The sequence below is a fragment of the Bosea beijingensis genome (assembly GCF_030758975.1).
GTDB lineage: Bacteria > Pseudomonadota > Alphaproteobacteria > Rhizobiales > Beijerinckiaceae > Allobosea > Allobosea beijingensis.
In genome coordinates this window covers 2,636,155-2,746,942 of sequence record NZ_CP132359.1, presented here as the reverse complement: position 1 = coordinate 2,746,942, position 110,788 = coordinate 2,636,155, and the positions used below count along the sequence as shown (strand labels likewise).

Here is a 110,788-nt window from a genome sequence, read left to right as displayed (position 1 = left end):
ACCAGCATATCAATGCCGGCACCGCGATCGCGGCGTTGCGGGCCGCCGGCTACGGCGCCCTGCCGACGCAAGCCTTCGAGGACGGCCTGCGCAATGCCGACTGGCCGGCGCGCTTGCAGCGCCTGTCGCGCGGCGCGCTGGCCGAGATCGTGCCTGATCGCGCCGAGCTCTGGCTCGACGGCGGCCACAACCCCGATGGCGGGCGCGTGCTCGCCCAGGCCATGGCCGATCTCGATGATCGCAACCCGGCGCCGCTGGTGATGATCGCAGGCCTGCTCTCGACCAAGGACGCAGCCGCGACGCTGCGCCATTTCAAGGGGCTGGCGCAGGGGCTCTATGCCGTGCCGATCCATAATTCGCTGGCCGCGCGCCCGGCCGAGGAGGTCGCCGAAGCCGCCCGCAGCGCCGGTCTTGTCGCCGAGGTCTCCAGTTCGGTCGAGCAGGCTCTGCGAACGATCGCGGCACGCGACTGGCCCGTGCCGCCGCGCATCCTGATCTGCGGCTCGCTCTATCTCGCGGGCGAAGTGCTCTCGGATAACGGCACGCCGCCGACATAGAGCATCGGGAGAAAGCCATGCCCGTTCCCGGATTGATCGTCGTCGGCGCCACCCTGCTCTGCGGCATGCTCGGTGGCTGCGTCACGACCGAGGGAACCGCGCCCGGGCAAGTCGAAGGCACGGAGCGGGTCGCATCCGGCAAGCGCACCTTCCTGCAGAAGACCTTCATGACCATGGACGAGCGCTGCCGGCCGGTTCCGCGCCCGAGCGGCGTGCTGACCGAACCGCCCCGGCACGGCAAGGTCCGGCTGGCGACCCGTAAGGCCGAGGCCGAATACGGGCCGGGGCCCTTCCGGCATTGCAACGGCAAGGTCGGGCCATCGCTCGCCTTCGAATACACCTCGAAACGCGGCTATCGCGGGGCCGACAGTTTCCTCGTGCGCATCCGCTACGACAACGGCGAAATCCGCTACGAGCGCTTCGAGATCACAGTCGATTAGCTGGAGGAAGCTTCATGCAGCGCCGCTTCGGGGCCTCGGGCCCGCTCGTCCCGTCGATCGGCCAGGGGAGCTGGTATAGCGAGCAGGGCGACCGGCGCGAGGCGATCGCCGCCTTCCGTCGCGGGCTCGACCTCGGACTGAACCATATCGACACCGCCGAGATGTATGGCGACGGCCGCTCGGAAGCCCTGATCGGCGAGGCCATCGCAGGCCGGCGCCACGAGGTCTTCCTGGTCTCGAAGGTGCTGCCGCATAACGCCTCGCGGCGCGGCGTGCAGGCCGCTTGCGAGCGCTCGCTGAAGCATCTCAGGACAGACCGGCTCGATTGCTACCTGCTGCATTGGCGCGGTCCGCACCCCCTTGAAGAAACCTTCGCCGCCTTCGAGACGCTGAAGCAGGAGGGCAAGATCCTCTCCTGGGGCGTCAGCAATTTCGACGAGGACGATCTCGACGAGGCGCTCGCCGCCGCCGGCAAGGGCAGAATCGCCTGCAACCAGGTACTCTACCATCTGCGCGAGCGCGCGATCGAGCATGCGGTGATCCCGTGGTGCGAGCAGAACGGCGTCGCCGTTACCGCCTACAGCCCCTTCGGCCATGACGATTTTCCGGCTGCCGACAGCGCGCCGGGCAAGGCTCTGGCCGAGATCGCGGCAAGCCATGGCGCAACGCCCCGGCAAGTCGCGCTCGCCTTCCTGACGCGGCGCGACAGCGTCTTCGCGATCCCGAAGGCCGGCCGGGTCGCCCATGTCGAGGATAATGCCGGCGCGCTGGGCCTGACGCTCTCCGCAGCCGAAATCGCCCGGATCGACGCGGCTTTTCCGCGCGGTCGCAAGCCGGCCTCGCTGCCGATGATCTGAGCCACCGGAAACCACGTTCCGCCTTCCGGCTTTACAAGCCGGGGCCGTCGGCGCTTTCCTAGAGTCAAGGGCGGCGGCCACCAGAGCTCGACAACGCCTCATTCAGCAGTAGCGTCTTTCGGAGTGAGTGTGATGCGTGGCGTTCTCGGCATCCTGGCCGTTCTTTTCCTGTCGGCCTTCGCCGGCGCCGCCCATGCCGGCGTCGATGTCAGGGTCGATATCCCCGCCCAGCGCATGACCGTGACCACCACCGACGGCGAGGTCTACGACTGGAAGATCTCGTCCGGCCGCAAGGGCTTCCGCTCGCCCAACGGCGTCTACCGGCCGACCCGGCTCGAGAAGAACTGGTATTCGCGCAAATACGGCGGTGCGATGCCCCATTCCGTGTTCTTCCGCGGCGGCTACGCGATCCATGGCACGACGGCCGTCGGCGCGCTCGGCCGCCCCGCTTCGCATGGCTGCATCCGCCTGCACCCGGCCAATGCTGCCAAGCTCTTCGCACTGGTGAAGAAGCATGGCTCCAGCCAGACCCGGATCGCGCTCAACGGCGCGGCGCCCGACAATCTCTCGCGCTTCGCCAAGGCCTCATCGCCGTCGAAGGCGAAGATCGCGAAGGCGGGCCCGTCCAAGCAGAAGATCGCGAAAGCCGCGCCGTCCAAGCATAAGATCGCCAAGGCAAAGCAGCACAGCCAGGCGACGAGCGTCGCCCAGCGCCGCGGCGGCGATTGGGAAGCAGCGCGCGGCCAGATCCTGCTGCGCCCTGCCTTGCCGGCCGGCGCCTATGGCTACCAGCCCTATTACCCGAGCGGCTACGGCTGGCGCTGAGCGCTAGAGCGCCTCGGGCGCGATCCTCAGCCAGCCTTCCAGCGTCTCGCGCGGCGCCAGGCGCTTGAGCGGCGCTGCGGCGCGCGCCGGCGGCTCGCTCGGTGCGCCGATCGCATGGCTCTGCGGCTCGACGCAGAGGAAATCCGCGCCCGCCGGTGCCCAGACGACCGGGCAGTCGAGATTGTCGCTAGCAGTCAGCGTGATGGCGAGGCTGGTCGAGGGCGTCTCGATCCGGGCCGTGCCGTCCCAGCCGAGGAAGCTCCAGGCGGTCACGGTCTCCGCCCGGAAGGGATGGGCCTCGGCATAGGGGCCGCCATCGGCGAAGGCCTGCTGGCCGGTCGCGCGGAAGGCTTCGCCGAAGATGAGCGCGCCCGTGCTGCGCATGACAAGGCGCGTATCGGCGGCGCAGGGAAACCAGGGATGGTGGCCGATGCCGAACGGTAGTGCCGTCTGCGCCTCGTTGGTGATCGCCATCCGGATGGTCATACCGGCATCGTCGAGGATGACGTCCTGCCGCGCCCGGTAGCGGTAGGGGTCAGAGCCCTCGGTACGACGGTGTTCGAGGACGGTATGACCACGGTCATACTCCAGCACATCCCAGGCCGCCTGCCAGCCGAAGCCGTGGATCGCCCCGCCCGGATCGTTCTGCGGGACGAGGAAGCGTTGCTCGCCATCGTCGACGACGCAGCCGAAGGCGCGGTTGGCGAAGGGCAGCAGTGCCCAGGTCCCGAAGAAGTTCGGCGAGGCCGTGCCCGGCTGCCGCCCGGCGGGCGGATAGAGCAGGTCATGGCGGCGCCCATCCGGCCCGCGCCAGCTCAGCGACGAGACGATGCCGCCCTTGTCGGGATGGATGACGGCGTCGAGGCCGCCCGCTTGCAGTTCGAGCATCCGGCTGGTCCGATTCGTCCGCGTGATCGCGATCCGCAGGGTTGCCGGGAAGTCATACCTTGCACAAGGCTTCTCAGGCCCGGCTCTTGACCGGACCGGACATGGCAGAGACAGTCGCGCGCCTGGATCGCCGCTTGTCCGGTCGGATACGCAGCAGTCCATCCATGTGTTGCCGCCTCGGATTCTGCCATGCCCAAACCTCTGATCGCGCTCGACTGGGGAACGACCCGCGCGCGCGCCTTCCTGATCTCGGAGACGGGTGAGGTGCTGGAGCGGCGCATCGCCGATCGCGGCATCCAGTCGGTTCCGGCGGGCGGCTATCCTGAAGCCTTCGCCGAGCTCGCCGGCGATTTCCGCGAGGCGGCGCCCGATGCCGCAATCGTGCTCGCCGGCATGGTCGGCAGCCGCAACGGCTGGATCGAGGCGCGCTATGTCCCTTGCCCGGCTTCGCCGGCCGAGATCGCAGGCGCTGCGATCAGGGCCGAGCTCGATGCCGCGACGTCGGCGACCATCCTGCCCGGCCTGAGCTGCGACGACGGCGCCTTCGACGTGATGCGCGGCGAGGAGACCCTGATCGTCGGGCTCGGCCTCGACGACGGCATCGCCTGCCTGCCCGGTACGCACTCGAAATGGGCCGAGATCAGGCAGGGCCGCATCACCCGCTTCGCCAGCTTCATGACCGGCGAGATCTACGGGCTGCTGCGCAATGATTCGATCCTCGCCCGGCTGGCCGAAGCGCCTTCGGAAGCGGATGCGGCGGACGGTGCCGCGCGTGGCCGTGCCGCCGCAGGCAGGGCGGGTGGACTGCTCAATACTGCCTTCGCCGCCCGGACCGAGGTTCTCGCCGGCCGGATGGCGGGCGGCGCGGTCGGGCCCTATCTCTCGGCGCTGCTGGTCGGGCAGGAGATCGCCGGAGCAGAGGCCCTGTTCGGCAAGGGCCAGACGGTCCATCTCGTCGCGGACGGCCCGTTGGCCGAGAGCTATGGCGCCGGCCTGCGGGCACGGGGACACAGCATCCAGCTCGTCTCGCCCGAGGCGGCGTTCGTTGCCGGCATCCGGCGGCTCGCGGCCGATCTTCCGGCATGATCGTCGTCTTCGGCTCGATCAATATCGACCTCGTGACGCCGGTCGAGCGCCTGCCGGGACCGGGCGAGACCGTGCTCGGGCCGGGCTATGCCCTGCATCCCGGAGGCAAGGGTGCGAACCAGGCGCTCGCGGCCCGCCGTGCCGGCGCGGATGTCGTGCTCGTCGGCGCGACCGGGCGGGACAGGTTCAGCGATACCGCGCTGGCCCTGCTCGCCACTGAGGGCGTCGATCTCGATCATGTCGCACATGTCGACGAGCCGACCGGCGCCGCCTTCATCGCGACGGATCGCGAGGGCGCCAACCAGATCATCGTCGCAGCCGGTGCCAATGCCGCGGTGCGGCCGGATGCCTTGCGGCAGCTCGTGCTCGCGGCGGAGGATATCCTGCTTCTGCAACGCGAGGTTCCCGAGGAAGCCTGCCTGCAGGCCGCCCGCGCGATGAAGCGGGCCGGCGGACGCGTGATCCTCAACCTCGCTCCCGCCGAGGCGCCCTCGGCCGCGCTGCTCGCCGAGCTCGACATGCTGATCGTCAACGAGCACGAGGCGACGGTGCTCGCACAGGCACTCGGCTGGCCGGATCGCGATCCGGATGCGATCGCGCGCCGGCTCGACGGCGAGCGGCGCATTGCCACGATCGCGACGCTGGGAGCAGCCGGTGTCGTCGCCTGGATCGACGGCACCCGTCATCGGCTCGAAGCCCCGCAGGTCGCCGTCGTCGATACAGTCGCGGCGGGAGACAGCTTCACCGGCGCCTTCGCGGCCGCGCTTGCGGCCGGCAAGACCATGCCAGCGGCCCTGCGCGACGGTCTCGCCGCCGGTTCGCTCGCCTGCACGCGGCGCGGAGCTCAGCCGAGCATTCCCCGCGCCGCCGAGATCGCGGCGCTGGCCGCCACGCTTGCCGGCGCGCCCGGCCGGTAAGCCCGGATTAAGCCTGTCGGCAGCCCTCCGGCTCTCACATTCCGGTTGCACGCAAATGCGTGCGACCTGTTCACGCTTCGTCAGGGCTCTCTTCCGCATCCTGCAAACACCGGCAGGACCGGAGGGGGCCGTGACGACATCACCATTGGCCTGGGCGTTGAGCGTGGCTGGTGCCGCGACCATCGGGGCATTGTCCTACACGCACTGGCTCGCTCCGCGCCTGGTGGACGAAGCGCCTGCCGTCGCGGTCGCCGCAAGCCCGCAAAAGGCGCCCGGATCGCGCGTGCCCACGACGCTCGCCGTCGCGGCCGATTATCGCGGGCACTATATCGTGCATCCCTCGGTCGACAATTACCGCATCAAGATGATGGTCGATACCGGCGCCAGCATCGTCGCGCTGACCGCCGCCGACGCGCGCGCGCTCGGGATCACCGACGACCTCTCGACGCGCAACAGGGTCAGGCTCAGCACTGCCAACGGCACCGTCACCGGCTTCCGTGCGATGCTGCGGGAGATCCGGCTGGGCGATATCGTGGTGCGCAATGTCGATGCCGTCGTGCTGCCGCCCGGCGCGCTCTCGATGAGCCTGCTGGGCAACTCCTTCCTCAGCAAGCTTCTGGGCTACGAGGTCCAGACCGGGCGGATGGTGCTGCGCGGCTGAGAGCCGGCCTCGATCCGCGGCATAGCTTCTGCGGGAAGCGAACATGGACGAGGCGAAGCCCGACGCCCGGAGGCGTTCCGGGCGGCTGCGACAAACAAACCCGGCCGCGCAGCTCAGAAGGTCGGGCAGGCGTTGGCGTCGGTTCGCTTCACCTGCTCGATGTTCAAGGTGCCGGCAGGCAGCCCGTTGCGCGGCCGCGTGTAGATCGGGCTGTTGCCGAGCGTGTACGTCCCCGTCAGGACATAGCCGATGGTCGGCGTGTGCTTGTAGCTCGCACTTGCCATGATGACCGACGTGGTCGGCGTCCGATAGATTGCAGGAATAACCTGCGTGGTCCCCCGCGCCAGCGGCGCGCCGTTGTCCGAGCTGCTGCTCCAGCAGACCCGGGCGACACCCGCCGCATCAACGACGAGGCTGGTGATGACCATCACGGGCTTGCCGTCCTGATACGGCATCATGACCGTCTCGGCGGCGCTGAAGATGTTCTTGATGTCGGTCGGCGAAACAGATTGGGTCCGCGACGTGAGATCGCTGAGAGCCGAGGTCAACTGGGTGACCTTGCGGTTGATCATCACAAGCGTCACCACCTCCGTCATCCCCACATAGGCGATGAGCATCACTGGCAGGAGCATGGCGAACTCGACCAGCGCCACGCCCTTCCGGTCGCTGCCGAAGCGACGCCAGGCGCGCAGGTTCCCATTTTTCCGCATGCGCGTCATTCCCATCAAGACCCTGCCGCCGGTGCCGCGCCCGAAGTGACGAAAGGTTCGGCCCGGAAAGCCATGCTGACGACGATGCCGCGACGGCCTTCGCCGAGATTGGCCAGCGCGACGGAAGCCCAGCTCGTCAGGAAAAGCCTGTAGTCGAGCACGGCTCGCACGACGACGATGTCGTTGCCCTGCGGCTGGACATAGGTGAAGCCGGTGGTGTTCAGATTGCCGCCCGCAATCGGGTTGCTGCTGGACGATCCGGAGCTCGCGGCGGAGAAGCTGTTATAGATCCTGACATCGACGTAGAGCTTCGAGCAGTCGATCAGCTTCATCGGCGCGACGGCACAGATGTTGTCCCGGAATTTCTTCGCGTTCACCGCGCCGGTGGCTCCGGTATAGAGGGTCCTCGACTGCCCCGTGACCAGCGAACGGGAGACCTGCGACAGCGATTCCTCCAGGACCTGGTTGGTCCAGAACATCAAGGCCGTCTCGATGATCGCGAAGATGAGGGCGAAGAACGGCGCGGCGACGAAGGCGAACTCCACCGCGGCGACGCCATCCTGGGAACGGCGGAAGCGCCGGAGCAGCAGGCAGCGAAGGCGTCGGCGTTGCGACCCGCCAGTCGGCAGAGGCATGTTTTTCGTGCGCTCGAACATCCATTTGCCTCGTCGAGTTTCGGCCCAGGCCAGAAATCCCTACGGCAAAAGAATTTCAGATCGGTTAGGGCAGCCGCCGGCCAGCCGAAATCGACGTTAAGCTTTCGCTCATCATGAACGCCACGCGGATGCGGCCTCGCGCGCGTACCTGATACGGGGCTTCGGCGGCAGAGGCCGTCCTAGTTCCGTCCACTGCCCGTCGCGAGCGCATTGCGCGCTGCGGCCTGCCCGGCGGCACCCGTGAAATGGTCCGGTGTATCGCCCAACTGGACCGAGGGCTGGCAATCCGGGTTGCAGGCATAGCTTTCGCGATTCATGCCCCGCTGGACCGTCAGGACCGCGTCGGAGTCCGCACTGACCCGCACCATCGATTCCGCCAGGAGCGTTCCGCTGGCATCCAGCGCGATCAGATTGGTCACGCCGAAACTCTTTCCGGTGACGATCATCACGCCGTTACGCTGCACGGCCACGTCGGCGATGGCCGGATTGCCGACGATGACCGTCTGAGCCTTCTCGGGCAGGCGAACCACCTTGGCGTGGTCGACGAGGACGATCACGCTTTCGGATTTCGCACGTGGCGACGCGGCGATGGCAGTGCCGCCCACGGTGATCGCGAGAGCTGTCGCGGCCACCCAGTGGGTCAGCCGACGGCGCCCTTCAGGAGCACGAATGATCAACATGGCGGCGCCTCAAGCTTTGCGACCCCTTCAATGAAGCCCAAAATGATGAATCAAATCCTAAGCTCGCGGCGAACAGCGATCTCATGCAGCCGAACACACTATGCCGCAGCGGAATAACGACGCGACCAAGCGATTACCGTCACGCCTCGAGAAACTAAATCGCCCTTACAGGATCGACTAAACCCCTTGTTAACTGAGAAAAACTCGCGTCAGCGGCGCTATTTGCAAGATCATCGATAATTTGCGCCTGTTAAATCGAGCGTTAACCACAGAAAAAACACGGCAAGAAACAGCCCAATTCTTCGACCGGTTTAACCGATCAGCAAGATGGGCGGGCTAATTTCGTTCCTGTCGCTGACCGAAGCCACCTGAGAGCACAGGCAGCCGTCAAACCGTGGTGTAAAGGAGTTTCAGCATGACCAATCTTTTCGCTCGCTTCGTCAAGGACGAGTCCGGCGCCACCGCCATCGAGTACGGCCTGATCGCCGCCCTGATCGCGGTTGGCATCATCGCCGCCGCCAGCATGCTCGGCGGCAACCTCAGCACGCTGTTCACGAACATCGGCACCCGCCTCGGCACCGAAGCCGCCAAGGCTCTGTGATCGCCGCAAGCGAGATCGGCTGAACGACAAACGCCCCGGTCAATCCGGGGCGTTTTGCTTTTCATGCCGAGTTTGATGCGATCACCGTAAGGGTTTGGTGAGGCGTTTGCGGCACTGTCCCGTCTGTAGCGGAGTAACTCTCATGACCCTGCCCCAGATCGTCATGCTCGGCGTGTTTCCTTTCGCCATGGCCTATGCCGCGGCCAGCGATCTGCTCTCGATGACGATCTCGAACCGGCTCTGCCTGTTCCTCGTCGGCAGTCTCGCGGTCTGCGCCGTCCTGCTCGGCCTGAGCCCGGCAGCGATCGGCTGGCATCTGGCTGCCGGGGCCCTGGTCCTGGTCGTCTCCTTCGGCCTTTTCGCAGCCGGGTGGATCGGCGGGGGCGATGCCAAGCTCGCGGCCGCAACGGCACTCTGGTTCGGCTTCGACCAGTTGATGCCCTATCTGCTCATCGCGGCCTTCTTCGGCGGCCTCCTGACCATCATCATCCTGCGGCTGCGCTCGCGCCCGCTGCCGGCCTTCGCCGAGAACTGGGGCTGGGCCAGTCGCCTGCATGCCGCCAATGAGGGCGTACCCTACGGCATCGCACTGGCCTTCGCCGCGCTGCTGGTCCTGCCGGATACCACGATCTGGCATGCTGCGATCGGCGTCTGAAGGGCGCCGGGGACGTAACGGCAGCGGTCTTCAAAAAATATACGTCCAGTTAACCATAAGTTGACGTTTCAGAACGACGATCCGGAACGAGAGCCAATCACACTTGGCTGAGGGTCGTTCGTTCATGAGTCCCGCACGCATCATCATACTCGTGGTCGCACTGGCGGCCGGCCTGGGCGCAGCGCTGCTCGTCCAGAGCCCCAAAGCGCCGGCCCCCGTCGCGAAGGTCGAACAGGCGCCGACCGTTCCGGTCCTGGTCGCGGCGACCGACATCCCCGTCGGCAACACGGTGACGGCGAACGACCTGCGCTGGCTCGACTGGCCGCTGGCCAGCGTGCCGGCCGGGATCATCCGCAAGGACGAAACGCCCGAGGCCGAAAAAGAGATCATCGGGCAGGTGGCACGCTACGCCACCCTCGGCGCCGAGCCGATCCGCCGCGAGAAGCTGATCAAGACCGACGGAACCGGCTTCCTCTCTGCCGTCCTGCCCTCGGGCAGGCGAGCCGTCGCGATCTCGACCGACAGCCGCGGCGCCAACACCGCCGGCGGCTTCATCCTGCCGAACGACCGCGTCGACGTGGTCTCCACCACGCGCGGCGAATCGGGCGGTGGCCAGGAGGGCTATGCCAGCGAGGTCATCCTGCGCAACATCCGCGTCCTGGCCATCGGTCAGAACGTACAGGAGCGCAACGGCGAGAAGGTCGTGGTCGGCGAGACGGCGACCCTCGAAATCGAACCGGGAGAGGTCGAGAAACTCGTCCAGGCACAGAAGACCGGCACGCTCTCCCTGGCCCTGCGCAGCCTCAAGGATGCCGGCGAAACGACGCCGCCCGCCCAAGCCGACAACTCCCTGACGCTCGTGCGCTACGGTGTCACCTCGAAGAGCGTGAAGCCATGATCAGATCTTCCCTCCGCCTCGCAACGGCCCTCGCGCTCGCCCTGGCTGCCGGCAACGCCAGCGCCCAGACCACGGGCAGCGGCCCCGCCCCCGTCCTGAATGTCGGCTCGAGCGAGAACGCGATCTCCCGCAAGCTGGACCTCTCGATCGGCCGTTCGCTGATCGTCGAGCTGCCGCGCGATGCCAAGGAGGTCTTCGTCGCCAATCCGAAGGTCGCCAATGCGGTGGTCCGGACAGCGCGCAAGCTCTTCGTGATCGGCATCGCCGACGGCAATACCTCGATGTTCGTCATGGATGGTGACGGCCAGCAGATCACCGCGCTCGACATCAATGTCGGGCGCGATCTCAACGTGCTCAGGCAGACGCTGCGCACGGCGCTGCCAAACTCGCTGATCGAGATCAAGCCGGCGGGCGATTCGATCCTGCTGGTCGGCACGGTGCCGAACGCGTCCGAAGCGACCCAGGCCGTCGACATCGCCAAGGCCTTCGTCGGCGGCGCCTCCTCCTGGCGAACCGGATCGGTGATCAACTCGCTGACCATTCGCGACCGCGACCAGGTGATGGTGAAGGTCACGGTCTCCGAAGTCTCGCGCAAGGCGATCAAGCAGCTCGGCATCAATTCCAGCGGCGAGTGGAAGCTCGGGAAGTTCTCGGTCACGCCTACGATCGACAACCCGTTCTCGCTCTCGCCGCAGGCCCTGTCAGCCTCCGCGATCGGAGCGGGCATCGGCAACTCCCAGAACTTCACGCTGCGGGCGCTGGAACGGGCCGGCATGGCACGCGTCCTGGCCGAGCCGACGGTGACCGCAATCTCGGGCGAGAGCGCGAAATTCACCGCCGGCGGCGAAGTCCCGGTTCCCACCGGCTATACCTGCGATCCGACCAAGGCCGTCTGCTCGCTCGGCGTCAGCTACAAGCCGATCGGCGTCGCGCTGAACTTCACGCCGATCGTGCTCTCGGCCAACAAGATCAGCATGCGTATCGCGACCGAGGTGACCGAACTCGATTTCGAGAACCAGATCGTGCTCCAGGGCGACCGGAACCAGCCTACCGTCACGGTCCCGGCCTTCCGCGTGCGCAAATCCGACACGACGGTGGAGCTGCCCTCCGGCGGCACGCTGGCCACAGCCGGCCTGATCCAGCGCGTCTCCAAGACCTCGATCAACGGCCTGCCCGGGCTGATGAACCTGCCGATCATCGGCGTGCTGTTCCGGTCGCGCGACTACCAGCGCGAGGAGACCGAGCTGATGATCACGGCGACGCCCTATATCGTCAAGCCGATGCAGCCGAACGAGGTACAGCGGCCCGATGACGGCTTCGTCGAAACCCACGACTCCCAGGCGATCCTGCTCGGCCGCCTGAACAAGATCTACGGCAGCGGCGGCGGCCCGGTTCCCCAGGCCTACAAGGGTCGCGTCGGCTTCATCGCCGACTGAGCGCCCGGCGACAACGATGATGGATGACCCGACCATGACGGTTTCCTCCCGGATCGACTCAACAGGACCGCGCCTGATCGCCGCCGTGCTGGCGCTCGGCGCCCTGCTCGGCGGCTGCGCCAACCGCACGGCCGGTGGCGACACGCTCGCCTACGGGGCAGACGACGTGCGTGAACGCCACCCGATCGTGCTGCGCGATGCGCCGCGCTCGCTCGATGTCTTCGTCGGGCGCAGCGGCGGCGGGCTCGACGCAAGGCAGGCCGAGGACGTCGCGAGCTTCGCCCGCGAGTTCCGCCTCTCCGGCAAGGGCGGCCTGGTGGCTGAGGTTCCGACGGGTGATCGCCGCGATCGCGCCGCCTACGACACGCTCAGCGGCATCCGGACGGCATTGTCGCGCGGCGGCGTCTCGCCGGCCGTGCTCAGCGTCCGCAGCTACCCTGTCCAGGACCCCGGCCTGGCCTCGCCGATCCGCCTGACCTTCGCCTCCCTCCAGGCGAGCGTGGCGCATCAGTGCGGGCAATGGCCGTCCGACATCGGCGCCTCCGACTTCAAGTTCTCCTCCTCGAATGCGCCCTACTGGAATCTCGGCTGCTCGTCGCAGGCGACGCTCGCCGCGCAGGTTGCCGACCCGATCGACCTCGTCCGGGCGCGCGACGAAGGCCGCCCCGACATCGTCAAGCGCATGGGTGCCATCACCAAGATCCGCGAAGGCCGGGACCCATCGACCCAGTACCGGCAGCAGACCCCGCAGATCAACTCGGCGGTCGGAGGCGGGAACTGATGCAGGCCGATACCAACGACATCCCTGCGATCGACCTGCCGAGCGACGAGGTCATCGCGCCGCTGCCGCGCATCACGCTGCAGGCCTTCTGCGAAACGCCGGCCGTCGCCGCGACCATGCAGGCCGCGACCGCCGACCGGCGCATGGACAAAGCCCATGCCCGCGTCCAGATGGGCGGCCCCGCGGCAGCCGTCGAGACCTTCCGCACGGCACCGACGCCAAACATCATCGTGCTCGAAGCCGTTGCCGACGCGGCGACGCTGGTCTCGCATCTCGAAGCCCTGTCCGAAAGCTGCGATCCCGGCACCAAGGTCGTCGTGATCGGCCATGTCAACGACGTCCAGCTCTATCGCGACCTGATCCGCCGCGGCGTCAGCGAATATCTGATCGCGCCGCTGGAACCGCTCGACGTCCTGCGCACGCTGTCGGAGCTCTACATCGCCCCGGAAGCCCGCAACCTCGGCCGCGTCATCGCGGTGATGGGCGCCAAGGGCGGCGTCGGCGCCTCGACCGTCGCCCATAACATCTCCTGGGCGATCGCTCGCAACCTCGACGCCTCGACGGTGGTGGTCGACCTCGACATCGCCTTCGGCACGGCCGGGCTCAACTTCAACCAGGACCCGCCGCAAGGCATCGCGGAAGCGGTGTTCGCACCCGAACGCCTCGATTCCAACCTGCTCGACCGGCTGCTGTCGCGCTGCAGCGACAATCTCGCCCTGCTCGCCGCCCCGGCCATCCTGGACCGGACGGTCGACCTCGACGAGGACGCGCTCGAACAGCTTCTCGAATTGCTGCGCGCCAGCGTGCCCTGCATCATCCTCGACGTGCCGCACCAGTGGAACGCCTGGGTGAAGCGAACGGTGCTCGGCGCCGACGAGATCGTCATCGTCGCCGAACCCGAACTCGCCTCCCTGCGCAACGCCAAGAACCTGGTCGACCTCTCGCGCGCGTCGCGGCCCAACGATGCCGTCGCGCGGCTCGTCCTCAACCGCGTGGGCGTCCCCAAACGGCCGGAGATCAACGCCGGGGAGTTTTCCAAGGCGCTCGGCATCGACGTGCTCAGCACGATCCCGTTCGACGCCCAGTTGTTCGGCACGGCCGCCAATAACGGCCAGATGATCTCCGAGGTGCAGGCCGGCAGCAAGGCGACCGAAGCCTTCACCCAGATCGCCAGCGCGCTGACCGGGCGCGGCGAAGCGAAGCGGAGCCGGCGCAGCCTGCTCGAACCGTTCGTCGCGAAGCTGAAGCGCCGCAAGGCCTCGTGAGGAACAGGACCTGACGATGACGGGGAGACGCCCGCACGCCAGACAAGAGACCGGCCCGGACCGGGCGGGAGAGTGACGAGATGTTCGGCAAGCGATCCGCAGGCGCAGGTCACGCGCCCAACCTGAACGCGAGAGCGCCCGCGGCGGTGCAGGCTGCGCCGCGCAAGCCCGAACTCGCTCCCGCGGTCACGGAGGAGCGCAGGGTCGCGCCGGTGGTCGAGACGACGCCGCGCTCCGAAGACTACTACCAGATGAAGAGCATGATCTTCGGGGCGCTGATCGAGGCCATCGATCTGTCGCAGCTCGCGAAGCTCGATGCCGAATCGGCGCGCGAGGAAATCCGCGACATCATCAACGAGATCATCTCGCTGAAGAACGTCGTGCTCTCGATCGCCGAGCAGGAAGAACTGCTCGACGACATCTGCAACGACGTGCTCGGCTACGGGCCGCTGGAGCCGCTGCTGGCCCGCGACGATATCGCCGACATCATGGTCAACGGCGCCGGCCGGACCTTCATCGAAACCGCCGGCAAGATCCAGCTCACCAATATCCGCTTCCGCGACAACGCGCAGTTGATGAACATCTGCCAGCGCATCGTCAGCCAGGTCGGCCGGCGCGTCGACGAAAGCTCGCCGATCTGCGACGCACGCCTCGCCGACGGCTCGCGCGTCAACGTCATCGCACCGCCGCTGGCCATCGACGGCCCGGCGCTGACCATCCGCAAATTCAAGAAGGACAAGCTGACGCTCGACCAGCTCGTCAAGTTCGGCGCGATCTCGCCGCCGGGTGCCGAGATCCTCAAGATCATCGGCCGTGTCCGCTGCAACATCGTCATCTCCGGCGGCACGGGCTCGGGCAAGACGACGCTGCTGAACTGCCTGACGAACTTCATCGACCATGACGAGCGGGTCATCACCTGCGAGGACGCAGCCGAGCTCCAGCTCCAGCAGCCGCATGTGGTGCGTCTCGAAACCCGCCCGCCCAACCTGGAAGGCACGGGCGCGGTGACGATGCGCGATCTCGTCAAGAACTGCCTCCGCATGCGCCCCGAGCGCATCATCGTCGGCGAGGTGCGCGGACCCGAGGCCTTCGACCTGCTCCAGGCGATGAACACCGGCCATGACGGCTCGATGGGCACGCTCCACGCCAACTCGCCGCGCGAGTGCCTGAGCCGTATCGAATCGATGATCACCATGGGTGGCTTCTCGCTGCCCTCGAAGACGCTGCGCGAGATGATCTGCTCGTCGATCGACATCATCATCCAGGCCCAGCGCCTGCGCGACGGATCGCGCCGCATCACCCACATCACGGAGGTGATGGGCATGGAAGGCGAGGTGATCACGACGCAGGACCTGATGCTCTACGACATCGTCGGCGAGGACGCCGCCGGCAAGCTCGTCGGCCGGCACCGCGCCACCGGCGTCGGGCGGCCGCGCTTCTGGGAGCGCGCGCGCTATTTCAACGAGGACCAGCGCCTCGCCGCCGCCCTCGACCAGCTCGAAGAAGCGGGCGTCAGCAATGCGGTCTGACCGGACGCTCTTGCAGGGAGACCGGGCATGAACACGAGCATGCTCGCCGTCGCCCTGCTGGCCATGCTCGCCGTCGGCGGCGTGGTCTACGCGCTGCTCTATCCGACGCTGAGCGGTGAAAAGCGCGCAGAGAAGCGGCGCAAGGAGTTTGCCGGCCCGAGCACCGCTCGCGGCATCGACCGGGAGGCGCAGGCGCGCAACAAGCGCGGCCAGATCGCGCAGAGTCTGAAGGAGATCGAGAACCGCGAGAATGCGCGCAACAAGGTCTCTCTCGAGACGCGCATCGCCCAGGCGGGCCTGAGCTGGACGCCCAAGAAATACTACGCGATCAGCGCAGGCGCCGCGGTTGCGCTCGGGCTCGTGCTGTGGATCGCAAGCGGGAACTGGATTCTCGGCCTGGCCGGCCTCTTCATCGGCGGCTTCGGCCTGCCAGCCTGGTTCCTGAAGCGCTGCAAGGCCAAGCGCCTGAAGAAATTTGGAGTGGAGTTCCCGAACGCGCTCGACGTGATCGTGCGCGGCATCAAGGCCGGCCTGCCCGTGAACGACTGCCTGCGCATCATCGCCAGCGAAGCCGTGGAGCCGGTGAAGACGGAATTCCGGATGATCATCGAGGCTCAGGCTCTAGGCCTGCCGCTGTCGGAAGCCACCGTCAAGCTATTCGAGCGCATGCCCTGCGCCGAGGCCAATTTCTTCGGGATCGTCATCGCCATCCAGCAGAAAACCGGCGGCAACCTCTCCGAGACACTCGGGAATTTGTCGCGCGTGCTGCGCGAACGGCGCAAGATGCGCGACAAGATCGCGGCCGTGTCGATGGAGGCCAAGGCCTCTGCGGCGATCATCGGCTCGCTGCCGCCGGTGGTGGCGGTCCTCGTCTGGCTCACGACCCCGAAATACATCGAGGTTCTCTGGCTCAGCCAGGCCGGCAAGGTCGCGCTGGTCGCGAGCGGCCTGTGGATGCTGATCGGCGTCCTGGTCATGAAAAAGATGATCAATTTCGACATCTGAGGCGAACGATGATCTCTCAAATCGCCAACAGCGTCACCAATCCGCAGTTCATGCTGGCCCTGCTCGCCGCGATCGCGGCGGCGGCGACCGTGCTGACGATCGCGATCCCGCTGACCGAGGGCAACAATCTCCAGAAGCGCATGAAGAACGTCGCGACGGAGCGCGAGAAAATCCGCGCCCGCGAACGCGAGCGGCTCAACCGGCAGAACGAGAAGGTCTCGCTGCGCCAGGAGCCGAAAGCCTACATGCGGCGCATCGTGGACCGGTTCAAGCTCGGCGACTGGCTCGGCACGGAGAACGCCAAGAGGCAGCTCGCCATGGCGGGCTATCGCGGCCCGCAGGCCGAGGTCGGCTTCCTGTTCTTCCGCCTCGCGGCGCCGGTCGGACTGTTCCTGTTCACGCTGTTCTACGTCTTCGCCGTCAATGGTTTCGGCCAGAGCTTCGTGGTCAAGGTCGGCATGGCCATCGGCGGCGCCTATCTCGGCATCAAGGCTCCGGAGATATTCCTGTCGAACCAGGCCAGCAAGCGACAGGTTTCGATGCGCCAGGCCTTTCCGGACGCGCTCGACCTGCTGCTGATCTGCGTGGAATCCGGCATGTCGATCGAGCATGCCTTCCGGAAGGTCGCAGGCGAGGTCGGCAACCAGTCGGTTCCGCTGGCGGAGGAGTTCGCCCTGTGCACCGCCGAGCTTTCCTACCTGACCGACCGGCGCATCGCCTACGAGAACCTCGCGCTGCGCACGGGCCTCGAAAGCGTGAAATCGGTCTCGACGGCGCTGATCCAGGCCGAGCGCTACGGCACGCCGCTCGGCACGGCCCTGCGCGTGCTGGCCCAGGAAAGCCGCGATCAGCGCATGTCGGCGGCCGAGAAGAAGGCGGCAGCGCTGCCGCCGAAGCTCACGGTACCGATGATCCTGTTCTTCCTGCCGGTGCTGTTCGTCATCATCATGACGCCCGCCCTGGTGCAGGTCTTCAAGTGGAAGTGAAAGCGGCGCGATCGCCGGGGCCGAACCCGTCATAGAGGCTGCGGCACAGCTAGATCATTGTTTTAGCATCGGCTTTTCCGAAAGCCGCCTTCCACCTTTCGGGCCGATGCTTGAGTTCGAGAGCAGCGGCTTCCCTCGAAAGCAGCGCTCAACCCTCGGGCCAATGCCGCTGCTCCGCAGACGAAGAAGGCCGGAGCCCGAGGCTCCGGCCTTCTTCGGTTCAGTGCGCTCTGCCGCGATCCGCTTCGTCGAAATGCCGTCTCAGCCGGGCGGGGTGGCAGCGGCCTCCGTGGCCGTTCCCTGCGCGCCCTGGACCGCCGGCTGCCTCGCCGGCGCCTGGGCCCGGCCCTTGCCGCCCTTGAGAAGCTCCCAGCTATTCTGCTGGCTGACGCTGCGCTTGAGATAGGCGATCGTGGCAGCAGCCTCGGCCGGGCTCTGGTCGCGGCGGGCCAGGCTTTCGGCCTCGCCGAAGCGCCCCTGCAGGCCGAGGACCAGCACGAGATTCTGGCGCACGCGGGCATCGGCCCGGTCGGATGCCGCAGCCTCCGACAGAATGCGCTCGGCCTCCGGCAGCTTGCGCGACAGGGCGAGCGAGAGACCGTAATTCGACATGATCGTCGGTTCGTTCGGGGCAAGCTTCAGAGCCGACTGGTAGATCTGCTGGGCGCGGTCGTGGTCGCCGAGCTGGTCGGCGACCGTGCCTTGCGCCGACAGGATGCGCCAATCCGGACGCTCGGGCGAATGCGCCCGCGACAGCACGTCGTCCGCCTCCTGGAAACGGCCGTTATCGGCAAGCGCGCGGCCATAGGCGCCGAGCAGCTCGCGATCATCCTGATGGACGAGGACGGCGCTCTGGAGCACGGCGAGAGCCTGTGCGTTCTGATCGAGGCTGCGCAGTGCCCGTGCGTAATAGAAGGCGGCATCGCGATCCTTGGGGTTGGCGTCGTAGCGCTTGGCCCAGGCTTCGCGGTCGGCCTGCCAGTCCGACGCCGTGCGTGGCGCGCTCGCCTGGCTGCGGCCGATCGAGCCGGTGACGTCGCCGAGGCCGCCGCGGCCCTGGCAGCCGGCCAGGGCGAGCGCCGCAAGGCAGACGGCGATGCCGAGACCGAGGCGGGGAGCCCGCACGGGCTCGCGGGCTGAAGAATGGGGCCGGGCTGAAGACATGGGCCGGATCGCCTCCCGAAAACGGGTCGTCTGGATGGGTTCGTCTGGTCGATCCGGTGATAAAGCGTTAACCCTAATGCATTCTTAATCACCTCCCCGACGCCCCTGCCCGAAACCGAAACAGCGCTCCGTGCATAGTCTTCTGATCTCCGCCCCCGCCGCTGCCATTCCCGTCCATGTCGTCTCGGCCGCCACCTGGCCCGCGCTTCAGGACCAGCTCTCCCCGGCCAACCGGAGCTTCGCCCTGACGCAGGGCTTTGCGGCTCGCGCCGGACAGCATTGCCTGCTGCCGGATGCGCAGGGAGCGCTGGTGGCGGTGCTGCTCGGCATCGACGCCAGCGGGCGCCGGCCCGATCCCTTCGCGGCCGGGCGCCTCGCCGCGCTGCTGCCGGCCGGAGACTATGCGCTGTCGGGCGAGATCGGCGACCCGGCGCTGGCCGCGCTGAGCTGGCTGCTGCAAGGCTATCGCTTCGATCGCTATCGCAAGCCGAACCCGGCGCGCGCCCGACTGGTGCTGCCCGAAAGCGTCGACGGCGAAGAGATCAGCCAGATCGCCGAATCCGCCATGCTGGCGCGCGACCTCGTGAACACGCCCGCCAACGAGCTCGGGCCGGGCGAAATCGAGGCGGCCATCCGCGGGCTCGCCACCGAATGCGGCGCGACCGTCACCAGCATCGTCGGCGACGACCTGATCGCCCGCAATTTCCCGATGATCCATGCGGTCGGCCGCGCCTCGACGCGGGCGCCGCGGCTCGTCGACCTCGTCTGGGGCGACCCGGCCCATCCGAAGGTGACGCTGGTCGGCAAGGGCGTCGCCTTCGATACAGGCGGTCTCAATCTCAAGCCCGACGCCTCGATGCTCCTGATGAAGAAGGACATGGGCGGCGCGGCTGCCGCGATCGCGGCAGCGCGGATGATCATGCTGGCGAAGCTGCCCGTCAGACTGCGCCTGCTGGTGCCCGCAGTCGAGAATTCGGTCTCCGGAAACGCATTCCGGCCCGGCGACGTGCTGGCGAGCCGCAAGGGTCTTTCGGTCGAGATCGGCAATACCGACGCCGAGGGCCGGCTCATCCTCGGCGATGCGCTGGCGCTGGCCGACGAGGAGGCGCCGGAGTTGCTGGTCGATTTCGCGACGCTGACCGGGGCGGCCCGCACCGCGCTCGGGCCGGAGCTGCCGCCCTTCTATACGCATGACGAGAACCTCGCCGGCGAGATCGCCAGGCTCGGCATGGCCGTGAACGACCCGGTCTGGCGGCTGCCGCTCTGGCCGCCCTATGACGGCCTGCTCGAGTCCAAGATCGCCGACGTCAACCATGTCTCCAGCGGCGGCATGGCAGGTTCCGTCACGGCGGCGCTGTTCCTGAACCGCTTCGTCGAGAAGACGAAGTCCTACGCGCATTTCGACATCTATGCCTGGAACCCCTCGGCCAAGCCGGGACGGCCGGAGGGCGGAGAGTGTCAGGCTGCGCGATTGATCCACGCGCTGGTGAAGCAGCGCTTCTGATCCCGCATCGGCTCGCCCGAAAACCGGCCGCCACTTTTCGGGCCGATGCTTTACCCTCGCGGTTAAGCCTGTTCCGCAAAGGCGATTGCGCACAACCGCCGCCGCGATAATGATACGGGTCCGTAACGATCTGGACCCGTTCATGCCCCTGGAGATCAGGCCTTCGCAAGCGCTCAAGCTGTGGCGACAGGTGCATCTCGATCTGGTGCGGGACCATGACGCCGATCTCTCGGCGCGCCAGACCGCGATCCTGCTGACGGTCTATCTCGAATTGCCGCCGCATACCGTGCGCGGGCTCGCCAAGCAGCTCGGCGTGACCAAGCCGGTGATCACGCGGGCGCTCGACACGCTCGGCAAGCTCGGCCTGCTGACGCGCAAGCGCGACGAGGCGGACCGCCGCAATGTCGTGATCCAGCGCACCGTCGCAGGGGCGCTCGCCGTCGAGCGGCTGGCGGACCTCGTGACCGAGCATGCCAAGGAGATCGGCGGAAGCTGACGCCCCTCCCGGATCGCCTCCCGCCACGCTAGATTGCCGCCATGACCGCGATTCTCGACCGCCGCATCCATGCCTTCCGCCCCGACCTCGCCGCACGCGCGCTGACGGGACAGGTCGAGGCCGCCCGCTTCGCCGATCCGCAGCCGATGCGCGTCTGCGCAGCCTCCGCCCCGGTTCGGCGCGAACCGCGCCCGGATGCCGCGCTCGACACCGAAGCGCTCGCCGGCGAACTGGTCGAGGTCTACGAGCGCGAGGAAGGCTGGGCCTGGGCGCAGCTCGCAGGCGACGGCTATGTCGGCTACATCCCCGACGATGCCTTGCGCCCGGACCAGCCGGCGCCGACGCATCGCGTCGCTGGCTTGCGAACCTTCGTCTACCCAGGCCCTTCGATCAAACTGCCGCCGCTCATCGCTTTGTCGCTCGGCGCCTGCGTCGCGGTGGTCGAGAGCAAAGGCGATTTCGCTGTTCTGAGCGATGGCGGCCATGTCTTCGCTGCCCATCTCACGCCGATCGACCGGCTTGAGCCGGATTTCGTCGCCGTGGCCGAGCGCTTCGTCGGCGTACCCTATCTCTGGGGCGGCAAGACCAGCCTCGGACTCGACTGCTCCGGGCTGACGCAGCTGAGCCTTGCGACCGCCGGAATCACCGCGCCACGCGATTCCGACATGATGGAGGCAACGCTCGGCGGGGCACTCGAACTCCGCGAGGACCTGTCAGGGCTCCAGCGTGGCGATCTCGTCTTCTGGAAGGGGCATGTCGGCATCCTGACCGACGCTCACACGCTCCTCCATGCCAGCGGGCATGTGATGAGCGTCTATCGCGAGCCTCTGCGCGAGGCGCGTGACCGCATCCGTGCCAAGAGCTTCGGCGAGATCACCAGCATCAAGCGGCTGGGGTAGGGCCTCGATCTACAAAACGCGATGTCATCCCGGGGGGAGCGCAGCGCAGACCCGGGATGACAGGCGTCATTTGTAGGGCCTGAAATTCAGGCGATTCCCTTCAGGCGATAAAGCGCTTCCAGCGCCTCGCGCGGGGTCATCTCGTCCGGGTCGATCCCGGCAAGCGCTTCGCGCAAGCCGTCCGGCTCGCCCTCGGGAACGACCGGCGCGGGCCTGCGCTGCGGCACGGCAAAGAGCGGGAGATCGTCGACCAGCGAGGCCACCGGCTTCTCGCGCTCGGTCTTCTCGAGTTCGCCGAGGATGGCGCGCGCCCGCTCGACTACGGCCGGCGGCAGGCCGGCGAGCTTGGCGACCTGGATGCCGTAGGAACGATCGGCCGCGCCCGGCACGACCTCGTGCAGGAAGACGACCTCGCCCTTCCATTCTGTGACGCGCACCGTCGCGTTGGCGACGCGGTCGAGCCGGTCTCCGAGCGCGGTCAGCTCATGATAATGGGTCGCGAACAGGCTGCGGCAGCGGTTGATCTCGTGCAGGTTCTCGATCGCGGCCCAGGCGATCGAGAGGCCGTCGAAGGTCGCGGTGCCGCGCCCGATCTCGTCGAGGATGACGAGCGCGCGCGGGCCGGCCTGGTTCAGGATCGCGGCCGTCTCGACCATCTCGACCATGAAGGTCGAACGGCCGCGCGCGAGATCGTCGGCCGCGCCGACACGCGAGAACAGCCGGTCGACGATGCCGATATGCGCGGATGTCGCCGGCACGAATGAGCCCATCTGGGCGAGCACCGCGATCAAGGCGTTCTGGCGCAGGAAGGTCGATTTACCGGCCATGTTCGGGCCGGTGATCAGGCAGATGCGTCGGCCCTTGGCCTCCGTGCCGGGCGGCGACAACTCGGTGTCGTTGGCGACGAAGGGTTTTCCGTCGCGCTTCAGCGCGGCCTCGACCACGGGATGGCGGCCGCGCTCGATGGTGAAGGCGACGCCGTCATCGACCTGCGGACGGCTCCAGCCCTCGTGGGTCGCGAGATCGGCCAGAGCGGCGGCAACGTCGAGCTCGGCCAGCGCCAGCGCAGCGGCCTTGATCGGCTCGGCCTGCGCCAGCACGGCCTCGCTGAGCGCGGCGAAGATCGCGAGTTCGAGCTTCAGCGCCCGATCGGCGGCGGAAGCGATCTTGGCTTCGAGTTCGCCGAGCTCGACCGAGGAGAAGCGCATCGCGTCCGACATCGTCTGGCGATGCACGAAGGTCGCGCGCCAGGGATCGCGCAGGAATTCCTCGCCCATCGCCTGCGGCACCTCGACGAAATAGCCGAGCATGGCGTTGTGCTTGATGCGCAAGGTCCGGCAGTTTGTCTCGGCCGCGTAGCGCGCCTGCAACTGGGCGATGACCTTGCGCGAGTCGATCTGGAGCAGGCGCAATTCGTCGAGCGCCGGATCGAACTCCTCGCGGACGAATCGTCCATCGCGACGGTTGAGCGGCAGTTCGTCGGCGAGTGTCGCATTGAGGCGCACCGGCAGGTCGGGATCGCTTTCGCCGAGAGCCCGCATGGCGCGGGAAAGCTCGGCAGGGAGTTCGCCGCGCCGCACCAGCAGGGCAGCGATCGCGCGGGCCGCATCGAGCCCGGCCCCGAGCGCCGCGAGATCGCGCGGACCGCCGCGGTCGAGCGACAGGCGCGCCAGCGCGCGGGCGACGTCCGGCACCTTCTCAAGGGCCGAGCGCAGATCTTCGCGCAGCCCGCCATCCGCGACGAGCAATTCGACCGCGTCATGGCGCGCGGCGATGGCGGCGGGATCGGTCAGCGGGCCGGCAAGGCGCTCGGCGAGGAGGCGCGCGCCGCCCGACGTCACCGTGCGGTCGATCGTGGCGAGCAGGCTGCCCTGGCGCTCGCCGCCGAGCGTGCGCGTCAGTTCGAGATTGGCGCGGGTTGCGGCGTCGATCAGCATCGTCGCCGAGCCGGCATCGCGCACCGGGGCCGAGAGCGGCGGGCGGGCGCCGAGCTGGGTGCGCTCGACATAGGCCAGCGCCGCGCCGGCCGCCGCGATCTCGGCGCGGGTGAAGGCGCCGAAGGCGTCGAGCGTCGCGACGCCGAAGAATTCCTTCAGGCGCCGCTCGGCCGACGCGGCGTCGAGCCCGTCGCGCGCCAGCGGCGTCACTGGGATCGTGATCTCGCGCCAGAATTCCTTGAGCTCGGGATCGTCATGGATCGCATCGGGGCAGACGATCTCGCGCGGCTCCAGCCGCGAGAACTCGATGCCGAGCCGCTCCTGCGGCGTCTCCATCACGGTGAAACGCCCGGTCGAGATATCGATCGCGGCGAGCCCGTAAAGCGAGGCCGCCTCGCCGGTCTTGCGGCGCGCGACCGCGACGAGGAGGCTGGCACGGCCCGGTTCGAGCAGACGCTCCTCGGTGATGGTGCCGGGCGTGACGAGGCGCACGACATCGCGCTTCACCACCGACTTGTTGCCGCGCTTCTTGGCCTCGGCCGGGTCCTCGGTCTGCTCGCAGACGGCGACGCGATGGCCGGCGGCGATCAGGCGCTGGAGATAATCGTCGGCGCGCTCGACCGGCACGCCGCACATCGGGATGTCGTCGCCCTGATGCTTGCCGCGCTTGGTCAGAACGATGCCGAGCGTGCGCGAGGCGATCTCGGCATCCCTGAAGAAGAGTTCGTAGAAATCGCCCATCCGGTAGAAGAGCAGGCAGTCCGGATTGGCGGCTTTGATCTCGACATACTGCGCCATCATCGGCGTGACGCGGTCGGCGGCGGCGGCCGGCACGGCGATGGGGGCGGCTTCGGTGGGGGAGCTGTGGCGCATCGGCCGGCACGCTAGCAAAAAGCAGCGCCAAGGCCATCCGTTAGGACGGCTTTCAACAATTGAAAGCAAGGTCGGGAAGCCGATTCGGCCTAAGGTTCCGACATTGTTGATCATCAGTCTCGTCCAGAGCTTGTTCTTCCTGCTGTTCGCGGGGTTGCTGCTGACGGTGATCGCCCCGTGGCTGGCCGGGCGCGACTGGTTGCGCCCCTGCGCCGTCGGCCTCCTGTTCGCGGCTGGCGCGCTCGTGAGCATGGCGAATCCGGTCGAGCTCCAGCCCGGGCTCGTCGTCGATTCGCGCAATACCTTCGTCATCCTGGCGGGGCCGATCGGCGGCCCCGTGGCGGCACTCATCACCGCCGTGCCCTTGCTCGTGACGCGCGTGATGATGGGCGGCGTCGGCATGGTGACCGGCGTCAGCGGCATCGCGATCCGCATGGTGATCGGCATCGGCTTCTCGATCTGGCTGGCACGGCGCCGGCGCCCGCTGATGGCGCGCGACATGCTGCTGCTGGCCTCGCTCGATGCCGCCTGTCTGTTGGCTTCGACGCCTTTCATACCCGGCGAGGCCGGCGAGCGCTTCCTGCGCGAGGCCGTCCCGGCCATGATCGTGGTCAGCACGATCGGCATCATCCTCACCGGCATCGTCGTGATCCACGACAATGACCGCCGCGAGATCGCCTATCGCCTGCGCACGCTGATCGACCGTGCGCCCGGCACGCTCTACCAGCGGATCGTGCGGCCGGACGGCAAGCTGACCTATCAGTTCGCCTCCTTCGCCATCGACAAGCTTCTCGGCATCACCAAGGAAGAGGTCGAGCGCGACCCCGAGACCTGGCTTGGCAAGCTCGTGCCCGAGGACCGGGCCCGCTTCGAGCAGCAGCGGCGCGAGCAGCAGGACAGCGAGACGCTTTGGCGTTTCGAGGGCCGCTATCACGCGCCCGATGGCGAGACCGTCTGGCTGCGCAGCGAATCGACCAAGCGGCGCCTGCGCGACGGAACGCTGGTTTGGGACGGAATCTTGCTCGACATCACCGCCGAAAAGACGCTGGAGACCCGCCGCAGCGAGATTGAGACGCTACGCAAGACGACTTTGGATGCCCTCGCGAGCGATCTGGAGCGGACCGTCGGAAAGGCGCTCGGCGATGTCGGCGCTTCACTGCACGGCATGCGCGACGCCGCGAGCCAGATGGTCGAGAATGCCAACAAGACGACGCTGCGCGCCGAAAGCGCGACGCAGGAGGCCGACAGCGCCTCGCGCCGCATCGGCAGCGTCGCGGTCGCGGCCGAGGAGATCGAAGCCTCGATCCGCGAGCTCACCCGACAGACCAGCCATGCCGACGACACGGTGCGCGCGGCGGCATCCTACGTCCGCAGCACGCGCAGCGACGTCGCCGGACTGACCGAAGCGGCCGACAAGGTCCGTGCCGTGCTCGACTTCATCGAGGAGATCGCGGCCCGTACCAACCTGCTCGCTCTCAACGCGACGATCGAAGCCGCGCGCGCCGGCGTGGCCGGCCGCGGCTTCGCCGTGGTGGCGGGCGAGGTCAAGACGCTGGCCGAGCAGACCCAGAAGGCGACCCGCGACATCGCCGAGACCCTCGCCGATATCCGCGGCGCCGCCGCGACCGCCTTCGAGGCCGTCGCCCATATCGAGGGCACGATGACGACGATCGAGAAGACCTCGGGCGCGATCGCCGATGTCGTCAGCCGCCAGGCCGGCATCGCCTCGACCATCGCCGCCGATGCGCAGGCCGTCGCGCTCAGTGCCGATGCCGTCACCAACAATGTCGGCGCCGTCGGCGTCGAGGCGCGCGTCACCGGCGATGCCGCGATCCATGTCGCCGACGCCGCCCGCAAGGTCGACGAGCAGGCCGAGGCGCTCGACCGCTACGTCGCCGATTTCGTGCGCAGCGTGCGCTCTGCGTCGCGGGCCTGACCGCCCGCGAGACCTCTCCTCATCGACAAGAGTTCTGTGAAGCACTCGCCGCTTGTGATCTCGGGCGCCGCCGACTTATGTTCGGTTCCCCTCGAGGAAACGCACAAGAAAAGACGCTTCGATGAACGACCGTCCAACGACCAAGCGCGCCCGCCCGACCTTCACCGACCAGGAGGCCCTGCTGTTCCATTCGCAGGGACGGCCCGGCAAGCTGGAGGTGGTGCCGACCAAGCCGATGGCGACGCAGCGCGATCTCTCGCTCGCCTACTCGCCGGGCGTCGCCGTGCCCGTGCTGGCGATCGCGGAGGACCCGTCGCGCGCCTATGACTACACGACGCGCTCGAACCTCGTCGCCGTGATCACCAACGGCACCGCGATCCTCGGCCTCGGCAATCTCGGCGCGCTCGCCTCGAAGCCGGTGATGGAGGGCAAGTCGGTCCTGTTCAAGCGCTTCGCCGATGTCGACTCGATCGACCTCGAGGTCGACACCGAGGACCCGGACAAGTTCATCGAGGCCGTGCGCTATCTCGGCCCGTCCTTCGGCGGCATCAATCTCGAGGACATCAAGGCGCCGGAATGCTTCATCATCGAGCAGCGCCTGCGCGAATTGATGGACATCCCGGTCTTCCATGACGACCAGCACGGCACCGCGATCATCGCCGCCGCCGGCCTGATCAACGCGCTCGATATCACCGAGCGCGACATCAAGACGACCAAGCTCGTCATCAACGGCGCCGGTGCTGCCGCCATCGCCTGCATCGAATTGCTCAAGGCGATGGGCTTCAAGCCCGACAACGTCATCCTCTGCGACACCAAGGGCGTGATCTACCAGGGCCGCACCGAGGGCATGAACCAGTGGAAATCGGCCCATGCCGCGGTCACCGACAGGCGCACGCTGGCCCAGGCGCTGGACGGGGCCGACGCCTTCTTCGGCCTGTCGCAAAAGGGCGCGGTGACGCCGGAGATGGTCGCCTCGATGGCACCGAACCCGATTATCTTCGCCATGGCCAATCCCGATCCGGAGATCACGCCGGAGGAGGTCCATGCCATCCGCGACGACGCAATCATGGCGACCGGCCGCTCGGACTATCCGAACCAGGTCAACAACGTGCTGGGCTTCCCCTTCATCTTCCGTGGCGCGCTCGACGTGCGCGCCACCACGATCAACATGGAGATGAAGATCGCGGCGGCCGAGTCGCTGGCGATGCTGGCGCGCGAGGACGTGCCGGACGAGGTCGCGGCCGCCTATCAGGGCTCGCGGCCGCGTTACGGCAAGGACTACATCATTCCGGTGCCGTTCGACCCGCGCCTGATCCATGTCGTGCCGATGGCCGTCGCGAAGGCCGCGATGGATTCAGGCGTCGCCGGCAAGCCGATCGTCGACACCGCCGCCTACAAGGCGCAGCTCTCGGCGCGACGCGATCCGATCGCCGGTACGCTGAACCGCATCTTCGAGCGCGTCCGGCGCTATCCGAAGCGCGTCGTCTTCGCCGAGGGCGAGGAGGAGCAGGTCATCCGCGCCGCCGCCTCCTTCGTGGCGCAGGGGCTCGGCCAGGCCATTCTGGTCGGCCGCGAGGATCGCATCTCGGAGGCCGCGACCTTCCTCGGCGTCGATCTCGAGGCCAAGGGCATCTCGATCCAGAACGCCCGGCTCTCCCACCGCAACAGCGTCTATGCGCAATATCTTTACGAGCGGCTGCAGCGGCAGGGCTACCTGTTCCGCGACTGCCAGCGCCTGATCAACCAGGACCGCAACCATTTCGCCGCGGCGATGGTGGCGCTGGGCGATGCCGATGCGATGGTGACCGGCGTCACCCGCAACTACTCGATCGCGCTGGAGGAGGTCCGCCGCGTCATCGACGAGAAGCCGGGGCACCGCGTGATCGGCGTCTCGGTCGTGATCTCGCGCGACCGCACCGTGCTGGTGGCGGATACCGCGATCACCGAGATGCCGACCGCACGGCAGCTCTCGGAGATCGCGATCGAGGCGGCCGGTGTCGGCCGCCGGCTCGGCTACGAGCCGCGCGTCGCGATGCTCGCCTTTTCCAGCTTCGGCCACCCGGCCGGCGAGCGCTCGGAGAAGGTGCGCGAGGCGGTGGCGCTGCTCGACGGCCAGCGCGTCGATTTCGAGTATGACGGCGAGATGGCCGCGGATGTCGCGCTCAACCGCGAGGTGATGAGCCAGTATCCGTTCTGCCGCCTCTCCGGGCCGGCGAACGTGCTGGTCATGCCGGCCTTCCACTCGGCCTCGATCTCGACCAAGCTGCTGCAGGAACTCGGCGGCGCGACGGTGATCGGTCCGCTGATCGTCGGCCTCGACAAGCCGATCCAGATCGTACCGCTCGGCGCGAAGGATTCCGATATCGTCAACATGGCCGCGCTCGCCGCGTTCAATATCGGCGGCTGACGAACCAGCGGCTCGAAGACCCCGGACTTGAGGCGCCGCCGCCCACGCAAGGGCGGCGGCGCCTGCCGTTCATGTGGAGTTCATTTTCGCCCGATCAGGTTTGACCCAGAGGAGACCGGAAAACCGGCCCTGGGGGACCATTCGCAACCGTGCTGACGCCCGACGAGACGCCAGGCGCGACATCGACCGTGCCTGGAGATCGCCAGGTCGCGCTGCGATTCGCGCGTTTGACCCGCGATTTCTGGCGCGGCGAGACCGCGCGCTGCGCCTGGCTGTGGACGCTGCTGCTGGCGGCCGGCGTCATCCTCACCGTCTTCGCCAATGTCACCGTCAACCGCTGGAACGGCTGGTTCTTCGACGCGCTGGAGCGCAAGGACGGCCACAGCGCCCTCGTCGCCATGGCGGTGTTCCCGGTGATCGTGCTGGTGGTCGCCGGGCTCGGCGTCCTCATCCTGAAATCGCGCGAGACCTTCCAGGTGCATTGGCGGCGCTGGCTCACCGCCAAGCTGGTCGATGGCTGGGTCGGCGACCGGCGCTTCTTTCGGCTCAGCCTCTCCGGCAAGGAGCCGGCCAATCCGGAATACCGGATCGCCGACGATGTCCGCTGGGCGACGGAGCCGATCGTCGATTTCGCGATGGGCCTGCTCTCTTCCGTCATCACCATCGTGATGTTCATCGAGATTCTCTGGGAGATCGGCGGCAGCCTGAGCCTGAGCTGGGGCGGGAGCGAGATCACCATCCCCGCCTATCTCGTGCTCGCCGCGATCCTCTATGCCGTCATCGTCACTCTGCTGGTGACCGCCGTCGGGCGGCGGCTTGCCGGGCTCATCGCCCAGCGCACGGAAAGCGAGGCAGGCCTGCGCTTCGCCTTGATGCGCATCCGCGATCATGGCGAGGCGATCGCGCTCGCCCGCACCGAGGCCGGCGAGCGGCAGGCGGTGGCGCAGAGCCATGGCGTGCTGGTGCTGCGCTGGCTCTCCGTGATCACGCAGCGGGCGCGCCTGACCTGGATCACCAATGGCAGCAGCGCGCTGGTACCCGTGGTGCCGCTCCTGCTGGCGGCCCCGAAATATCTCGCCGGAGAGATGACGCTGGGCGGCGTCGTTCAAGTCGCCGCGGCCTTCGTCGCCGTGCAGAACGCCTGCAACTGGCTGTTCGACAATTTCATGCGCATCGCCGAATGGCTCGCCGCCGCAAGGCGCGTCAACGAGCTCGCCGACGCGCTGGAAGAGGTCGAGCAGGAGCCGCCGGCACAGGGCCTCACCATCGAGGACGGCCCGCATGACAGCCTGCGGCTGGAGGCCGTGACGCTGCATGACGGCGCCGGTCACCCGCTCGCGGCGGACATCAATTTCGTGCTCCCGGCCGGAGCCGTGCTCCATGTCACCGGCGATGCCGGCTTCGCCAAGAATGCCCTGATGCAGGCCATAGCCGGGCTCTGGCAACAGGGCGACGGCGCGATCGTGCTGCCGCGGGGGGCCCGCGTCGCGACCGTGCCTCAGCATCTGCAGTTGCCGGGCATCGGCCTGCGGCATCTCCTGCAGGGCGACCGGCCGCGTCCGGCACCGGAAATCGCTGGCGTGCTGCGCCGTTACGGCCTTTCGACCCTGACCTCGCGGCTCGACGGCGAGGACGACTGGAACAGGAGCCTGACCCGCGCCGAGCGGCAGCGCCTCGCACTCGCCCGGACCGAGCTGGCCGATCCCGCAATCGTCCTGCTCGACGAGGCGACGAGCGCACTGGAGACCGATGCCGCGCTGGACGTGCTGACCGAGCTGCGCGCGGCGCTGCCCGATGCGATCATCATCGCCTTCGGGCAGAGCCCCGGCCTGGCGGAGAGCGCCAGCCATCGCATCGTGCTGCGCCGGATCAGGGGCGTAGCCGGCATCGTCGAGCGCGAGGGCTTCGCCGAGCCCCGCCTTGCCGCGGCCAGCGAAGCCCGCTGAGCGGCATCACAACGAGAAAACCATTCGGAGAGGAGAAACACCGTGAAGATGAATATCTGGGATGCGTTCTGGGGTCTCGAGATCGAGCAATGCCCCTGCGACGTGCATTTCGTCGAATGGCTGGAGCAGGAGAAGCTCAGCGGCAAGCGCATCTATCACTTCGGCACCGGCGGGCATCATTATGTCGGCCTGCGCTGCGCCGAGCCGCATCTCGACAGCACGGTGCTGGGCATCACCGCCTCGCCGCAGGAATACGAGTCCTTCATCAAGCTGGCGACCGACAACCCGAACGTCACCAAGACCTACAGCGCCTATTTCGGCGACATCTACACCAGCAATGCCCGCCTGCTGCCGCGCTTCGACATCGTGACGATGTTCCATACCGGCGAATTCCGCGGCGAGGCCAACGACGCCTATGGCGCGCTGACCGACCGCGAGGTGATCGACCTCTTCACCGCCCAGACGGACAAGGGCGGCTACATCCTGTTCTACAAGGGCTCCTATGCCTACGACGTGGCGGAGCGCCTGATCCCGGACTGGATGAAGGCGATGCCGGTCGAGGAGGTCGCGGGCTTCAAGACGCTGCGCATCTTCCGCAAGACGGCCTGAGCCCCGCCACCGCCGGCCCGAATCCGGGCTCCCTCATGGGGCCTATTCGCCGCAACGGCTTGTGCATTGCCGCCGAGGCGCTATCTGTCGGACGGGGTTCATCCGAGCCCTGCCCGCCACCGCGCCGCCGCCTCCAGCAACGGCGCGCAACCCCGAGAGCGCATGTCCTTCGGCCAGCATGAGCCCGGAATGCCCCTGCGCAAGCGCAGTCGCTGGTGGTGGCTCGGCCCGCTGGCGAGCATGGTCATCTTCGGCGCCTCGCTGGTCGTGCTCTGGCACATCATCAGCGGGATGGAGCCAGGCCAGCTCGCCGGCGCCTTCGAGAATGCGAGCCTGCGCCAGCTCGGCCTCGCCGTCGCCTTCACCGCACTGAGCTATCTGCTGCTCACCGGCTACGACGCTCTCGCGCTGCGCCGGCTCGGCCTCTCGATTCCCTATCGCACGACCGCGCTCGGCTCCTTCACCAGCTATTCGGTCTCGTTCACGCTCGGCTTCCCGATCGTGACCGGCGGCACGGTGCGCTACTGGATCTATTCGCCGAAGGGAGTCAGGGCCTCCGAGGTCGCGAGCCTGACTGTGATCGCCGGCATCACCTTCTGGCTCGGGCTCGGCGCCATTCTCTGCGCCAGCCTGTTCTATGCCTCGGGAGCGGTCGCGATGCTGGCGCGGACCTCGCCGCTCGTCGTCCAGGTCGTCGGCGGCCTCGTGGGCCTCGGTATCCTCGGCTATCTCGCCTGGATCGCGACCGACGAGCGCACGATCCGCGTGCGTGGCTGGAACCTGCATCTGCCGGGTCTCGGCACCACGCTCGGCCAGATGGCGCTCGGCGCCTGCGAGGTCTGCGCCGCCGCCGCCGTGCTCTTCGTATTGCTGCCCGGCGGCTACGGCCTGGAATACCCGACCTTCCTCGCCGCCTATATCTTCGCCTGCCTGATCGGCATCGCCAGCCACGCGCCGGGCGGGCTCGGCGTGTTCGAGGCGACGATGCTGGTCGCACTCAACCGCTTTCCCTACGAGCAGGTTCTGGGCGCGCTGCTGATCTTCCGGGTGGTCTACTACGTCCTGCCCTTCATCCTGGCGCTGGTGCTGCTGGCGCTGAACGAGATGATCCGCCGCATCCGCCGCCACGAGACGTAGACGGTTGCCGGCTTAGTCCTGGCCAGAACCCTTGTCATTCCGGGGCTTCGCGTAAGCGAAGAACCCGGAACCCACGACAGGGCGAGCTGCCGGCAACCGAACACCTGATGTCTCACCCGGTCGTGGGTTCCGGGTTCGCGCCTTCGGCACGCCCCGGAATGACAAGGGTGTCGCTCGAAGCCGTTGCGATCAAGGATCAGCCCTGAGCCGCCCTATTTCATCGCGACGATGATCAGCAGGAAGGCCAGCATCAGCAGAAGCAGGCGGAAGCTCCAGTTGATCCGGCCCAGTTCATCGGCGGCGCTGACTTCCCAGTCCTCCTCGGCCTCATGGACTGCAGGCGGCGCAGGATCGGGAGCCGGCGCCGCTTCGACGATGGCCGGAAGCGGGCGCGGCCGCCATTCGATGGTCTCGATGAAGCCGCGAGCGGGCTGGGTCGAGCGGCCATCGGCATCGAGGCCGAGATACCAGTCGAGCGGCTCGCCATGCGGACGCCCGCGATCGTCCTCGCGAATCCAGAGGCTCGTCGTGGCGCCGAGCGAAATGTCCTGCGCCAGCCCGGAGAGAAGATCAGCCTTCAGCGCCTCGAACACGGCGGGTGCCAGGAACGCCTCGGCGAAAGGTAGCGCCTCGCCATTCTCGTCGCGATAGCCCAGCATCAGCAGGAGGCGCGGCTGATCGCCGGCCTGCGAGAGCGGGCGCAGGGTCAGCCCGATCGTGCCGGCCTCACCCTCGAAACCGGCACGGCGCAGGCCGCCATCGGCAACCGTCGCCTCGGCGAGGAAGCGCCTGCTCTCCTCAAGCCGGCCGTCACGGCTCTCAAAGCCGCCGACAAAGCGCAACCCCGAGGCCGAAAGCCGGAAGCGCCGCGCCGCATCCTGGACATAGCGGGTCGACAGACCCTCGATCGCCATCCGCCCGTCGCTGACGGAGACGCTGCGCGCCATGCGTGATTCGTCCATAACCTCGTCCTGTTTCGCGGCGACGATAGCAGTTCGGACCGCGCGCGTCAGGCAAGCACGCTCCTGACAGCGTCACGCCAATGCCACAGGATAAGGGCATCCCCGGCCGATCAAGGAGGCACAAGACGATGGCAGACGAACTCGTGCTCTATACCAACCCGATGTCGCGCGGGCGCATCGCGCGCTGGATGATGGAGGAGATCGGCCAGCCCTATCGCGCCGAGATCGTCGGCTTCGGCGCACCGATGAAGAGCGCCGCCTACAAGGCGATCAACCCGATGGGCAAGGTGCCGGCGCTGGTCCATGGCGATACCATCGTGACCGAATGCGCCGCGATCTGCGCCTATATGGCCGATGCCTTTCCGCAGGCCGGGCTCGCGCCGGAGCCGGGCAGCCGATTGCGCGGCCCCTATTACCGCTGGATGTTCTTCGCCGCCGGCCCGATCGAGGCCGCCGTCGCCAGCAAGGCCTTCGGCCTGGAAGTGCCGCCCGACCGCGCGCGCTCCATCGGCTACGGCACCTATGCCGACGCGATGGACACGCTGGAATACGCCGTGAGCCGCGGCGAGTACCTGACCGGCGACCGCTTCAGCGCCGCCGATGTCTATGTCGGCGCGCAAGTCCTGTGGGGGATGCAGTTCGGCACGATCGAGAAGCGGCCGGCCTTCGAGGCCTATGGCGCCCGCATCGCGGCGCGGCCGGCGGCACGCCGCGCTGCCGAGATCGACGATGCGCTGATGGCCGAGATGCAGAAGCAGGGCTGAGGATGCCGCCATGCGCCGGGAAACGCGCCCGGCGCATGGCACATGGCCGGCTGGACCGGTTGCCGCGCGCCGCCGGCAGAGCTAATCCTGCGGACAAATTCTCGCCCGCCGCTGCCGGATGACCGCAGCCGCCAGGTCTTGCAGCACATATCGCGATCGCCATGAACGACATGTCCGCCATCGCCCGGCCGCGCCACGGCATGGGCTTCTACCCCTTCGTGGGCCTCACCGCCGCGCTGATGGCGACGAATGCGCTCGCCGTCGATGTGATGCTGCCGGCCCTGTCAGAGATGTCGGAAGCGCTCGGCATCGCCCAGGACAACCAGCGCCAGTGGATTATCACGGCCTATCTGCTCGGCTTCGGTGTCTCGCAGATCGTCTACGGCACGATCTCGGACCGCTATGGGCGCCGGCCGGTGCTGCTTTTCGGGCTCACCGTCTATGTGGTGGCCAGCATCGCCTGTTCTTTCGCCGGCTCTTTCGAGGCCTTGATGGCGGCGCGCGTGCTGCAGGGCGTCGGCGCGGCGGCGACACGCGTCCTGGTCGTCTCGATCGTACGCGATTGCTATTCCGGCCGCGACATGGCGCGGGTGATGTCGCTCGCGATGATCGTCTTCCTGTCAGTTCCGATCCTGGCGCCTTCGCTCGGCCAAGCGATCCTGTGGGTCGCGCCCTGGCGCTGGATCTTCGGTATCCTGACCGTCTTCGGCGCGGTGGTGATGATCTGGGTCTTGCTGAAGCTCCCCGAGACCCAGCGTCCGGAGGACCGCAAGCCGATCGACCCCGCCAGCGTGGCTGCCGCCCTCCGCACCACGCTGACCAATCGCATCGCCGTCGGCTACATGCTGGCGATGGCCTTCATGCTGGGCGGGCTGTTCGGCTTCATCAATTCGGCGCAGCAGGTCTTCGTCGACGTCTTCCACGCTCCTGAGCTGTTCACGACCATCTTCGCGCTGATCGCGATGTTCATGGCGGCGGCCTCGCTGGTGAATTCGCGCATCGTCGTGCGGCTCGGCATGCGCCGCGTCTCACACGGGGCGCTGCTCGGCTATATCGCGCTTGCCGTTTGCCATGCGCTTCTGGCGCTCTCGGGCCATGAATCGCTCTGGACCTTCGCGATCCTGCAGGGTGGCTGCATGTTCTGCTTCGGGCTGATCGGCCCGAATTTCGGGGCGATGGCGATGGAGCCACTCGGCCATGTCGCCGGCACGGCCTCCTCGGTGCAGGGCTTCGTCACCACCGTGATCGGCGCGCTGCTCGGCTTCTATATCGGCCAGCATTTCAACGGCACCGTCGTGCCGCTGACGCTGGGCTTCGCGCTCTGCGGCATCGCGGCGCTCGTCGTCGTGCTGATCGTGGAGAGGGGCCGGCTGTTCCATCCGGCGCCGGGCCGGGCCTGAAGGGCACTGGATCGCTGTCATTCATCGAGTTTTCCGAAAAGTGGCTTCCACTTTTCGGCTCGATGCTTTCACCTTCACACCGCCGCCTGCGGCGACGGGCATGCCTGGAATCCGCCTCGGTCCGACCTGGACCGAGAGCGGCCCGCCCTAGGCTCGGGAGAGGCGCCGCCATAGCCTTCCCGCAAAGCGCATGGAAACGCTCAGGTCGTCTGCAGGTTTACCGCCGAGTTCTTGCCGGTCTTGCGATCCGGCTCGAGATCATAGCTGATCTTCTGCCCCTCGTTCAGGCCGCGCAGGCCGGCCCGTGTCACCGCGCTGATATGGACGAAGACGTCATTGCCGCCGCCATCAGGGGTGATGAAGCCGTAACCCTTGGTCTCGTTGAACCATTTCACGGTTCCCGTACTCACATGCCGTTCCTTCCATAGGCTCGCCGGTTCCCCCGGCGGGGTAATGTAAGGAGCAAATCGTCTCACTTGCAACGACGCGCCGCACAACCCGTGCCGCGCTTGCGAAAAGCGTGCCGCAATGCCTCCCGCGCAGGCCCGCCGCAGCGGGAAGCCGCTTGCGGTCCGGGCGCCGCTCGCCCATGAACGGCGCAAGCCTATAAGCGAGGGAGCAGCAGTATGAGCAATTATGTAATCGACCCGCCGGCCGTGACGGCCGTTCCGGTCGCAGGCGGCGGCTCCTTCCCGGTGCGACGCATCTTCTGCGTCGGGCGCAACTATGCCGAGCATGCCCGCGAAATGGGCCATGACCCCGATCGCGAGGACCCGTTCTTCTTCACCAAACCCGCCGACGCGCTGCTGATCAACGGCGCCGACATGCCCTATCCCAGCAAGACCAGTGATCTCCACCACGAGATGGAGCTCGTCGTCGCGATCGGCACCGGCGGCAAGGACATCCCCGAATCCGAGGCGCTGGCCCATGTCTACGGCTATGCGGCCGGGCTCGACATGACCCGCCGCGACCTGCAGGCCGCAGCCAAGAAGGCCGGGCGCCCCTGGGACATGGCCAAAGGCTTCGACCTCTCCGGCCCGATCGGCGAGATCGTGCCGGCGAGCCATGCCGGCCATCCCTCCGCCGGCAAGATCGAGCTCACCGTCAACGGCGTCGTGCGCCAGACCTCCGACCTCGCCAAGCAGATCTGGAATGTCGAGGAGACGATCGCCTATCTCTCGGGCCTCGTCGAACTGAAGCCGGGCGACCTGATCTTCACCGGCACGCCGGAAGGCGTCGCCGCCGTGAAGAAGGGCGACGTGCTCGAAGGCGAGATCGCCGGCGTCGGCACCGTCCGCACCCGCATCGCCTGATCAGACCGATTTTGATTTCGCATCGGCTTTTTCCGAAAACCGCGCCCCACTTTTCGGGCCGATGCTCCAGGACAAGGACCGCATCATGCGCCTCACCCCCGACGCTTCCGGCGTCTTCCCGATCGCGCCGACCCCGTTCAACCCGGATGGCAGCATCGACTGGGCCTCGGCCGACCGGCTGTTCCAGTTCTACCACGACATCGGCTCCGACGGCGTCACCGTGCTCGGCATCATGGGCGAGGCGCCGAAGCTCGAGCCCGAGGAATCGGTCGAGCTGGTGAAGCGCTGCGTCGCCCGGATGGGCGGCAAGCCGATCATCGTCGGCGTCTCGGCGCCCGGCTTCGCGGCGATGCGCTCGCTCGCGCGTCAGGTGATGGATCTCGGCGCCGGCGGCGTGATGATCGCCCCGCCGCCTTCGCTCCGCACCGACGACCAGATCACCGGCTATTACGCGCAGGCCGTCGAGGCGATCGGCAGCGACATCCCCTTCGTCATCCAGGACTATCCGCTGACGCTCTCGGTGGTGATGACGCCGGCGGTCATCCGCAAGATCGTCATGGACAACCCCTCCTGCGTGATGCTGAAGCACGAGGACTGGCCGGGGTTGGAGAAGATCTCGACGCTGCGCAAGTTCCAGAAGGAAGGCTCGCTGCGGCCGATCTCGATCGTCACAGGCAATGGCGGGCTCTTCCTCGATTTCGAGATGGAGCGCGGCGCCGACGGCGCCAATACCGGCTATGCCTTCCCGGAGCTGCTGATCGACGTGGTCCGTCTGCAGAAGGCCGGCAAGCGCGACGAGGCGCACGATATCTTCGACGCGCATCTGCCGCTGATGCGCTACGAGCAGCAGCAGGGCGTCGGCCTCGCCGTGCGCAAATACACGATGATGAAGCGCGGCATCCTGACCCACGACGCCCAGCGCAAGCCGGGCTCGGTGCTCAGCGCCGCCGCGAAGGCCGAGGTGGACTACCTGCTGTCGCGGATCGCCAAGCACGATCCGCGCGCGAAGATCTGATCGATCGGAACGTCATGCTCGCCCTTGTGGCGAGCATCCACGTCTTGAACACGGCACTCGACGAGTGAAAACGTGGATGGTCGGGACAAGCCCGACCATGACGGCTATCAGCGTGGGGCTCAATGCCCCTTGTGCTCGCCCTCGCCGCCCTTGGCGGCGATCGAGTCGACCTTGAACTCGACATCGACGGTCCCGGCCTTCTCGAAGGTCAGCGTGCCCTTGATCATCTCGCCCTGCTTGAGCTGCTGCTTCAGCTCCATGAACATGATGTGGTAGCCGCCGGGCTTGAACTCGACCTTGGCGCCCGGCGGCACCTCAACGCCCTGATCCATCGGCCGCATCGTCATGATGCCGTCCTTCACCGTCATCTCATGGACCTCGGCTCGGGCCGCGAAGGGTACGGAGACCGAGACCAGCCGGTCGGCGGCCGTGCCGGTATTCTCGATCGAGAGATAGCCGCCACCGACCTTGGCGCCGGCCGGCGTGGCGCGCGACCAGGGATGGCCGATCTTGAGCGGGCCGGCCTTGAATTCATGGGCGGTGGCAAAGCCGGCCGAGAGCAGGAGAGCCGCTGCAGCGAGCGAGTAAGAAAGCTTCATGATGGATATCCCGGGCGAACGAGCTGCCGGCGCAGCCTCGTGATGAGATGCCGTCGCTCATGGCAGAGCGGACAGGCTGGAATTGGATGCGGATGGGCGGGCGAAGGTTTCAGCCCAACGGCGGCGCGCGCGATTGCGCGAGCCCGGCCGCGAAACGATGCGGCAAGCCTTCTGCCAGCAGCGCAGGCGAGACCAGGCGCGTGGCGAGACGCCCCGGCCCCGTCACGGTCTCGACCGGCGGGCCGGCGAGCACCGGATTGAGCGGGCAGCCCTTGCAGTGGGTGAGACCGCCGGCCGGAACCGGCTGGCCCTCGTCAGGGACCGGCGCGCCTGAACAGAGCACGACGCCGTCCGAACCGCCGAACGCCGCCATGGCCGGCGCCGGTGCGAGCGCCAGGGCCATGACGCAAAGCGCATAGGCCATCGCCAGCCAGGCTCCGAGCCCGGAACGGCGAAGACGATCGAGAAGGGCGGCGCGAGCCTGCATGGCGGCAAATGGCGCCGCTTCCGCGGTTTCGTCAAGCCGCGCATTGCCGCATCCGACGGGCGACCGACGACGCTCGGAGAATATTTATCTCCGTCGGCGAGTCTCTTTAAAAGAACGATCCGATTGACAAAGAGGACGATTCCGCTCAGATTGTAGGTGCTCCCGGAGCAATCGGGGAGCCGCGGAGATTTGAGCAGCAGCTTGCGCCGCGTCACCAAACGCTAAAGCGCCACGACTGGGTCGTGGGCTCCAGATCGAGGAGACTGACATGACCATTGCGAAAGCGAGCCGAAGCCAATCCCGCTTCCGTCGCATGTCCTGCCGCTGTCGACGCTGAGATCGCAGGGCCGAGAGGCCCTTCCCATCCGATCGTTTCGACGAACGCCGCCCGCGCGGCAAAAGGCAGTTCCATGTCCCAGCTTCATTCTCTTCCCAGCCGGGCCCGCCCGGCGCAGCAAGCCTATGTCATCGAGCTCGGCGAGGCCCAGATCGGGCTCGTGAGCCGCCGCGCCGACGAGCGCGACTTCACCTTCGTCTCGGCCTCCGCCGCCTTCCGGGCGCTGGACGGGCAGCGCTTCGCCACGCCCGGCGCCGCCGAGACAGCCGCGCGCCGGCTCTTTCGTTCGCAGCGGCGCGCGCCGCTGCTTCTGGCTTCGTGAGGCGGCGATGCAGCTTCTCTCCACTCTCTGGGGTGGGCTCGCGAACTGGTTCGCCCGGGCCGTTCCGGCCACCTTCGACCCGCTCGACGCCGCGACCGCGGACGACCAGCGCCGTTCGGTCCATGACGTGACCATCGAGCAGCTCGGCATCGCCCACTGGTCCTGCCACACGCATTTCTGAGGAAATGATGAACGCCCCCGTCAAACCCGGCACGCTCGGTGCCGGCGTGACTTCCGTTTCCTTGCCCCTGTCATTGCACGAGCTGGCCATCCGCTTCGAGCAGGTCGGCAAGACCTACCCGGGCCGCCGCGGCCAGCAGCCGGTCGGCGCGCTCGCGGGGATCGATCTCGACGTGCCCGCCGGCACCATCCTCGGCGTGATCGGCCGCTCCGGCGCCGGCAAATCGACGCTGATCCGCCTCGTCAACGGACTGGAGCGCGCCACCGAAGGCCGTATCCTGATCGAAGGCACGGATGTCACGGGCCTCACCGAATCCGGCTGGCGCCAACAGCGCCGACGGATCGGCATGATCTTCCAGCATTTCAACCTGCTCTCGTCGCGCACGGTCTTCGACAATGTCGCGCTGCCACTGGAGATCGCGGGCGCCGGCAAGGCCGAGATCACTGCCAAGGTCGAGCGGCTGCTCGCGCTGGTCGGCCTGTCCGACAAGAGCGCGCGCTATCCGGCCGAGCTGTCGGGCGGGCAGAAGCAGCGCGTCGGTATTGCCCGGGCGCTCGCCACCGATCCGAAGGTGCTGCTCTGCGACGAGGCGACCTCGGCGCTCGACCCCGAGACGACGCGCTCGATCCTCGCCCTGCTCCGCCAAGTCAATCGCGAGCTCGGCATCACCATCCTGCTGATCACCCACGAGATCCCCGTCATCAAGGAAATCTGCGACCGCGTCGCGGTGATCGAGGGCGGGCGCATCGTCGAGCAGGGCGAAACCTTCTCGGTCTTCACCAACCCGCAGCATCCGACGACAGCGAGCTTCGTCGAGACGGTGACCGGCGTCGAACTGCCCGAGCATCTCGCACATCGCATCCGCAAGGACGCCCGCCCCGGCGACAATATCGTGCTGCGCATCACCTTCCTCGGTGAGAACGCGACCGCCCCGGTGATCAGCCGGCTCAGCGCCATCGTCGGCGTCGACGTCAACATCCTGGCCGGGCGGATCGACGCCATTGCCGGCCAGCCTTTCGGCAGCCTGCTGGTCTCGGTGCCCTCGCGGGCACCGGAGAGCGACGCCGTGCTCGGCGCCCTCAGGAGCCTCGATCTCAAGGCGGAGGTGATCGGCCATGTCTCCTGAAATCGTCCGCCTTATCGCCCAGTCGACGCTGGACACGCTCGCCATGGTCGCGGTCGCGGCCGGGCTCGGCACCCTGTTCGGCCTGCCGCTCGGCGTCTTCCTCGCCACCAGCAAGCGCGGCGAACTCTTCGCGGCGCCGGCCGCCAATCTCCTGCTCGGCACGCTGGTCAACGCCACGCGCTCGACGCCCTTCATCATCCTCGTCGTCGCGATCATCCCGTTCACCCGCCTGATCGCCGGCACCTCGATCGGCACCGGTGCCGCGATCGTGCCGCTCACCGTCGCGGCGACGCCGTTCATCGCAAGGTTGATCGAGGGTGCGGTGCGCGAGGTCGACCAGGGGCTGGTCGAGGCCGCCCGCGCCATGGGCGCCACTCCCGTGCAGATCGTGCGCAAGGTGCTGGTGCCCGAGGCCCTGCCGGCGATTGTGCTCGGCCTGACGCTCGCCCTGGTCAGCCTGATCGGCTTCTCCGCCATGGTCGGCGCGGTCGGTGGCGGCGGGCTCGGTGATCTCGGCATCCGCTACGGCTACCAGCGCTTCATGCCGGACGTGATGGCGGCGGTCGTCGCCGTGCTCATCGTCCTCGTCCAGCTCGTCCAAAGCATCGGCGACCGGCTCGCCCGCCATCTCAACAAGCGCCTGCGTCACGCCTGACGCTTTGAAACTCATCCCTATCCGACCGAAGGAAACGACATCATGACGACCCTCCTCAATCGCCGCGCCGCGCTGCTGGCCGGCTTCGCCCTGACGCTCGCCGCCGTCCCGGCGCTCGCCCAGCAGAACCAGGTGATCCGCATCGGCGTCTCGCCCGGCCCGCATGCCGAGATCCTGGAAAAGGTGAAGCTCGTCCTCGCCAAGAAGGGCATCGAACTCAAGATCATCGAGTTCTCCGACTATGTCGTGCCGAACCAGGCGCTCGATGCCGGCGAGCTGGAAGCCAATTCCTTCCAGAACCAGCCCTATCTCGACAACCAGGTGAAGGATCGCGGCTTCAAGATCGAGAGCGCCGGCCTGACCGTGAACTTCCCGCTCGGCATCTACTCGGCCAAGTACAAGGACTGGTCGCAGGTGCCGGATGGCTCCACCGTCGCGATCCAGAACGACCCGACCAATGGCGGCCGCTCGCTGCTGCTGCTGCAGGACAAAGGCGTGATCAAGCTGAAGGACGGCGTCGGCTTCAAGCCGAGCCCGGCCGATATCGTCGGCAATCCGAAGAAGCTGAAGATCATCGAGATCGAGGCCGCCCAGACCCCGCGCTCGCTGGCCGATGTCGCTGCCGCCGCGATCAACACCAACTATGCCGTCGATGCCAAGATCGACCCGGCCTCGGCCATCCTGCGCGAGGACGCCAAGGGCCCCTATGTCAACCTGATCGCCGTGCGCAGCGCCGACAAGGACAAGCCCTGGGTCAAGGCGCTGGTCGAAAGCTACCACACGCCCGAGATCAAGGCCTTCGTCGCCGAGCGCTTCAAGGGCGCCGTGCTCGCCGGCTGGTAACCGCTCCTCCCACCTGGCTCTCCAGTCAAAACAGCCAGGCGCCTTGCCCCGGATGCGACCCGCATCCGGGGCTTTTCTTTTGGACGATGCTCAGCGCGGCAAGGGACCGAAGGCGAAGAACTGGGTCTCGCCCGAGGAATCGTCGACGCCGTCATTGTCGGTCACGACAAAGAGATTGCCGGCCTTGTCGACCGTCATGCCCTCGACCTTGTCGAGGCCGTAGCCGCCGGCCTTCATCAGGTCCGGCGTCAGGTCGCGCAGCAGGGTCTTGGTCACGGTCGGGATTTCCGCCGCGCCGATCGCCGCCGGCTTCAGGCCCTTGACCGAGAAGGTCTGGAGCGCCTTCACCGCCTTGGCGCCGAAGCCGTTGTCGCGCTCGATCACGGCGAAGCGGTCGTCACCCAGCGCGACCAACTCCGACAACCCCATCCAGAAGCCCGCGGCGGCTTGCGACAGCGGGTAGTGCAGTACGCCCCATTCCTTGGTCGCCGGCTTGTAGGAGAGGAGTTTGGCCTTGCCCTTGGGATCGTCCTTCCACTCGCGCTGGACGACGAGCCAGACGGTCTCGTCCGCGCCCGTGCCCGTCACCGCCACGCCTTCCAAACCGAAGCGGACCGCGTGCTTGGCGAGCGCTTCCGGCAGGCGAATCTCTTCCTCGACCTCGCCCTTGGCCGAGACGCGCAGCAGGATATCGGCGAGCACCGCGTCCTTCTTCTCGGGATTGCCCTCGGAGGCCAGCCAGAAGCCGCCGCCCTCGCGGGTCGCGATGCCCTCGAGGTCGTAGGACGCCGGCTTATCGTCCTTAGTAACGGTGAGCGCGCCCGTGATCTTCGCGGGCTTCTGCGCCGCGTCGATCTCGAGAATGCGCGAGGGCGTATAGGCGCTGTCGGTGATCGAGAAGAGCTTTCCGGGCGCTGTGCGATCGGCCGCGAGGCCGGAGAGTGCGCCCCAGCCGATCGGCAGGCCGTTCTCGTCGGCGGACTGGATCGTCGGATAGGCGGCAACCTGCTCGGCGCGGCGATAGATCATCACCGCCGAACGCGCGCCGCCCTTCTCGCCGACATCGGTCTCGGAGGCGGAGACGAAGAGATCGCGCTGCGGGATGGCGAGCAGGCCTTCAGGGCCGATGCCGGTCGGCAGGGCCTGCAGGAAGCGCGGCGGCTTGCCCGCCCCCTCGTCCTTGTAGACCAGCACCAGCGAAGCGCGTTCCAGCCCGACGAAGATCAGGCGGTCGTTACCGTAGGTCGCGACCTCGATGCCCTCGGACTCGCTGCCCTTCGCGGCCGAGCGCTTTTCGGGGTAGTGGCCGAGGCGCATGGCGATGTGGTCGACAGCGGAGCCGGAATCGAACTCGATCGTGCCGTCCTTGCGGAAGATGGTGAAGCCGCGCGAGCCGCCCTTCCAGTCGCCTTCATTGGCGGTGACGAAACGGTCATTGTCGAGCCAGCGCACGGCGTCGGGCTCGCGGGCGAGGCCTTTCAGCTCCTCGGTCGGGCTGATCTTGCCGTCACGGGTCTTGTCGATGTTCTTCAGGTCGACCGAGCCGGCCGGGAAATGCGTCACGACCTTGCCGGTCTTTGAATCGACGATGGCAAGGTGGTTGTTCTCCTGCAGCGTCACCACGACGAGCCCATCCTGATTGACGTCGACGAATTCCGGCTCCGGATCGGTCGGCTCGACGGCGGCGATGCCGGTGAGATCGACGACCTGGCGGGTGGCGCAGTCGATGGCGCCATCCTTGATGCCGATCAGGGTGAGGTTGCCGGCAGGGAGCTGCGGCAGCGCGCCCTTGTTGAGCTTCTCGTCACGCTCGTTCTCGATGGCGATGACGATCTTGCCCTTGTCCTTGGTCAGCGTGACCGAGTCGGGCTGGCCGCCGAGGTCGCACTTGGCCACGACCTGCTTCGTCTTGAGGTCGACGGTGGCGAGATGGCCGGCCGGCTCCTTGAAATTGTCGCCGGAGGTGACGACCGCGACGAAGGCCTTGTCGCCGAGGATCATGACCGAGGTGGATTCGCCTTCCAGCGGCACGAAACCGGCGGGCCTGGGATTGGCGGGATCGGCGATGTCGATGATCCCGAGTGCCTTCTGCTCGGCATCGGTATAGGCGAGCAGCGTGCCGTCGCCATTGGCGGCGATGATCTCGGAGACGGTCTTCTTCTTGGGATCGCGATCGGCCGGCAGGTTCTGCGGCACCGAGAAGGTGGCGATCCGGTTGAAGAGCGGCTCGGCCATGGCCGTGCCGCTGAGAAGGACGGCGGCGAGAGCCGCGAGGACGAGAGGCTGGCGCATGGGATCTCACCGCTGACGAAGACAGAGGCCCGTCGGCTAGTCAGCCCATGCGACAGTCAGATGACGGTTTTCAAAGAAGCGCCGCCGCGCCGCCGGAAGGGAGCGCCGCGCCCGAGCGCTTGAAGCCGATCACTTCCAGTTCGGTCACGATCGCCACGGCGGCCGCCTGGGCCAGGACGAAGGCGATGCCGAGCCCGGTCGGTGCGAACCAGCCCATCAGGAGGATGGCGATGCTGTCGGCGACCCAGAGCAGATTGACTCCGATCACGGCATAGACCGCCAGGCGCGGCAGGGCCTTGCGGCTGGCAAACCAGGCGATCAGCGCTGCGCAAGGCAGCAGCACGAGGCCGGCGCCGCGCAGGAACTCAGCAGGGAACCCGAGCGGAGCCGAGAGCGGACCGGCCGCAGCGGCGAGAATGAGGCCCATGCCGGCGCAGGCGGCGGCGTCGAGGGCGAGAGCGGTGCGCAGCAGCGGCGAGGACTGGATGAGCGACATGGCATTCTCCTTGGCGGTCTGGGGCCTCAAGCCCGTTTCGATGAGGGGAATGCTGACGGAACCGCGTCGGCCCGTCGATTAAGTGGGAGGTAATTGGAACGGCCCGCCGGGATCGCTAGCTTCTCCGCCATGAACACACATCAGCCTCCTCCGATCGGCGCGTTGCTGCGCGACTGGCGCCAGCTCCGCCGCTTCAGCCAGCTCGATCTCGCGCTCGAAGCCGAGATCTCGCAGAAGCATCTGAGCTTCATCGAAAGCGGCCGCTCGCGGCCCAGCCGCGAGATGGTCCTGCTGCTCGCCGAGCATCTCGCCGTGCCCCTGCGGGAGCGCAACGCGCTCTTGCTGGCGGCCGGCTATGCGCCTGTATATCCCGAGCGATCGCTGGAGGACCCGTCGCTGGACGCTGCCCGCAGCGCGATCGACCTCATCCTCAGGGGACACGAGCCCTATCCGGCGGTCGCCGTCGACCGGCACTGGACGCTGCTGGCCTATAACGGCGCGGTGACGCGATTGCTCGGCCTCGTTGCGGATGCGGAGCTGCTGAAGCCGCCCGTCAATGTGCTGCGCCTGTCGCTGCATCCGCAGGGGCTCGCGCCCTTCATCCTCAATCTCGCGGAATGGCGTGCCCATCTCCTGGCAAGACTGCGCCAGCAGGTGCGCGCGACGGCCGATGCCAGGCTCGGCGAACTGCTGGGCGAATTGATGAGCTATTCCCATCCCGACACGGGGTGGCGACACGACGCCGAGGCAGAAGCGGCGATCGTCGTGCCCATGCAGTTGAAACTCGGCGAGACCACGCTGTCGCTGATCTCGACGACCACCGTGTTCGGCACGCCCGTGGACGTCACCTTGTCGGAACTGGCGCTGGAGACCTTCTTCCCGGCCGATGCGGCGACGGGCGAGGCTTTGCGTGCCCTCGCTGCACAGGCTGATGGTACAGCCTGAGGCCTGGAACCTTTCCCTGAAATGCCGGTTCTCTCAGCGGAAAACGGCTGGGGGCCGATCTCTTCAGGAGTTAAGCGCGATGGGCAGCACGACCGACAAGATCAAGGGCATGGCCAACGAGGCCGCCGGCAACGTCAAGCAGGCCGCCGGCAAGGCGTTCAACAAGCCCGGCCTGGAAGCCGAGGGCAAGGCGCAGGAGCTGAAGGGCGAAGCCCAGCAGGCGCTCGGCAAGGGCAAGGACGCGGTCAAGAAGGCCGTCGACAAGGTCTGAGGCATCGCCTCAAAAGCAAAAGGGCCGCCGAAAGGCGGCCCTTTTCATGTCTGGTTGGATGGCTGCTCAGGCCGTGCCGCCGAAACCGCCGAGGAAATCCTTGACCCGGCCGAAGAAGCCAGCCGTCTCCGGGTGGTTGTTGTGCGAGCTCTCGCGCTCGAACTCCTCCAGCAATTCGCGCTGGCGTGCGGTGAGCTTCTGCGGCGTCTCGACCACGACCTGGATGTAGAGGTCGCCGACATCGCGCGAGCGCAGCACGCTCATGCCCTTGGCCTTCAAACGGAACTGCTTGCCGGTCTGGGTGCCCTCGGGAATCTTCACGCGCGCCTGTTCGCCGGACAGCGTCGGCACCTCGATCTCGCCGCCGAGCGCGGCCGAGACCAGCCCGATCGGCACGCGGCAGAACAGGTCGGCGCCGTCGCGCTGGAAGATCGCGTGCGGCTTGATCGAGAGGAAGATGTAGAGATCGCCGGCAGGCCCGCCGCGCAGGCCAGCCTCGCCCTCGCCGGCGAGGCGGATGCGCGTGCCATCCTCGACGCCGGCCGGGATGTTCACCGAGAGCGTGCGCTCGCGGGTGACGCGTCCGGCGCCCTGGCAGTTCTTGCAGGGGTCGTCGATGACCTCGCCGCGGCCCGAGCAAGTCGGGCAGGTGCGCTCGACCGAGAAGAAGCCCTGATTGGCGCGGACACGGCCATGACCGCCGCAGGTCGGGCACTGGCGTGATTTCGAGCCGGGCTTGGCGCCGGAGCCGGAGCAGGATTCGCAGGAGATCGAGGTCGGCACCCGGATCGATTCGTTCTTGCCGGCGAAGGCCTCTTCCAGTCCGATCTCGAGATTGTAGCGCAGGTCGGCGCCACGCTCGCGGCCATTGGCGCCGCGCGCACCGCCGCGGCGGGCATCGCCGAAGAAGGAATCGAAGATATCCGACATGAAGTCGGAGAAATCGGCATTGCCGCCGGGGCCACCGCCGCCGCCATTCTCGAAGGCCTGGTGGCCGAAGCGGTCATAGGCCGAGCGCTTCTGGCCGTCGGACAGGATCTGATAGGCCTCGTTGATTTCCTTGAACTTGATCTCGGCTTCCTTGTTGCCGGGATTCTTGTCCGGATGATGCTGCATCGCGAGCTTGCGGAAGGAGGTCTTGAGCTCGACCTCCGTCACGGTCCGGCTGACGCCGAGGATCTCGTAGTAATCGCGCTTCGACATCGAAATGTCTGTCCCCGCAGCTTTGACGCGGCATGGCCGGGCAGCGAGCCCGGCCATCCGTCCAGCAGGCCATTCCCGAACGAGATGGCCGGGTCAAGCCCGGCCATGACGTCGGTTGCGTTACGAGCGCGCGATCACGCGCTCTTCTTCTTGTCGTCCGAGACGTCCTTGAAGTCGGCGTCGATGACGTCGTCCTTCTTGGCTTCCTCGGCCGGCTCGCCCTCGGCCGTGGCGCCCTCGGCCTGGCTCGCCGCATACATCGCCTCGCCCAGCTTCATCGAAGCCTGCATCAGCTCGTTGGTGCGGGCCGTGATGGCCTCGGCATCGTCGCCGGTCAGCGCGGTCTTGAGCGCCTCGACGGCGGTCTCGATCGCGCCCTTGTCGGCCTCGGAAACCTTGTCGCCATAGTCCTTCAGCGACTTCTCGGTCGAGTGAACGAGGCTCTCGCCCTGGTTCTTGGCCTCGACCACCTCGCGGCGCTTCTTGTCCTCGGCGGCGTTGGCCTCGGCATCCTTCACCATCTTCTGGATATCGGCCTCGGAGAGACCGCCGGAAGCCTGGATCTTGATCTGCTGCTCCTTGTTGGTGGCCTTGTCCTTCGCCGTCACGGACACGATGCCGTTGGCGTCGATGTCGAAGGTCACCTCGATCTGCGGCATGCCGCGCGGCGCCGGCGGAATACCCATCAGGTCGAACTGGCCGAGCAGCTTGTTGTCGGCCGCCATCTCGCGCTCGCCCTGGAAGACCCGGATCGTCACCGCGTTCTGGTTGTCCTCGGCAGTGGAGAAGACCTGGCTCTTCTTGGTCGGGATCGTGGTGTTGCGGTCAATCAGGCGCGTGAACACGCCGCCCAGCGTCTCGATGCCGAGCGAGAGCGGGGTCACGTCGAGCAGCAGCACGTCCTTGACGTCGCCCTGGAGGACGCCGGCCTGGATCGCGGCGCCGATGGCGACGACCTCGTCAGGATTCACACCCTTGTGCGGCTCCTTGCCGAAGAACTGCTTCACGACCTCCTGCACCTTCGGCATCCGGGTCATGCCGCCGACGAGGACGACCTCGTCGATCTGGCCCGCCGACAGGCCGGCATCCTTGAGCGCCTTCTTGCAGGGCTCGATGGTACGCTGGATCAGGTCGTCGACCAGGCTCTCGAACTTGGCGCGCGAGAGCTTGATGGCGAGGTGCTTCGGACCGGAGGCATCCGCCGTGATATAGGGCAGGTTGATCTCGGTCTGGGCCGCACTCGACAGCTCGATCTTGGCCTTCTCGGCCGCTTCCTTCAGGCGCTGGAGAGCGAGCTTGTCCTTCTTGAGGTCGATGCCCTGCTCGCGCTTGAACTCGTCGGCGAGATACTCGACGAGGCGCATGTCGAAGTCCTCGCCGCCGAGGAAGGTGTCGCCGTTGGTCGACTTCACCTCGAAGACGCCGTCGCCGATCTCGAGGATCGAGACGTCGAAGGTGCCGCCGCCGAGATCATAGACCGCGATGGTGCCGGCAGACTTCTTCTCGAGGCCATAGGCGAGCGCCGCCGCCGTCGGCTCGTTGATGATGCGCAGCACCTCGAGGCCGGCGATCTTGCCGGCATCCTTGGTGGCCTGACGCTGGGCGTCGTTGAAATACGCGGGAACCGTGATGACGGCCTGGGTGACGGGCTGGCCGAGATAAGCCTCCGCAGTCTCCTTCATCTTGGTCAGCGTGAAGGCCGAGATCTGCGACGGCGAATAGTCCTTGCCGTCGGCGGCAACCCAGGCGTCGCCGTTCGAGGCCTTCGCGATCTTGTAGGGGACCAACTTCAGATCCTTCTGCGTCATCGGGTCCTCGAAGGTCCGGCCGATGAGGCGCTTGATCGCGAAGAAGGTACGCTCCGGATTGGTGACGGCCTGGCGCTTGGCAGGCTGGCCGACAAGGCGCTCGCCGTCATCCGTGATGGCGACGATGGAAGGCGTGGTGCGCGCGCCTTCCGAATTCTCGATGACCTTGGGCGTCGAGCCTTCCATCACTGCAACGCAGCTATTGGTCGTGCCGAGGTCGATACCAATGACTTTACCCATGGATGGGATCCCTTTCGATTGAGCAGATCGCCGACCTGCGACGCTTTCCGCGCCGCCTGCCGGCCCATGGACCGGATCGCCCCCGCTTCAGCGGCGAACGAAACCGGCATTCCACGTTTGACGGTGGTTAAACCGCCCCTTGGCGGCGTATATAGTGAGGGTGTTCCACCCCTTGCAAGACAGGCGAGCCGATTAAGAATCGGGAGCACCGGCCGATTTGCCACCGGAGCGCGCTTTCCGCCCGGGTGTGGCCTTCCCGCCCTTGCGTCAGCCTGCCTGCGCCTTCATTCAGAAAGGCCGTTCCGGTTTCGCTGGCCGCCATGACAAGACCGATGCGCCTCATCCTCGCCTCGATGGCCCTCGCGGCAGCCGCGTCGACGGCGCATGCGCAACCGCTGCAATTGCCGGGTGCCCAGCCGTTCAATGCGCCGGGAACCCAGCAGGCCGCGCCCTCCCAGCCCGGTGCGCCGGCGGCGCCACGCCCGCCAAGCATGCCCGCCATCCAGGTCGCCGGCGAGGACGCCATCCTCGGCAAGGCGCTGCATCGCCACGGCAACCATGGCGAGGCGATCTTTTCGAAGACACCGACGGGCTATGGCCTCAAGCTCAATCTCGACGGCTTCCAGAGCGTCAATCTGGTCGAGCCCTGCGCCGTCTCCTTCGGCGACGCGCCCCTCCCCGTCACCGCGCTCGGGCGCCCGGCCGGCGTTCCCCGCTACAAGCTGGAAGCGCCGATCTGCCCGATCGTCTTCGACGTGCTCGACGGCGCCTTCCTCGTGGTCGAGCCGACGGAGCCCTGCGTCGTCCAGGCCGCACAATGCCGGATCGACCCGCGCGGGCTTTGGGGGCCCGATGCGCGCACGGTCGCCGGACAAGCCAAGGAGATCGAGAAGGCGCGGGGCAATGCAGAACGCGCCGTCCGCGAGGGCTACCGGACGCTGACCGCCAAGTCGGACGCCGTCGAACAGCGCGTGGTCGCGCGCGAACAGGCCGGCTTCTCGGCCGAGCGCGAGATGATCTGCCGGGATTTCCAGCGCGAGGGCCAGTTCGGTTTCTGCGGCGCCCGGATCACCGAGGCGCGGGCCGCCTCGCTGCGTGCCCGGCTCGGCCTCAACACCGAGCCGAAGCCAGCCGCCGCCAAGCCCAAGCCGCGCCCGAAGCCCGCGCCGCTACCGCTGTCGCCGACGCAATAGCGGGCAGAGCACCGTCGTAAAGCGCGCTCATAGGGCGCTGTCATCCCGCACGCGCCGCGAGCGCGGCCTCGTCGAGCCCGGCCAGCGCATCGATGAGATGCATCGCGAAGCTGCCGGGACCGGCCGCACGTTCGGCCGCGATCTCCCCGGCGATGCCATAGGCGGTGAGCGCCGCCCCGGCCGCGATCACCGGATCGGGCTCGACAGCACGGCAGGCCGCGACCAGCGCGCTCGATGCGCAGCCGAGCCCGGTGACCTTGCTCATCAATTCATGACCATGCGCGACCGACAGGCTGCGGTCTTCCGTCTCGATGCGGTCGACCGCGCCGGTGGTTACGCGCACGATGTCCCTCCGGAGCGCGAAAAGCGGCTCCAGCGTCGCCATTTCCGTGGCATTGCCGCGCACCAGCACGTCGAACAGCGCCAGCACGTCGCCGACCAGCCGCAGCCGCAAGGGCGAGAGCTCGACGAAGACCGGATCGAGCACCAGCGGGATGCGGCGCTCCCGCGCGACGCCGATCAGCTTCGGAATGGCGCGCTCGCCTTCGAGGCTGAGCGTGCCGAGATTGATCAGGATCGCGCCCGCCCCTGCGGCGACGGCCTCGACCTCGTCGGGATGGCTCGCCATCGAGGGCACCGCCCCGATCGCGAGCAGCATGTTGGCGGTGACGTTCTGCGCCACCGTATTGGTCAGGCAATGGACGCGCGGGCGGCGCCTGGCCACCCGCGCGAGGATCGATGCTACGCTGCCTGCGTCGAGCTTTTCGCTGAATCCGCTCATTCAGCAGCAGGTAGATAGATACTCCCGCCCTTGTCGAGGAATTCCTTCGACTTCGCGGCCATGCCCTGCTGTTGGATTTCGATCTGCGCTGCTGCTTGATCGCGCGCCATCGCTTCGAGGTTAGCCCTCTCGTTGTCGCTCATCGCCAGAACCTCGGCGCGGAGGTCCTGCGTGATCTTCATCGAGCAGAATTTCGGACCGCACATCGAGCAGAAATGCGCGACCTTGTGGGCGTCCTTCGGCAACGTCTCGTCATGGAATTCGCGCGCCGTGTCGGGGTCCAGCGCCAGGTTGAACTGGTCCTCCCAGCGGAAGTCGAAACGGGCGCGAGAGAGCGCATCATCCCTGATCTTCGCGGCCGGATGACCCTTGGCGAGATCGGCGGCGTGCGCCGCGATCCGATAGGTGATGACGCCGGTCTTGACGTCATCACGATTGGGCAAGCCGAGATGCTCCTTCGGCGTGACGTAGCAGAGCATGGCGCAGCCATACCAGCCGATCATCGCCGCGCCGATGCCGGAGGTGATATGGTCATAGCCCGGTGCGATGTCGGTGGTCAGCGGTCCAAGCGTGTAGAAGGGCGCCTCACCGCATTCCCGCAATTGCTTGTCCATGTTCTCCTTGATCTTGTGCATCGGCACATGGCCGGGGCCCTCGATCATGACCTGACAGCCCTTGTCCCAGGCGATCTTGGTGAGTTCGCCCAAGGTCTCCAGTTCGGCGAACTGGGCCCGGTCGTTGGCATCGGCGATCGAACCCGGACGCAGGCCGTCGCCGAGCGAGAACGAGACGTCGTAGCGCCGCATGATCCCGCAGATCTCGTCGAAGCGCTCGTAGAGGAAGCTCTCCTTGTGATGCGCCAGGCACCAGCGCGCCATGATCGAGCCGCCGCGCGAGACGATGCCGGTGACGCGATTGGCGGTCAGCGGAACGTAAGGCAGGCGCACGCCGGCATGGATGGTGAAATAGTCGACGCCCTGCTCGGCCTGCTCGATCAGCGTGTCCTTGAACACCTCCCAGTCGAGCTTGATCGGATCGCCGCCGACCTTCTCCAGCGCCTGATAGATCGGCACCGTGCCGATCGGGACCGGCGAGTTTCTGAGGATCCAGGAGCGGATATTGTGGATGTTGCGGCCGGTGGAGAGGTCCATCACCGTGTCGGCGCCCCAACGGATCGCCCAGACCAGCTTCTCGACCTCCTCGGCCGCGCCGGAGGTGACGGCGGAGTTGCCGATATTGGCGTTGATCTTGACCAGGAAATTGCGGCCGATCGCCATCGGCTCCAGCTCGGGATGGTTGATATTGGCCGGGATGATGGCGCGGCCGCGCGCGATCTCCTCGCGGACGAATTCCGGCGTGACGAATTCCGGCACATTGGCGCCGAAGCTCTCGCCATCGGCATGGCGCTCGCGCGCGCCTTCGAGCATGGCGGCGCGGCCGAGATTCTCGCGATGCGCGACATAGATCATCTCGGGCGTGACGATACCGGCCTTCGCGAATTCGTACTGCGTCGTGAGCTGGCCGGGCCTGGCTTGCAGGATCGGACGTTCTGCCGGGCAAGCGGGCACGAGCTGCTCGGCCGAGATGTTGCCGTTATCGGCTGCGGTGACGGCACGGCCCACGACCACATCGAAGCCGCGCGCATCGAGCCAGGCGCGGCGCGGCTGGACGAGGCCGGCGTTGAGGTCGATTTTCGCGTCGGTCTCGGTGAAGGGGCCTGAAGGGTCGTAGAGGCGCACCGGCGGCTCTGCATCGGTCGTCAGTACGACCTCACGGAAGGGCACGCGCATCTCGGGATGCTCGGGCGCCGCGACATAGATCTTGCGCGAGCCGATGATCGGCCCGGTCGTCACGCCGGTCGGGGCCGAGAATTTGGGCGCGGTCTTGACGCTGTTCTTCTGAGGTTTGGTGTGGGCATTCATGGGGATCTCCTCCTTGGTAAAGGTCAGGAGATCCGGCGTCGAAGCGGTTCAAGCGCTGTGATGCGGGTGCAGGCCAAGGCCGCGCCGCGTTCCAGTCCCTCCGCCGGTATGACCCGGATCAGGTTCGATGGGTTCGGCTTCGAAAGCCGTCTCAGCCCTTTCGGGCACCCCTCGGAACGCAGACGAGGTTAGGCGCAGCGCCGCCGCTTGGCAACGGGCTCAGCGAAGCTCCCATAGGATTGGAAGGAATGGCTCAGGCGGTCCGGTCGACCAGCATGCCCTGCCCGGCCGGCAACGTCGCTTGCGTCTGCTCGACGTTCTGCTGGAGCATGGCGAGGAGCCCCTGCTCGGCCTGCGCATTCTGCCTGAGCATCTCGATGGAGAGCGCCTGCTGCGTCGAGGCTGCCTGCATCGTCAGGATGTTGGTGGCGAGGGAAACGGCGTCGCTCATGGCGGGCACCCTAGCCCGGCAACCCTACCAAATCCTCAACCCGGTCGCTCAAGGTGCAATGATCGAAGGCACCGGCTTCGGCATCGGCAGGTCGCGGTCAGGCCTGACAGGTGTCTGCGCCTTGTCCTCGCTGGTGCCGCGCTTCTCGTCGCGGGGCGCGGCGCTATTGGCCGCCGGCGGGCGGGCGGCCTCTCCCGATCGCGGCGCCAGCGGCACGCCGGGCGCCCGTTGCTTGGTCGGAGGCGAAACAGTCTGCGCCTGTCCGGGCAAAATTGCCGGTGAGCTAGCGATCAGTGATCCGGCCAGAACCAGAACAAACTTTTTCATGACGGCATCTCCCTTCGGCCATTCCTCCGGAAACGAAACAGGCGCAGGAAACGACTGTTCCCTGCGCCTGCGGAAGAGCGGTGCCGCCTGGAAAGCGGCTCGACCCGATCGCTACTGGTTCTGGCCGCTCAGCAGCGGCGTGATGCGCCGGAGCGTGACGCGCCGGTTCTCGCGTGTGGCCTCCTGCGTGTTCACCTTCAGATATTGCTCGCCATAGCCCTGGGTCGTCAGGTTCTCCGGCGGAATCTGGAAGTCGCGCGTCAGGATCTCCGCGACCGATTGGGCACGCCGGTCGGAGAGCGAGAGATTGTCGACATCGGCGCCGACCGCGTCGGTGTGACCCTCGACGAGGAAGACCTCGTTCGGCGAGCGCTGCAGGGCGCGCTTCACCGAATCCGCGATCACAGAGAGGCGGCGCCCCTGATCGGCCCCGACCTGCCATGAGCCGGAGTCGAAATTGATCGTGTCGATATCGACGCTGCGCATGCGGGCGCGCAGGTCCGGCGAGTAGCGGACCTCGTCCAGCGTGTAGCGGCGCGGGATCGCGGCGATCGGCGGAGCCGTGATCGTCTCGTAGATCAGGTTCTCGTCGGCCCGGTCCGCGTCGACGATATAGCGCTCGCGCGGGATCGGCAGCGGCGGCGGCGGCAGCACGACGACATCGTCGGCGAAGCGCCCCGGACGGTCCCGCAGCGTGTTGTCGATGATGATCACCTCGCGGTTGTCGCGGTCGACGCGGGTGCGGCGGATCAGCCGGCCCTCCTCGTCCGTGACGGTGACGATGCGCGTGCCGTCCGGCCGCTCGAAGACCGTGCGGTTCTCGTCGCCGCGGCGCTCGGAACGGCCCTGCCAGCCGAGATCACGGAAGCGCTGGTCCTCGTCGCGGCGGATGATGGCACGGCCGTCATCGTCGCGGATGATGGTGCGGCCGGGCTCGCGGATGACGGTGACGTCACCCTCGCGCCGTTCCTCGCGGCGACTGCGGATATCCTCGAAGCGCTGCGCCCCTTGCGTCGCCATGATGCCGCCGAGGACGCCGGCGCCGAGGCCGATCGCACCGGCCACGCCCGGCGAGATGCCGCCACGGCGGCCTTCACGCTGAGGCGGCTGGCCGGGAGGTCCGGCAGGCGGCTGCCCCGGAGCCGCGCCGGGCTGCGCCGGAGTGGCAGCGCCAGGTTGCGGAGCCGTGCCGGGGGCCCCGCCGGACGGCATGCCGGGAGCGGGCCGGTTCGGCTGGCCCGGCGCGGCGCCTGCCGGCGGAGTCGGAGACGCAGCACCGGGCTGGGCCGGAGCCGGAGCGCCGGGCGCCCCAGCCGGAGGCGTTCCCGGAGCGGGGCGCGTGGGCTGGGCCGGAGCCGCGCCTGCGGGCGGGGTCGGCGTCGGAGCGGCCGTCCCCGGCTGAGCGGGGGCAGCGGGAGCGCCGGGCTGGGGCGCGTCGGCCGGCGGACGCTGCTGGGAAGGCTGAGCCGAAGGCGGAACGGCCGGGCCGCCACGCGGAACGGCTGATGGCGGCGCGCCGGTACCCGGCTGAGCGGGGGCGCTCGGTGCCGTGGCAGGCGGCGTCCCCGGCGGGCGTGGTTGGGAAGGTGCAGCCGACGGCGGAACAGCCGGGCCGCCGCGCGGAACTGCGGAGGGCGGCGCACCCGCGCCGGGCAGAGCCGGGGCGCTCGGTGCCGTGGCAGGCGGCGTCCCCGGCGGGCGTGGTTGGGAAGGTGCAGCCGAGGGCGGAACAGCCGGGCCGCCGCGCGGAACTGCGGAGGGCGGCGCACCCGCGCCGGGCTGAGCCGGGGCGCTCGGTGCCGTGGCAGGCGGCGTCCCCGGCGGGCGTGGTTGGGAAGGTGCAGCCGACGGCGGAACAGCCGGGCCGCCGCGCGGAACTGCGGAGGGCGGCGCACCCGCGCCGGGCAGAGCCGGGGCGCTCGGTGCCGTGGCAGGCGGCGTCCCCGGCGGACGAGGCTGGGAGGGCTGAGCCGAGGGCGGAACGGCTGGGCCGCCACGCGGAGCGGCCGCTGGCGGTGCGCCGGCGCCAGGCTGAGGCGCCGCGCGGGGCGGCGTCGGAGCCGTAGGCTCGGCCGGCGGGCGCGGCGGCGTCGGGCGGGCTGCGGGTGCCTCGCTCGGGGACGGCGCGGCGCGAGGCGCGGGTGCCTCACGCGGCACAGCGGGGCGTTCCGGCTGTGGACGCGCGGCCGGCGGCTCGGCGGGCGGCGTGGGCATGGCAGGAGGTTGCGCCCGTGGGGCGGCCGGGGCCGGCTGCATCTGCGGCGGACGCGGGGCCTGCGGCTGAGCCGGGGCCGCCGGAGCGGCGGGCCGTTCCGGGCTGCGCTGGCCCGGCTCCGCGCCCGATGGCGGTTGCGGGCGCCTCGGCCCACGCGGATCATCCTTGTCTCCAGCGGCGGGGGCCTGTGCGACCTGGTATCCGGCCTCGGCGAAGGCCTGCCCGGCTTGCGAAAGGACGAGGGCCGGCAGGACGGTCCCGACCAGCAACCAGCGTTTCGTGCGCATTTCTTTTCCCGTCGTTTGTTTCAACGTGCGGGTATCAGGCCGCCTCCGGCCTGAACCCCCGATGAAGCGAAAACGGCAGGAATCGGGCAGCGGTTCCCTCGGGTAGACGATCAGATACCGGCCTGCGCCTTCACATAGGCTGCGATCTCGGCATGGGTCGCGAACCAGCAGTCGCCCTTCGCCCTGGCCAATCGAACCAGCTCCTCGAGGATCCAGAAGCGCGAGCGATAGGTGATGACATGCGGGTGCATGGTCAGCAGGAAGAGCCCGCCCTCGGCATAGGCGCCCTCGAATTCGCGGCGGAAGATGTCGAAGACCGCTTCCGGCGAGGTATAGGGGCGGAGCGCCTGGAAGCGGTTCATGCTGAGATAGGGTGCGTCGTCGCGGATCCATTCGACCGGCAGTTCGACGATGCCGGTCGGCTCGCCCTTCTCGACGATCTCATAGGGGTCGTCATCGGCGAAGAGCGAGGAATCGTAGAGCAGGCCGAGCTCGCGCTCGATCGAGAGCGTCACGTCGGAGAAATCCCAGGACGGCGTGCGCATGCCGACGGGCCGGATGCCGGTGACCTTCTCCAGCGTATCGGCCGAGCGCAGGTGCAGTTCGCGCTCGTTGGCGGGCGGCACCGCCGTGTTGACCTCGTGAATCCAGCCATGGAGGCCGATCTCATGGCCGGCGCCGATGATGCGGCGCTGCTCCTCCGGGTAAAGCAGGGCGGTGACGGCCGGCACGAAGAAGCTCGCCGGAATGTCCTGCCGCTTCAGCAGGTCGAGGATCTTGGGCACGCCGACGCGGTTGCCGTACTGCCCCCAGGAGAGGCGCCCGACCGACTTGCCGCCGTCGCGCAACTCGTTGGTCTCATGATCGACGTCGAAAGAGAGGGCAACTGCGCAACGCGCGCCGTTCTTCCATTTGGCGGGCTTGAGGTTTCGGCCGGCGCGGACCTGCTCGACCTTGCCGCGCCAGACCTCTTCCGGCCATTGCCAGGGCAGGAGTTCATCGGACTGGCTGGTCATGGTGGCTCTCCTCAGGTCGTCACGGCGCCCGGCAGCACCGGCACGGCGGCGAGCAGGCGCTTGGTGTAATCGTGCTGCGGGCGGTCGTAGACCTCGCCGGCCGGGCCGCTCTCGACGATCCGGCCGCGATACATGATGGCGACGCGGTCGCAGAGGTGACGGACGACCGAAAGGTCGTGCGAGATAAAGATCAGCGTGAGATCCAATTCCTGCCGCAGCCTGATCAGCAGGTTGATGATCTGCGCCTGGATCGAGACGTCGAGCGAGGCGACCGGCTCGTCACAGACCACGACATCCGGCTGCATCGCCAGCGCCCGGGCGATGGCGACGCGCTGACGCTGGCCGCCCGAGAACTGATGCGGGTAGCGATCCGCGAAATCGGGATTGAGCCCGACCGCCGCGAGCCATTGCCGAACGTAATCCTTTGCCTGCGCGCGCTCGACGAGCCCATGCGCCAACGGCCCCTCAGCGATGCTGTCGCCGACCGTCATGCGCGGGTTGAGCGAGGCGAAGGGGTCCTGGAAGATGGTCTGGACCCGCGTCGTGACCTTGTGCGGCTGTTCGCCCGCGCTCATCACCGGCGCACCATCGATGCGGACGGCGCCGCTGTCGGGCGCATAGATGCCGGCCGCGACGCGCCCGAGCGTCGACTTGCCGGAGCCGGATTCGCCGACGAGGCCGAGCGCCTCGCCGCGCTTCAGCACCAGCGTGACATCGTCGACCGCCTGCACCGCAGACGGCGCCTTCGACAGGCCGGCCTTCTGGGCGAGCTTGCGGAAGAGGCCGGGCGTCCCGGCGAAGCGCTTGGCGACATGCTCGATGCGGACATAGTGGACGGCGTCGGCAACGGCAGGGGCTGCCTGTTTCATGGCCCGAGGCGGCGGGGAGACATCGGAACCGACACCACCGGCCAAGAGCTTGCCTGGCTCGGAGCGCGAAGGCAGCGCATCGAGGAGCGACTGCGTATAGGGATGCTGCGGATGGGTCAGCACGTCGAGCGTCTGCCCGGCCTCGACGATCCTGCCGTGGCGCATGACGCAGACATGGTCGGCGAGCGAGGCGACGACGGCGAGGTCATGGCTGATCCAGATCAGCGCCGTGCCGAGCTCGGCCACGAGTTCCTTCATCTCGGCGAGGATTTCCGCCTGCACGGAGACATCGAGCGCGGTCGTCGGTTCGTCGCAGATGATCAGTTTCGGTCGATGCAGCAGGGCGATCGCGATGGCGACGCGCTGGCGCATGCCGCCGGAGAATTGATGCGGGTAGAAATCGACCTTCGCCTCGGCATCGGGAATGCGGACCTGCGCCAGTGCCGCCACCGCGCGGCGGCGCGCCTCGGCGCCCGAGACCGTCTCATGCGCTTCCAGCGCGAGCCTGATCTGCGTGCCGATGGTCAGCATCGGGTTCAGCGTCATCATCGGGTCCTGGAAGACCATCGAGATCTGCTTGCCGCGGATTTTTCGCAGTTCGGCCGGGGGGAGACCGACGATCTCACGCCCTTCCAGCTTCACCGAGGAGCCCGGCTCGATGCGGCCGGGCGGATCGATCAGCCCGATGATAGAGAAGCCGGTGATGCTCTTGCCCGAGCCGGATTCGCCGACGAGGCCCATGACCTCGCCGCGCTTCAGCGCGAAGGAGACGCCGTCGACCGCCTTAACCACCCCGGCACGGGCGTGGAAATGGGTCGCGAGGTCGGTGACGGCGAGGAGAGGCGCGTCGCTCATCGCTGCGCCCCTTGCAGATATCTTTCAGCCCTCATCCTGAGGAGCGCCGCAGGCGCATCTCGAAGGATGCTCCAGATAGTTCCCGAGCCTCCTGGAACATCCTTCGAGACGCCGCTACGCGGCTCCTCAGGATGAGGGCTCGCATGTTTGAAGCCCCTCATCGCTTCAGCCTCGGATTGACCTGATCGCGGATGCGATCCCCGACGAGGTTGAGCGCGACGATCAGCACGATCAGCGCGATGCCCGGATAGATCGAAATCCAGTAGCGGCCCGAGAGCATGTACTGGAAGCCGTTGGCGATCAGCATGCCGAGCGAGGGCTCGGTCACCGGCAGGCCGACGCCGAGGAAAGAGAGCGTCGCCTCGAGCGCGATGGCGTTCGCCACTTGCACAGTCGCGACCACGATCAATGGCGGCAGGCAGTTCGGGAAGATATGGCGCAGTACCACGCGCCAGCCCGGCAACGGCGTCGAGAGCACCGCCTCGACATAGTCCTTGCCGCGCTCGGCCGAGGCCGCGCCATGGGCCGTGCGGGCGAAATAGGCGTATTGCGCGGCGGCGAGCGCGGCGATGAGCTGCATCTTGCCCTGCCCCAGCAAAGCCGAGAGCACCAGCGCCAGCAGGATCGCCGGAAAGGCGAGCTGCAGGTCGATGACGCGCATGATGAAGGCCTCGCGCCTTCCGCCGGCATAGGCGGCACCAATGCCGAGCGCAACGCCGAGCGTGAAGGCGATGGCGCCGGCGACCAGCCCCATCTGCAGGGAAATGCGCAGGCCATAGAGGATGGCCGAGAGCAGGTCGCGACCTTGCGCATCGGTGCCAAGCCAATGGGTGTAGCCGCCCTCACCGACGAAGCCCGGCGGACGGCGGGCATCGGAGAGCGAGAGATTGGCGAGGTCGTAGGGATTCTGCGGCGCGACGAGCGGCGCGAGCAGGGCGATGCCGATGATCAGGACGACGACGGCGAGCGCGATGACTGCCGTCCTGCTCTCACGGAATTCGGCCCAGAAGCGGGCGACGGGAGAGGCGTCCTTCATCGCGCGCCTCCTTTCCTGAGCCGCGGATCGAGACCGACATAGGCGAGGTCGACGAGGAAATTGATGGTGATGAAGACGAAGGCGACCAGCATCAGGTAGGCGACCATCACCGGCCGGTCGAGCGACTGGATGGAATCGATGATCAGCTTGCCGATGCCGGGCCAGGAGAAGATCGTCTCGGTGACCACCGCGAAGGCGAGCGTCGAGGCGAATTCGAGGCCGAAGACGGTGACGAGCGGGATCGCGATCAGCCTGAGCACATGGCGGCGCAGCACGGTCCATTCCGAGAGGCCGGCGGCGCGGGCGAATTTCACGGTGTCGGAGAGCATGGTCTCGCGCGTTCCGGCCCGGGCGAGACGCGTCATCAGGGCAAGCTTGAAGAAGGCGAGGTTCAGCGCCGGCAGAAGCAGATGGCTCAGGCCGTTCAGCGTGAGAAAGCTCCATTCGACGCCGAAGATCGAGACGGTCTCGCCGCGCCCGCCGGCCGGCAGCCATTGCAATTCGACGGCGAAGGCCATGATCAGCACGAGGCCGATCCAGAAGGTCGGCACGGAGAATCCGAGGATCGAGACCGTCATGATCAGCTTCGAGGCGACACTATCGGGCCGGTAACCGGCATAGATTCCCGCGGGAATGCCGATCAGGGCCGCGCCGCAGACCGCCAACAGCGTCAGTTCCAGCGTCGCCGGCAGGCGCGACAGGATCAGGTCCATCACCGGCATGCCGAAGACGAAGGAGCGGCCGAAATCGCCATGCAGCACGCGGCCGAGGAAGGTCAGGTACTGCTCCCAGAGCGGCCGGTCGAGCCCGTATTGTGCGATGGTCTGGAGGCGCAGCTCCTGGCTGACATCGGGGCCGATCAGCACGTCGATCGGGTTGCCGATCGCATAGACGCCGACGAAGACCAGCACCGACATGACGAGCATGACGACGAGCGCCTGCGCCAGCCGGATGGCGACGTGGCCTAGCATCGCTGGAGTTTCCGACGCGGCCTCACGGCCAGTTCTCCACCATCACGGCCCGCGTCTCCTCGACGCCGACCTGCCAGAGCCCGAGCATCTCCTCGTCGGGCCGCTGGTAGAGGCCGTGGAAATTGCCGTCGCCGAGGATCTCCCGGCGCTTGGCTGGGCTCGCGGCCTGGTATTCGGCGGTGTTGAAGGGAGGCTTCAGCGTATCGGGCATGGCGACGCCGGCGAGCCGGGTCCAGGGGAAGTTCTCCATCCAGGAGGCGTGCGAGGCCGCCGGATCGACCGCCTGGACCGCCGCCTGGAATTGCGGCGCCGCCCACCAGTTGTGCAGGCGGATGCTGGCATCGGGATGCGCATCCAGCCATTCGGTGGCGAAGTTCAGCGCCGGCGAATTGCCGCCATGGCCGTTGACCAGGATGATGCGGCGGAAACCGGAGCGGTAGAAGCCGTCGAAGATGTCGCCGAGGAGCGCCGCATAGGTGCTCATCTTCAGCGAGATACTGCCCGGGAAATTCAGGAAGCCCGGCGTCAGCCCATAAGCCAGGACCGGGAAAACGGGGATGCCGAGCGGCTCGGCCGCCTCCTGCGCCACGCGCTCGGACAGGATCACGTCGGTCGCAAGGCTCAAATAGGCGTGCTGCTCGACGCTGCCGAGCGGCAGGACGCAGCGATCGTCCCGCTTCGCCTGGGCCTCGATCTGCATCCAGTTCAAGTCGGCGACACGCACGGCGCGATCCTTGCTTCGTTGCGGCAAGCGGTAGACAATCCCGGCAGGCCGCGCTGGCCGCCCGCCGGAGCCATCCTTGACTCTCGCCTCCGGTAGCGTCAAGTTCCATTTGGAACTAAATCGGTCGAGAGATTTCCCCGATGCGACGCGCGCCGACCTTTCCTTCCCGCGTCGACCCCGAGCGCGAAGCTGCGCTCGCCGAGCTCGACCCGCTGACCGTGACCAAGCTCTGGGACAATCCCTGCTGGCTGTCCTTCCGGCTGAACTTCGTCGCGTTCCGCTTCAACGACCCGGTCTATCGCTGGATCGAGACGCGCTACGGGCTCGTCCGCCCGGAATTCGTCGCGCTCTACGCCGTGGGACTGAAGGAAGGCGTCGCCGCCAAGAACATCGTCGCCTCCTCCGGCCTGCCGAAGAACACGCTTTCGCGCGCCGTGCAGAAACTGCTTCAGCGACGCCTGCTCAAGCGCGAGACCGATCCGGCCGACCTGCGCAGCTATGTGCTCCATCTCACGCCGGCCGGCCGCAAGATCTTCGACGAGACCATGGTGCCGATGGTCGAGCATCAGGCGACGATGCTCGCCGGCCTCAGCGAGGAAGAGCAGCGCCAGCTCTGCGCGCTGATGGACAAGCTCGTCATTGCCTCGCCCGCCTGGCCTCAGGAACTCCAATCATAACGATAAAACCACGAAAACAGGGGATACCGTCATGAAACTCACGCAGACCTTCCGCCTAGCCGCCTTCGCCGCCCTGCTCGGCGCCACCGTCTCGACCGGCGCGCTCGCCCAAACGCTGACCATCGGCGTCCGCGCCGGACCGGAATCGATCGATCCGCATTTCACCGCGACCGGCACTCATGCCGAGGCGCTGAAGCATGTCTTCGACACGCTGACCTGGTCGGGCGACAAGCTCCAGATCGAGCCGCGCCTCGCACTGAGCTGGAAGACGCTGGAGCCGACGGTCTGGGAGTTCAAGCTGCGTCCCGGCGTCAAGTTTCACGACGGCTCGGACTTCACCGCCGAGGACGTCAAGTTCTCGATCGAGCGCATCCCGGTCGTCGCCGGGCCGAACCCGACGACGATCTATGTCCGGCGCGTCAAGGAGGTGAAAATCGTCGACCCGCTGACGGTGCATATCATCACCGACGGGCCAGCGCCGAACCTGCCGAACGATTTCATCCGGCTCTTCATCGTCTCGCACAAGGCCGCCGCCGGCCTGACCAAGGACAATGCCAACGAGGCCTTCAATTCCGGCAAGGCGGCGGTGGGCACCGGCCCCTACAAGTTCGTCTCCTGGACGCCGAAGGACCAGATGGTTCTCGACCGGTTCGACGGCTACTGGGGCGCCAAGGAGCCCTGGGCCAAGGTCGTGCGCAAGGAACTGCCCAACGACGCCGCCCGCGTCGCACAGCTCAAGGCCGGCCAGGTCGACATCATCGTGCGCGCACCGGCTTCCGACGTGCCGACGCTGAAGCGCGACGCCAAGCTCGCCGTCACCACGATCGAGAGCGTCTATCTCTTCAACATGGAGCTCGACATGCGGGACAAGACCCCGCAGCTCACCGCCAAGGACGGCTCGGCCCTGCCGAAGAACCCGCTGCAGGACGTGAAGGTGCGCGAAGCGATCGACCTCGCCATTGATCGCCCGGCGCTGGCGGAGATCGCGATGGAGGGGCTCGGCACCCCCGCGAACCAGTTGGTGACGCCGACCATCGCCGGCTTCAACAAGAGCCTGCCGGCGCTCAAGCCGGATCTCGCCAAGGCAAAGAAGCTGATGGAGGAGGCCGGCTACCCGAACGGCTTCAAGGTCGGCTTCGCCTTCACCAATGACCGCCTGCCCGGCGACCGGCAGGTCGGCACCTCGATCGCGCAGATGCTGGCGCGCATCGGCATCGAGGTGAACGCCAACGCCCAGCCCGGCGCCGTGTTCTTCCCGGCCCGCACGCGCGGCGATTTCTCGCTGTCTATGTCCGGCTGGGGCACCCTGACGGGCGAGGCGAACTATACGCTGTCCTCCGTGGTCCACTCCAACGACCCGGCCAAGAAGCTCGGCGCCTTCAACGTGCTCGGCTACAAGAATGCCGAGGTCGACAAGCTGATCGAGGACGCGGCCGTCGAGATGGACGAGGCCAAACGCAACACGATGCTGTCCGACGCCGCGGCGATCGTCGCCAAGGACCGGCCGCGCCTGCCGATCGCCGCCGTCGGCTCGGCCTGGGCGATGCAGAAGGACAAGGTGACGATCTCGCCGCGCGTCGACGAGGACACGCTGGCGATGGACATCAAGCCCGCCAAGAAGTAACGGGGCCGCCTTCGACGCCATGGCCCGCTCCGGCCGGCCATGGCGGTCTACGTTTCAAGACCTGACAGGATACCGACATGACCCTCGCGCTTGCCATCCATGGCGGCTGCGGCACCTTGCCGAAGACCGAGATGACGGAAGCCGAGTGGGCCCAGGCCCGCTCCGACCTCGCCAGCGCATTGCGGGCCGGCTGGGCGATCCTGAGCAAGGGCGGCGCAGCCGTCGACGCCGTCGAGGCGGCCGTGCGGGTGATGGAGGATTCCCCGCATTTCAACGCCGGCCATGGCGCCGCCTTCAACACCGAGGGCGAGCATGAGCTCGACGCCTCGATCATGGACGGCGCGACGCTGGCCGCCGGCGCGATCTGCGGCGCCAAGCGCATCCGCAATCCGATCGTGGCCGCCAAGGCGCTGATGCTGCGCGGCGATCCGCTGCTGCTCGCCGGCCCCGCGGCCGATGATTTCGCCGAGCACGAGGGCGTCGATACCGTAGAGAACGAACATTTCTCGACCGAGCGCCGACGCAAGAACCTGGCCTCGATGAAGCTGCGCGAGATCGTCGGCACCGCCGCCGAGGCGAGCGAGGCCGAGAAGCACGGCACGGTCGGCGCCGTCGCCTGCGACGCGCAGGGCCATCTCGCCGCGGCGACCTCGACCGGCGGCTATACCAACAAGCCGGTCGGCCGCGTCGGCGATTCCCCGATCATCGGCGCCGGCACCTATGCCCGCGACGGGCGCTGCGCCGTCTCGGGCACCGGCAAGGGCGAGTATTTCATTCGCTACTGCGTCGGCCACGAGATCGCGTCGCTGATCGCCTATAAGGGCCTCTCGCTGGAGGCCGCGACGGACGCGGTCCTTGCAGAACTCTCCGAGCACAAGGTCGGCGCGGGCCTCGTCGCCGTCGATTCCGATGGCGCGATCGTCGCGCCCTACAACACCGAAGGCATGTATCGGGGATGGGTGACGGCGGATGGCCTGATCCATGTCGCCACGCATGACCATGTCGAGCTGGCGGGGCAGGCGTGAGCGAACCCATCCTGATCTGGGGCGCCGGCGCGATCGGCGGCACGCTCGGCGCCTACTGGGCGCGGGCCGGCGTGCCGGTCCTGCTGGTCGATATCGTCCAGGAGCATGTCGAGGCCTGCCGGACCAGGGGGCTCGCGATTTCCGGGCCGGTCGCGGAGTTCACGCAGGTCGTTCCCGCAGCGACGCCGGCTGAACTGACCGGCCGCTACGGCCGCATCGTGCTCGCCGTGAAGGCCGGCGCGACGGAAGCCGCGCTCGTGGCGCTGAAGCCGCATCTGACTGACGACGGCTTCGTGCTCTCCGCCCAGAACGGGCTGAACGAACTCGCCATCGCCAGGGCGGTCGGCGAGCGACGCACGATGGGCTGCTTCGTCAATTTCGGCGCCGATTGGCTGGGCCCCGGCGAAATCCTCTACGGCAATCGCGGCGCGACGGTCGTCGGCGAGCTCGATGGGACGATCAGCGAACGGGCCGCCGAGATGCATCGGCTTATGACCCTGTTCGAGCCTGACGCGATCCTGACCGACAACATTTTCGGCTATCTCTGGGGCAAGCTCGCCTATGGCGCGATGCTGTTCGGGACGGCGCTGACCGACGATTCGATGTCGGCGAACTTCGCTGATCCCGAGCGGCTGCCCGTCTGGCTGACGCTTGGCCGCGAGGTTGGCGCGGTTGCGGCCAAGCGCGGCGTGACCTCGCTCGGCTTCGGCGAGTTCGATCCGATGGTGTTTGCGCCGGGCAGGCCGGATGGCCCCCAGGTCGAGACGATCCGCTGGCTGGCGCATTACACCTCGCAGACGGCCAAGACCCATTCCGGCATCTGGCGCGATCTCGCGGTGCGCAAGCGCAAGACCGAGGTCGACCCGCAGATCGGCGTCATCGCCACGCTCGGCCGCGAGGTCGGCATCGCGACGCCGGCGCTGGAGACGCTGGTCGCACTGATCCACGACATCGAGGACGGCCGCCGCCCGATGGCCTTCGAGACGCTGAAAGTGTTGATCGACCGATGCAGATCCGCTTCGACAACCGCGTAGCGCTCGTCACCGGCGCCGCCCAGGGCATCGGGCGCGCCATCGCCGCCGCCCTGGCGGAAGCGGGCGCGCGCGTCCATCTCGCCGATATCGATGCAGGCGGCGTCGCGGCGACGGCGCGGGAGATCGGAGCGGCCGGCCATGCCGCCGATCTCGGCTCGCCCGAGGCCGCGCAGGCGCTCGTGCATGAGATCGTGGCAGCCAATGGCCAACTCGACCTCCTCGTCCATGCTGCTGGCGGCGTGCGCGGGCAGGTTGGCCGGGCGATCGAGGAGATTTCCGAGGACGACTGGCGGGTGATCTTCGCCGCCAATGTCGATGCCGCCTTCTTCCTGGCGCAGGCGGCCGCGCCCGCGATGAAGCAGGCGGGCTATGGGCGGATCGTGACGATCTCGTCTGGCGCGGGCCTGAGGCCTAGCCTCACCGGCATCCAGGCCTATGCCAGCGCCAAGCATGCGCTGGTGGGGCTGACGAAGCAGCTCGCCTGGGAGCTCGGCCCGCATGGCATCACCGTGAATTCGGTGGCGCCGGGTTTCGTGCGCTCCAACCCCGCGAGCGAACGGCAATGGCAGAGCTACGGGCCGGAAGGGCAGAAGAAGCTCGTCGAGAGCATCCACACCCGCCGGCTCGGCACGCCCGAGGACATCGCCAGCGCGACGCTGTTCTTCCTGAGCGAACAGGCCTGCTGGATCAGCGGACAGGTGCTCTCGGTGGATGGCGGGCGGTCTTAGGGGCGACCTGTTTCCCGGAAACGCATCGTCATCCCGGACAAGCGGCGCAGCCGCGCCGATCCGGGATCCATCGTAAGACGCAACGCCCTTCGATGGATCCCGGGTCAAGCCCGGGATGACGGCGTGTTTCCTCAAGAAGTCCGCTGGGCCTCAGCCGCAATTCGCCTGATCCGCCGGCATCTCGGCGCCGATCATCCAGTTCGTGCCGAAGCGGTCGGTCAGCATGCCGAAGCGCGGCGACCAGAAGGTCTCGCCGATCGGCATGGTGATCTTGGCGCCGCCCTCGGACAGGCCCGCGAAGATGCGATCCGCGTCCTCCGGGGTCGCGACGCCGACGCTGACGGAGACCGAGCGCATCGGCCCGTCACTCTGATTGGGCGGCGCATCGGAGGCCATCAGCAACTGGCCTTCGATCTCCAGGCAGGCATGCAGGATCTTGTCCCGCCATTCCGGCGCAACGTGCTCCTCCGCCGGCGTGCCCTTGTGATCCATCATCGCCTGGATCTTGCCGCCCAGAACCTTGTGATAGTGGGTGAAGGCCTCGCGGCAATTGCCCTCGAACATCAGATAGGTCGACAGTTTCATCGCATGTCCTCCTACGTGCTTGTGGGCAGCGCTCAGCGCTTGCGGTGGTACTGGGCAGCCATGAACTCGGCCCACTGGCCGTCCGGCCCGAGGGCGCGCGAGGTCAGGGTACGATGGTCCGGCGATAGGAAGGTGATGATGTCCTGATATTTCGCCATCGAGCCGTCGCCGGCCATGCTCGGCCCCTCGGTGTCGAGGACCAGCGACTTGCCGTCGGCCGAGAGCGCGCCGTCATAGGTCCACATCATCGTCATCATCGAGGCGACGAAGCTGCCGACGAAGCGGCCCTTGGCCGGGTCGAAGCCGAGCGTCATCAGGCTGGTGACCGGCTTGCCCTCAGGCCCTTCGCCCTGCCCCTCGCCCAGCGTCCAGAGCCCGCCGAGCGAGCGCACGCTCTCGGTGCCCTTCGATGAGGATGGCGGCTGGTCCGGCCCCATCGAGCAGTTCATCTCGGCGGTCCAGTCGCCGACGAGCTGGTGGAGCCACTCATGTTCCTTCTGCGGTTCGCCCATCATGGTTTCTCTCCTCTTGGGTTGTTTTTCTCGGGGTCATGGAACTGTGCGCCGCCTCAGGCGGTGCGCTCGGCCGCGGCCTTCATGGCCTTGAGTCCGGCTTCGAAATCGCCACCGACCATGCGGTCCATGTCCATGAAGACATGCATGATCTTGGCCGCGAACGGGGTCGGGCCGGTCATAATCCAGGTCACGTTCGTACCCTGGCTCTGTGGCGTCAGCGCGAAGACGACGTCGTTATGCGCCTCGAAGGGCTTGAGGAAATCGAGCTTGAGCCCGAGCTTGCCCGGCACCTGGGCCTCGGTGATGCGCATGCTGCCCTCGCCGACATTCTTGTCGCCGGCCCAGGCATAGGTCGCGCCGACCCCGGTCTCGGGGCCGCCATAGGTGCGCTTCATCGCCGGATCCTTCTTTTCCCAGGGCGACCAGGCGTTCCAGGCCCGGAAATCGGCGATCAGCGGATAGATCCGCTCCGGCGTGGCATTGATCGCGATGGAGCGGGTGACCTGAAACGTGTCGGGCTTGCGGGCGGCGAGGATCAGCACGACGACGATACCGGTCGCGACAAGGCCAAGCAGGCTGAGCAGAATGGTCTTGAGCATGACGAACACCTGAAACTGAGTTGAAAACAGGCCTTGGGCGTCAAACGCCGGGTTTACCGGGTGGTTTCGCCTTGATCTCACGGAGCATCTCGTCCAGCCGCCCCAGGCTCTGGTCCCAGAAACGGCTGTAATGCTCCAGCCATTCCGAGACGTCCTGCAGCGGGCCGGGATCGAGCCGACAAGGCCGCCACTGGGCTTCCTTTCCTCGCGTGATCAGCCCAGCGCGCTCCAGCACCTTCAGGTGCTTGGAGACCGCCGGCAGGCTCATCGCGAAGGGCTCGGCCAGCTCCTTCACCGAACTCTCGCCTTGCGACAGCCGGGCCAGGATGGCGCGGCGCGTCGGATCGGCGAGGGCTGCGAAGGTCAGGCTGAGCGGGTCCGTCGACATCGTATGAAACCGATGAGTTAATTAACTGATCGGTTTACTAACCGCATTCCCCCTGCCTGTCAATCGGCTCGGCAGCAAGCTGGCGCGAGACACCGCCGGTTGTTGTCAGGAGCGGCACCCGACAGCTAGAACCAGAGCGATACGAGGAGGGTTCATGAGCTTCGAGACCGCAGCGACACCGGAAGCGGCCGTGGACCGGCTCGAACGGCTCTATGACGAGGCGCGCTCGGCGCTGCGCGGTGACCTGCAGCGCTTCTTCGATACCGGCGAGGCGCCCACCGCCGACGACCGGGAGCGCTACCGCTACCCGATGCTGCGCGTGACCTACGAGCCCTCGAAGCTGCCGGAGGCGACGCGGCGGGGCTATGCCAAATTCGCGGTGCCCGGCATCTACTCGACCACGGTGACCCAGCCGGCCGAGTTCCGCGCCTACCTGCTCGACCAACTCAAACCGCTCGTCGCCGAATATGGCGCGACGATCGAGACCGGCGTCAGCACCCAGGAGATCCCCTACCCCTACGCCCTCGAGGGCGGCGACGAACTGGGGCGCGGCAAGATAACCGCCGCCGAACTGGCGCGCTATTTCCCGACGCCGCTTCTGGCGCTCGTCGGCGACGAGATCGCCGACGGCAGCTACGAGCTGATCGAGGGCGAGCCACGCCCGCTCTCGCTGTTCGACGCGGTGCGGGTCGATTACTCGCTGCGCCGGCTGGTGCATTACACCGGTACCGACTGGCGGGCCGTGCAGCCCTGGGTGCTATTGACCAACTACCATCGCTATGTCGACCAGTTCGTCCGGCTCGGCCTGGCCGAGATCGAGGCCGGCACGGCCGAGGCACTGATCGCACCAGGCGGCATCCGCATCGACAAGGACGGGATCGACGTCTCCGCCGCCGAGCGGGTGATGTCGGCGCCCTGGCACCGTTTCCAGATGCCGGCCTATCACCTGATCCGCAAGAACGGAGAGGGCGTGACGCTGGTCAATATCGGCGTCGGCCCCTCCAATGCGAAGAACATCACCGACCATCTCGCGGTGCTCCGGCCGAATTGCTGGCTGATGGTCGGCCATTGCGGGGGCCTGCGCCAGACCCAGATCATCGGCGACTATGTGCTGGCCCATGCCTATCTCCGGCAGGATCGCATCCTCGACGATCTCGTCCCGCCGGATATTCCGATTCCCGCGCTGGCCGAGGTGCAGGTCGCCTTGCAGCAGGCGGCCGCCGACATCACCGGCGAGAAGGGCGACCGGCTTAAGCAGCGCCTGCGCACCGGCACGGTCGTGACCCAGGACGACCGCAACTGGGAACTGCAATGGACCAAGGAGCGGCGGCGGATCAACCTGTCTCGCGCCATCGCGGTCGACATGGAATCCGGCACGATCGCGGCGCAAGGGTACCGGCTCCGCGTCCCCTACGGCACGCTGCTCTGCGTCTCCGACAAGCCATTGCATGGCGAGATCAAGCTGCCCGGCGCGGCCAACGCCTTCTATGAGCGGGCGGTCGGCGAACACCTGCGCATCGGGCTCGACGCGCTGGAGAAGCTGAAGGTCACGGGCTCGGCGATCCATTCGCGCAAGCTCCGCAGCTTCGACGAGCCGCCGTTCCGGTAGGCTGCCTCAGCCGAAGACGCCGTAGGCCAAGAGCCCGGCGATCACCCAGAGCGCGATATTGCCCCAGCGGTTGCGCCGGGCTTCGGCGCGGCCGATCGCGTCGACGCTGCGCTCATCGAGCGAGAAACCGTGCCGCGAGGCATCCTCGAGCTGGCCGAGCACGCGCTCGGCGCGGACGACCGTGTCGGGCAAGGTGGCCAGCGAGCCGAGCAGGGAGCGCGCGCCGCGCCCGGCCTCCTCCAACCGGCCGATCGGACCGAGGTTGTGCGTGATCCAGGCGCGCACCACCGGATCGGCCGTGCCCCACATGTCGAGATGCGGATCGAGCGTTCGCGCCACGCCCTCGACCACCACCATGGTCTTCTGAAGCATGACCAGCTCGGTGCGCGTCGCCATGTCGAACATGCCGGTGATCTCGAAGAGCAGGGTCAGGACCTTGGCCATCGAGATCTGATCGGCGCGCTTGTCGTGGATCGGCTCGCCGACGGCGCGGATCGCCTGGGCGAAATCGGCGACGTCGTGATGGGCCGGGACATAGCCGGCCTCGAAATGCACCTGCGCAACGCGGGCGTAATCGCGGATGATGAAGCCGAGCAGGATTTCGGCGAGGAAGCGCCGCTCCTTCAGGCCGAGCCGGCCCATGATGCCGCCATCGACCGCGACGAGACGCCCCTCCGCGTCGACGAAGAGATTTCCGGGATGCATGTCGGCATGGAAGAAGCCGTCGCGGATCGCATGCTTCAGGAAGGACTGGATGATCTTGCGCGCCAGCTCCGGCAGGTCGTGCCCGGCGGCGCGCAGGCCCTCGACATCGGAGAGACGGACGCCGTCGATCCATTCGTCGACCAGCATCTCCCGCGCCGTGAGCTGCCAATCCGGCTCCGGCACGCGGAAATCGGCGTCGTCCTTGGTATTCTCGGCGAATTCGGAGAGGGCGGCCGCTTCCAGCCGCAGGTCCATCTCCATCGCGACCGAACGCGCCAGGGTCTCGACCACGCCGGTGAAGCGCAGGCGGCGTGCCTCGGCCGAGCGCGCCTCGGCTGTCTCGGCGCCGAAGCGCATCGCGGCGAGATCGCGGTTGAAGCGGTCGCGGATGCCCGGCCGCAGGATCTTCACCGCGACCTCGCGGCCGTCCTTCAGCCGGGCACGGTGAACCTGGGCGATGGAGGCGGCGGCGACCGGCTCGCTGAATTCGGGAAACAGCGTCTCCAGCTTCACGCCATGGGCGGCCTCGACGATAGCGCGCGCTTCCGCCATCGGGAAGGCGGGCATACGATCCTGCAGGGCGGAGAGGTCCTGCGCGATCTTCATGCCGACGACATCGGGCCGCGTCGCCAGGAACTGGCCGAACTTCACATAGGACGGACCAAGCCGGGTCATCGCCGCCGCGAGGCGGGTCGCGGAAGAACCGGCGCCACGCCGCTCGATCAGCCTGCCGACGCGGATCAGCCCGCGCGCCAGCGGCGGCAGCACGGAGGGGTCGACCAGCGCCAATGCGCCCTCGCGCGCCAGCACGAAGCCGACGCGCGCGCCGCGCAGCATGTGGAAGAAGGAAGAGATCATTCGATTATAGCCGTCATGGTCACGGCAACCCCGCGCGCAGCCCTCATCCTGAGGAGCGCCGCAGGCGCGTCTCGAAGGATGCTCCAGGAGGCGCCGGAATGAACTGGACCATCCTTCGAGACGCGCTCCTGCGGAGCGCTCCTCAGGATGAGGGCTATGGGTGGGGTAGCAGGGATACTCACAGCTTCCAGCCGGAATGCAGCGCCACGACGCCGCCGGTCATGGCTGTGAACTTCGCGCGGCGGAAGCCGGCATCCTCGATCATCCCCGCGAAGGCCTGCGGCTTCGGGAACTTGCGGATGGATTCGACGAGATACTGATAGGGCTCGGCCTCGCCGGTGACCATGCGGCCCATCAGCGGGATGACCTTGAAGGAATAGGTCTCGTAGATCTTGTCGAGCAGCGGCACGTCGACATGGCTGAATTCGAGGCAGAGGAAACGCCCGCCGCGCTTCAGCACGCGATAGGCCTCGGCCAGCGCCCTGTCGATCTGCGGCACGTTCCGGATGCCGAAGGCGATGGTGTAGCAGTCGAAATGATTGTCGGGCAGGCCGAGTTCCTCGGCATTGCCCTGGACGAAATGGATGCGATCATTCTCAGGGAAGCACTTGTCGGCGCGCTCGCGCCCGACGCGGAGCATGTCGGCATTGATGTCGAGCACGATGACATCGGTCTCAGGGCCGCCGGCTTCCAGCACCGAGAAGGCGACATCGCCCGTGCCGCCGGCCACGTCGAGATGGTGGAAGGGACGATCCTTCGCCGGGTTGATCGCAGTCAAGAGCGCGCTCTTCCAGGCCCGGTGCAGGCCGCCCGACATCAGGTCGTTCATCAGGTCGTAGCGGTTGGCGACCTTGTGGAAGACGTCGTCGACCTTCGCCTGCTTCTCGGCGAGCTTCACCGTCTCGAAGCCGAAATGGGTGGTGTCGGAAGCTGCTGTCACGGTCGGGCCGGCCCTGTGCAAATCTGTCTTGTATTCGCTTGAGCCGATCAATAGCCAAAGGCGGCGGGCTTGTCGCGGGCCCTCTCGACGCAGGCTTTATTTGAGGTCGTTGACATGCCGGAGCTACCCGAGGTCGAAGCCGTCCGGCGCGGGCTGGAGCCCGCCATGCTGGGCGAGCGCTTCCAGCGCGTCGAACTCCGCCGGCCGAACCTGCGCTTTCCCCTGCCGGAGCGCTTCGCCGAGCGCCTGACCGGGCGACGGATCGAGGCGCTGTCGCGGCGGGCGAAATACCTGATCGCCGATCTCGACGACGGCCAAGCGCTGATCATGCATCTCGGCATGAGCGGGCGCTTCATCGTCGAGGCGCCGGGCACGAAGCCGACCGAGCCCGGCTCCTATTATAATGAGATCGGCCGGCACCTGATCCATGACCATGTCGTGTTCGAGATGGGGACGGGCGCGCGCGTCACTTATAATGACGTGCGCCGCTTCGGCTTCATGGACCTCGTGCCGCGCGCCGAACTCGCGACGTCGAAGCATTTCGCGGGCATGGGCATCGAGCCGCTCGGCAACGAATTGTCCGGCGAGACGCTGGCGAAGCTGTTCGCCGGCAAGTTCGCGCCCCTGAAGGCAGCGCTGCTCGACCAGCGGCTCGTGGCGGGCCTCGGCAATATCTATGTCTGCGAGGCCCTGTTCCGGGCCGGGCTTCATCCGGAGGCGGAAGCGGGCACGATCGCGACGCCGACCGGGCGGCCGCGCGAGAAGGCCCATGAGCTCGCCCGCATCATCCGCGAGGTGCTGGAGGAGGCGGTCGCGGCCGGCGGCTCGACGCTGCGCGACTTCGCCCATGCCGACGGCTCGCTCGGCTATTTCCAGCACCGTTTCAAGGTCTACGACCGCGAGGGCGAGGTCTGCGTCACGCCGGGCTGCGGCAAGCTGGTGAAGCGGCTGGTGCAGTCGGGCCGCTCGACGTTTTATTGCGAGAGTTGCCAGAAGCGGACTGTTCGCTAGGGTTTCCAGTCCGCTTAGGGTGGAAGGCTGACAGCGAACTGGTTAGCTTTGCAGCATGGAAATCATCTTTATTTATGGGCCCGCCGCAGCCGGCAAGCTCACGGTAAGTCGCGAGCTTGCGAAAATCACCGGCCTGGCCCTGTTCCACAATCACCTGGTCGTCGACGCTGTGGGAGCGGTATTCTCATTTGGCACGGAACCGTTCATTCAGTTGCGTGAGAGCTTCTGGGTTCAGACCTTCAGCGCCGCAGCCCGGATCGGGCGGTCGCTCATATTTACATTCGCTCCTGAGGCAACGGTGGATACCGGCTTCCCGGAGCGCGTGCGTGCAACGGTCGCGCCATTCGGCGGCTCCGTGGTGTTCATCGAGCTTACCGTTTCGCCCGAAGAGCAGGAGCGCCGGATCGTTGCTCCGAGCCGCCTGGAGTTTGAAAAGCTCCGCTCCGTCGACTTGTTGCGCAAATTGCGCAGCGAGTTTGACGACAGCCTGGCGGCCATGCCCAAGCCAGACCTTTTGATCGATACCGAGGCCTGCGACCCGCGCGGCGCAGCAGAGCGCATTGCCGCTTATCTTTCCGCCCGATCCGCCGCTTCGACAGGAAACGAGATCAGCTGAAGCAGGGATAGCACGCTTGATCTGGAATGCCCGCAAGGGGTGAACACCGACCTTGCCGGAAACTAATCCCCGCTCCGACAACCCATGCCTATCCTCGTCCCACCTCACCCCGAGGGGCGGCCATCCGGAGCATGCTGCATGGCGGGGAGGCCGCGCGAATGCGCGGATGCGTGCGACGCGCATGGACCGCCCTCGCGCCGCCCGCTAAAGCTGCCATCACAGGAGCATCCGGGAGGCCGCCATGGCTTATGAGACCATTCTCGTCGAGACGAAGGGCAAGGTCGGGCTGATTACGCTCAACCGCCCGCAGGCGCTGAACGCGCTGAACGGCCAGCTCATCGGCGAGATCAACCAGGCGCTCGACGGCTTCGAGAAGGACGCCCAGATCGGCTGCGTCGTCCTCACCGGTTCGGAAAAGGCCTTCGCCGCCGGCGCCGACATCAAGGAAATGCAGAGCCGCACCTTCCCCGGCACCTATCTCGACGACAAGTTCGAGGACTGGGACCGGATCGGCCGGCGGCGCAAGCCGATCGTCGCCGCGGTCGCGGGCTTCGCGCTCGGCGGCGGCTGCGAGCTCGCCATGATGTGCGACTTCATCATCGCCGCCGACAACGCCAAATTCGGCCAGCCCGAGATCAATCTCGGCGTCATCCCCGGCGCCGGCGGCACGCAGCGCCTGACCAAGGCGGTCGGCAAGGCCAAGGCGATGGACCTGTGCCTGACCGGCCGCATGATGGGCGCCGAGGAAGCCGAGCGTTCCGGCCTCGTCGCCCGCGTCGTGCCGCTCGCCGATCTCCTGCCCGAGACGCTGAAGGCGGCCGAGGCAATCGCATCGAAATCGCTGCCCTCCGTGATGATGGCGAAGGAATCGGTCGAGCGCGCCTTCGAGGTGACCCTTCAGGAGGGGTTGCGCTTCGAACGCCGCGTCTTCTCCTCGCTCTTCGCCACGGCCGACCAGAAGGAAGGCATGTCCGCCTTCGCCGAGAAGCGGAAGCCGGATTTCAAGAATAGCTGAGCAAGAGGCCATCGCCTGCCGCATGGCGGCGTCGAGCGGCGCCGCCTTGATGAAACGATCCTCCTGCTGGCAGATAGCTCCTGTCTTTCGCCAGCAGGATTTCCCGCGATGAACGCCCAAGCCGGACCGTCCCTCCCGACCTATGCCGATGTCGAGGCTGCGGCCGGTCGCCTCAAGGGCATCGCCCACCACACGCCCGCGATGAGCTCCGCCACCGCCAACCGGCGCACCAATGCCAGCCTCGTCTTCAAGCCCGAGAACCTGCAGCGCATGGGCGCCTTCAAGTTCCGCGGCGGCTACAACGCGATCGCCTCGCTCTCGCCGCAGCAGAAGAAGGCCGGCGTCGTCACCTATTCCTCCGGCAACCATGCGCAGGCCATCGCCTATGCCGGCCAGCTTCTGGGCGTGCCGACCACGATCATCATGCCGAACGATGCGCCGGCGGCGAAGGTCGCGGCGACCGAGGGCTATGGTGGGCAGGTCGTGCGTTATGACCGCTATAAGGAGAACCGGCTCGAGATCGGCAACAAGCTCTCGGCCGAGCGCGGGCTGACGATCATCCCGCCCTACGACCACCCACATGTCATCGCCGGGCAGGGCACCGCGACCAAGGAGCTGATCGAGGATGCCGGCCCGCTCGACATCCTGCTCGTCCCGCTCGGTGGCGGCGGCCTTCTGGCCGGCGCAGCACTGGTGGCGAAAGCGCTCAATCCGGGCTGCCGCGTCTTCGGCGTCGAGCCGGAGGCCGGCAATGACGGCCAGCAATCCCTGCGCAAGGGCGAGATCGTCGCGATCGGCGTGCCCAAGACCATCGCCGACGGCGCACAGACCGCCTTCCTCGGCGACCTGACCTTCCCGATCATCCAGCGCGAGGTCGAGGATATCGTCACGGTCAGCGACGACGCGCTCGTCGACGCGATGCGCTTCTTCGCCGAGCGGATGAAGCTCGTGGTCGAGCCGACCGGGTGCCTCGCGGCGGCGGCCGCTTTCACCGGCGCCGTGCCGGTCGAGGGCAAGCGCGTCGGCGTCATTCTTTCTGGCGGCAATGTCGATCTGGCGAGCTTCGCGCGCTTTATCGCCCCGTCGGCATGAGATCGGCGACCTCACGGCAATTCCGGCGTTGACGTAGCGCCGGCAAGCGACTATAGCCCCACCACTCGCGGCGGCCCGCGCAAGCTCGGCCGCCGCGCACGTTTTTCCAGCAAGGATGCGGCCAGCCCCGCCGGCAATGACGCCAGGCGCCCGGTCGCGATGAAGAGACGAGGACGTTTCGATGGCCAATACGACGTCGGCCAAGAAGGCTACGCGCAAGATCGCCCGCCGCACCGAGGTCAACAAGGCGCGCCGCTCGCGGATGCGCACCTTCCTGCGCAAGGTCGAGGAGGCGATCGCCTCCGGTGACAAGGCGGTTGCCGCCGAGGCCCTGAAGGCCGCCCAGCCGGAAATCATGCGCGCCGCGCAGAAGGGCGTGGTTCACAAGAACACCGCCTCGCGCAAGGTCTCGCGCCTCGCTCATCGCATCGGCGCCCTGGCTTCCTGAGCCAAAAGCCCTAAGCGTTTCGACGACGAAAAGCCCGGCCGCAAGGCCGGGCTTTTTCGTTGGCTTAAGAGCCTCTGTGGCACCCCTGCCACAGCCTCCGGATGAACAAAACAAAGCTGCCTTCAAGCCATTTTACTAAGCTTTCCACGGCTTTGCCGACTTGACTCTCAGGCGCCGTTCAGGGCGCGAAAATGACCTCTGGGGCGGACTTGGCCGCTCATAAAAAGGTGTTACTTTTCATCATCTTAGCGGGCAAAGGATTTTGGAAGACGGAATCGCGGCGACTCTGCGGCAGGCTTTCCGGGGGCTCGAAAAAAAAGATTCGGTCGCCTCCGAAAGGGGGAGCATGAAGAAAATCTTAAGTTCCCCAACCAATTGCAGCGGACTACCCCATGGTCAGGAACAGCCGCCGCACGGCGAGTCTCGGAAGCCGGCTGAAAGGGGTGTTGCAGCCCGTCGAGAGCGCCTTGTAAGGTCCCCCTCATCGCCGGGCGGACAGCAATGACCGCCGCGGGATTTCCAGAGATGATCAGCGTTTTGGCTCGCGACCATGGAGGTTGGAGGATGTGACCCTTTGTCTTTCTTGATCGAGATGAAGGGTGGCGTCGTCCCTCGGCGAGCCTTCCAAGCGTAATCAACAGAACCGGAACCGGAGCCTGAAGCGGCGCGATGCGCCCGTCGGGGCCGGAACCATATTGACCGGAACAACAGCGCCGGGACGGAGGCCAGGAAGCGGCCGCCGAACCCTGGGTGCGCGCATTTTCAAAGAACGGGGCCATTGATGTTCGAGCGGCAGAATTTCGGGGACATGGTCGAGACGACGCCGGTGGTGGTGACGATCGCCGCGGAAGAGACCGCCGTGGTCCAGGGCGGGGAGGTTTCGATTCAAGACGCATGGGAGCGCGTGCGCCGGCGCCTGCGGGCGGAGCTCGGCGAGGATGTCTTCTCGAGCTGGTTCGGCCGGCTGGAGATCGCGGGCATCGTCGAGGGCGTGGCCTATCTGACCGTCCCTACCCGCTTCCTGAAGAGCTGGCTCGAGGCGCATTATACCGAGCGTCTGCGGGTCAACTGCATGGCCGAATTGCCGGCGCCGAACGGCGTGCTGCTCTCGGTCCGCACCGTCTCGCGCGATCCGGCCGCCCAGCCGCAGATCGAGGCGCTGCGCAGCCGTCCGGCGACTGTCGCCGCCCCTGCCCCGACCGAGGCCGGCCGCCCTGCCGCTGTCAGCCTTCCCCAGGCCGGCGAAAGCGACCTCGTCGATGCCTGCGGCACCGCGCTCGACCGGCGCATGAGCTTCCAGAGCTTCGTCGTCGGCAAGTCGAACCAGCTCGCCTTCGCGGCAGCCGAGCGCATCGCCGCCGCGCCTGCGGGCCAGAGCCCCTATAATCCGCTCTATCTCCATGCCGGCGTCGGCCTCGGCAAGACGCATCTCCTGCAGGCGATCGCCCAGGAAGCGCGCCGCCAGGGCAAGCGCGTCGCCTATTTCACCGCCGACCGCTTCATGTACGGCTTCGTCGCCGCGCTGAAGTCGCAGACGGCGCTCGCCTTCAAGGAGAAGCTGCGCGGCATCGACCTGCTCGTCGTCGACGACGTGCAGTTCATCCAGGGCAAGTCGATCCAGCAGGAATTCGGCCACACGATCAACGCACTGCTCGATGCCGGCAAGCAGATCGTCGTTGCCGGCGATCGCCTCGCAGGTGAACTGGAAGCGCTCGACGAGCGCATCCGCTCGCGGCTCGGCGGCGGGCTGGTGGTCGAAGTCGGCGAGCTCGACGAGACGCTGCGCGCCACGATCCTCTCCAGCCGATTGGAAGCGCTGCAGACCGCGCATCCGAATTTCCAGGTCAGCCCCGATGTCGTCGCCTATGTCTCGCGCGTCGTCGCGACCAATGGCCGCGACCTCGACGGCGCCGCCAACCGCCTGCTCGCCCATGCGACGCTGTCGGGCCAGCTCGTGACGCTGGAGACGGCGGAGGCGGCAATCCGCGACCTCGTCCGCACCCGCGAGCCGCGCCGGGTCAAGATCGAGGACATCCAGAAGCTGGTCGCGACGCGCTACAATGTCAGCCGCGCCGATATCCTCTCGGAGCGCCGCACCGCGGCGGTGGTAAAGCCGCGCCAGATCGCGATGTATCTGTCGAAGGCGCTGACGCCGCGCTCGCTGCCCGAGATCGGTCGCCGCTTCGGCGGGCGCGATCACACGACCGTGCTGCACGCCGTGCGCAAGATCGAGAAGGCGATCAGCGAGGATCGCTCGCTGCATGACGAGGTCGACCTGCTGAAGCGCATGCTGCAGGAGTGAGCCCTTCGGGGTTTCACCACCGCTGTCAAATGGTTGTGGTTGCCGGAGGGGGCAGGCCTTGCGCCCCCGCCCGGTGTCCGGCAATGTCGCCGGCCACTCATTCGGCTCGCGCAGCGATGCGCGGGCGGCCAGCGCCAGAAGACTAGACAATCATGAAGGTCACGGTCGAACGTTCCACGCTGCTCAAGTCGCTGGGCCACGTCCATCGCGTGGTGGAGCGCCGCAATACGATTCCGATCCTGTCGAACCTGCTGCTCTCGGCCTCAGAGAACGGGCTCAGGCTGAAGGCGACCGATCTCGATATCGAGGTGGTGGAGACGATCGCGGCGGATGCGCCCGAGCCCGGCGCCACGACCGTTCCGGCCCACACCCTCTACGACATCGTCCGCAAGCTGCCCGACGGCGCTCAGGTCTCGCTGGAGACGACCGGGGATAGCGGCCTCGTGCTGCGTTCCGGCCGCTCGCGCTTCCAGCTCCAGACCCTGCCGGAAAGCGATTTCCCCGATATCACCGCCGGCGACATGGCCCATCGCTTCGTGCTGCCGGCCGGCGAGCTCAAGCGCCTGATCGACAAGACCCAGTTCGCGATCTCGACCGAGGAGACGCGCTACTATCTCAACGGCATTTATCTCCACACCATCGATGTCGATGGCCGCCCGGTGCTGCGCGCGGTCGCGACCGATGGCCACCGGCTCGCCCGCGTCGATACCGCCGCTCCGCAGGGCTCGGTCGGCATGCCCGGTGTGATCGTGCCGCGCAAGGCCGTCTCCGAAATCCAGAAGCTGCTGGAAGACGGCGAGAGCGAGGTTGCGGTCGAGCTCTCCGGTTCGAAGATCCGCGTCGCCACGGCCAGCGTCGTACTGACCTCGAAGCTGATCGACGGCACCTTCCCTGACTATCAGCGCGTCATCCCGAGCGGGAACGACAAGCGGCTCACCGTCGACAAGGGCGATTTCGCCGCGTCGGTCGACCGCGTCTCGACGATCTCGTCCGAGCGCGGTCGCGCCGTGAAGCTCTCGATGGCCGAAGGGCGCATGACGCTCTCCGTCACCAACCCGGATTCGGGCTCGGCGACCGAGGAGATCGAGGTCGATTACGAGGCGAGCCCGCTCGATATCGGCTTCAACGCCCGCTACCTGATGGATATCGCCGCTCAGCTCGACGGCGATACCGCTCTGCTGAAGTTGGCCGATCCGGGATCGCCGACCGTGATCCAGGATCGCGAAGGGGCTTCCGCGCTCTATGTGCTGATGCCGATGCGCGTCTGAGGGCATGCTGAGTTTTCTCGGAACCATGCCGTCATCCCGGGCTTGCCCCGGGATCCATCGAAGGGCTCCGGAGCTCCATGATGGATCCCGGAGCAGCGCTGCTTCGCAGCTTGTCCGGGATGACGGCGCGGTTCCGTCCGAAATCAGCAAGTTCTAACAGGCTGCTCCATGGCCGCCGTCGCGCGCCTGATCCTGCAGGATTTCCGTTCCTACGAGGCCCTCGATCTCCCGGTCGAGGGCCAAATCGTTGCGCTCGCAGGCGAGAACGGAGCCGGCAAGACCAATATCCTCGAAGCGCTCTCGCTGTTCACGCCGGGGCGGGGCTTGCGCCGCGCCGAGATCACGGCAATGGCGCGGCAGGGCGGCGACGGGTCCTTCGCCGCCTCGATCACGCTTGCCGATGAGGCGGGCCGGCTCGGCATCGGGCTAGGGCCGCTCGATGCGGAAGGACGCCGGCCAAGGCTTGCCCGGATCGACAGCGCCAATGTCGGCTCGGCACTCGCCTTCAGCGATTATCTGCGCGTGGTCTGGCTGACGCCCGATCTCGATGGGCTGTTCCGGGGGGCGGCCGGCGACCGGCGCCGCTTCCTCGACCGATTGGTGCTGGCGATCGATCCAAGCCACGCCACCCGCTCCAACGCGCTGGAGCGGGCTTTGCGCTCACGCAATCGCATCCTGGAAGAAAGCCCCAATCAGGGACAATGGCTCGACGCGGTTGAGCGCGAGGTCGCCGAGCTCGGCGTCGCGGTCGCCGCCGCGCGCGCCGAGACCGTGGCACGGCTCTCCGCCATCATCGCCGAGACGCGCGACGAGGCCTCGCCTTTCCCCTTCGCCGATATCGCGCTCTCCGGCGAGATCGACGCGCTGGTCGCCCGCCTGCCGGCAGTCGATGCCGAGGATGCCTATCGCGACCTGCTGCGCCAGAGCCGCCATCGCGACCGGGCCGCCGGGCGCACGCTGACCGGGCCACAGGCCTCCGATCTCGAAGTCCGGCACGGGCCGAAGGACATACCTGCAGGTCAGGGCTCGACCGGCGAGCAGAAGGCGCTCTTGATCGGGGTCGTGCTCGCCCATGCCAGGCTGGTCGCGGCGATGAGCGGGATCGCGCCGCTCGTCCTGCTCGACGAGATCGCCGCTCATCTCGATCCGCGCCGGCGCGGCGCGCTCTATGAGGGGCTGACCGGGCTCGGCTGCCAGGTCTGGATGACCGGGGCCGACGCCGCGCTGTTCGGCGACCTGCCGGCCGGCGCGCAGCGCTTTTCGGTCACGCCGGGGCGGATCGATCCGCTCGATTGATCGGTCAGGCCACGGCTTGCGATGGGACGCCTGCCGGCGTTCCTGCTAATCTCCGGCAGTTTCGGAGGCTTTCCATGGACATCTCCAGCCTTGCCCTGTTCGCCGGCGTGTATTTCCTCGCCGTCGCCTCGCCCGGCCCCGCCATCGCGGCACTGGTTGCGCGCTCGCTGTCCTCGGGCTTCCGGCGCTCCTTGCCCTTCCTCGCCGGCATCGTCGCGGGCGATCTCGTCTGGTTCACGCTGACCGCGCTGGGCCTCAGCGTTCTCATGCAGAGCTTCCACGGCGTCTTCGTCGCCATCAAATATGCCGGCTGCGCCTATCTCGTTTTCCTCGCCTACAAGGCCTGGACGGCTCCGGCCGAGGTGCCGAAGCCGTCTCCCGCCGCGCGCGGCGAGGGCCTGCGCCTGTTCCTCGGCGGCATCGCGCTGACGCTCGGCAATCCCAAGGTGATGGTGTTCTTCCTGTCGATCCTGCCGCTGGTCATCGATCTCAACGCGATGAGCACGCTGGCCTTCGTCGAGGTCGCGGCGCTGATCGCACCGATCATCACGGGCACGCTGATGGCCTATGCCTATGCCGCCGACCGGGCGCGGCGGCTCGTCGCGAGCCCGCGCGCGATGCGCTGGATCAACCGCACGACCGGCGGCGTGATGGCGGGCGCGGCTGCCGCAATCGCGACGCGGAGCTGACCGGCCTTGGCTCTGGCGGCGGGGCTCATCGATCTCGGCTTCGCGCTGTTCCATGCCGCGTTCCACCGGCTATTCGGCTGGCCGGAGCGGCTTGCGCCTTCCGGCAGCCTGAACACGGCGATCACGCAGACGCTCAACGCGATGCTGATCTTCGTCTTCCTGTCCTACGGCGCGGCCCTGATCTGGCTGGCCGGACAGGGCAACGTGCATCCCGTTCCGCCGCTCGTGGGGGCCGCGTTCTGGGGCCTGCGGCTTGCGCTGCAATTCATCTGGTTCGACCTCAAGCCCTGGCCGTCCAAGCTGATCGCGGCGGTTTTCGCGGTTGCCGCCGTGGTCCATCTGCTCGCCATATGGGTCTAGGCACAGGCTTTCGGCTCGAAAAGCTGGCCAAGCGCGCCCGCCTGCGGCACATCCCTTCCTCATGTCGCCATCCCGCGAATCAGACGCCCGCGCGATCCTCAAATCGGTCTGGGGCTATGACGATTTCCGCCCCGGCCAGTGGGAAGTGATCGCAGCCGCGCTCAATGGCGAGGACGTCTTCGCGGTGATGCCGACCGGCTCCGGCAAGTCGATGTGCTATCAGCTCCCCGCGCTGGTCGCGGGCGGGCTCACGCTGGTCGTCTCGCCACTGATCGCGCTGATGCGTGATCAGGTCGGGCAGCTCGTTCGGGCAGGCGTTTCGGCCGCCTCGCTGAACTCGATGAATACCGAGGACGAGGCGGCGCAGGCCTGGGACCGGTTGAATTCCGGCGATCTCAGGCTGCTTTTCGTCTCGCCCGAGCGCTTGGCCGGCGAGGGGCTGGTCGGCCGGCTGAAGCGCCTCGGCGTGACCCGGCTCGCGATCGACGAAGCGCATTGCGTCTCGCAATGGGGCCACGACTTCCGCCCGGAATACCGCCTGCTCGCCAAGACGCGAGAAGCTTTGGGCGGCGTGCCTGTCACCGCGCTGACCGCTACCGCCGACCGGCAGACCCAGGCCGATATCGCCCAGCAGCTCTTCCCGCAGCCGCCGCGGATGGTGGTGCATTCCTTCGACCGGCCGAACCTGAAGCTCGCCTTCGCGCCGAAGGAGCAGCCGCGCCGGCAGATCGACGATTTCCTGCGCCGGCACCGCAACGGCTCCGGCATCGTCTACTGCTCCTCGCGCAGCAAGACCGAGCGCCTCGCCGGCGCCTTAAGCGAAAAGGGCTGGAACGCCCTGCCCTACCATGCCGGGCTCGAACAGGAGACGCGCAACCGCAACCAGGACATCTTCCTGCAGGAGGACGGCGTCGTCGTCTGCGCCACCATCGCCTTCGGCATGGGCATCAACAAGCCGGATGTGCGCTTCGTCGTCCATGCCGACATGCCCGGCTCCATCGAGGGCTACTATCAGGAGATCGGCCGCGCCGGGCGCGACGGGCTGCCGGCGGATACGCTGACGCTCTACGGCGTCGACGACATGTCGCTCCGGCGCCGCCAGATCGACGAGAAACAGATCGACGACGAGCGCCGGCGCATCGAGCACAAGCGCCTCAACGCGATGATCGATCTCTGCGAGAACGCGCTCTGCCGGCGCAGTGCGCTGCTCGCCTATTTCGGCGAGGAGACGCCGCCCTGCCGTCATGGCAACGCGCCGTTCCGCTGCGATCTCTGCAGCGCGGAGGCGCCGGCCCTGCAGGACGCGACGCTCGATGCGCGAAAACTGCTTTCCGCCGTGATCCGCTCGGGCGAGCGCTTCGGCGCCGGCCATCTCGCCGATATCCTGACGGGGACGACGACCGAGGTCGTCCGCCGCCAGAACCATGATGGCCTGAAGACCTTCGGCGTCGGGGCCGACAAGCCCAAGGCCGCCTGGATGGGGCTGACGCGCAAGCTCTTCGCCGCGGGTGCGCTCGCCGAAGCCAGCGTCGAGCATGGCGGCTTCTGCCTGACGCCGAAGGGCGAAGACATCCTGTTCGGCCGCGAGAGCATCGCGCTCCGGGCCGACCCCTTCGCGGAGAGGCGCTCCCGCCGCTCCGAGCGCGACGCGGCGCGGGCCGACGGGCTCGACGAGGGCACGGCCGGCCTGTTCGAGCACCTGCGCAAGCTCAGGCTCCAGATCGCCCGCGAGGAGGGCGTCGCGGCCTATATCATCTTCACCGACCGCACCCTGATCGCGATGGCCCGTGAGCGGCCGCTAGGGCTTGACGAGATGCGCGCGATCGAAGGCGTCGGCGAGCGCAAGCTCGCACAGTACGGCGAGGCCTTCGTCGAGGCGATCTCGGAATTCCGGGGCTGACGACCGCCGCGAGCGGCCGCAAAATCCACCTCCCTACGCGCACGCACGCGTAGGCGCGTGAAAAAGCCATCGTCTCACCCTATATTGTCGTCTCGAATCAGGATCATCGCGGGCGCGTGCTCGCCCGCTCAGGAACCACTTCATGACCGACGCCGCCCTCAGCGCCCAGCCCGACGACTACGGCGCCGATTCCATCAAGGTTCTCAAGGGCCTGGACGCGGTACGCAAGCGGCCCGGCATGTATATCGGCGACACCGATGACGGCTCGGGCCTGCATCACATGGTCTACGAGGTCGTCGACAACGCAATCGACGAGGCGCTGGCAGGCCATGCCGACCTCGTCACGGTGACGCTGAATGCCGATGGATCGGTCACCGTCAGCGATAACGGGCGCGGCATCCCGACCGATATCCACAGCGAGGAAGGTATCTCGGCGGCCGAGGTCATCATGACCCAGCTCCATGCCGGCGGTAAGTTCGACCAGAACTCCTACAAGGTCTCGGGCGGCCTGCACGGCGTCGGCGTCTCCGTCGTCAACGCGCTCTCGGTCTCCCTGAAGCTGCGCATCTGGCGCGGCGGCAGCGAGCACTACATGGAATTCCGCCATGGCGACGCGGTCGCGCCGCTCGCCGTCGTCGGCCCGCAGGGCGACAAGCGCGGCACCGAGGTGACCTTCCTGCCTTCGCAGGAAACCTTCACCATGGTGGAGTTCGACTACAAGACGCTGGAGCACCGCCTGCGCGAGCTCGCCTTCCTGAATTCGGGCGTGCGGATCGTGCTGACCGATGCGCGCCATGCCGAGATCGTCCGCGAAGAGCTGATGTATGACGGCGGCGTCGAGGCCTTCGTGCGCTATCTCGACCGCGCCAAGTCGGCCGTGATCGAGAAGCCGATCATGCTGACCTCGGAAAAGGACGGCATCACCGTCGATGTCGCGCTGTGGTGGAACGACAGCTACCACGAGAACGTGCTCTGCTTCACCAACAACATCCCGCAGCGCGACGGCGGCACCCATCTTGCCGGCTTCCGCGCCGCGCTGACGCGCCAGATCACCGGCTATGCCGAAAGCTCCGGCATCTCCAAGAAGGAGAAGGTCTCGCTCACCGGCGACGATTGCCGCGAGGGTCTGACCGCGATCGTCTCGGTCAAGGTTCCCGATCCGAAATTCTCCTCGCAGACCAAGGACAAGCTGGTTTCCTCGGAAGTCCGCCCCGTCGTCGAGAACGTCGTCAACCAGGCGCTGTCCGAGTGGCTGGAGGAGCATCCGGGCGAGGCCAAGACCATCGTCGGCAAGGTGGCGGAAGCCGCCGCCGCCCGCGAGGCCGCCCGCAAGGCCCGCGACCTCACCCGCCGCAAGGGCGCGCTCGATATCGCGTCACTCCCGGGCAAATTGGCCGATTGCCAAGAGAGAGATCCCGCCAAGTCCGAACTCTTCATCGTCGAGGGTGACTCGGCCGGCGGCTCCGCCAAGCAGGGCCGCGCCCGCGAATATCAGGCCGTGCTGCCGCTGCGCGGCAAGATCCTGAACGTCGAGCGCGCGCGCTTCGACAAGATGCTCTCGTCGGACCAGGTGGGAACGCTGATCACGGCGCTCGGCGCCGGCATCGGCCGCGCCGAGGCCGATCAGGGCGGCTTCAACCTGGCGAAGCTGCGCTACCACAAGATCATCATCATGACCGACGCCGACGTCGACGGCGCCCATATCCGGACCTTGCTGCTGACCTTCTTCTACCGGCAGATGCCGGAGCTGATCGATGCCGGCCATCTCTTCATCGCCCAGCCGCCGCTCTACAAGGCGGCGCGCGGCAAGAGCCATGTCTATCTCAAGGACGAGCGGGCGCTGGAGGAATATCTGGTCGACTCGACGGTGGACGGCGCGACCTTCCGCACCAGCGAGGGCGTCGAGCGCGCCGGCGCGGATCTGCGCGCCCTGATCGAGGAAGCCCGCAACGTCCGCAACGCGCTGGCGCAGCTCCATTCGCGCTATGACCGCCGCGTCGTCGAGCAGATGGCGATCGCCGGTGTGCTGCACCCGATCAGCGAGGATGACGAGGCCAAGGCGAACGAGGCTGCCGCCTATGTCGCCCGCCGGCTCGATGCGATCTCGGATGATCTGGAGCGGGGCTGGGAAGGCAAGGTCAGCGAGGGCGGCTTCGTCTTCTCGCGGATGATCCGCGGCGTGAAGCAGGCGGCAACGATCGATGCCGGCCTGCTCGCCAGCGCCGAGGCCCGCAAGCTCGATGCCGCCGCACGCTCGTTGCAGGAGGCCTATGCCAAGCCCGGCGTGCTCGCGCGCAAGGGCGACGATTTCACCGTCAACGGCCCGAGCGACCTGTTCGACGCGGTCTCGACCATCGGCAAGAAGGGCGTCTCGCTGCAGCGCTACAAAGGCCTGGGCGAGATGAACCCCGACCAGCTCTGGGAGACGACACTCGACCGCGACGTGCGTTCGCTGCTGCGCGTCAAGAACGACCAGAACGACGAGGCCGACGATCTCTTCGTCAAGCTGATGGGCGATGTCGTCGAGCCGCGGCGCGAATTCATCCAGACCAACGCTCTGAACGCGACGGTCGATATCTGATCGTCGCGACGCAGGGACGATGGCCCAGACGACCCCCGCCACGCTGGCGCTGAAGCAGCTCGGAATCCGTTTCGAGCTGCATAGCTACAGCTACGATCCGACTGCCGAGCGCGTCGGGTTGCAGGCAGCGGAGGCGCTGGGCGAGCCGCCCCAGCGCGTGCTCAAGACCTTGATCGCGCAGGTCGACGGCAAGCCGGTCTGCATCGTGCTCGCCTCCGACCGCGAGGCCAGCATGAAGAAGGTCGCGGCGGCTTTCGGCGGCAAGGCTGCGGCAATGATGCCGGTGCCGGATGCCGAGCGCCTGACCGGCTACAAGGTCGGCGGCGTCAGCCCCTTCGGGCAGAAGCGCAAACTGCCGACGATCGTCGACGAGCCGGCCTCCTCCGAGGCGCTGGTCTATGTCAATGGCGGCCAGCGCGGCCTGCAGATCGCGCTCGCGCCGGCCGATCTCCTGAGCGCGGCCAATGCCCGCAGCGCCGTCATTTCGGCCTGATAGCGGCTCACGGCCTTCCCCTGGCCGCCGGCATCGCGTAGAGCCCTCTCCGATCAATTCATCCACCCTTCCGTCATCCCGGACAAGCCGCGAAGCGGCGCCGATCCGGGATCCATTGTAGAGCGCCAGCGCCCTTCGATGGATCCCGGGGCAAGCCCGGGATGACGTCGCGGTTCTTCCCATCGCCGACCCGCGCCGGTGATGGGCGTTCCCCTGCCAAGGTTCCCCATTTCCATGATCCGCCTCGAGAACATCAGCAAGCAGAACGGAAAGCAGATCGTCTTCATCGAGGCCTCGGCAGGGCTTCTGAAGGGCGAGAAGGTCGGCCTCGTCGGGCCGAACGGCGCCGGCAAGACCACGCTGTTCCGGATGATCACCGGCGAGGAGGCGCCCGACGAAGGCGTGGTCTCGACCGATCGCGGCATCACCATCGGCTATTTCAGCCAGGATGTCGGCGAGATGGCCGGGCGCAGTGCCGTCGCCGAGGTGATGGATGGCGCAGGCCCGGTCAGCACGGTCGCGGCCGAGCTCGCCGAGCTCGAAGCCGCCATGGTCGATCCCGACCGGGCCGACGAGATGGAAGAGATCATCGCCCGCTATGGCGAGGTGCAGGGGCGCTTCGAGGAGCTCGACGGCTATGCGCTCGACGGGCGCGCGCGCGAGGTGCTTGCGGGCCTCGGCTTCAGCGAGGAGATGATGGAGGGCGATGTCGGCGGCCTCTCCGGCGGCTGGAAGATGCGCGTCGCGCTCGCCCGCATCCTCTTGATGCGTCCCGATGCGATGCTGCTCGACGAACCGTCGAACCATCTCGATCTCGAAAGCCTGATCTGGCTGGAATCCTTCCTCAAGAACTATGACGGCGCCGTGCTGATGACCTCGCATGACCGCGAGTTCATGAACCGCATCGTCGGCAAGATCATCGAGATCGATGGCGGCGCGCTGACCAGCTATTCCGGCGATTACGAGTTCTACCAGCAGCAGCGCGCATTGGCCGAGAAGCAGATGCAGGCGCAGTTCGAGCGCCAGCAGGCGATGCTGGCCAAGGAGATCGCCTTCATCGAACGCTTCAAGGCGCGCGCCTCCCATGCCGCGCAGGTGCAGAGCCGGGTCAAGAAGCTGGAGAAGATCGACCGCGTCGAGCCGCCGCGGCGGCGCCAGACCGTCGCCTTCGAGTTCCAGCCGGCGCCGCGCTCGGGTGACGACGTCGTCAGCATCAAGAACGTCAACAAGGCCTATGGCAGCCGCAGCATCTATGACGGGCTGAACTTCCAGATCCAGCGCAAGGAGCGCTGGTGCGTGCTCGGCGTCAACGGCGCCGGCAAGTCGACGCTGCTGAAGCTCGTCACCGGCACGACGGAGCCGGACACCGGGACGGTGAATATCGGCGCCAGCGTCAAGCTGGGCTATTTCGCCCAGCACGCCATGGAGGTGCTCGACGGCGAGCGCACCGTGTTCGAGGCACTGGAGGACCGCTTTCCGCAGGCCGGGCAGGGCTCGCTCCGGTCACTGGCAGGCTGCTTCGGCTTCTCCGGCGACGATGTCGAGAAGCGCTGCCGCGTGCTCTCGGGCGGCGAGAAGGCGCGGCTCGTCATGGCGATGATGCTCTACGATCCGCCGAATTTCCTGGTGCTGGACGAGCCGACCAACCATCTCGACATCGCCACCAAGGAAATGCTGATCACCGCGCTCTCGAACTACGAGGGCACGATGCTCTTCGTCAGCCACGACCGGCATTTCCTCGCCGCGCTGTCGAACCGCCTGCTGGAGCTGACGCCGGACGGCGTCCACGCCTATGGCGGCGGCTATACCGAGTACGTCGCCCGTACCGGGCAGGAAGCACCGGGCCTGCGCAGCTAGTCGCTGCGCTACCTCGCGAAGACCGACCAGCCCGTCGCCTCGGTCAGGCGCTCCAGCGCCAGCGTGCCGAGCAGGGAATTGCCGTTGGCGTTGAGGCCGGGCGACCAGACCGCGATCGCGGCCTTGCCCGGCGCGATGGCGAGGATGCCGCCGCCGACGCCGGATTTGCCGGGCAGGCCGACGCGGAAGGCGAAATCGCCGGAGGCGTCGTAATGGCCGCAGGTCAGCATCAGCGCGTTGATGCGCCGCGCCCGTTGCCCCGAGACGACGCGCGGTCCGCGGGGCTCGTAATAGCCGCCATGCATCAGGAAGCGCCCGGCCATGGCGAGCTGGCGGCAGGTCATGGCGATGGCGCATTGGTGGAAATAGACGCCGAGCGTCAGTTCCGGCGGATGGGTGATGTTGCCGAAGGCCTTCATGTAATTGGCCAGCGCGATGTTGCGGAAACCGGTCGCCTGTTCGGCCCGCGCCACCGCCTCGTCGATGATGATCGTGTCGTCATCGGCGAGATAGCGCATGAAGCGCAGCAACTCGCCGATGGCGACGCGCGGCTCGTGACCTGCGAGATTGATATCGGCGACGACGAGGGCGCCGGCATTGATGAAGGGATTGCGCGGCACGCCCTGCTCGCGCTCGAGCTGGACGATCGAGTTGAACGGCGTGCCGGAAGGCTCGCGCCCGACCCGGCGCCAGAGCGTGTCGCCGACCTTGCCGAGCGCCTGGGTCAGGGCGAAGACCTTCGAGACGCTCTGGATCGAGAAGGGCTCCTCGCTGTCGCCGGCGGCATGTATCTCGCCATCGGCCGTCACGACGCAGAGCCCGAACTGGCGGGGATCGATGCGGGCGAGCGGCGGGATATAGCTCGCGACCTCGCCGCGCTCCTCGGCGCCCCGCATCTCCTCGGTGATGTCGCGGACCAGCCGCCCGATATCCGTCACGCGTCCTGCCTCGACCGTTCTCCACCGGCCGCCAGCCAAGCCTCACGCTGCGCCTGCGGTCAAGCGCTCGGCGAAAGCCGTTGCGGCCGAGGCGAAACTGCGATGATCTGAGATTCCGAAGCCCGGAGACCTTCAGAATGCGCCGCGCTGCCGTCGTTTCCGTTGTGCTGGTCGCCGCATTGCCGGCCATGGCCCGCCCGCTCGAACGCGAGCTTCCTCCGCAGCGGGACGCCTGCTGGGAGCGCGCTTACGACGAGGCCCATCTCAGGGCGAACCCGCAGCAGAAGGTCACGAAAATCCGCCTCGTCCACAAACCCGGCAACTGGCAGGCGGAGCCGCATGCGGCGCTCTATGTCGCGCTTTATTTCAACCTGCGCCAGCGCACGACCGCGAACCGCTTCGACTACCAGATCGGTGGCTTCTGCAAGCCGCAGGGCAAGGGCCTGCGCTGCGTGCCGGAATGGGATGCCGGGAGCTGGCGGCTGGAAAGCGGGCCACAGGGCGCGCTCGATATCCGCAATGGCGGGATCACCGCCAACCCCAACCCCTACGATGCCGAGGAGATCGCCGACGGCGCGGTGAAGATCCCGGCGAAGCCCGATGACGGGCTCTGGCGCCTGACGCCGGCGAGCGACGCCTGCGAGATCGAATAGCGCGCCTTACTGCAAGCGCGGATGGCGCCCGCTTGCGGCGCGTGCATCCAGGACGGAGCGCTGCCCGGCGATGACGCAGAGCGACTTGCCGCGCGATTTCGCCTGATAGAGCGCGGCATCGGCCGCCGTCATCAAGCTGTTCATGTCACGGCCATGCTCCGGCGCGAGCGCGATGCCGACGGAGGCGCCGATATTGAGCTGGTGACCGCTGTCAAGCTCGTAGGGTTCCGAGATCTCGCGAACGATGCGCTCGCCGAAGCGCTGAAGCTGGGTCCGCTCGGTCTGCTCGGAGAGAACGACGAATTCGTCCCCGCCGATGCGCGCGGCGATATCGGTGCTGCGGACGAGGCCGCGCAAGCGTTCGGCGACGAGCTGGAGCAGGGCATCTCCGGCCATATGCCCGTAATTGTCGTTGACCGCCTTGAAGCCATCGAGATCGAGATAGACCAGGGCGAGCCCGCGCGGCGCGGTCTCGCTTTCGAAACGGGTCGCGAAGGCCTTGGCCAGGCCCGTGCGGTTCGAGAGCCCGGTCAGCATGTCGTGCCGGGCGTGGAAGGCGTTCTCGCGCTCGGCCCGCATGGTCGAGATCAGCATGGCATTCAGCTTATAGGCCGCGACCGCCATGCTGAAGAGGTAGAACGGGATCTGCATGAAGGTGATCAGCATGATCGGTTCGGAGAGGAAGGGCGCCGCGAGCACGCAGGGGCCCAGCGTCAGGCCGATCATCAGGCCGGCCATGCGCGGCGCCGCGAAATTGCGGAAGCAGATGCCGCCGACCATCGCGGCCGCCGAGAGGCAGGCCAGCGCCGCCGCCACCCAGTCGCCACTGGTCAGGCTGAGGAAGGTGCCAGCGCCGATGCCGGCCGCCCAGGCAACGCCGAGCAGGAGATAGAGATCGGTCGGCGTTGAGGCGCCCCGCGCGGCCCGGCGGCGCGCCACGATCAGGACGACCAAGCGGATGCCGCAGCAGATGACCTCGAAGGCACACCAGAGCATGAAGGGCAGCGTCGGGATGCGCCAGGCGATCAGGAACGACACCGCGAGCGAATTGATGACGCCGCCCGCGAAGATCGGCAGGGTACCGTAGAGGCTGGCGATCAGGGCGACCCGAATCTCGGGCGGGACATCCGGCCCAGCATCCGCCAGCCAGCGCGTCAGGCGCCAACGCGGCAAACTGTAACGGAGGGTTGCGGCAGTCATCGGCTGTTCCAGCTCCTCGCTGGCGAACAGGCAGGTCGGCACCTGATCGCCAGTGCTGCCTAACAGCGAGGTCTTACGATTCGGTGTGGGAAGGCCGGAAATTCGGCGCCCACCGGGATGACGCAGCGGCAACCCTGCCGAAAATCAACGAATCTGGCGATAAACCCAGACGCGTGCCGGCGGGATGTTGCGGAGCACCCAGTCGGACACGAAGGCCTTGAGACCCGAGCCCTTGCGCGGAATCGGCGAGATTACCGAATAAGTGAACTGGATGAAGGGCGCGCCCTCCACGAGCAGCGGGAACGCCTCGCGCGCCAGGGCCGAGCGTGTGGCCGGCGGGCGGTTGAACAGCGGCAGGCTGGAGACCACCGCGATCGCCTTCTCGTGGAGATGGCCGTCGAGCGTCTTCGAGAGGGCATAGGCATCACCCTGCACGATCGTCGCCCGCGGGAAGCGCTTGCTGAGCAATTCGCAGAATTCGGGGCTGTACTCGACGAGGATCAGCCGGCTTTCGTCGATGCCACGCTCGATCAGGGCTTCCGTCACCGGGCCAGTTCCGGGACCGATCTCGATCACCGGGCCGGGCTGCTCGGGGTCGACGAAGGACGCCATCCGCTTGGCGAGCGCCGGGCTCGACGGCGTGACCGAGCCGGTCCGGCGCGGGTCGTCGATCCAGGACTTGATGAATCGCGCCTCGTCGCCCAGCTTCGCCTTGGCCTCGCTGACGCGACTCTTGAATTTCTCGGCGGTGTTGCGGACCTCGCCCTCGACCTTGTAGCGGACCGCCGTCACTTTCAGCTTCGCCTCCGCAACGCGATCGACGAGATCGGCCGCAGTGACGCGCATCTCGCCCTCGATCCGCGTCGCGACGCGGGACTGCCCGAGGCGGACCGCCAGCGAAGTTGCACGCGGTGGGCGATGGCGGATCGTCGAAGACATGACACCCCTTGAACGTCGCGGAGACGACGCGTCTGACACAAATCACGTTACCTGCGCGGCATATGGGGTCAAGAGCCGGCTGTCGCCAAGCCCTTAATCCACATTCGCAGCAAACGGAGCCGTCAGATCAGCGGTCGCGGCGCCGTGATCTGCTCATAGGCCGCAGCCATCCGCGCCGTCAGGCGCGGGTTCAGCAAGGTGATCCGGCCTGCCGCCAGCGAGAACAGACCTTCCCGGCGCAAGCGCGACCAGGTCTTGCTGGTGTGGACGAGCGACAGGCCTAGGGCATCGGCGATCTGCTGCTGCGAGAGCGGAAAGGCGAAGCTGTCATTGGTGACGAGCCCGAGCGCATCGGCCCGGTGATGGAGCGAGATGATCAGCGCCGCGAGGCGCTCGGCCGCGTTGCGCTGCCCGACCGAAGTCAGGTTGTCGTCGACCATGCACTCCTCGCGCGAGCCGAGCCAGGAGATTTCATAGGCCAGCGTCGGCATCCTCTCGAAGAGATCCCAGAGGCGCTTGCGCGGGAAAACGCAGAGCTCGGCATCGGTGAGGGCCTCGATGCCGTGCTCGGCGGCCGCGAGCAACGAGGCCTGCAAGCCGACGAGATCGCCGGGCAGGAGGAAATTCAGGATCTGGCGCCGTCCGTCCGGCAGGGATTTGTAGCGGAAGGCCCAGCCCGAGAAGAGCGTGTAGAGCTCCGCATCCACCTGGCCGGGATGAATGATATCCTGCCCGGCACGTACCAGCCGATGGTCGGTCTTCATGGTCTGGATAAAGCGAATCTCGTCATCGGTCTTGTCCCGGAAGGCAGGCTTGAGCCGCAAGGGACAGGCCAGGCATGGCGTGCCGAGGCGCCCCGGCCGGGTGGCGATATTCATGATTGCACAGATCCCCCGATCGCCGGCAGGGAGCCGGCTTCAAGACAACGCAGCAAGAACGCTTCCCGTTCCGCAACGGCAGGAAAGGTCGACCGCTTCGCAGGCTTTCGGAACCCAAGCCGCATCTGCGGCGTTTTCTCTCCCGAAAGCCGGTCAATCGACCGGTCAGCCCTGGAGACAACCATGCCGAAGCCCAGCCTCGCGCCGGCCATGCGCGCCATCGTCTTCTTCGGCCTGATGGGCACGGCGGTTTCGGCCATGACCCTGGGGGCCGGACTCCAGATGCCTGACGACCAAAGCTCGACCACAGTCGCCGTCGCAAAGGGCGCGAACGAGCGCGGCTATACCGACAGCCTGCAGCTTGCCGCCGTGGACCACGCCGATCGCTCGCGCAGCGCCGCCAAGCGCGCCATCGCCTCGCCGTCGCAGCAGGCGATGGCCGGTGGACCGATCACGCATATCGTTCGGTAAATATCAGCCCATCTACAGGAAACGCGTCGCCATCCGGGAAGTCCGGCATGGCGGCGCGTTTTCTTTATGGGCGCCCCGAGGTTTCAGGAGCCGTGGCCGATCCGCCAGCGGCCAAGGCTGCGGCCTTGAGGTTCCTGCGTCTGCACCGCCTCGATCTGCGTCAGGAGCCCCGCGAAAAGCCGCGGCGGCGCGCTGTGCTGGATCTCGCGGTCGACCGCGAGACCGACCTCGATCGCAGCGGCGTCGACATCGAGGACCTCGATGACGATCCGGACGCCCGGCGTGCCCCGCAGGGCGCGAGAGGCGACGTCCGCCACCAGGAAGCCGAGCGGGATGATGCGATCGACGGAGAGGGTCGCGGCAGTCTCGATCCGGCTCGTGACCCACTGGTCGCGGCTGCGGATCAGGTTCGAGATCATCGTCACGACATCGTCGAGGAAGAGATCGACGCGGACCGGCTGCATCTCACCATCGGCGAGCGTGAAGCGGTACGCAGCCGACAGCACATGCACGCGGCACTCCGCATCGGCCAAAGCCAGCCGCGCCTCGTCGCGATGGTCGCGCTTGCTCAGTCCGATGTAGCTCTGCACGACCTGCAGGCTGTTCTTGACCCGGTGATGCAGCTCGCGGACCAGAAAACGGTTGTCGTCGAGCGCGGTCTGGAGACGACGCTGGCGAACCTCCTGCTCCTCGACCATGCCGTTGAAGGCCTCGGCGACGCTGCGGATATCGCTCGGCATGCCGTCCGCCACCGAAGCCCGCACCCGATTGGTCGAAGTGCGCGACCGGGCGGCCGCCTCGATGCCACGCAGCCAGCGCAGGCAATGCTTCTCGATCGCCCGCATGCAGACGAGGCAGAGCAGGCCGAGCGTGAGGAGCGGGGCGAGCAGCAGCACGATGAATTGCTGCCGGGCAGCCTCGGCCGGACGATCGTCGAAGCTCGCGACGATATAGAAATCCGGCTCGGCAACCATGCGGGCGGCGAAGACGCTGTCCACCCCCGCCCGGCTCAACCCGGACCAGCGTATATGCTTTTCCGGCATCCGCTCCGTCTGCGGCAGCCAGGACAGCTCGCGGTTGTCGCCGCGGCTGGCGATGACGCCGGCATCGCGCCCGATCAGCGCGACGTTCTGGACCTGGCCGTCCTCGCCGAGATCGAAGACGTTTTCGAGCAGCTCGGGAGCGACGAGGAGGAGCGCCTGCTGCAAGCCGCCATTCCCGCCAGGGAGGTCCGATGCGAGGATGGCAAGATAACGCCGCCCGCCAGCGGTGACCTGATCATAGCGAATCCGGCCGAGATCGGCGCCGTTCCACATTGCGACGGCCGCGCGCCCAGCGAGCTGGGCCGCGATACCGTTCAGCGTATCGGTCGTCAGATCCGGATCGACCGCCCCGCTGCAGAGCCGCCCATCCGCCTGCCGCAGGAAGAAGGCGCGGAACCCTCCGGCCCGCTCCATCGCCTTGACACCGGCATCGCGGCAGCCCGGCATATCGAAGCCGAGCTCGCTCGCCGTGGTGCCGAAGGCAAGCAGGGCACGCGACATGCCGCGATACCAGACGCGGGTGCGCACCGCGAAATCATCGACCGCGCGCGCCTGCGCCGCCTCGATCGCGACGATCGCGGCCCGATAGGTCGCATAAGCCGCAAAAGCCGACGCACAGGCGATGGGAATGGCGATCGCGACCAGCAAAGCCAGCAGGCGTGTCCTGACAGTGCTGAAACGCCGCAAACGCATCAGGAGCCAACGGGTTCGGAACCAACTCTCTGCATCGCAGCCGCGTTGGTGCGGCCCGGCCCGAGATCATCGACGCTGCCGATCGAGAGCAACTCGGCGAGTTTCGTGCGGGCGCGATTGACCCGGCTCTTGATCGTGCCGATCGCGACGCCGCAAATCTCCGCCGCCTCCTCATAGGACAGGCCGGTGGCGCCGACCATGATCAGCACTTCGCGCTGCTCTTCCGGAAGCTTCGCCAGCGCCTTGCGGAAATCGGCGAGATCGAGATGGCTTTCCTGGTTGCCATGGGTCGCCATGCGCTCGGCATAAGTGCCCTCGCTGTCCTGCACCTCGCGGCCGCGCTTGCGGTACAGCGAGTAATAGGTGTTGCGCAGGATGGTGAAGAGCCAGGCGCGCAGGCTGGTGCCAGGTTCGAACTTGTCCGAATTGCCCCAGGCCTTCAGCAGCGTGTCCTGAACCAGATCGTCGGCCAGTTGCATGGAGCCGGAGAGCGAGGCGGCAAAAGCTCGCAGATTGGGAATCTCGCGGATCAGCCCGTCCTTGAAATCTTCGGTCCTGCGTTCCTGAGCCAGTGCCTGAATCTGGCCGGCAGGCGCGGTATCACTGGGACTCATCGCGCGACACTCCAGCTGCACGCTGCTCGGTCGCCTCAAGCTGCGCGAGCAGCACGAGAAACTTGTCGGGCACGGGTGCGTTCACGATGTCGTCGTAATGGGCCTTGAGGGAGCGGCCGATGGATTCCTGCACCTTGGGGTCCAGAACCAGATCGAAACCTTCGTCGGGATCGTCCGGCTCAGTCATCGCTGCATCCAACCTGCTCATGTCAGCCCTCGCACCACCGCCGGGCCGGCTTTTCCAGCCGGTCCCGCATCTCGAAATACTACCATCTCTGGTCTTGCCACTTTCCGCCGGCGATGCCGAAGCCACGTCGCGATGGCGACACCAATACGCCTTAATAACAGGCATCCCCCAACAAGGTTCCACGGTTCGGAAAAAATAAATTCCTTGTTTCCAGCGCATCCTAAGTCATTATTCCGGCACGCTAAAAGGGACGCGTTCATGTCGATTGCAAAAGAAATTGCGCCTCATCTTCCATATCTGCGCCGCTTCGCGCGGGCGCTCTGCGGAAGCCAGCCGAGCGGTGACGCCTATGTCGTCGCCATGCTCGAAGCCCTCGTCGCCGACCCCTCGGGATTCCCGCGCGACCTCGATCCGCGCATCGGCCTGTACCGGACCTTCCTGAAGCTCTGGTCCTCGGCCAGCGTCGATGCCGCAGCGCCTGTGATCGAGCTGTCGCGCGCGCCGGCCGAGCGCAATCTTGAGGCGCTCACCCCGCGTCCGCGCCAGGCCTTCCTGCTGCGGACGGTGGAGGGCTTCCCGATCGACGATGTCGCCAAGGTGATGGACATCAGCGCCGCCGAGGCGTCGTCCCTGATCCAGACCGCCGGGCAGGAGATCGCCGAGCAGGTCGCGACCGAGGTGCTGATCATCGAGGACGAGCCGATCATCGCGCTCGACATCGAGACGATGGTCGAGGAGCTCGGCCACAGCGTCACCGGCGTCGCCCGGACGCAGCGAGAGGCGATCGCGCTCGTCGCCAAGAAGCGGCCGGGCCTCGTCCTCGCCGATATCCAGCTCGCCGATGGCAGCTCGGGCCTCGATGCGGTCAACGAGATCCTGTCCTCGATCGACGTGCCGGTGATCTTCATCACCGCCTATCCCGAACGGCTCCTCACCGGAGACCGCCCGGAGCCGGCCTTCCTGATCACCAAGCCGTTCCAGCCGGAGGCCGTGAAGGCCGCGATCAGCCAGGCCCTGTTCTTCGACCGCCGCGCCGGCCGCAAGGCCGCCTGACGCTTCGATTCCATTCGAAGTCGATCAAGGCTCGCGGCTTACCTCCGCGGGCCTTTTTTCTTGCCAATCGGGAACCCGTGCGGAGATGATGCGTTCCGCGTGGAATGACAGTTTCGTTTGCAGTTGGGGAGGGCGTGGATCATGGCGACGACCTGCTTCTCGGCCGCTATCGCGGCACTATCGATCGGAGCTGCATTGTTCACCGGAATCGTGCAACCGGGGGCGCCGAGCGCGGAAATCCTGTCCCTGGCGCTCGCCGGCCTGACCGGCATCACGATCGCCAGCGCCTCTGCCCTGGACAGCTAGCCGGTTCTCCGCCCAGCCTCAGCCCGCCCCAAGCACCGGCGCTCCGCAAATCACGCCGGACCGGGCGGAGCGTTGTGACCACGCTCGCCGCGCTCGGCCTGTGCCTGGTGTCGAGCCTGGGCGTGGCCGCTCCGGTCAACGCGCCGTTCTCCAAGCAGCACCCTCCGCCGCGACCACCCGAATTGCGACCGTCCATGCCGGACGGAGCGGGAAAGGCCGAGCCGCGGAGCTCTGTGCCTGCCCCCGCTGCAGCGCCCGCTCCAACAAGGGCCGAGGGCGCGGTGATACCGGCCGAACAGAGTTCCTGCCTGACGGCGCTTGCCGCCATCCCCGGCAACAAGCTCAAGCCGGCCAACCCTGCCCCGCAGGATCACGATCCGGCCTGTCGGGTCAGCGAGCCGGTCCGTGTCGAGGCTCTCGCCATCAGGGGGCCGGGCGGGGCCGCGACCGTAGCCTTCGAACCGCCGCCCCTGCTGAGCTGCGCCATGGTCCGGACGCTGGCGGATTGGCTCGATCGCAGCGTCCAGCCGCTGGCACGCGGGCATTTCGAGCAGGATCTCGCAGCGTTGCGCGTGGGTGGCGGACATGAATGCCGACGGCGCAACCGGGCCTCGGCCGGGCCGATCAGCGAGCACGCCACCGGCCAGGCGCTGGATATCTTCGCCTTCAAGCTGGGCAGCGCTGAGAATGCATCACAGATCGTGGTGGAGAAGCCGAGCGGCCTGGCTCAGAACCGTTTTCTCGACGCCGTCAGGCAATCGGCCTGCGGCGCCTTCATGACGACGCTGGGGCCCGGTTCGGACGCCGCCCATGCCAATCACCTGCATGTCGACACCCAGGAGCGACGCTCGCGCGCGTCCCGCTTCTGTCAGTAGGGAGCAATCAGCGTTAGTGGGAGCGATCTGCCGGATCGAAGCGCAGCAGGAAGCCCTGCTCGTCACCGGACCAGGCGAGGTCGCCGACCAGCCGGGGTCCGTTGCGGCGCGCCGCCATCACGGCCAGCGCGGCGGCCTGATCGAGTCCCGTGGCGACGAGATCCTCGAGCTCCCAGAATGGCGGCAGCGCCATCACGAGATCGGGATCGATTATTGTTGGGGTTTCCCCAAGAGGACGACTCACGGACATCGACATTCCCATGCCAAGATGAAAAGCCAACGCTACAAACTCCTCCCGGTTCCCTAACGCGGAACTGTGGGTTTCTTGGGGCGTTCGTCCCGCCAGTTCACGAGGAGCATTCGCGATGAGCCGAGGGCATCACCGAGCCTGTCTAACCGCCCTTGCCCTCGCCGGCGTCCTAGGAATGCATGAGCCTGCCGCGGCGCAGAGCGGCGGCCCTCCGACAGGGCGGCTATCCTGCACCGTCGGCACCAATTTCAACGCCATCGCCAAGTCGCAGCGCCCGACCGACTGCCGCTTCAGGCCGCGTCGCGGGCCGATGCAGCAATATACCGGGATCGTCAGGAGCTTCAGCCTGGACCTCGGCGCTGTCCGGACAGCGACCATGGTCTGGCGCGTCTATGGTCCCTATGCGCGGGCGCCGCTGGGCGCGCTGGGCGGGTCCTACAAGAGCGGCAGCACGAGCGCTCCCTCCACCCCCGGCAACGCGCTGTCCGGCGGCAAGGACAATGAAGCGACCCTGCTGCCGCTGCCGCTCCAGGGCAATCGCGGCATCAATGTCGCGATCGGCGTCACCGCGCTCGAATTGACGCTCGTCGAACCCGGCCGGCGGCGCTGACGCGCCGAACGGGAGGCAAGATTACCTTTTGCTAACCTTGACCGCTCAAAATCGACTCAAATCCTAAGCTTTCCGCCATGCTGGGGCGCCAGAGCAGGAACATCGCCAATCCTGTCACGTTGAGATCGCGTAACAGAGATTGCAGTGAGTGAGAGAGCCGGTCGATGGCTGATATCCGCGTACTCATCGTCGAGGATGACCCGTTCATCGCGATGGACATCGAAAGCGCCGTGGCCGACCAGCTCGGCGACGGGGTCGAGCTGATCGTGGTCGAATCCGTGGCCGAAGCGCGGCGGATGACGACGAAGCAACTTGCCTGCGCCCTGCTCGACATCGACGTGGTCGGCGGCAAGACCTTCGATGTCGCAAGCGCCCTCCAGGAAACCGGAACGCCCTTCGCCTTCGTCTCGGGATCGGCTCCGCATGAGGTGCCGGTGACGCTGCGCGGCGTGCGCTTCCTGCGCAAGCCGTTCTCCACGCGCGAGGTCGCGGCCTTCGTCAAAAGCGCCATCGGCGCGTCGGCCGTGAAGACGGCCCAGGTCTGAATTCGCGGCTTCAGGCCGAAGCCGGCAGCGCTTCCCGCTTCGGAAAGACGATCGTCACCCGCGTGCCCGGACGCCCGGCCTCCCCGGGACGAACCGGCTCGGAGGTCATCACCGCCCGCATGCTGCGCAGCAGGCTCGCGATCACGGTCTGGCCGAGGCCCTTGCTCGCCGCCTCCGCGGGCATGCCGACGCCGTCATCCTCGATCGACATCGACAGAGCCGGCTCGCCCTCGTAATCCGCCGGCGCGAAGCGGATGGCGATCCGCCCCGCCATGCCATCGGGGAAGGCGTGCTTGATCGCGTTGGTGACGAGCTCGTTCACGATGACCACGAAAGACACGGCGTCGCGGCCGGGGAGACGGATCGCCTCCATGTCGAGATCGATCCGGATCGGCCGGCCCTCGGCCGCCTTGCCGATCTCGGCGAGCAGGTCCTCCATATAGGGCCGCGCATCGATCTCGTCGGTCTCTATGTCGAGGCGCAGCCGCCTCTGGCCGGCCGCGATCGCCTGGATGCGCGACTGCGCCTGCGCCAGCGCCGCCTTGACCGCCGGCTCGCGGGCCTGACGGCTCTGCACGTTGAGCAGCGCCGAGACCATGGCGAGGTTGTTGCCGACCCGGTGATTGACGTCCCGCAGCAAGGCCTCGATGCGCAGGCGCTCGCTTTCGAGCTGGCGTGTACGCTCGCCCACGATCTGCTCGAGCTCGGCATTGCTGATCGCCAGCGCATTGCTGCGGCGCTGGCGGCGGCGCAATTGCTGCCAGGCGGCGAAGGCAAGGCCAGCAAGCGCGATGACGATGCCGGTGCTGCCCCAGAGGCGGCGGCGCTCCTCCCGGCTGTAGAGCGACCTCAGCCGGATGTTCTCGCTCTGCTGGATCGCCTGGACGGTGTCGCGCAACTGATCCATCGCGGCGATGCCGCTCTCGCTGCGGACGAGAGCCAACGCTTCGGCCCGGCGGCCGGCCCGCTCCAGCGAAATCGTTCGATCAAGCTCCGCGAACTTGGCGCCCATCGCCGCACGCAGTGCCGCGACACGTTCCTTCTGGACGGGGTCGGCGTCGACGAGAGCAGCCAGGATGTCGAGTTCGGGCCCTGCCGCAGCCCGTCCTTCCGTGAACGGTTCGAGATAGGCGGCCTCGCCGGTCAGCAGGAAGCCGCGCTGCCCGGTTTCGGCATCGCGCATCCGGCCGAGGAAACGTTCGGCCCGCTCGCGGATCTCGATCGCATGGGACACGCGGTCCGCCGTCTGCCGCGCCTGCTGGTTGATCCAGGCGGCAAGCACGACTGCGACCGCGACCACCCCGATCGCGATGATCGTGGTGGTCGCCGAGCGAAGACGCGAGCCGAAGACCGGAAAAACCGGCATCGGGAAGCGGTTGCGAGGCCTCACCTGAGCAGACATGCAGGTCTTGTTAAGGGACGCATGACGACATCCCTATGTAAAAAGACATGCCTCGTAAATGCCGCCATTTGGCACGGAATCAGGCTTCCCCATCGTCATCCGAACCGCCCGCGACGATCTGGCGACCCAGAATCGCGCCCAATACGACGATGCCGCCGGCCACCGCCATGCGCCAGCTCAAGCGCGAGCCGATGAGCTTTGCCGCCAGCGGCGCGGCCGCCAGAGCCGCGGTCGCGGCCGGGCGCGGCGGCCGACGGCGGTTCTTGACGATGACGGCCATGCCGAGCGCCAGCAGGCCAGCAAGGAACAGGCCGCCGGCGATCCAGAGGCTCGCGGCGACGGCGCCGTAGCGCAGCACCAGCACGGTATGCAGGGCGTTCAGCGCATAGCCGCCGGCGCACAGCATCAGCAAGGCTGCGAGGCCGAACAGGCCGTAGACCGTGACATTGCGCCTCACCACCCCGGAAACCTCCGAGGAGATGAACGATCCGATCCCCCCGAACATGATCAGCGCGCCGACAGGAAGCCGACGAAGAGGCCGACCGCCGCCGCGATGCCGAGCGCACGCAAAGGCCGCTCGCGGATCTCATCCTCGATCAACTGCTGCAGTTCGGTGGCCTGCTCCTTGGCGACATCGACCATCTTGTCGGTGTCGACGCCGACGGCGCGCAGGCGCTCGCTGACGGTGGCCGCGATATCCTCGGCGCTGCGGGTCAGCGTGTCCTCCAGCGCGCTCGCCTGACGCTTGGCACGGGCGCCGGCCTGGCGGGCCTCGGCTGCGACATCCTCGGCGCCGGCCTCGACCTCGGCCTTGGCGCGCTTGGCAGCGGCGGCAACCTGACGTTTCGCGGATGTCGTGGTGGCCATGACGGTAAGATCCTGTCGCTGATGGAAGTGAGATGGTGGGGAGGAGGCGCCGTGGCCGCAAGGGCCACCGCTCGATCGGGCAACGCGCGCGCCGAGATTCTGTTCCGGAAACGCCGCTCAGGCGGCCTCGGCCGCGGCGGGCTTTTCGGCCTCTTCGGCTTCCGCCTTGGCTTTCTCACGGCGATAGCGCCCAAATTCCTCCTGCGCCACCATGGCGACGATGACGATCGGCGTCGAAAGCACCGCGCCGACTGGCCCCCAGAGCCAAAGCCAGAAGATGAAGGAGATGAAGACGAGGAAAGGCGAGATCGTCAATCGGTTGCCGACGAAGACCGGCGTGACCGCATTGCCCTCGATCAGGTGCAGGACGTAATAGGCCGTCGCCGGCCAGAGCGCGGAGAGGATCGAGGGCGCATCGAGCAGGGCACCGGCCAGGAGCAGGATCGCGACGATGATCGGGCCGATGAAGGCGAGATAATTGAGCAGGAAGGCGAGCGCGCCCCAGAACACCGGGAAGGGCAGGCCGGCAAGCCAGGCGATCGTCATGGTGAGGACGCCCATGCCGAGGTTGATCGTGGTCACCAGCGCAAAATAACGGGCGACCCGCGCCTCGATCTCCTCGAAGAAGGAGCCGGCCGAGCGGCGCGCGCCCCGCCCCAGACAGAGCCTGAGAACCCGCGCCTTGAGATGGCGCCGCGTCGCCAACCAGAAATAGACCGTGGCGACGAAGATCAGCATGCCGCCCGCCGCCGCGGACGAGGTCAACGCGATATCGAAGAGCGGGTTGCCCTGCGAAACGCTGAGCTCGGCGCCCTTGCCGGTGATCGAGGCGATGCCGCGCTTGAACTCGTCCATGAAGGCGAAGACGCCAGCGAGCTTGCCTTGCAGGGCCGCCATCATTGCCGGCGCCTGGTCGCTCCAGCCGGCGACCGGCACGGCGAGGATCGCGACCGCGCCGAAGAGCAGACCGATGAAGAGCAGAACGACGAGCGCGGCGGCCGCATGCTGCGGCACCCGGTGGCGCGCCAGCAGGTCGACCAGAGGCCCCAGCACGAGTCCGAAGATGACGCCCGCCATGACAGGCATGGCGATGACCTTGGTCAGCGCCAGCGAGGCCGTGGCCAGGATGACGAAGATGCCGACGATGGCATAGCGGACGATGAGGTCGTGCTCATGGGCCGTGACCTCGGCGCTTTCCTCCGCCGGTTCCGGCTCCGCCATGTAGCGCGGGAACGGCCGCCAGGCCGATGAACTGAGCATGGGATGCTTCCAACGCGCGAACCGCGCCCCCCTTGGCGCGTCGGAGGGATCAACGCCGGAAGGATCGGCCGGGTTCCGGCCGGCCGGAGGCGCTCAGTGAGCCTCGTCCCAGTTGCCGGCGGCGCGGGCCTCGACCGCGAGCGGCACGCGCAACTGCACGGCCGGATGCGGCGCCTCGACCATCACCTTATCGATGATCGGCAGGGTCTTCTCGACCTCGGCCTCCGGCACCTCGAAGACGAGCTCGTCATGGACCTGCAGGAGCATGCGGGCATTGAGCCGGTTCGCGGCCAGCGCCGAGTCCATGCGGGTCATCGCCCGGCGGATGATGTCGGCGGCCGAACCCTGGATCGGGGCGTTGATCGCCTGGCGTTCGACAAAGGCCCGCTCGGACGGGTTCTTCGAGGCGACCGCCGGGAAGTGGCAGACGCGGCCGAAGATCGTGGTGACCTGGCCATGGGCGCGGACATGGGTCTTGGTCTGGTCCATGTAGTCGCGAATGCCGGGGAAGCGCTCGAAATATTTGCGGATATAGGCGCTCGCCTCCTCGCGGCCGATACCGAGCTGGTTGGCGAGGCCGAAGGCCGAAATGCCATAGATGATGCCGAAATTGATCGCCTTGGCGCGGCGGCGCACTTCGCTCGGCATGCCCTCCACGGGCACGCTGAACATCTCGGACGCCGTCATCGCGTGGATATCGATGCCATCCTCAAAAGCCTGCCGGAGCTGCGGAATCTCGGCGATATGGGCGAGCAGGCGCAGTTCGATCTGGCTGTAATCGGCCGAGACGAGCTTGTAGCCCTTCTCGGGCACGAAGGCGGTGCGGATCTTGCGACCGGCCTCGGTGCGGATCGGAATGTTCTGCAGGTTCGGCTCCGACGAGGAGAGCCGGCCCGTCGTCGTCGCCGCCAGCGCATAGGAGGTGTGGACCCGGTTGGTCTGCGGATTCACATAGCCCGGCAGCGAGTCGGTATAGGTCGATTTCAGCTTGGCGAGCTGGCGCCATTCCAGGATTTTCGAGGGCAGCGCGTGGCCCTGCTCGGCGAGCTCTTCCAGCACGCCGGCGCCGGTCGCCCATTGGCCGGTCGCGGTCTTCTTGGCGCCCTCCAACCCCATCTTGCCGAACAGGATGTCGCCGAGCTGCTTGGGGCTGCCGATGGTGAATTTCTCGCCGGCAAGCTCGTAGATCTCGTCCTCCAGCCGGGCGAGCCCCTGCGCGAAATCGCCGGAGAGACGGGAAAGGATCTGCCGATCGATGGCGATGCCGCGGCGCTCCATCTTGGCGAGGACCTCGACCATCGGCCGCTCCAGCACCTCGTAGACCGCCGTCTTCTTCTCGGCGGCGAGGCGCGGTTTCAGCGCGAGCCAGAGCCGGAGCGTGACATCGGCATCCTCGGCGGCGTAGTCGGTCGCCCGGTCGAGCGGCACCTTGTCGAAGGTGACCTGCGACTTGCCGGTGCCGGCGACCTGCGCATACGGAATCGTCTCGTGGCCGAGATGCAGTTCCGAGAGCTTGTCCATGCCGTGGCTGTTGGTGCCGGCATCGAGCGCATAGGAGATCAGCATCGTGTCCTCGATCCCGGACACGGCAAGGCCGTGACGCTCCAGGATGAGCAGGTCGTATTTCAGGTTCTGGCCGATCTTGAGCACGCCGGCATCGGCGAGCAGCGGCTTCAGGGCCGCCACCGCCTGCGCCAGCGGAATCTGGCCTTCGAGCAGGCCTTCGTCGAAGAGCCCGCCATCGCCGCCGCGGTGCTGGAGCGGGATATAGCAGGCGCGGCCCGGCGCAACCGCAAGCGAGACGCCGATCAGATCGGCCTGCATCGCGTCGAGCGAGTTGGTCTCGGTATCGAGCGCGACATGGCCGGCTTCATAGGCCCAGCCGATCCAGCGTTCGAGATCGGCGAGCGTGCGCACGCATTCATATTTCGAGCGGTCGATCTTGCCAGCGATCGCCTCGTTCTTGCGGGCGGCGGCGAGATCGGCCGGCTTCAGCCAGCCGTCTTCGCCACCGGGGGCGGCTGAGGCAGCGGCGGCAGGCGCAACCGGAGCGGAGCCGGAGACCGCACCCTCCATCGCATCCGCGCCGGCATAGAGCGCCTTGAGCTCGGCCGCCCGGGCGCCCCCCGGAGCCAGGGCCGGGTCGGCATCGACGGCGCCGACATCGGCCTCATAGGCCTCGGCGACCCGCTTGGTGATGGTGGTGAACTCCATCGCCTTGAGGAAGGCGATGAGCCTGGCCGGATCGGGCTGCTCCAGCGTCAGGTTTTCCAGTGGCGTCTCGACCTTCACGTCGTCGACGAGGCTGACGAGCTTGTGGGAGATGCGGACCTTCTCGATCACCTCGGGATTGGTCAGCGTCTCCCGTCGCTTCGGCTGCTTGATCTCGCCGGCCCGCGCAAGCAGGGTTTCGAGATCGCCATATTCGCCGATGAGCTGGGCGGCCGTCTTGATGCCGATGCCCGGCGCGCCCGGCACGTTATCGGTGGCATCGCCCGCAAGCGCCTGCACGTCGGTGACCTTGTCCGGCATGACGCCGAAATACTCGACGACCTCGGGCTCGCCGATGCGGCGTTCGGCGCGGAAGCCGGCGCCCTTCTTCTGGTCGCCGGAGGCGGGATCGTACATGGCGACGCCCGGCTTCACGAGCTGCATCAGGTCCTTGTCGGCGGAGACGATCAGCACGTCGGCGCCGGCCTCGCGGGCCTGCTTGGCATAGGTCGCGATCAGGTCGTCGGCCTCGTAGACATCCTGCTCGACCGGGATCAGGCCGAAGGCGCGCACTGCCTCGCGCATCAGCGGGAACTGGGGGATGAGATCGGCCGGCGGCTCGGAGCGGTTCCCCTTGTAGGCCGGGTAGATCGCCTTGCGGAACGAATTCTCCGACTTGTCGAAGACGATGGCGAGATGGGTCGGCCGGACGCCGAGCACGCCCTCGCGCACGAACTGGAACAGCTTGGTCGCGAAGAGCCGGACCGCGCCGGAGGGCAAGCCGTCCGAGCGGGCATTGTATTTCCGGTCCTGGTTGATCGACTGGAAATAGGCCCGGAAAATGAAATTCGAGCCGTCGACCAGGAAGAGATGGTCGCCGGGCTTCAGGGCGGGGGCGGTGGTGGCTTTCTCGCTCATGGCGCGGACCATAAGCGGGCCGGCGCAACGGGTCCATTGCATCCGGCCCGCGATTCGCAGCAAGCTGGCCAAAATGCGTCAGGAGCGAAGTGCCTGTGAGTCCCTATGTCACCATGCCCCTCGTATTCGAGGGTGTCCCGGAAGCGGAGATGCAGGGCCGGGCGGAAGCCTTCCTCGCCCGCATGCGCAAGCGCCGCACCGTGCGCGAGTTCTCGGACAGGCCGGTGCCGCGGGAACTGATCGAGACGGCGGTGCGCGTCGCCGGCACGGCGCCGTCCGGCGCCAACCAGCAACCCTGGAGCTTCGTCTGCATCTGCGACCCCCAGCGCAAGAAGCTGATCCGCGAGGGCGCGGAAGAGGAAGAGCGCGCCTTCTATGCCGGCCGCGCCGGCGAGGAATGGCTGGACGCGCTCGCCCATCTCGGCACGGATGACCAGAAGCCCTTCCTGGAGACCGCCCCCTGGCTGATCGCGATCTTCGCGCAGCGCTGGGGCGTCGATGCCGAGGGCAATCGGATCAAGCACTATTACGTGCCGGAATCGGTGGGCATCGCGACCGGATTCCTGATCGCGGCGCTGCATGATGCCGGGCTGGCGACGCTGACGCATACGCCGGCCCCGATGAACTTCCTCAACGAGCTGTGCGGGCGGCCCGACAACGAGAAGGCGCTGATCCTGCTCGTCGTCGGCTATCCCAACGAGGATTGCCGCGTTCCCGCCATCGGCAAGAAGCCGCTGGAGGAGATCGCGACCTTCCTGTGATCCGCTCGCTCAGGCGGTGATCTTGTCGATCTCGGCGAGGTCTTCCGCGCTCAGCGCCCAGTCCGCCGCCTTGACGTTGGCCGCGACCTGCTCCGGCTTGGTCGCGCCGGCAATCACGCTGGAGACGACGGCTTGAGCCGCCAGCCAGGAGAAGGCGAGCTCGACCAGGGTATGGCCGCGCTGCTCGGCGAAGGCGGTCAGGCCCTCGATCCGGCGCCAGTTATCGGCGCTGAAGATCTCGTCGGCGCGCTGCGGCAGCTTGGTCAGGCGCGCGCCTTCCGGCATCGCCGCGCCACGCTTGTACTTGCCGGTGAGCGCGCCGTTGGCGAGCGGGAAATAGGGCAGCAGGCCCATGCCGTAATGGGCGATGGCCGGGATCAGGTCCTTCTCGGCGCCGCGCTTCAGCAGGCTGTACTCGTCCTGCGCCGAGGCGAAGCCGGGGATGCCGAGATCGCGCGCCGTCCAATGCGCATCGGCGACCTGCCAGGCGACGACGTTCGAGCATCCGACATAGCGGACCTTGCCCTGGCGGACGAGATCGTCGAGGGCGCGCAAGGTCTCCTCGATCGGGGTCAGCGCGTCCGGCCGGTGGAGCTGGTAGAGATCGAGCCAGTCGGTCTTGAGGCGCCGCAGCGAATCCTCGACGGCGTTCATGATGTAGCGGCGCGAACCGCCCTTCTTCACGCCCTCGGCATCCATATCCATGCCGAACTTACTGGCGAGCACGATCTGCTTGCGGCGCGCGCCCAGGACTTCGCCGAGCGCCGTCTCGGAGCCGCCGCGCTCGCCATAGATATCGGCCGTGTCGAACAGTGTGATGCCATGCTCGATCGCGGCATCGACGACCTTGCGCGTCGCGTCGAGATCGATGCGGCCGCCGAAATTGTTGCAGCCCAGCCCGACGAGCGAGACGCGCAGGCCAGAGCGGCCGAGATTGCGGAATTGCATGGTGGTGATCCTTCCCCTTTCGCATCGGACCGAAAAGTGGGCACCACTTTTCGGAAAGATCCGATGCGACAACACGATGATCTAGAGGGCGGCAGAGGATCAGAGCCGGTGCGGCGAGACAATGGCGCCCGGTGCAGGGCGGACACGCGGCAGCCGAACGGGCTGGCGGTTCAGGCTGGTGTCAGCCAGCCTGTTCGGGCCAGGACGAAGCGGGCCAGCTCCGCTGGCGACTGCCCATCCGTATCGACGACGAGGTAGTCCTCAGCCGCCTCGCCCGCCATGCGCCGGGCTTGGCGCAGGCTGCGCTCGATCTGCGCGTCGCGTCCGCCGCCCTGCTCGCGTCGGTCGAGACGCGCGAGCAAGACCTCGTCACCAGCGCGCAGGCGCAAAATGGTGATGCGAGCTTCGGGAATGGCCGCAAGAATCCAGCGCCTGTCGAAAGCGGGATGGAGCATGACACCGGACATCAGCAGGCGCCGATGGCCGAGCGCGCGATAGGTCGCCCAGAGCGCCGCCAGGTTGAGCTGGCTGACATCGCGCGCGCCGGGGGCGAGCGGAGCGAGCTCCTCCGCGCCGGGCTTGGGGTAGACGCGATCGAGCTCATCGCTCTCGATCGCCGCATGCGGGATGCCGGCCTCGGCCAGCAACCCGCTGATCTCCCAGCACAAGGTCGACTTGCCGACCCCTGCGGGGCCGGTGAGCAG

Annotated in this window: 109 protein-coding genes and 1 riboswitch (2 of these 110 running past the window's edge); of the genes, 64 read left to right on the top strand and 45 right to left on the bottom strand. The window is 67.3% G+C overall.

The window, feature by feature from the left end; all coding sequences use genetic code 11:
• From Q9235_RS13240 to Q9235_RS13225, 4 genes are all read left to right on the top strand, one after another.
• Positions 1-557, top strand: partial view of a bifunctional folylpolyglutamate synthase/dihydrofolate synthase gene (locus tag Q9235_RS13240; protein WP_306228005.1) — the 3' end only. It extends 766 nt beyond the left edge of the window; 557 of the gene's 1,323 nt are visible here — the last part of the coding sequence; its start codon lies beyond the left edge, outside the window; its stop codon occupies positions 555-557.
• 17 nt (positions 558-574) lie between these two features.
• A complete protein-coding gene (locus tag Q9235_RS13235; RefSeq protein WP_306228004.1) occupies positions 575-997 on the top strand; it encodes a hypothetical protein in 423 nt (140 codons plus the stop codon).
• Positions 998-1,011: 14 nt separating this feature from the next.
• Positions 1,012-1,854: an aldo/keto reductase gene (locus Q9235_RS13230; protein WP_306228002.1), complete on the top strand. Its 843-nt coding sequence runs from the start codon at positions 1,012-1,014 to the stop codon at positions 1,852-1,854.
• Between the two features lie 132 nt (positions 1,855-1,986).
• Positions 1,987-2,679, top strand: a complete 693-nt coding sequence (locus Q9235_RS13225) for a L,D-transpeptidase (RefSeq protein ID WP_306228000.1) — start codon at positions 1,987-1,989, stop codon at positions 2,677-2,679.
• Positions 2,680-2,682: 3 nt separating this feature from the next.
• Here Q9235_RS13225 and Q9235_RS13220 read toward each other — a convergent pair whose 3' ends face one another.
• Positions 2,683-3,567 carry an aldose epimerase family protein gene (locus tag Q9235_RS13220; RefSeq protein WP_306227998.1) on the bottom strand — a complete coding sequence of 295 codons (885 nt, stop codon included), beginning with the start codon at positions 3,565-3,567 and terminating at the stop codon, positions 2,683-2,685.
• 189 nt (positions 3,568-3,756) lie between these two features.
• Here Q9235_RS13220 and Q9235_RS13215 point away from each other — a divergent pair, with 189 nt between their 5' ends.
• The 3 genes from Q9235_RS13215 to Q9235_RS13205 all read left to right on the top strand — a co-directional run bounded on the left by Q9235_RS13215 (position 3,757) and on the right by Q9235_RS13205 (position 6,231).
• Positions 3,757-4,653, top strand: coding sequence for a 2-dehydro-3-deoxygalactonokinase (locus Q9235_RS13215; RefSeq protein ID WP_306227997.1), 897 nt, complete (start codon positions 3,757-3,759; stop codon positions 4,651-4,653).
• Entirely contained in the window at positions 4,650-5,570 is a 921-nt protein-coding gene (locus Q9235_RS13210; RefSeq protein WP_306227995.1) for a ribokinase, read from the top strand. Before Q9235_RS13215 ends, Q9235_RS13210 begins: the two co-directional genes overlap by 4 nt.
• Before the next feature lie 130 nt (positions 5,571-5,700).
• Entirely contained in the window at positions 5,701-6,231 is a 531-nt protein-coding gene (locus tag Q9235_RS13205) for a retropepsin-like aspartic protease family protein (protein WP_306227993.1), read from the top strand.
• Between the two features lie 113 nt (positions 6,232-6,344).
• On the opposite strand, the gene Q9235_RS13200 is transcribed toward Q9235_RS13205, so the two are convergent.
• From Q9235_RS13200 to Q9235_RS13190, 3 genes are all read right to left on the bottom strand, one after another.
• Positions 6,345-6,950: a TadE/TadG family type IV pilus assembly protein gene (locus Q9235_RS13200; protein WP_306227991.1), complete on the bottom strand. Its 606-nt coding sequence runs from the start codon at positions 6,948-6,950 to the stop codon at positions 6,345-6,347.
• Positions 6,951-6,955: 5 nt separating this feature from the next.
• Positions 6,956-7,576 carry a TadE/TadG family type IV pilus assembly protein gene (locus tag Q9235_RS13195; RefSeq protein ID WP_306227989.1) on the bottom strand — a complete coding sequence of 207 codons (621 nt, stop codon included), beginning with the start codon at positions 7,574-7,576 and terminating at the stop codon, positions 6,956-6,958.
• A 200-nt stretch (positions 7,577-7,776) separates the two neighbouring features.
• Entirely contained in the window at positions 7,777-8,277 is a 501-nt protein-coding gene (locus tag Q9235_RS13190) for a pilus assembly protein N-terminal domain-containing protein (RefSeq protein ID WP_306227988.1), read from the bottom strand.
• 415 nt (positions 8,278-8,692) lie between these two features.
• On the opposite strand from Q9235_RS13190, the gene Q9235_RS13185 reads away from it, so the two are divergent.
• The 9 genes from Q9235_RS13185 (at position 8,693) to Q9235_RS13145 (ending at position 17,433) form a co-directional block, all read left to right on the top strand.
• Entirely contained in the window at positions 8,693-8,878 is a 186-nt protein-coding gene (locus Q9235_RS13185; protein WP_306227986.1) for a Flp family type IVb pilin, read from the top strand.
• 142 nt (positions 8,879-9,020) lie between these two features.
• A complete protein-coding gene (locus tag Q9235_RS13180) occupies positions 9,021-9,533 on the top strand; it encodes an A24 family peptidase (RefSeq protein ID WP_306227985.1) in 513 nt (170 codons plus the stop codon).
• Between the two features lie 124 nt (positions 9,534-9,657).
• Positions 9,658-10,431 carry a Flp pilus assembly protein CpaB gene (gene cpaB / locus Q9235_RS13175; RefSeq protein WP_306227983.1) on the top strand — a complete coding sequence of 258 codons (774 nt, stop codon included), beginning with the start codon at positions 9,658-9,660 and terminating at the stop codon, positions 10,429-10,431.
• On the top strand, positions 10,428-11,867 hold the full coding sequence (locus Q9235_RS13170; protein WP_306227981.1) for a type II and III secretion system protein family protein: 1,440 nt from the start codon (positions 10,428-10,430) through the stop codon (positions 11,865-11,867). Before cpaB ends, Q9235_RS13170 begins: the two co-directional genes overlap by 4 nt.
• A 34-nt stretch (positions 11,868-11,901) precedes the next feature.
• Positions 11,902-12,648, top strand: coding sequence for a CpaD family pilus assembly protein (locus tag Q9235_RS13165; protein ID WP_306227979.1), 747 nt, complete (start codon positions 11,902-11,904; stop codon positions 12,646-12,648).
• Between the two features lie 20 nt (positions 12,649-12,668).
• Positions 12,669-13,913 carry a CpaE/TadZ family protein gene (locus Q9235_RS13160; protein WP_422678373.1) on the top strand — a complete coding sequence of 415 codons (1,245 nt, stop codon included), beginning with the start codon at positions 12,669-12,671 and terminating at the stop codon, positions 13,911-13,913.
• Between the two features lie 80 nt (positions 13,914-13,993).
• Positions 13,994-15,442, top strand: coding sequence for a CpaF family protein (locus Q9235_RS13155; protein ID WP_306227977.1), 1,449 nt, complete (start codon positions 13,994-13,996; stop codon positions 15,440-15,442).
• Positions 15,443-15,469: 27 nt separating this feature from the next.
• Positions 15,470-16,447, top strand: coding sequence for a type II secretion system F family protein (locus tag Q9235_RS13150; RefSeq protein ID WP_306227975.1), 978 nt, complete (start codon positions 15,470-15,472; stop codon positions 16,445-16,447).
• Between the two features lie 8 nt (positions 16,448-16,455).
• Positions 16,456-17,433 carry a type II secretion system F family protein gene (locus Q9235_RS13145; protein ID WP_306227973.1) on the top strand — a complete coding sequence of 326 codons (978 nt, stop codon included), beginning with the start codon at positions 16,456-16,458 and terminating at the stop codon, positions 17,431-17,433.
• Between the two features lie 261 nt (positions 17,434-17,694).
• On the opposite strand, the gene Q9235_RS13140 is transcribed toward Q9235_RS13145, so the two are convergent.
• Positions 17,695-18,558 carry a tetratricopeptide repeat protein gene (locus Q9235_RS13140; RefSeq protein WP_306227971.1) on the bottom strand — a complete coding sequence of 288 codons (864 nt, stop codon included), beginning with the start codon at positions 18,556-18,558 and terminating at the stop codon, positions 17,695-17,697.
• Between the two features lie 169 nt (positions 18,559-18,727).
• On the opposite strand from Q9235_RS13140, the gene Q9235_RS13135 reads away from it, so the two are divergent.
• The 3 genes from Q9235_RS13135 to Q9235_RS13125 all read left to right on the top strand — a co-directional run bounded on the left by Q9235_RS13135 (position 18,728) and on the right by Q9235_RS13125 (position 21,496).
• Positions 18,728-20,101, top strand: coding sequence for a leucyl aminopeptidase family protein (locus tag Q9235_RS13135; RefSeq protein WP_306227969.1), 1,374 nt, complete (start codon positions 18,728-18,730; stop codon positions 20,099-20,101).
• A gap of 142 nt (positions 20,102-20,243) precedes the next feature.
• On the top strand, positions 20,244-20,597 hold the full coding sequence (locus tag Q9235_RS13130; protein ID WP_265057266.1) for a MarR family winged helix-turn-helix transcriptional regulator: 354 nt from the start codon (positions 20,244-20,246) through the stop codon (positions 20,595-20,597).
• A 41-nt stretch (positions 20,598-20,638) separates the two neighbouring features.
• On the top strand, positions 20,639-21,496 hold the full coding sequence (locus Q9235_RS13125) for a C40 family peptidase (RefSeq protein WP_306227967.1): 858 nt from the start codon (positions 20,639-20,641) through the stop codon (positions 21,494-21,496).
• Positions 21,497-21,582: 86 nt separating this feature from the next.
• On the opposite strand, the gene mutS is transcribed toward Q9235_RS13125, so the two are convergent.
• Entirely contained in the window at positions 21,583-24,306 is a 2,724-nt protein-coding gene (gene mutS / locus Q9235_RS13120) for a DNA mismatch repair protein MutS (RefSeq protein WP_306227965.1), read from the bottom strand.
• Between the two features lie 103 nt (positions 24,307-24,409).
• Between mutS and Q9235_RS13115 the strand changes: the two genes are divergently transcribed.
• The 5 genes from Q9235_RS13115 to Q9235_RS13095 all read left to right on the top strand — a co-directional run bounded on the left by Q9235_RS13115 (position 24,410) and on the right by Q9235_RS13095 (position 32,341).
• Complete coding sequence (locus tag Q9235_RS13115; RefSeq protein WP_306227963.1) at positions 24,410-26,242, top strand: methyl-accepting chemotaxis protein; 1,833 nt, start codon at positions 24,410-24,412, stop codon at positions 26,240-26,242.
• 121 nt (positions 26,243-26,363) lie between these two features.
• Positions 26,364-28,649: an NADP-dependent malic enzyme gene (locus tag Q9235_RS13110; RefSeq protein ID WP_306227960.1), complete on the top strand. Its 2,286-nt coding sequence runs from the start codon at positions 26,364-26,366 to the stop codon at positions 28,647-28,649.
• Between the two features lie 149 nt (positions 28,650-28,798).
• Positions 28,799-30,595, top strand: coding sequence for an ABC transporter ATP-binding protein/permease (locus Q9235_RS13105; protein WP_306227957.1), 1,797 nt, complete (start codon positions 28,799-28,801; stop codon positions 30,593-30,595).
• Positions 30,596-30,637: 42 nt separating this feature from the next.
• Positions 30,638-31,204: a hypothetical protein gene (locus Q9235_RS13100; RefSeq protein ID WP_306227954.1), complete on the top strand. Its 567-nt coding sequence runs from the start codon at positions 30,638-30,640 to the stop codon at positions 31,202-31,204.
• A 162-nt stretch (positions 31,205-31,366) separates the two neighbouring features.
• Positions 31,367-32,341: a lysylphosphatidylglycerol synthase domain-containing protein gene (locus Q9235_RS13095; RefSeq protein WP_306227953.1), complete on the top strand. Its 975-nt coding sequence runs from the start codon at positions 31,367-31,369 to the stop codon at positions 32,339-32,341.
• 212 nt (positions 32,342-32,553) lie between these two features.
• Here Q9235_RS13095 and Q9235_RS13090 read toward each other — a convergent pair whose 3' ends face one another.
• Positions 32,554-33,303 carry a hypothetical protein gene (locus Q9235_RS13090; RefSeq protein ID WP_306227950.1) on the bottom strand — a complete coding sequence of 250 codons (750 nt, stop codon included), beginning with the start codon at positions 33,301-33,303 and terminating at the stop codon, positions 32,554-32,556.
• Positions 33,304-33,431: 128 nt separating this feature from the next.
• Here Q9235_RS13090 and Q9235_RS13085 point away from each other — a divergent pair, with 128 nt between their 5' ends.
• Entirely contained in the window at positions 33,432-34,067 is a 636-nt protein-coding gene (locus Q9235_RS13085; protein WP_306227948.1) for a glutathione S-transferase family protein, read from the top strand.
• Positions 34,068-34,228: 161 nt separating this feature from the next.
• Complete coding sequence (locus Q9235_RS13080; protein ID WP_306227945.1) at positions 34,229-35,467, top strand: multidrug effflux MFS transporter; 1,239 nt, start codon at positions 34,229-34,231, stop codon at positions 35,465-35,467.
• Between the two features lie 200 nt (positions 35,468-35,667).
• Here Q9235_RS13080 and Q9235_RS13075 read toward each other — a convergent pair whose 3' ends face one another.
• Positions 35,668-35,877 (bottom strand): cold-shock protein, encoded by a 210-nt coding sequence (locus Q9235_RS13075; RefSeq protein ID WP_047581044.1) that lies wholly within the window; start codon positions 35,875-35,877, stop codon positions 35,668-35,670.
• A gap of 216 nt (positions 35,878-36,093) precedes the next feature.
• Between Q9235_RS13075 and Q9235_RS13070 the strand changes: the two genes are divergently transcribed.
• Both Q9235_RS13070 and Q9235_RS13065 read left to right on the top strand, forming a co-directional pair.
• Complete coding sequence (locus Q9235_RS13070) at positions 36,094-36,780, top strand: fumarylacetoacetate hydrolase family protein (RefSeq protein WP_306227943.1); 687 nt, start codon at positions 36,094-36,096, stop codon at positions 36,778-36,780.
• Between the two features lie 85 nt (positions 36,781-36,865).
• On the top strand, positions 36,866-37,795 hold the full coding sequence (locus tag Q9235_RS13065) for a dihydrodipicolinate synthase family protein (RefSeq protein WP_306227941.1): 930 nt from the start codon (positions 36,866-36,868) through the stop codon (positions 37,793-37,795).
• A gap of 119 nt (positions 37,796-37,914) precedes the next feature.
• Here Q9235_RS13065 and Q9235_RS13060 read toward each other — a convergent pair whose 3' ends face one another.
• Together Q9235_RS13060 and Q9235_RS13055 are read right to left on the bottom strand one after the other, a co-directional pair.
• Positions 37,915-38,394 carry a copper chaperone PCu(A)C gene (locus Q9235_RS13060; protein ID WP_306227938.1) on the bottom strand — a complete coding sequence of 160 codons (480 nt, stop codon included), beginning with the start codon at positions 38,392-38,394 and terminating at the stop codon, positions 37,915-37,917.
• A 109-nt stretch (positions 38,395-38,503) separates the two neighbouring features.
• The gene (locus tag Q9235_RS13055) at positions 38,504-38,881 is read right to left on the bottom strand and encodes a hypothetical protein (RefSeq protein WP_306227936.1); all 378 of its coding nucleotides are present in this window, start codon (positions 38,879-38,881) and stop codon (positions 38,504-38,506) included.
• A 410-nt stretch (positions 38,882-39,291) separates the two neighbouring features.
• Between Q9235_RS13055 and Q9235_RS13050 the strand changes: the two genes are divergently transcribed.
• From Q9235_RS13050 to Q9235_RS13030, 5 genes are read left to right on the top strand one after another with little or no spacing between them, the layout of a single operon-like run.
• On the top strand, positions 39,292-39,540 hold the full coding sequence (locus Q9235_RS13050) for a hypothetical protein (RefSeq protein WP_306227933.1): 249 nt from the start codon (positions 39,292-39,294) through the stop codon (positions 39,538-39,540).
• 7 nt (positions 39,541-39,547) lie between these two features.
• Positions 39,548-39,721: a hypothetical protein gene (locus Q9235_RS13045; protein ID WP_306227931.1), complete on the top strand. Its 174-nt coding sequence runs from the start codon at positions 39,548-39,550 to the stop codon at positions 39,719-39,721.
• 7 nt (positions 39,722-39,728) lie between these two features.
• A complete protein-coding gene (locus Q9235_RS13040; RefSeq protein ID WP_306227928.1) occupies positions 39,729-40,847 on the top strand; it encodes a methionine ABC transporter ATP-binding protein in 1,119 nt (372 codons plus the stop codon).
• Complete coding sequence (locus tag Q9235_RS13035) at positions 40,837-41,502, top strand: methionine ABC transporter permease (protein WP_306227926.1); 666 nt, start codon at positions 40,837-40,839, stop codon at positions 41,500-41,502. The genes Q9235_RS13040 and Q9235_RS13035 overlap by 11 nt, the downstream gene beginning before the upstream one ends.
• 42 nt (positions 41,503-41,544) lie before the next feature.
• Positions 41,545-42,345, top strand: coding sequence for a MetQ/NlpA family ABC transporter substrate-binding protein (locus tag Q9235_RS13030; RefSeq protein ID WP_306227923.1), 801 nt, complete (start codon positions 41,545-41,547; stop codon positions 42,343-42,345).
• 90 nt (positions 42,346-42,435) lie between these two features.
• Here the strand turns inward: Q9235_RS13030 and Q9235_RS13025 are convergent, their stop codons facing one another.
• Together Q9235_RS13025 and Q9235_RS13020 are read right to left on the bottom strand one after the other, a co-directional pair.
• Positions 42,436-44,637 (bottom strand): esterase-like activity of phytase family protein, encoded by a 2,202-nt coding sequence (locus tag Q9235_RS13025; protein ID WP_306227920.1) that lies wholly within the window; start codon positions 44,635-44,637, stop codon positions 42,436-42,438.
• Positions 44,638-44,707: 70 nt separating this feature from the next.
• Positions 44,708-45,133, bottom strand: a complete 426-nt coding sequence (locus Q9235_RS13020) for a hypothetical protein (protein WP_306227916.1) — start codon at positions 45,131-45,133, stop codon at positions 44,708-44,710.
• A 129-nt stretch (positions 45,134-45,262) separates the two neighbouring features.
• Here Q9235_RS13020 and Q9235_RS13015 point away from each other — a divergent pair, with 129 nt between their 5' ends.
• Positions 45,263-46,078 (top strand): helix-turn-helix domain-containing protein, encoded by an 816-nt coding sequence (locus Q9235_RS13015; RefSeq protein WP_306227913.1) that lies wholly within the window; start codon positions 45,263-45,265, stop codon positions 46,076-46,078.
• A 79-nt stretch (positions 46,079-46,157) separates the two neighbouring features.
• Complete coding sequence (locus tag Q9235_RS13010) at positions 46,158-46,349, top strand: CsbD family protein (RefSeq protein ID WP_306227910.1); 192 nt, start codon at positions 46,158-46,160, stop codon at positions 46,347-46,349.
• 66 nt (positions 46,350-46,415) lie between these two features.
• Here the strand turns inward: Q9235_RS13010 and dnaJ are convergent, their stop codons facing one another.
• Together dnaJ and dnaK are read right to left on the bottom strand one after the other, a co-directional pair.
• Positions 46,416-47,552 carry a molecular chaperone DnaJ gene (dnaJ, locus tag Q9235_RS13005; protein WP_306227908.1) on the bottom strand — a complete coding sequence of 379 codons (1,137 nt, stop codon included), beginning with the start codon at positions 47,550-47,552 and terminating at the stop codon, positions 46,416-46,418.
• A 134-nt stretch (positions 47,553-47,686) separates the two neighbouring features.
• A complete protein-coding gene (gene dnaK, locus Q9235_RS13000; RefSeq protein WP_306227906.1) occupies positions 47,687-49,600 on the bottom strand; it encodes a molecular chaperone DnaK in 1,914 nt (637 codons plus the stop codon).
• Positions 49,601-49,932: 332 nt separating this feature from the next.
• Here dnaK and Q9235_RS12995 point away from each other — a divergent pair, with 332 nt between their 5' ends.
• On the top strand, positions 49,933-50,793 hold the full coding sequence (locus tag Q9235_RS12995; protein ID WP_306227904.1) for a hypothetical protein: 861 nt from the start codon (positions 49,933-49,935) through the stop codon (positions 50,791-50,793).
• 40 nt (positions 50,794-50,833) lie between these two features.
• Here Q9235_RS12995 and Q9235_RS12990 read toward each other — a convergent pair whose 3' ends face one another.
• The 10 genes from Q9235_RS12990 to Q9235_RS12945 form a co-directional block, all read right to left on the bottom strand.
• Positions 50,834-51,574, bottom strand: a complete 741-nt coding sequence (locus tag Q9235_RS12990; RefSeq protein WP_306227902.1) for a hydroxyethylthiazole kinase — start codon at positions 51,572-51,574, stop codon at positions 50,834-50,836.
• On the bottom strand, positions 51,571-53,496 hold the full coding sequence (thiC, locus tag Q9235_RS12985) for a phosphomethylpyrimidine synthase ThiC (protein WP_306227900.1): 1,926 nt from the start codon (positions 53,494-53,496) through the stop codon (positions 51,571-51,573). Before thiC ends, Q9235_RS12990 begins: the two co-directional genes overlap by 4 nt.
• A 77-nt stretch (positions 53,497-53,573) precedes the next feature.
• Positions 53,574-53,678: riboswitch (TPP riboswitch) on the bottom strand.
• Positions 53,679-53,749: 71 nt separating this feature from the next.
• On the bottom strand, positions 53,750-53,947 hold the full coding sequence (locus Q9235_RS12980) for a hypothetical protein (protein ID WP_306227898.1): 198 nt from the start codon (positions 53,945-53,947) through the stop codon (positions 53,750-53,752).
• Between the two features lie 48 nt (positions 53,948-53,995).
• Positions 53,996-54,274: a hypothetical protein gene (locus tag Q9235_RS12975; RefSeq protein ID WP_306227896.1), complete on the bottom strand. Its 279-nt coding sequence runs from the start codon at positions 54,272-54,274 to the stop codon at positions 53,996-53,998.
• Positions 54,275-54,385: 111 nt separating this feature from the next.
• Positions 54,386-55,339, bottom strand: a complete 954-nt coding sequence (locus Q9235_RS12970) for an OmpA family protein (protein WP_306227894.1) — start codon at positions 55,337-55,339, stop codon at positions 54,386-54,388.
• A gap of 1,547 nt (positions 55,340-56,886) precedes the next feature.
• Positions 56,887-57,792 (bottom strand): polysaccharide deacetylase family protein, encoded by a 906-nt coding sequence (locus Q9235_RS12965; RefSeq protein ID WP_306227893.1) that lies wholly within the window; start codon positions 57,790-57,792, stop codon positions 56,887-56,889.
• Positions 57,793-57,803: 11 nt separating this feature from the next.
• Entirely contained in the window at positions 57,804-59,516 is a 1,713-nt protein-coding gene (locus tag Q9235_RS12960; protein WP_306227891.1) for a dipeptide ABC transporter ATP-binding protein, read from the bottom strand.
• A 157-nt stretch (positions 59,517-59,673) separates the two neighbouring features.
• Positions 59,674-60,552 carry an ABC transporter permease gene (locus Q9235_RS12955; protein WP_306227890.1) on the bottom strand — a complete coding sequence of 293 codons (879 nt, stop codon included), beginning with the start codon at positions 60,550-60,552 and terminating at the stop codon, positions 59,674-59,676.
• Complete coding sequence (locus Q9235_RS12950; protein ID WP_306227889.1) at positions 60,549-61,523, bottom strand: ABC transporter permease; 975 nt, start codon at positions 61,521-61,523, stop codon at positions 60,549-60,551. The genes Q9235_RS12955 and Q9235_RS12950 overlap by 4 nt, the downstream gene beginning before the upstream one ends.
• Before the next feature lie 22 nt (positions 61,524-61,545).
• Positions 61,546-62,247 carry a creatininase family protein gene (locus Q9235_RS12945; protein ID WP_306227887.1) on the bottom strand — a complete coding sequence of 234 codons (702 nt, stop codon included), beginning with the start codon at positions 62,245-62,247 and terminating at the stop codon, positions 61,546-61,548.
• 140 nt (positions 62,248-62,387) lie between these two features.
• Here Q9235_RS12945 and Q9235_RS12940 point away from each other — a divergent pair, with 140 nt between their 5' ends.
• The 5 genes from Q9235_RS12940 (at position 62,388) to Q9235_RS12920 (ending at position 67,335) form a co-directional block, all read left to right on the top strand.
• Positions 62,388-62,924, top strand: coding sequence for a MarR family winged helix-turn-helix transcriptional regulator (locus tag Q9235_RS12940; RefSeq protein WP_306227885.1), 537 nt, complete (start codon positions 62,388-62,390; stop codon positions 62,922-62,924).
• 31 nt (positions 62,925-62,955) lie between these two features.
• Positions 62,956-64,548, top strand: coding sequence for an ABC transporter substrate-binding protein (locus Q9235_RS12935; RefSeq protein WP_306227884.1), 1,593 nt, complete (start codon positions 62,956-62,958; stop codon positions 64,546-64,548).
• A 77-nt stretch (positions 64,549-64,625) separates the two neighbouring features.
• On the top strand, positions 64,626-65,573 hold the full coding sequence (locus Q9235_RS12930) for an isoaspartyl peptidase/L-asparaginase family protein (RefSeq protein ID WP_306227883.1): 948 nt from the start codon (positions 64,626-64,628) through the stop codon (positions 65,571-65,573).
• Positions 65,570-66,607: a ketopantoate reductase family protein gene (locus Q9235_RS12925; protein ID WP_306227880.1), complete on the top strand. Its 1,038-nt coding sequence runs from the start codon at positions 65,570-65,572 to the stop codon at positions 66,605-66,607. Before Q9235_RS12930 ends, Q9235_RS12925 begins: the two co-directional genes overlap by 4 nt.
• Entirely contained in the window at positions 66,580-67,335 is a 756-nt protein-coding gene (locus Q9235_RS12920) for an SDR family NAD(P)-dependent oxidoreductase (protein ID WP_306227878.1), read from the top strand. The genes Q9235_RS12925 and Q9235_RS12920 overlap by 28 nt, the downstream gene beginning before the upstream one ends.
• Before the next feature lie 150 nt (positions 67,336-67,485).
• Here the strand turns inward: Q9235_RS12920 and Q9235_RS12915 are convergent, their stop codons facing one another.
• Genes Q9235_RS12915 through Q9235_RS12900 form a run of 4 tightly spaced genes read right to left on the bottom strand, consistent with a single transcriptional unit; the run spans position 67,486 to position 69,422 of the window.
• Complete coding sequence (locus Q9235_RS12915; protein ID WP_306227876.1) at positions 67,486-67,920, bottom strand: VOC family protein; 435 nt, start codon at positions 67,918-67,920, stop codon at positions 67,486-67,488.
• A gap of 32 nt (positions 67,921-67,952) precedes the next feature.
• Entirely contained in the window at positions 67,953-68,435 is a 483-nt protein-coding gene (locus Q9235_RS12910; protein WP_306227875.1) for a DUF1579 domain-containing protein, read from the bottom strand.
• Positions 68,436-68,488: 53 nt separating this feature from the next.
• Positions 68,489-69,034 (bottom strand): SRPBCC family protein, encoded by a 546-nt coding sequence (locus tag Q9235_RS12905; RefSeq protein WP_306227873.1) that lies wholly within the window; start codon positions 69,032-69,034, stop codon positions 68,489-68,491.
• A gap of 40 nt (positions 69,035-69,074) precedes the next feature.
• On the bottom strand, positions 69,075-69,422 hold the full coding sequence (locus Q9235_RS12900; protein WP_306227872.1) for an ArsR/SmtB family transcription factor: 348 nt from the start codon (positions 69,420-69,422) through the stop codon (positions 69,075-69,077).
• A 154-nt stretch (positions 69,423-69,576) separates the two neighbouring features.
• Between Q9235_RS12900 and Q9235_RS12895 the strand changes: the two genes are divergently transcribed.
• Positions 69,577-71,031, top strand: coding sequence for an AMP nucleosidase (locus Q9235_RS12895; protein ID WP_306227870.1), 1,455 nt, complete (start codon positions 69,577-69,579; stop codon positions 71,029-71,031).
• Between the two features lie 6 nt (positions 71,032-71,037).
• Here the strand turns inward: Q9235_RS12895 and ubiB are convergent, their stop codons facing one another.
• Positions 71,038-72,594 carry a 2-polyprenylphenol 6-hydroxylase gene (ubiB, locus tag Q9235_RS12890; protein ID WP_306227869.1) on the bottom strand — a complete coding sequence of 519 codons (1,557 nt, stop codon included), beginning with the start codon at positions 72,592-72,594 and terminating at the stop codon, positions 71,038-71,040.
• 178 nt (positions 72,595-72,772) lie between these two features.
• A complete protein-coding gene (ubiE, locus tag Q9235_RS12885; protein WP_306227868.1) occupies positions 72,773-73,534 on the bottom strand; it encodes a bifunctional demethylmenaquinone methyltransferase/2-methoxy-6-polyprenyl-1,4-benzoquinol methylase UbiE in 762 nt (253 codons plus the stop codon).
• A 114-nt stretch (positions 73,535-73,648) separates the two neighbouring features.
• On the opposite strand from ubiE, the gene mutM reads away from it, so the two are divergent.
• The 14 genes from mutM (at position 73,649) to Q9235_RS12815 (ending at position 90,462) form a co-directional block, all read left to right on the top strand.
• Positions 73,649-74,545 (top strand): bifunctional DNA-formamidopyrimidine glycosylase/DNA-(apurinic or apyrimidinic site) lyase, encoded by an 897-nt coding sequence (gene mutM, locus Q9235_RS12880; protein ID WP_306227866.1) that lies wholly within the window; start codon positions 73,649-73,651, stop codon positions 74,543-74,545.
• Positions 74,546-74,600: 55 nt separating this feature from the next.
• Positions 74,601-75,161, top strand: a complete 561-nt coding sequence (locus tag Q9235_RS12875; protein ID WP_306227864.1) for a P-loop nucleotide/nucleoside kinase family protein — start codon at positions 74,601-74,603, stop codon at positions 75,159-75,161.
• A 241-nt stretch (positions 75,162-75,402) separates the two neighbouring features.
• Positions 75,403-76,176, top strand: coding sequence for an enoyl-CoA hydratase (locus Q9235_RS12870; protein ID WP_306227862.1), 774 nt, complete (start codon positions 75,403-75,405; stop codon positions 76,174-76,176).
• A 108-nt stretch (positions 76,177-76,284) separates the two neighbouring features.
• On the top strand, positions 76,285-77,268 hold the full coding sequence (locus Q9235_RS12865) for a threo-3-hydroxy-L-aspartate ammonia-lyase (protein WP_306227861.1): 984 nt from the start codon (positions 76,285-76,287) through the stop codon (positions 77,266-77,268).
• Between the two features lie 181 nt (positions 77,269-77,449).
• A complete protein-coding gene (gene rpsT / locus Q9235_RS12860; protein WP_047581773.1) occupies positions 77,450-77,716 on the top strand; it encodes a 30S ribosomal protein S20 in 267 nt (88 codons plus the stop codon).
• A gap of 808 nt (positions 77,717-78,524) precedes the next feature.
• A complete protein-coding gene (dnaA, locus tag Q9235_RS12855; protein ID WP_422678372.1) occupies positions 78,525-80,018 on the top strand; it encodes a chromosomal replication initiator protein DnaA in 1,494 nt (497 codons plus the stop codon).
• A 152-nt stretch (positions 80,019-80,170) separates the two neighbouring features.
• The gene (gene dnaN / locus Q9235_RS12850) at positions 80,171-81,286 is read left to right on the top strand and encodes a DNA polymerase III subunit beta (protein ID WP_306227859.1); all 1,116 of its coding nucleotides are present in this window, start codon (positions 80,171-80,173) and stop codon (positions 81,284-81,286) included.
• A 168-nt stretch (positions 81,287-81,454) separates the two neighbouring features.
• Positions 81,455-82,582, top strand: a complete 1,128-nt coding sequence (recF, locus tag Q9235_RS12845; RefSeq protein WP_306227858.1) for a DNA replication/repair protein RecF — start codon at positions 81,455-81,457, stop codon at positions 82,580-82,582.
• A gap of 74 nt (positions 82,583-82,656) precedes the next feature.
• On the top strand, positions 82,657-83,271 hold the full coding sequence (locus tag Q9235_RS12840; protein WP_306227856.1) for a LysE family translocator: 615 nt from the start codon (positions 82,657-82,659) through the stop codon (positions 83,269-83,271).
• Positions 83,272-83,277: 6 nt separating this feature from the next.
• On the top strand, positions 83,278-83,631 hold the full coding sequence (locus Q9235_RS12835) for a hypothetical protein (RefSeq protein WP_306227854.1): 354 nt from the start codon (positions 83,278-83,280) through the stop codon (positions 83,629-83,631).
• A gap of 61 nt (positions 83,632-83,692) precedes the next feature.
• Positions 83,693-85,531, top strand: a complete 1,839-nt coding sequence (recQ, locus tag Q9235_RS12830; protein WP_306227851.1) for a DNA helicase RecQ — start codon at positions 83,693-83,695, stop codon at positions 85,529-85,531.
• Positions 85,532-85,673: 142 nt separating this feature from the next.
• Entirely contained in the window at positions 85,674-88,112 is a 2,439-nt protein-coding gene (gene gyrB, locus Q9235_RS12825; RefSeq protein WP_306227849.1) for a DNA topoisomerase (ATP-hydrolyzing) subunit B, read from the top strand.
• A 19-nt stretch (positions 88,113-88,131) separates the two neighbouring features.
• A complete protein-coding gene (gene ybaK, locus Q9235_RS12820; RefSeq protein ID WP_306227847.1) occupies positions 88,132-88,605 on the top strand; it encodes a Cys-tRNA(Pro) deacylase in 474 nt (157 codons plus the stop codon).
• Between the two features lie 234 nt (positions 88,606-88,839).
• Positions 88,840-90,462: an ABC-F family ATP-binding cassette domain-containing protein gene (locus tag Q9235_RS12815; protein ID WP_306227845.1), complete on the top strand. Its 1,623-nt coding sequence runs from the start codon at positions 88,840-88,842 to the stop codon at positions 90,460-90,462.
• 8 nt (positions 90,463-90,470) lie between these two features.
• Here Q9235_RS12815 and Q9235_RS12810 read toward each other — a convergent pair whose 3' ends face one another.
• Positions 90,471-91,358, bottom strand: a complete 888-nt coding sequence (locus Q9235_RS12810; RefSeq protein WP_422678371.1) for a glutaminase — start codon at positions 91,356-91,358, stop codon at positions 90,471-90,473.
• Positions 91,359-91,537: 179 nt separating this feature from the next.
• On the opposite strand from Q9235_RS12810, the gene Q9235_RS12805 reads away from it, so the two are divergent.
• Entirely contained in the window at positions 91,538-92,053 is a 516-nt protein-coding gene (locus Q9235_RS12805) for a hypothetical protein (RefSeq protein WP_306227840.1), read from the top strand.
• 6 nt (positions 92,054-92,059) lie between these two features.
• Here Q9235_RS12805 and Q9235_RS12800 read toward each other — a convergent pair whose 3' ends face one another.
• From Q9235_RS12800 to Q9235_RS12790, 3 genes are all read right to left on the bottom strand, one after another.
• Entirely contained in the window at positions 92,060-93,253 is a 1,194-nt protein-coding gene (locus tag Q9235_RS12800; RefSeq protein WP_306227838.1) for a GGDEF domain-containing protein, read from the bottom strand.
• Positions 93,254-93,397: 144 nt separating this feature from the next.
• On the bottom strand, positions 93,398-94,192 hold the full coding sequence (locus tag Q9235_RS12795; RefSeq protein ID WP_306227835.1) for a class I SAM-dependent methyltransferase: 795 nt from the start codon (positions 94,190-94,192) through the stop codon (positions 93,398-93,400).
• Positions 94,193-94,314: 122 nt separating this feature from the next.
• The gene (locus Q9235_RS12790) at positions 94,315-95,070 is read right to left on the bottom strand and encodes a Crp/Fnr family transcriptional regulator (protein WP_306227833.1); all 756 of its coding nucleotides are present in this window, start codon (positions 95,068-95,070) and stop codon (positions 94,315-94,317) included.
• 183 nt (positions 95,071-95,253) lie between these two features.
• On the opposite strand from Q9235_RS12790, the gene Q9235_RS12785 reads away from it, so the two are divergent.
• Positions 95,254-95,541 (top strand): hypothetical protein, encoded by a 288-nt coding sequence (locus Q9235_RS12785; RefSeq protein ID WP_306227830.1) that lies wholly within the window; start codon positions 95,254-95,256, stop codon positions 95,539-95,541.
• An 83-nt stretch (positions 95,542-95,624) separates the two neighbouring features.
• Here Q9235_RS12785 and Q9235_RS12780 read toward each other — a convergent pair whose 3' ends face one another.
• The 3 genes from Q9235_RS12780 to Q9235_RS12770 are packed head-to-tail and all read right to left on the bottom strand — an operon-like array spanning position 95,625 to position 98,078.
• On the bottom strand, positions 95,625-97,277 hold the full coding sequence (locus tag Q9235_RS12780; protein WP_306227828.1) for a histidine kinase dimerization/phosphoacceptor domain -containing protein: 1,653 nt from the start codon (positions 97,275-97,277) through the stop codon (positions 95,625-95,627).
• Complete coding sequence (locus tag Q9235_RS12775) at positions 97,277-97,891, bottom strand: sigma-70 family RNA polymerase sigma factor (protein WP_306227825.1); 615 nt, start codon at positions 97,889-97,891, stop codon at positions 97,277-97,279. Before Q9235_RS12775 ends, Q9235_RS12780 begins: the two co-directional genes overlap by 1 nt.
• Entirely contained in the window at positions 97,878-98,078 is a 201-nt protein-coding gene (locus Q9235_RS12770) for a NepR family anti-sigma factor (RefSeq protein ID WP_306227823.1), read from the bottom strand. The genes Q9235_RS12775 and Q9235_RS12770 overlap by 14 nt, the downstream gene beginning before the upstream one ends.
• 258 nt (positions 98,079-98,336) lie before the next feature.
• Here Q9235_RS12770 and Q9235_RS12765 point away from each other — a divergent pair, with 258 nt between their 5' ends.
• The 3 genes from Q9235_RS12765 (at position 98,337) to Q9235_RS12755 (ending at position 100,312) form a co-directional block, all read left to right on the top strand.
• Positions 98,337-99,131 (top strand): response regulator, encoded by a 795-nt coding sequence (locus Q9235_RS12765; RefSeq protein ID WP_306227820.1) that lies wholly within the window; start codon positions 98,337-98,339, stop codon positions 99,129-99,131.
• Positions 99,132-99,272: 141 nt separating this feature from the next.
• Positions 99,273-99,437, top strand: a complete 165-nt coding sequence (locus tag Q9235_RS12760) for a hypothetical protein (RefSeq protein WP_162260137.1) — start codon at positions 99,273-99,275, stop codon at positions 99,435-99,437.
• Positions 99,438-99,718: 281 nt separating this feature from the next.
• Positions 99,719-100,312, top strand: coding sequence for an extensin-like domain-containing protein (locus tag Q9235_RS12755; RefSeq protein WP_306227816.1), 594 nt, complete (start codon positions 99,719-99,721; stop codon positions 100,310-100,312).
• A 13-nt stretch (positions 100,313-100,325) separates the two neighbouring features.
• Here the strand turns inward: Q9235_RS12755 and Q9235_RS12750 are convergent, their stop codons facing one another.
• Positions 100,326-100,556: a hypothetical protein gene (locus Q9235_RS12750; protein WP_306227813.1), complete on the bottom strand. Its 231-nt coding sequence runs from the start codon at positions 100,554-100,556 to the stop codon at positions 100,326-100,328.
• Positions 100,557-100,737: 181 nt separating this feature from the next.
• Between Q9235_RS12750 and Q9235_RS12745 the strand changes: the two genes are divergently transcribed.
• On the top strand, positions 100,738-101,172 hold the full coding sequence (locus Q9235_RS12745; RefSeq protein WP_306227810.1) for a DUF992 domain-containing protein: 435 nt from the start codon (positions 100,738-100,740) through the stop codon (positions 101,170-101,172).
• A 164-nt stretch (positions 101,173-101,336) separates the two neighbouring features.
• The gene (locus Q9235_RS12740; RefSeq protein WP_306227808.1) at positions 101,337-101,717 is read left to right on the top strand and encodes a response regulator; all 381 of its coding nucleotides are present in this window, start codon (positions 101,337-101,339) and stop codon (positions 101,715-101,717) included.
• A gap of 10 nt (positions 101,718-101,727) precedes the next feature.
• Here the strand turns inward: Q9235_RS12740 and Q9235_RS12735 are convergent, their stop codons facing one another.
• The 5 genes from Q9235_RS12735 to polA form a co-directional block, all read right to left on the bottom strand.
• The gene (locus Q9235_RS12735; RefSeq protein WP_306227805.1) at positions 101,728-103,119 is read right to left on the bottom strand and encodes a sensor histidine kinase; all 1,392 of its coding nucleotides are present in this window, start codon (positions 103,117-103,119) and stop codon (positions 101,728-101,730) included.
• Between the two features lie 79 nt (positions 103,120-103,198).
• Complete coding sequence (locus Q9235_RS12730; RefSeq protein WP_306227803.1) at positions 103,199-103,624, bottom strand: hypothetical protein; 426 nt, start codon at positions 103,622-103,624, stop codon at positions 103,199-103,201.
• A gap of 2 nt (positions 103,625-103,626) precedes the next feature.
• Positions 103,627-103,986 (bottom strand): DUF883 C-terminal domain-containing protein, encoded by a 360-nt coding sequence (locus Q9235_RS12725; RefSeq protein WP_306227800.1) that lies wholly within the window; start codon positions 103,984-103,986, stop codon positions 103,627-103,629.
• Between the two features lie 117 nt (positions 103,987-104,103).
• On the bottom strand, positions 104,104-105,246 hold the full coding sequence (locus Q9235_RS12720; protein ID WP_306227797.1) for an AI-2E family transporter: 1,143 nt from the start codon (positions 105,244-105,246) through the stop codon (positions 104,104-104,106).
• A 93-nt stretch (positions 105,247-105,339) separates the two neighbouring features.
• Positions 105,340-108,375 carry a DNA polymerase I gene (gene polA / locus Q9235_RS12715; RefSeq protein ID WP_306227795.1) on the bottom strand — a complete coding sequence of 1,012 codons (3,036 nt, stop codon included), beginning with the start codon at positions 108,373-108,375 and terminating at the stop codon, positions 105,340-105,342.
• A 95-nt stretch (positions 108,376-108,470) separates the two neighbouring features.
• Here polA and Q9235_RS12710 point away from each other — a divergent pair, with 95 nt between their 5' ends.
• Positions 108,471-109,136: a nitroreductase family protein gene (locus tag Q9235_RS12710; RefSeq protein ID WP_465248468.1), complete on the top strand. Its 666-nt coding sequence runs from the start codon at positions 108,471-108,473 to the stop codon at positions 109,134-109,136.
• A 9-nt stretch (positions 109,137-109,145) separates the two neighbouring features.
• Here Q9235_RS12710 and Q9235_RS12705 read toward each other — a convergent pair whose 3' ends face one another.
• Both Q9235_RS12705 and Q9235_RS12700 read right to left on the bottom strand, forming a co-directional pair.
• Positions 109,146-110,084 carry an aldo/keto reductase gene (locus Q9235_RS12705; RefSeq protein ID WP_306227792.1) on the bottom strand — a complete coding sequence of 313 codons (939 nt, stop codon included), beginning with the start codon at positions 110,082-110,084 and terminating at the stop codon, positions 109,146-109,148.
• A gap of 170 nt (positions 110,085-110,254) precedes the next feature.
• Positions 110,255-110,788, bottom strand: the 3' portion of a protein-coding gene (locus tag Q9235_RS12700; RefSeq protein ID WP_306227790.1) for an ATP-binding protein. It continues 27 nt past the right edge of the window; only the last 534 of its 561 coding nucleotides appear in the window; its start codon lies beyond the right edge, outside the window; its stop codon occupies positions 110,255-110,257.

What these genes read in the sequence shown, in the direction of transcription:
- thiC (WP_306227900.1), bottom strand. Translation starts at nt 53,496, where the DNA reads ATGAATGCCCACACCAAACCTCAGAAGAACAGCGTCAAGACCGCGCCC.
- Q9235_RS12765 (WP_306227820.1), top strand. Translation starts at nt 98,337, where the DNA reads ATGTCGATTGCAAAAGAAATTGCGCCTCATCTTCCATATCTGCGCCGC.
- Q9235_RS12895 (WP_306227870.1), top strand. Translation starts at nt 69,577, where the DNA reads ATGAGCTTCGAGACCGCAGCGACACCGGAAGCGGCCGTGGACCGGCTC.
- gyrB (WP_306227849.1), top strand. Translation starts at nt 85,674, where the DNA reads ATGACCGACGCCGCCCTCAGCGCCCAGCCCGACGACTACGGCGCCGAT.
- Q9235_RS13080 (WP_306227945.1), top strand. Translation starts at nt 34,229, where the DNA reads ATGAACGACATGTCCGCCATCGCCCGGCCGCGCCACGGCATGGGCTTC.
- Q9235_RS12740 (WP_306227808.1), top strand. Translation starts at nt 101,337, where the DNA reads ATGGCTGATATCCGCGTACTCATCGTCGAGGATGACCCGTTCATCGCG.
- Q9235_RS13065 (WP_306227941.1), top strand. Translation starts at nt 36,866, where the DNA reads ATGCGCCTCACCCCCGACGCTTCCGGCGTCTTCCCGATCGCGCCGACC.
- Q9235_RS12870 (WP_306227862.1), top strand. Translation starts at nt 75,403, where the DNA reads ATGGCTTATGAGACCATTCTCGTCGAGACGAAGGGCAAGGTCGGGCTG.
- Q9235_RS13110 (WP_306227960.1), top strand. Translation starts at nt 26,364, where the DNA reads ATGAACGACCGTCCAACGACCAAGCGCGCCCGCCCGACCTTCACCGAC.
- Q9235_RS12910 (WP_306227875.1), bottom strand. Translation starts at nt 68,435, where the DNA reads ATGATGGGCGAACCGCAGAAGGAACATGAGTGGCTCCACCAGCTCGTC.
- recF (WP_306227858.1), top strand. Translation starts at nt 81,455, where the DNA reads ATGGCCGCCGTCGCGCGCCTGATCCTGCAGGATTTCCGTTCCTACGAG.
- Q9235_RS12965 (WP_306227893.1), bottom strand. Translation starts at nt 57,792, where the DNA reads ATGACCAGCCAGTCCGATGAACTCCTGCCCTGGCAATGGCCGGAAGAG.
- Q9235_RS13040 (WP_306227928.1), top strand. Translation starts at nt 39,729, where the DNA reads ATGAACGCCCCCGTCAAACCCGGCACGCTCGGTGCCGGCGTGACTTCC.
- Q9235_RS12790 (WP_306227833.1), bottom strand. Translation starts at nt 95,070, where the DNA reads ATGAATATCGCCACCCGGCCGGGGCGCCTCGGCACGCCATGCCTGGCC.
- Q9235_RS12950 (WP_306227889.1), bottom strand. Translation starts at nt 61,523, where the DNA reads ATGCTAGGCCACGTCGCCATCCGGCTGGCGCAGGCGCTCGTCGTCATG.
- Q9235_RS12805 (WP_306227840.1), top strand. Translation starts at nt 91,538, where the DNA reads ATGCGCCGCGCTGCCGTCGTTTCCGTTGTGCTGGTCGCCGCATTGCCG.
- Q9235_RS12905 (WP_306227873.1), bottom strand. Translation starts at nt 69,034, where the DNA reads ATGCTCAAGACCATTCTGCTCAGCCTGCTTGGCCTTGTCGCGACCGGT.
- Q9235_RS13150 (WP_306227975.1), top strand. Translation starts at nt 15,470, where the DNA reads ATGAACACGAGCATGCTCGCCGTCGCCCTGCTGGCCATGCTCGCCGTC.
- Q9235_RS12815 (WP_306227845.1), top strand. Translation starts at nt 88,840, where the DNA reads ATGATCCGCCTCGAGAACATCAGCAAGCAGAACGGAAAGCAGATCGTC.
- Q9235_RS12990 (WP_306227902.1), bottom strand. Translation starts at nt 51,574, where the DNA reads ATGAGCGGATTCAGCGAAAAGCTCGACGCAGGCAGCGTAGCATCGATC.
- Q9235_RS12735 (WP_306227805.1), bottom strand. Translation starts at nt 103,119, where the DNA reads ATGTCTGCTCAGGTGAGGCCTCGCAACCGCTTCCCGATGCCGGTTTTT.
- Q9235_RS13070 (WP_306227943.1), top strand. Translation starts at nt 36,094, where the DNA reads ATGAGCAATTATGTAATCGACCCGCCGGCCGTGACGGCCGTTCCGGTC.
- Q9235_RS13090 (WP_306227950.1), bottom strand. Translation starts at nt 33,303, where the DNA reads ATGGACGAATCACGCATGGCGCGCAGCGTCTCCGTCAGCGACGGGCGG.
- Q9235_RS12800 (WP_306227838.1), bottom strand. Translation starts at nt 93,253, where the DNA reads ATGACTGCCGCAACCCTCCGTTACAGTTTGCCGCGTTGGCGCCTGACG.
- mutS (WP_306227965.1), bottom strand. Translation starts at nt 24,306, where the DNA reads ATGCGCCACAGCTCCCCCACCGAAGCCGCCCCCATCGCCGTGCCGGCC.
- Q9235_RS12775 (WP_306227825.1), bottom strand. Translation starts at nt 97,891, where the DNA reads ATGAGTCCCAGTGATACCGCGCCTGCCGGCCAGATTCAGGCACTGGCT.
- Q9235_RS12960 (WP_306227891.1), bottom strand. Translation starts at nt 59,516, where the DNA reads ATGAGCGACGCGCCTCTCCTCGCCGTCACCGACCTCGCGACCCATTTC.
- Q9235_RS13180 (WP_306227985.1), top strand. Translation starts at nt 9,021, where the DNA reads ATGACCCTGCCCCAGATCGTCATGCTCGGCGTGTTTCCTTTCGCCATG.
- Q9235_RS13130 (WP_265057266.1), top strand. Translation starts at nt 20,244, where the DNA reads ATGCCCCTGGAGATCAGGCCTTCGCAAGCGCTCAAGCTGTGGCGACAG.
- Q9235_RS12725 (WP_306227800.1), bottom strand. Translation starts at nt 103,986, where the DNA reads ATGGCCACCACGACATCCGCGAAACGTCAGGTTGCCGCCGCTGCCAAG.
- Q9235_RS13060 (WP_306227938.1), bottom strand. Translation starts at nt 38,394, where the DNA reads ATGAAGCTTTCTTACTCGCTCGCTGCAGCGGCTCTCCTGCTCTCGGCC.
- Q9235_RS13190 (WP_306227988.1), bottom strand. Translation starts at nt 8,277, where the DNA reads ATGTTGATCATTCGTGCTCCTGAAGGGCGCCGTCGGCTGACCCACTGG.
- Q9235_RS13195 (WP_306227989.1), bottom strand. Translation starts at nt 7,576, where the DNA reads ATGCCTCTGCCGACTGGCGGGTCGCAACGCCGACGCCTTCGCTGCCTG.
- Q9235_RS12795 (WP_306227835.1), bottom strand. Translation starts at nt 94,192, where the DNA reads ATGTCTTCGACGATCCGCCATCGCCCACCGCGTGCAACTTCGCTGGCG.
- Q9235_RS12760 (WP_162260137.1), top strand. Translation starts at nt 99,273, where the DNA reads ATGGCGACGACCTGCTTCTCGGCCGCTATCGCGGCACTATCGATCGGA.
- Q9235_RS12865 (WP_306227861.1), top strand. Translation starts at nt 76,285, where the DNA reads ATGAACGCCCAAGCCGGACCGTCCCTCCCGACCTATGCCGATGTCGAG.
- Q9235_RS13220 (WP_306227998.1), bottom strand. Translation starts at nt 3,567, where the DNA reads ATGCTCGAACTGCAAGCGGGCGGCCTCGACGCCGTCATCCATCCCGAC.
- Q9235_RS13225 (WP_306228000.1), top strand. Translation starts at nt 1,987, where the DNA reads ATGCGTGGCGTTCTCGGCATCCTGGCCGTTCTTTTCCTGTCGGCCTTC.
- Q9235_RS13170 (WP_306227981.1), top strand. Translation starts at nt 10,428, where the DNA reads ATGATCAGATCTTCCCTCCGCCTCGCAACGGCCCTCGCGCTCGCCCTG.
- Q9235_RS12785 (WP_306227830.1), top strand. Translation starts at nt 95,254, where the DNA reads ATGCCGAAGCCCAGCCTCGCGCCGGCCATGCGCGCCATCGTCTTCTTC.
- Q9235_RS12915 (WP_306227876.1), bottom strand. Translation starts at nt 67,920, where the DNA reads ATGAAACTGTCGACCTATCTGATGTTCGAGGGCAATTGCCGCGAGGCC.
- Q9235_RS13235 (WP_306228004.1), top strand. Translation starts at nt 575, where the DNA reads ATGCCCGTTCCCGGATTGATCGTCGTCGGCGCCACCCTGCTCTGCGGC.
- Q9235_RS13165 (WP_306227979.1), top strand. Translation starts at nt 11,902, where the DNA reads ATGACGGTTTCCTCCCGGATCGACTCAACAGGACCGCGCCTGATCGCC.
- ybaK (WP_306227847.1), top strand. Translation starts at nt 88,132, where the DNA reads ATGGCCCAGACGACCCCCGCCACGCTGGCGCTGAAGCAGCTCGGAATC.
- cpaB (WP_306227983.1), top strand. Translation starts at nt 9,658, where the DNA reads ATGAGTCCCGCACGCATCATCATACTCGTGGTCGCACTGGCGGCCGGC.
- Q9235_RS12840 (WP_306227856.1), top strand. Translation starts at nt 82,657, where the DNA reads ATGGACATCTCCAGCCTTGCCCTGTTCGCCGGCGTGTATTTCCTCGCC.
- recQ (WP_306227851.1), top strand. Translation starts at nt 83,693, where the DNA reads ATGTCGCCATCCCGCGAATCAGACGCCCGCGCGATCCTCAAATCGGTC.
- Q9235_RS12955 (WP_306227890.1), bottom strand. Translation starts at nt 60,552, where the DNA reads ATGAAGGACGCCTCTCCCGTCGCCCGCTTCTGGGCCGAATTCCGTGAG.
- Q9235_RS13145 (WP_306227973.1), top strand. Translation starts at nt 16,456, where the DNA reads ATGATCTCTCAAATCGCCAACAGCGTCACCAATCCGCAGTTCATGCTG.
- mutM (WP_306227866.1), top strand. Translation starts at nt 73,649, where the DNA reads ATGCCGGAGCTACCCGAGGTCGAAGCCGTCCGGCGCGGGCTGGAGCCC.
- polA (WP_306227795.1), bottom strand. Translation starts at nt 108,375, where the DNA reads ATGAGCGAGAAAGCCACCACCGCCCCCGCCCTGAAGCCCGGCGACCAT.
- Q9235_RS12705 (WP_306227792.1), bottom strand. Translation starts at nt 110,084, where the DNA reads ATGCAATTCCGCAATCTCGGCCGCTCTGGCCTGCGCGTCTCGCTCGTC.
- Q9235_RS12995 (WP_306227904.1), top strand. Translation starts at nt 49,933, where the DNA reads ATGCGCCTCATCCTCGCCTCGATGGCCCTCGCGGCAGCCGCGTCGACG.
- Q9235_RS12875 (WP_306227864.1), top strand. Translation starts at nt 74,601, where the DNA reads ATGGAAATCATCTTTATTTATGGGCCCGCCGCAGCCGGCAAGCTCACG.
- dnaA (WP_422678372.1), top strand. Translation starts at nt 78,525, where the DNA reads ATGGTCGAGACGACGCCGGTGGTGGTGACGATCGCCGCGGAAGAGACC.
- dnaK (WP_306227906.1), bottom strand. Translation starts at nt 49,600, where the DNA reads ATGGGTAAAGTCATTGGTATCGACCTCGGCACGACCAATAGCTGCGTT.
- Q9235_RS12980 (WP_306227898.1), bottom strand. Translation starts at nt 53,947, where the DNA reads ATGAGCGACGCCGTTTCCCTCGCCACCAACATCCTGACGATGCAGGCA.
- Q9235_RS13010 (WP_306227910.1), top strand. Translation starts at nt 46,158, where the DNA reads ATGGGCAGCACGACCGACAAGATCAAGGGCATGGCCAACGAGGCCGCC.
- rpsT (WP_047581773.1), top strand. Translation starts at nt 77,450, where the DNA reads ATGGCCAATACGACGTCGGCCAAGAAGGCTACGCGCAAGATCGCCCGC.
- Q9235_RS13095 (WP_306227953.1), top strand. Translation starts at nt 31,367, where the DNA reads ATGTCCTTCGGCCAGCATGAGCCCGGAATGCCCCTGCGCAAGCGCAGT.
- Q9235_RS13030 (WP_306227923.1), top strand. Translation starts at nt 41,545, where the DNA reads ATGACGACCCTCCTCAATCGCCGCGCCGCGCTGCTGGCCGGCTTCGCC.
- Q9235_RS12935 (WP_306227884.1), top strand. Translation starts at nt 62,956, where the DNA reads ATGAAACTCACGCAGACCTTCCGCCTAGCCGCCTTCGCCGCCCTGCTC.
- Q9235_RS13125 (WP_306227967.1), top strand. Translation starts at nt 20,639, where the DNA reads ATGACCGCGATTCTCGACCGCCGCATCCATGCCTTCCGCCCCGACCTC.
- Q9235_RS13045 (WP_306227931.1), top strand. Translation starts at nt 39,548, where the DNA reads ATGCAGCTTCTCTCCACTCTCTGGGGTGGGCTCGCGAACTGGTTCGCC.
- dnaJ (WP_306227908.1), bottom strand. Translation starts at nt 47,552, where the DNA reads ATGTCGAAGCGCGATTACTACGAGATCCTCGGCGTCAGCCGGACCGTG.
- Q9235_RS12900 (WP_306227872.1), bottom strand. Translation starts at nt 69,422, where the DNA reads ATGTCGACGGACCCGCTCAGCCTGACCTTCGCAGCCCTCGCCGATCCG.
- Q9235_RS12920 (WP_306227878.1), top strand. Translation starts at nt 66,580, where the DNA reads ATGCAGATCCGCTTCGACAACCGCGTAGCGCTCGTCACCGGCGCCGCC.
- Q9235_RS13215 (WP_306227997.1), top strand. Translation starts at nt 3,757, where the DNA reads ATGCCCAAACCTCTGATCGCGCTCGACTGGGGAACGACCCGCGCGCGC.
- Q9235_RS12770 (WP_306227823.1), bottom strand. Translation starts at nt 98,078, where the DNA reads ATGACTGAGCCGGACGATCCCGACGAAGGTTTCGATCTGGTTCTGGAC.
- Q9235_RS13050 (WP_306227933.1), top strand. Translation starts at nt 39,292, where the DNA reads ATGTCCCAGCTTCATTCTCTTCCCAGCCGGGCCCGCCCGGCGCAGCAA.
- Q9235_RS12720 (WP_306227797.1), bottom strand. Translation starts at nt 105,246, where the DNA reads ATGCTCAGTTCATCGGCCTGGCGGCCGTTCCCGCGCTACATGGCGGAG.
- Q9235_RS13085 (WP_306227948.1), top strand. Translation starts at nt 33,432, where the DNA reads ATGGCAGACGAACTCGTGCTCTATACCAACCCGATGTCGCGCGGGCGC.
- Q9235_RS12730 (WP_306227803.1), bottom strand. Translation starts at nt 103,624, where the DNA reads ATGTTCGGGGGGATCGGATCGTTCATCTCCTCGGAGGTTTCCGGGGTG.
- Q9235_RS13155 (WP_306227977.1), top strand. Translation starts at nt 13,994, where the DNA reads ATGTTCGGCAAGCGATCCGCAGGCGCAGGTCACGCGCCCAACCTGAAC.
- dnaN (WP_306227859.1), top strand. Translation starts at nt 80,171, where the DNA reads ATGAAGGTCACGGTCGAACGTTCCACGCTGCTCAAGTCGCTGGGCCAC.
- Q9235_RS12930 (WP_306227883.1), top strand. Translation starts at nt 64,626, where the DNA reads ATGACCCTCGCGCTTGCCATCCATGGCGGCTGCGGCACCTTGCCGAAG.
- Q9235_RS12975 (WP_306227896.1), bottom strand. Translation starts at nt 54,274, where the DNA reads ATGAAAAAGTTTGTTCTGGTTCTGGCCGGATCACTGATCGCTAGCTCA.
- Q9235_RS13185 (WP_306227986.1), top strand. Translation starts at nt 8,693, where the DNA reads ATGACCAATCTTTTCGCTCGCTTCGTCAAGGACGAGTCCGGCGCCACC.
- Q9235_RS13020 (WP_306227916.1), bottom strand. Translation starts at nt 45,133, where the DNA reads ATGTCGCTCATCCAGTCCTCGCCGCTGCTGCGCACCGCTCTCGCCCTC.
- Q9235_RS12810 (WP_422678371.1), bottom strand. Translation starts at nt 91,358, where the DNA reads ATGCGGGGCGCCGAGGAGCGCGGCGAGGTCGCGAGCTATATCCCGCCG.
- Q9235_RS13035 (WP_306227926.1), top strand. Translation starts at nt 40,837, where the DNA reads ATGTCTCCTGAAATCGTCCGCCTTATCGCCCAGTCGACGCTGGACACG.
- Q9235_RS12780 (WP_306227828.1), bottom strand. Translation starts at nt 97,277, where the DNA reads ATGCGTTTGCGGCGTTTCAGCACTGTCAGGACACGCCTGCTGGCTTTG.
- Q9235_RS13200 (WP_306227991.1), bottom strand. Translation starts at nt 6,950, where the DNA reads ATGACGCGCATGCGGAAAAATGGGAACCTGCGCGCCTGGCGTCGCTTC.
- ubiB (WP_306227869.1), bottom strand. Translation starts at nt 72,594, where the DNA reads ATGATCTCTTCCTTCTTCCACATGCTGCGCGGCGCGCGCGTCGGCTTC.
- Q9235_RS13210 (WP_306227995.1), top strand. Translation starts at nt 4,650, where the DNA reads ATGATCGTCGTCTTCGGCTCGATCAATATCGACCTCGTGACGCCGGTC.
- Q9235_RS12940 (WP_306227885.1), top strand. Translation starts at nt 62,388, where the DNA reads ATGCGACGCGCGCCGACCTTTCCTTCCCGCGTCGACCCCGAGCGCGAA.
- Q9235_RS13025 (WP_306227920.1), bottom strand. Translation starts at nt 44,637, where the DNA reads ATGCGCCAGCCTCTCGTCCTCGCGGCTCTCGCCGCCGTCCTTCTCAGC.
- Q9235_RS13055 (WP_306227936.1), bottom strand. Translation starts at nt 38,881, where the DNA reads ATGCAGGCTCGCGCCGCCCTTCTCGATCGTCTTCGCCGTTCCGGGCTC.
- Q9235_RS13015 (WP_306227913.1), top strand. Translation starts at nt 45,263, where the DNA reads ATGAACACACATCAGCCTCCTCCGATCGGCGCGTTGCTGCGCGACTGG.
- Q9235_RS13230 (WP_306228002.1), top strand. Translation starts at nt 1,012, where the DNA reads ATGCAGCGCCGCTTCGGGGCCTCGGGCCCGCTCGTCCCGTCGATCGGC.
- Q9235_RS12745 (WP_306227810.1), top strand. Translation starts at nt 100,738, where the DNA reads ATGCATGAGCCTGCCGCGGCGCAGAGCGGCGGCCCTCCGACAGGGCGG.